The sequence below is a fragment of the Paenibacillus sp. S28 genome (assembly GCF_016624415.1).
Lineage (GTDB): Bacteria > Bacillota > Bacilli > Paenibacillales > Paenibacillaceae > Paenibacillus_AQ > Paenibacillus_AQ favisporus.
Genome location: NZ_JACVTM010000001.1, coordinates 1 through 115,343 on the forward strand (window position 1 = coordinate 1; position 115,343 = coordinate 115,343).

General features: G+C 53.9%; 105 protein-coding genes and 2 riboswitches. Of the genes, 81 read left to right on the top strand and 24 right to left on the bottom strand.

The genetic code is table 11. The features are described 5' to 3' along the window. Positions 1 to 178 precede the first annotated feature (178 nt). Positions 179 to 469, bottom strand: a complete 291-nt coding sequence (locus IAE55_RS00005; RefSeq protein ID WP_234489270.1) for a glycoside hydrolase family 88 protein — start codon at positions 467 to 469, stop codon at positions 179 to 181. Between the two features lie 346 nt (positions 470 to 815). Here IAE55_RS00005 and IAE55_RS00010 point away from each other — a divergent pair, with 346 nt between their 5' ends. Continuing rightward, on the top strand, positions 816 to 1,229 hold the full coding sequence (locus IAE55_RS00010) for a rhodanese-like domain-containing protein (protein ID WP_076167422.1): 414 nt from the start codon (positions 816 to 818) through the stop codon (positions 1,227 to 1,229). A 128-nt stretch (positions 1,230 to 1,357) separates the two neighbouring features. Here the strand turns inward: IAE55_RS00010 and IAE55_RS00015 are convergent, their stop codons facing one another. Next, positions 1,358 to 1,972 carry a flavin reductase family protein gene (locus tag IAE55_RS00015; RefSeq protein WP_200630582.1) on the bottom strand — a complete coding sequence of 205 codons (615 nt, stop codon included), beginning with the start codon at positions 1,970 to 1,972 and terminating at the stop codon, positions 1,358 to 1,360. Between the two features lie 96 nt (positions 1,973 to 2,068). On the opposite strand from IAE55_RS00015, the gene IAE55_RS00020 reads away from it, so the two are divergent. The 8 genes from IAE55_RS00020 to IAE55_RS00055 all read left to right on the top strand — a co-directional run bounded on the left by IAE55_RS00020 (position 2,069) and on the right by IAE55_RS00055 (position 14,692). Further along, the gene (locus tag IAE55_RS00020) at positions 2,069 to 2,764 is read left to right on the top strand and encodes an ArsR/SmtB family transcription factor (RefSeq protein WP_200630583.1); all 696 of its coding nucleotides are present in this window, start codon (positions 2,069 to 2,071) and stop codon (positions 2,762 to 2,764) included. 295 nt (positions 2,765 to 3,059) lie between these two features. Next, a complete protein-coding gene (locus IAE55_RS00025) occupies positions 3,060 to 4,247 on the top strand; it encodes a glycoside hydrolase family 88 protein (RefSeq protein WP_200630584.1) in 1,188 nt (395 codons plus the stop codon). A 15-nt stretch (positions 4,248 to 4,262) separates the two neighbouring features. Beyond that, a complete protein-coding gene (locus IAE55_RS00030) occupies positions 4,263 to 5,996 on the top strand; it encodes an alpha-L-fucosidase (protein WP_200630585.1) in 1,734 nt (577 codons plus the stop codon). Between the two features lie 187 nt (positions 5,997 to 6,183). Continuing rightward, positions 6,184 to 7,809 carry an extracellular solute-binding protein gene (locus IAE55_RS00035; protein WP_145156951.1) on the top strand — a complete coding sequence of 542 codons (1,626 nt, stop codon included), beginning with the start codon at positions 6,184 to 6,186 and terminating at the stop codon, positions 7,807 to 7,809. A 128-nt stretch (positions 7,810 to 7,937) separates the two neighbouring features. Beyond that, the gene (locus IAE55_RS00040; RefSeq protein ID WP_116231734.1) at positions 7,938 to 8,882 is read left to right on the top strand and encodes an ABC transporter permease; all 945 of its coding nucleotides are present in this window, start codon (positions 7,938 to 7,940) and stop codon (positions 8,880 to 8,882) included. A gap of 13 nt (positions 8,883 to 8,895) precedes the next feature. Beyond that, positions 8,896 to 9,774 (top strand): carbohydrate ABC transporter permease, encoded by an 879-nt coding sequence (locus IAE55_RS00045; protein ID WP_145156952.1) that lies wholly within the window; start codon positions 8,896 to 8,898, stop codon positions 9,772 to 9,774. Between the two features lie 99 nt (positions 9,775 to 9,873). Continuing rightward, on the top strand, positions 9,874 to 12,264 hold the full coding sequence (locus IAE55_RS00050) for a helix-turn-helix domain-containing protein (protein WP_325168580.1): 2,391 nt from the start codon (positions 9,874 to 9,876) through the stop codon (positions 12,262 to 12,264). 178 nt (positions 12,265 to 12,442) lie between these two features. Beyond that, on the top strand, positions 12,443 to 14,692 hold the full coding sequence (locus IAE55_RS00055; RefSeq protein WP_145156953.1) for a heavy metal translocating P-type ATPase: 2,250 nt from the start codon (positions 12,443 to 12,445) through the stop codon (positions 14,690 to 14,692). Positions 14,693 to 14,939: 247 nt separating this feature from the next. Here IAE55_RS00055 and IAE55_RS00060 read toward each other — a convergent pair whose 3' ends face one another. After that, on the bottom strand, positions 14,940 to 15,311 hold the full coding sequence (locus IAE55_RS00060) for an ArsR/SmtB family transcription factor (RefSeq protein ID WP_076167400.1): 372 nt from the start codon (positions 15,309 to 15,311) through the stop codon (positions 14,940 to 14,942). Between the two features lie 228 nt (positions 15,312 to 15,539). On the opposite strand from IAE55_RS00060, the gene IAE55_RS00065 reads away from it, so the two are divergent. Then, a complete protein-coding gene (locus IAE55_RS00065; protein WP_234489201.1) occupies positions 15,540 to 16,064 on the top strand; it encodes a PCYCGC domain-containing protein in 525 nt (174 codons plus the stop codon). Positions 16,065 to 16,251: 187 nt separating this feature from the next. Here IAE55_RS00065 and IAE55_RS00070 read toward each other — a convergent pair whose 3' ends face one another. Then, entirely contained in the window at positions 16,252 to 17,241 is a 990-nt protein-coding gene (locus tag IAE55_RS00070) for an aldo/keto reductase (protein ID WP_200630586.1), read from the bottom strand. 161 nt (positions 17,242 to 17,402) lie between these two features. Here IAE55_RS00070 and IAE55_RS00075 point away from each other — a divergent pair, with 161 nt between their 5' ends. Beyond that, positions 17,403 to 18,845: a serine hydrolase domain-containing protein gene (locus IAE55_RS00075; protein ID WP_200630587.1), complete on the top strand. Its 1,443-nt coding sequence runs from the start codon at positions 17,403 to 17,405 to the stop codon at positions 18,843 to 18,845. Positions 18,846 to 18,895: 50 nt separating this feature from the next. On the opposite strand, the gene IAE55_RS00080 is transcribed toward IAE55_RS00075, so the two are convergent. Then, positions 18,896 to 19,795 carry an AraC family transcriptional regulator gene (locus tag IAE55_RS00080; RefSeq protein ID WP_200630588.1) on the bottom strand — a complete coding sequence of 300 codons (900 nt, stop codon included), beginning with the start codon at positions 19,793 to 19,795 and terminating at the stop codon, positions 18,896 to 18,898. Between the two features lie 140 nt (positions 19,796 to 19,935). Here IAE55_RS00080 and IAE55_RS00085 point away from each other — a divergent pair, with 140 nt between their 5' ends. The 24 genes from IAE55_RS00085 to IAE55_RS00200 all read left to right on the top strand — a co-directional run bounded on the left by IAE55_RS00085 (position 19,936) and on the right by IAE55_RS00200 (position 45,062). Next, on the top strand, positions 19,936 to 20,712 hold the full coding sequence (locus tag IAE55_RS00085) for a phytanoyl-CoA dioxygenase family protein (RefSeq protein WP_200630589.1): 777 nt from the start codon (positions 19,936 to 19,938) through the stop codon (positions 20,710 to 20,712). 240 nt (positions 20,713 to 20,952) lie between these two features. Next, positions 20,953 to 22,116: a GntR family transcriptional regulator gene (locus tag IAE55_RS00090; protein WP_397351409.1), complete on the top strand. Its 1,164-nt coding sequence runs from the start codon at positions 20,953 to 20,955 to the stop codon at positions 22,114 to 22,116. A 287-nt stretch (positions 22,117 to 22,403) separates the two neighbouring features. After that, the gene (locus IAE55_RS00095; protein ID WP_089546755.1) at positions 22,404 to 23,315 is read left to right on the top strand and encodes an ABC transporter permease; all 912 of its coding nucleotides are present in this window, start codon (positions 22,404 to 22,406) and stop codon (positions 23,313 to 23,315) included. A gap of 13 nt (positions 23,316 to 23,328) precedes the next feature. After that, on the top strand, positions 23,329 to 24,225 hold the full coding sequence (locus IAE55_RS00100) for a carbohydrate ABC transporter permease (protein WP_145946355.1): 897 nt from the start codon (positions 23,329 to 23,331) through the stop codon (positions 24,223 to 24,225). Between the two features lie 61 nt (positions 24,226 to 24,286). Next, positions 24,287 to 25,945 carry an extracellular solute-binding protein gene (locus IAE55_RS00105; RefSeq protein WP_200630590.1) on the top strand — a complete coding sequence of 553 codons (1,659 nt, stop codon included), beginning with the start codon at positions 24,287 to 24,289 and terminating at the stop codon, positions 25,943 to 25,945. 14 nt (positions 25,946 to 25,959) lie between these two features. Continuing rightward, positions 25,960 to 28,158: a hypothetical protein gene (locus tag IAE55_RS00110; RefSeq protein WP_200630591.1), complete on the top strand. Its 2,199-nt coding sequence runs from the start codon at positions 25,960 to 25,962 to the stop codon at positions 28,156 to 28,158. Positions 28,159 to 28,430: 272 nt separating this feature from the next. Beyond that, the gene (locus IAE55_RS00115) at positions 28,431 to 28,790 is read left to right on the top strand and encodes a hypothetical protein (protein ID WP_076167381.1); all 360 of its coding nucleotides are present in this window, start codon (positions 28,431 to 28,433) and stop codon (positions 28,788 to 28,790) included. Between the two features lie 540 nt (positions 28,791 to 29,330). Then, on the top strand, positions 29,331 to 29,825 hold the full coding sequence (locus IAE55_RS00120) for a cation:proton antiporter regulatory subunit (RefSeq protein ID WP_076167379.1): 495 nt from the start codon (positions 29,331 to 29,333) through the stop codon (positions 29,823 to 29,825). A gap of 4 nt (positions 29,826 to 29,829) precedes the next feature. Continuing rightward, positions 29,830 to 31,056: a cation:proton antiporter gene (locus tag IAE55_RS00125; RefSeq protein WP_076167377.1), complete on the top strand. Its 1,227-nt coding sequence runs from the start codon at positions 29,830 to 29,832 to the stop codon at positions 31,054 to 31,056. Between the two features lie 163 nt (positions 31,057 to 31,219). Continuing rightward, positions 31,220 to 32,119 carry a YitT family protein gene (locus IAE55_RS00130; protein ID WP_200630592.1) on the top strand — a complete coding sequence of 300 codons (900 nt, stop codon included), beginning with the start codon at positions 31,220 to 31,222 and terminating at the stop codon, positions 32,117 to 32,119. 456 nt (positions 32,120 to 32,575) lie between these two features. Continuing rightward, positions 32,576 to 33,556 carry a LacI family DNA-binding transcriptional regulator gene (locus IAE55_RS00135; protein WP_200630593.1) on the top strand — a complete coding sequence of 327 codons (981 nt, stop codon included), beginning with the start codon at positions 32,576 to 32,578 and terminating at the stop codon, positions 33,554 to 33,556. A gap of 1 nt (position 33,557) precedes the next feature. Continuing rightward, positions 33,558 to 34,436 carry a ribokinase gene (gene rbsK / locus IAE55_RS00140; RefSeq protein WP_200630594.1) on the top strand — a complete coding sequence of 293 codons (879 nt, stop codon included), beginning with the start codon at positions 33,558 to 33,560 and terminating at the stop codon, positions 34,434 to 34,436. Continuing rightward, positions 34,436 to 34,834, top strand: a complete 399-nt coding sequence (gene rbsD, locus IAE55_RS00145; protein ID WP_105443418.1) for a D-ribose pyranase — start codon at positions 34,436 to 34,438, stop codon at positions 34,832 to 34,834. Before rbsK ends, rbsD begins: the two co-directional genes overlap by 1 nt. Positions 34,835 to 34,849: 15 nt before the next feature. Further along, a complete protein-coding gene (locus tag IAE55_RS00150) occupies positions 34,850 to 36,331 on the top strand; it encodes a sugar ABC transporter ATP-binding protein (protein WP_145156962.1) in 1,482 nt (493 codons plus the stop codon). 1 nt (position 36,332) lies between these two features. Further along, on the top strand, positions 36,333 to 37,301 hold the full coding sequence (gene rbsC, locus IAE55_RS00155) for a ribose ABC transporter permease RbsC (protein ID WP_076167363.1): 969 nt from the start codon (positions 36,333 to 36,335) through the stop codon (positions 37,299 to 37,301). Positions 37,302 to 37,317: 16 nt separating this feature from the next. Beyond that, the gene (rbsB, locus tag IAE55_RS00160) at positions 37,318 to 38,241 is read left to right on the top strand and encodes a ribose ABC transporter substrate-binding protein RbsB (protein WP_089546759.1); all 924 of its coding nucleotides are present in this window, start codon (positions 37,318 to 37,320) and stop codon (positions 38,239 to 38,241) included. Positions 38,242 to 38,661: 420 nt separating this feature from the next. Next, a complete protein-coding gene (locus tag IAE55_RS00165; protein ID WP_200630595.1) occupies positions 38,662 to 39,930 on the top strand; it encodes a S8 family peptidase in 1,269 nt (422 codons plus the stop codon). Between the two features lie 260 nt (positions 39,931 to 40,190). Further along, complete coding sequence (locus tag IAE55_RS00170; RefSeq protein WP_105443415.1) at positions 40,191 to 40,472, top strand: hypothetical protein; 282 nt, start codon at positions 40,191 to 40,193, stop codon at positions 40,470 to 40,472. Between the two features lie 77 nt (positions 40,473 to 40,549). Next, positions 40,550 to 41,059, top strand: a complete 510-nt coding sequence (locus tag IAE55_RS00175) for a hypothetical protein (RefSeq protein WP_200630596.1) — start codon at positions 40,550 to 40,552, stop codon at positions 41,057 to 41,059. A gap of 181 nt (positions 41,060 to 41,240) precedes the next feature. Continuing rightward, positions 41,241 to 41,723, top strand: a complete 483-nt coding sequence (locus tag IAE55_RS00180; protein WP_200631070.1) for a DinB family protein — start codon at positions 41,241 to 41,243, stop codon at positions 41,721 to 41,723. 83 nt (positions 41,724 to 41,806) lie between these two features. Beyond that, positions 41,807 to 42,109, top strand: a complete 303-nt coding sequence (locus tag IAE55_RS00185) for a YciI family protein (RefSeq protein WP_105443413.1) — start codon at positions 41,807 to 41,809, stop codon at positions 42,107 to 42,109. 252 nt (positions 42,110 to 42,361) lie between these two features. Continuing rightward, the gene (locus IAE55_RS00190) at positions 42,362 to 43,330 is read left to right on the top strand and encodes an acetylxylan esterase (protein ID WP_200630597.1); all 969 of its coding nucleotides are present in this window, start codon (positions 42,362 to 42,364) and stop codon (positions 43,328 to 43,330) included. A 108-nt stretch (positions 43,331 to 43,438) separates the two neighbouring features. Further along, entirely contained in the window at positions 43,439 to 43,963 is a 525-nt protein-coding gene (locus tag IAE55_RS00195; RefSeq protein WP_200630598.1) for a cysteine hydrolase family protein, read from the top strand. A gap of 280 nt (positions 43,964 to 44,243) precedes the next feature. Then, positions 44,244 to 45,062 (top strand): methyltransferase domain-containing protein, encoded by an 819-nt coding sequence (locus tag IAE55_RS00200; protein ID WP_200630599.1) that lies wholly within the window; start codon positions 44,244 to 44,246, stop codon positions 45,060 to 45,062. Here the strand turns inward: IAE55_RS00200 and IAE55_RS00205 are convergent. Further along, positions 45,052 to 45,672 (bottom strand): TetR/AcrR family transcriptional regulator, encoded by a 621-nt coding sequence (locus tag IAE55_RS00205; protein ID WP_076167339.1) that lies wholly within the window; start codon positions 45,670 to 45,672, stop codon positions 45,052 to 45,054. The genes IAE55_RS00200 and IAE55_RS00205 overlap by 11 nt on opposite strands. Positions 45,673 to 45,854: 182 nt before the next feature. Between IAE55_RS00205 and IAE55_RS00210 the strand changes: the two genes are divergently transcribed. From IAE55_RS00210 to IAE55_RS00230, 5 genes are all read left to right on the top strand, one after another. Beyond that, the gene (locus tag IAE55_RS00210; RefSeq protein WP_200631071.1) at positions 45,855 to 47,060 is read left to right on the top strand and encodes a YhgE/Pip domain-containing protein; all 1,206 of its coding nucleotides are present in this window, start codon (positions 45,855 to 45,857) and stop codon (positions 47,058 to 47,060) included. A 138-nt stretch (positions 47,061 to 47,198) separates the two neighbouring features. After that, positions 47,199 to 48,119, top strand: a complete 921-nt coding sequence (locus IAE55_RS00215; protein WP_200630600.1) for a helix-turn-helix transcriptional regulator — start codon at positions 47,199 to 47,201, stop codon at positions 48,117 to 48,119. Between the two features lie 79 nt (positions 48,120 to 48,198). Further along, positions 48,199 to 49,779 (top strand): MDR family MFS transporter, encoded by a 1,581-nt coding sequence (locus IAE55_RS00220; RefSeq protein ID WP_200630601.1) that lies wholly within the window; start codon positions 48,199 to 48,201, stop codon positions 49,777 to 49,779. Positions 49,780 to 49,956: 177 nt separating this feature from the next. After that, positions 49,957 to 50,802, top strand: coding sequence for a MerR family transcriptional regulator (locus IAE55_RS00225; protein ID WP_200630602.1), 846 nt, complete (start codon positions 49,957 to 49,959; stop codon positions 50,800 to 50,802). 101 nt (positions 50,803 to 50,903) lie between these two features. Further along, on the top strand, positions 50,904 to 51,668 hold the full coding sequence (locus IAE55_RS00230; RefSeq protein ID WP_200630603.1) for an SDR family oxidoreductase: 765 nt from the start codon (positions 50,904 to 50,906) through the stop codon (positions 51,666 to 51,668). A gap of 82 nt (positions 51,669 to 51,750) precedes the next feature. Here IAE55_RS00230 and IAE55_RS00235 read toward each other — a convergent pair whose 3' ends face one another. The 3 genes from IAE55_RS00235 to IAE55_RS00245 all read right to left on the bottom strand — a co-directional run bounded on the left by IAE55_RS00235 (position 51,751) and on the right by IAE55_RS00245 (position 54,319). Continuing rightward, the gene (locus tag IAE55_RS00235) at positions 51,751 to 52,101 is read right to left on the bottom strand and encodes a luciferase domain-containing protein (protein ID WP_234489203.1); all 351 of its coding nucleotides are present in this window, start codon (positions 52,099 to 52,101) and stop codon (positions 51,751 to 51,753) included. A gap of 42 nt (positions 52,102 to 52,143) precedes the next feature. After that, positions 52,144 to 53,025 carry a haloalkane dehalogenase gene (locus IAE55_RS00240; protein ID WP_200630604.1) on the bottom strand — a complete coding sequence of 294 codons (882 nt, stop codon included), beginning with the start codon at positions 53,023 to 53,025 and terminating at the stop codon, positions 52,144 to 52,146. Between the two features lie 244 nt (positions 53,026 to 53,269). Continuing rightward, complete coding sequence (locus IAE55_RS00245; protein WP_200630605.1) at positions 53,270 to 54,319, bottom strand: permease; 1,050 nt, start codon at positions 54,317 to 54,319, stop codon at positions 53,270 to 53,272. Between the two features lie 294 nt (positions 54,320 to 54,613). Between IAE55_RS00245 and IAE55_RS00250 the strand changes: the two genes are divergently transcribed. The 11 genes from IAE55_RS00250 to IAE55_RS00295 all read left to right on the top strand — a co-directional run bounded on the left by IAE55_RS00250 (position 54,614) and on the right by IAE55_RS00295 (position 69,682). After that, positions 54,614 to 56,347 carry a histidine kinase gene (locus IAE55_RS00250; protein ID WP_200630606.1) on the top strand — a complete coding sequence of 578 codons (1,734 nt, stop codon included), beginning with the start codon at positions 54,614 to 54,616 and terminating at the stop codon, positions 56,345 to 56,347. A 14-nt stretch (positions 56,348 to 56,361) separates the two neighbouring features. Beyond that, the gene (locus tag IAE55_RS00255; protein ID WP_145156973.1) at positions 56,362 to 57,696 is read left to right on the top strand and encodes a response regulator transcription factor; all 1,335 of its coding nucleotides are present in this window, start codon (positions 56,362 to 56,364) and stop codon (positions 57,694 to 57,696) included. A gap of 119 nt (positions 57,697 to 57,815) precedes the next feature. Then, on the top strand, positions 57,816 to 59,546 hold the full coding sequence (locus IAE55_RS00260) for an extracellular solute-binding protein (RefSeq protein WP_200630607.1): 1,731 nt from the start codon (positions 57,816 to 57,818) through the stop codon (positions 59,544 to 59,546). A 108-nt stretch (positions 59,547 to 59,654) separates the two neighbouring features. Next, positions 59,655 to 60,545 carry an ABC transporter permease gene (locus tag IAE55_RS00265; protein ID WP_105443402.1) on the top strand — a complete coding sequence of 297 codons (891 nt, stop codon included), beginning with the start codon at positions 59,655 to 59,657 and terminating at the stop codon, positions 60,543 to 60,545. A 15-nt stretch (positions 60,546 to 60,560) separates the two neighbouring features. Further along, positions 60,561 to 61,448, top strand: coding sequence for a carbohydrate ABC transporter permease (locus tag IAE55_RS00270; protein ID WP_200630608.1), 888 nt, complete (start codon positions 60,561 to 60,563; stop codon positions 61,446 to 61,448). Between the two features lie 18 nt (positions 61,449 to 61,466). Beyond that, positions 61,467 to 62,744: a Gfo/Idh/MocA family protein gene (locus IAE55_RS00275; RefSeq protein ID WP_200630609.1), complete on the top strand. Its 1,278-nt coding sequence runs from the start codon at positions 61,467 to 61,469 to the stop codon at positions 62,742 to 62,744. A 34-nt stretch (positions 62,745 to 62,778) separates the two neighbouring features. After that, on the top strand, positions 62,779 to 64,527 hold the full coding sequence (locus IAE55_RS00280; protein WP_200630610.1) for a glycoside hydrolase family 35 protein: 1,749 nt from the start codon (positions 62,779 to 62,781) through the stop codon (positions 64,525 to 64,527). 278 nt (positions 64,528 to 64,805) lie between these two features. Then, positions 64,806 to 65,555 carry a hypothetical protein gene (locus IAE55_RS00285; RefSeq protein WP_145156978.1) on the top strand — a complete coding sequence of 250 codons (750 nt, stop codon included), beginning with the start codon at positions 64,806 to 64,808 and terminating at the stop codon, positions 65,553 to 65,555. A gap of 85 nt (positions 65,556 to 65,640) precedes the next feature. Then, a complete protein-coding gene (locus tag IAE55_RS33680) occupies positions 65,641 to 66,669 on the top strand; it encodes a hypothetical protein (protein WP_234489204.1) in 1,029 nt (342 codons plus the stop codon). After that, the gene (locus IAE55_RS34195) at positions 66,591 to 68,828 is read left to right on the top strand and encodes an Ig-like domain-containing protein (protein WP_325168584.1); all 2,238 of its coding nucleotides are present in this window, start codon (positions 66,591 to 66,593) and stop codon (positions 68,826 to 68,828) included. The genes IAE55_RS33680 and IAE55_RS34195 overlap by 79 nt, the downstream gene beginning before the upstream one ends. A gap of 35 nt (positions 68,829 to 68,863) precedes the next feature. Beyond that, on the top strand, positions 68,864 to 69,682 hold the full coding sequence (locus IAE55_RS00295; protein ID WP_145156980.1) for an endonuclease/exonuclease/phosphatase family protein: 819 nt from the start codon (positions 68,864 to 68,866) through the stop codon (positions 69,680 to 69,682). Between the two features lie 155 nt (positions 69,683 to 69,837). Here the strand turns inward: IAE55_RS00295 and IAE55_RS00300 are convergent, their stop codons facing one another. The 3 genes from IAE55_RS00300 to IAE55_RS00310 form a co-directional block, all read right to left on the bottom strand. Further along, positions 69,838 to 70,662, bottom strand: a complete 825-nt coding sequence (locus IAE55_RS00300; RefSeq protein WP_116230973.1) for a carbohydrate ABC transporter permease — start codon at positions 70,660 to 70,662, stop codon at positions 69,838 to 69,840. Between the two features lie 14 nt (positions 70,663 to 70,676). Further along, positions 70,677 to 71,591, bottom strand: coding sequence for a carbohydrate ABC transporter permease (locus tag IAE55_RS00305; RefSeq protein WP_234489277.1), 915 nt, complete (start codon positions 71,589 to 71,591; stop codon positions 70,677 to 70,679). Positions 71,592 to 71,675: 84 nt separating this feature from the next. Next, complete coding sequence (locus tag IAE55_RS00310) at positions 71,676 to 72,797, bottom strand: ABC transporter substrate-binding protein (protein ID WP_234489205.1); 1,122 nt, start codon at positions 72,795 to 72,797, stop codon at positions 71,676 to 71,678. Between the two features lie 397 nt (positions 72,798 to 73,194). Here IAE55_RS00310 and IAE55_RS00315 point away from each other — a divergent pair, with 397 nt between their 5' ends. Continuing rightward, positions 73,195 to 74,037, top strand: coding sequence for a L,D-transpeptidase family protein (locus IAE55_RS00315; RefSeq protein WP_267917884.1), 843 nt, complete (start codon positions 73,195 to 73,197; stop codon positions 74,035 to 74,037). 160 nt (positions 74,038 to 74,197) lie between these two features. Further along, positions 74,198 to 74,737, top strand: a complete 540-nt coding sequence (locus tag IAE55_RS00320) for a GrpB family protein (RefSeq protein WP_234489207.1) — start codon at positions 74,198 to 74,200, stop codon at positions 74,735 to 74,737. A 9-nt stretch (positions 74,738 to 74,746) separates the two neighbouring features. On the opposite strand, the gene IAE55_RS00325 is transcribed toward IAE55_RS00320, so the two are convergent. Both IAE55_RS00325 and IAE55_RS00330 read right to left on the bottom strand, forming a co-directional pair. Beyond that, positions 74,747 to 75,175, bottom strand: a complete 429-nt coding sequence (locus tag IAE55_RS00325) for a TetR/AcrR family transcriptional regulator (protein WP_234489208.1) — start codon at positions 75,173 to 75,175, stop codon at positions 74,747 to 74,749. Positions 75,176 to 75,319: 144 nt separating this feature from the next. Continuing rightward, positions 75,320 to 76,732 (bottom strand): MFS transporter, encoded by a 1,413-nt coding sequence (locus tag IAE55_RS00330; RefSeq protein WP_145156985.1) that lies wholly within the window; start codon positions 76,730 to 76,732, stop codon positions 75,320 to 75,322. 157 nt (positions 76,733 to 76,889) lie between these two features. Between IAE55_RS00330 and IAE55_RS00335 the strand changes: the two genes are divergently transcribed. The 6 genes from IAE55_RS00335 (at position 76,890) to IAE55_RS00360 (ending at position 82,187) form a co-directional block, all read left to right on the top strand. Next, positions 76,890 to 77,720: a helix-turn-helix transcriptional regulator gene (locus IAE55_RS00335; protein WP_076167287.1), complete on the top strand. Its 831-nt coding sequence runs from the start codon at positions 76,890 to 76,892 to the stop codon at positions 77,718 to 77,720. A gap of 269 nt (positions 77,721 to 77,989) precedes the next feature. Beyond that, positions 77,990 to 78,853 carry a glycosyltransferase family 4 protein gene (locus IAE55_RS00340; RefSeq protein WP_234489209.1) on the top strand — a complete coding sequence of 288 codons (864 nt, stop codon included), beginning with the start codon at positions 77,990 to 77,992 and terminating at the stop codon, positions 78,851 to 78,853. A gap of 15 nt (positions 78,854 to 78,868) precedes the next feature. After that, positions 78,869 to 79,441 carry a class I SAM-dependent methyltransferase gene (locus IAE55_RS00345; protein ID WP_145156987.1) on the top strand — a complete coding sequence of 191 codons (573 nt, stop codon included), beginning with the start codon at positions 78,869 to 78,871 and terminating at the stop codon, positions 79,439 to 79,441. A gap of 48 nt (positions 79,442 to 79,489) precedes the next feature. After that, the gene (locus tag IAE55_RS00350) at positions 79,490 to 80,605 is read left to right on the top strand and encodes a class I SAM-dependent methyltransferase (RefSeq protein WP_145156988.1); all 1,116 of its coding nucleotides are present in this window, start codon (positions 79,490 to 79,492) and stop codon (positions 80,603 to 80,605) included. Between the two features lie 44 nt (positions 80,606 to 80,649). After that, positions 80,650 to 81,342 (top strand): galactosyltransferase-related protein, encoded by a 693-nt coding sequence (locus tag IAE55_RS00355; RefSeq protein ID WP_145156989.1) that lies wholly within the window; start codon positions 80,650 to 80,652, stop codon positions 81,340 to 81,342. Positions 81,343 to 81,413: 71 nt separating this feature from the next. Beyond that, positions 81,414 to 82,187, top strand: a complete 774-nt coding sequence (locus IAE55_RS00360) for a glycosyltransferase (RefSeq protein WP_145156990.1) — start codon at positions 81,414 to 81,416, stop codon at positions 82,185 to 82,187. 120 nt (positions 82,188 to 82,307) lie between these two features. Here IAE55_RS00360 and IAE55_RS00365 read toward each other — a convergent pair whose 3' ends face one another. Further along, positions 82,308 to 84,710, bottom strand: a complete 2,403-nt coding sequence (locus IAE55_RS00365; RefSeq protein ID WP_234489210.1) for a glycosyltransferase — start codon at positions 84,708 to 84,710, stop codon at positions 82,308 to 82,310. A 435-nt stretch (positions 84,711 to 85,145) separates the two neighbouring features. Between IAE55_RS00365 and IAE55_RS00370 the strand changes: the two genes are divergently transcribed. Both IAE55_RS00370 and IAE55_RS00375 read left to right on the top strand, forming a co-directional pair. Then, complete coding sequence (locus IAE55_RS00370) at positions 85,146 to 85,634, top strand: hypothetical protein (RefSeq protein ID WP_186325879.1); 489 nt, start codon at positions 85,146 to 85,148, stop codon at positions 85,632 to 85,634. A 27-nt stretch (positions 85,635 to 85,661) separates the two neighbouring features. Further along, complete coding sequence (locus IAE55_RS00375) at positions 85,662 to 85,865, top strand: hypothetical protein (RefSeq protein ID WP_145020978.1); 204 nt, start codon at positions 85,662 to 85,664, stop codon at positions 85,863 to 85,865. Between the two features lie 4 nt (positions 85,866 to 85,869). Here the strand turns inward: IAE55_RS00375 and IAE55_RS00380 are convergent, their stop codons facing one another. Next, positions 85,870 to 87,174, bottom strand: a complete 1,305-nt coding sequence (locus tag IAE55_RS00380; RefSeq protein ID WP_200630612.1) for a glycosyltransferase family 2 protein — start codon at positions 87,172 to 87,174, stop codon at positions 85,870 to 85,872. 134 nt (positions 87,175 to 87,308) lie between these two features. On the opposite strand from IAE55_RS00380, the gene IAE55_RS00385 reads away from it, so the two are divergent. Both IAE55_RS00385 and IAE55_RS00390 read left to right on the top strand, forming a co-directional pair. Beyond that, positions 87,309 to 87,767: a MarR family winged helix-turn-helix transcriptional regulator gene (locus tag IAE55_RS00385; RefSeq protein WP_145156993.1), complete on the top strand. Its 459-nt coding sequence runs from the start codon at positions 87,309 to 87,311 to the stop codon at positions 87,765 to 87,767. 78 nt (positions 87,768 to 87,845) lie between these two features. Further along, positions 87,846 to 88,340 (top strand): VOC family protein, encoded by a 495-nt coding sequence (locus IAE55_RS00390; protein WP_200630613.1) that lies wholly within the window; start codon positions 87,846 to 87,848, stop codon positions 88,338 to 88,340. Positions 88,341 to 88,411: 71 nt separating this feature from the next. On the opposite strand, the gene queF is transcribed toward IAE55_RS00390, so the two are convergent. From queF to IAE55_RS00415, 5 genes are all read right to left on the bottom strand, one after another. Next, positions 88,412 to 88,909: a preQ(1) synthase gene (gene queF, locus IAE55_RS00395; RefSeq protein ID WP_200630614.1), complete on the bottom strand. Its 498-nt coding sequence runs from the start codon at positions 88,907 to 88,909 to the stop codon at positions 88,412 to 88,414. 100 nt (positions 88,910 to 89,009) lie between these two features. Further along, positions 89,010 to 89,735, bottom strand: a complete 726-nt coding sequence (gene queE / locus IAE55_RS00400) for a 7-carboxy-7-deazaguanine synthase QueE (RefSeq protein WP_200630615.1) — start codon at positions 89,733 to 89,735, stop codon at positions 89,010 to 89,012. Then, positions 89,732 to 90,217, bottom strand: a complete 486-nt coding sequence (gene queD, locus IAE55_RS00405) for a 6-carboxytetrahydropterin synthase QueD (protein ID WP_200630616.1) — start codon at positions 90,215 to 90,217, stop codon at positions 89,732 to 89,734. The genes queE and queD overlap by 4 nt, the downstream gene beginning before the upstream one ends. Beyond that, positions 90,214 to 90,882: a 7-cyano-7-deazaguanine synthase QueC gene (gene queC, locus IAE55_RS00410; RefSeq protein ID WP_145156998.1), complete on the bottom strand. Its 669-nt coding sequence runs from the start codon at positions 90,880 to 90,882 to the stop codon at positions 90,214 to 90,216. The genes queD and queC overlap by 4 nt, the downstream gene beginning before the upstream one ends. A 130-nt stretch (positions 90,883 to 91,012) precedes the next feature. After that, positions 91,013 to 91,056: riboswitch (PreQ1 riboswitch) on the bottom strand. A gap of 52 nt (positions 91,057 to 91,108) precedes the next feature. Continuing rightward, positions 91,109 to 92,044, bottom strand: a complete 936-nt coding sequence (locus tag IAE55_RS00415; RefSeq protein WP_076167260.1) for an AraC family transcriptional regulator — start codon at positions 92,042 to 92,044, stop codon at positions 91,109 to 91,111. 117 nt (positions 92,045 to 92,161) lie between these two features. On the opposite strand from IAE55_RS00415, the gene IAE55_RS00420 reads away from it, so the two are divergent. The 10 genes from IAE55_RS00420 (at position 92,162) to IAE55_RS00465 (ending at position 105,565) form a co-directional block, all read left to right on the top strand. After that, positions 92,162 to 92,908, top strand: a complete 747-nt coding sequence (locus IAE55_RS00420; RefSeq protein WP_200630617.1) for a sugar phosphate isomerase/epimerase family protein — start codon at positions 92,162 to 92,164, stop codon at positions 92,906 to 92,908. A gap of 43 nt (positions 92,909 to 92,951) precedes the next feature. After that, the gene (locus IAE55_RS00425) at positions 92,952 to 94,073 is read left to right on the top strand and encodes a Gfo/Idh/MocA family protein (RefSeq protein WP_089546859.1); all 1,122 of its coding nucleotides are present in this window, start codon (positions 92,952 to 92,954) and stop codon (positions 94,071 to 94,073) included. A 473-nt stretch (positions 94,074 to 94,546) separates the two neighbouring features. Next, positions 94,547 to 95,227 carry a 4'-phosphopantetheinyl transferase family protein gene (locus IAE55_RS00430; RefSeq protein WP_186327321.1) on the top strand — a complete coding sequence of 227 codons (681 nt, stop codon included), beginning with the start codon at positions 94,547 to 94,549 and terminating at the stop codon, positions 95,225 to 95,227. Positions 95,228 to 95,335: 108 nt separating this feature from the next. Further along, positions 95,336 to 95,422, top strand: a riboswitch (cyclic di-GMP riboswitch). A 176-nt stretch (positions 95,423 to 95,598) separates the two neighbouring features. Beyond that, positions 95,599 to 97,371, top strand: a complete 1,773-nt coding sequence (locus IAE55_RS00435) for a methyl-accepting chemotaxis protein (RefSeq protein ID WP_145020961.1) — start codon at positions 95,599 to 95,601, stop codon at positions 97,369 to 97,371. A 20-nt stretch (positions 97,372 to 97,391) separates the two neighbouring features. After that, complete coding sequence (locus IAE55_RS00440; protein WP_145157001.1) at positions 97,392 to 101,099, top strand: non-ribosomal peptide synthetase family protein; 3,708 nt, start codon at positions 97,392 to 97,394, stop codon at positions 101,097 to 101,099. A gap of 815 nt (positions 101,100 to 101,914) precedes the next feature. After that, positions 101,915 to 102,427: a MerR family transcriptional regulator gene (locus IAE55_RS00445; protein WP_145157002.1), complete on the top strand. Its 513-nt coding sequence runs from the start codon at positions 101,915 to 101,917 to the stop codon at positions 102,425 to 102,427. A gap of 2 nt (positions 102,428 to 102,429) precedes the next feature. Beyond that, positions 102,430 to 102,870 carry an SRPBCC family protein gene (locus tag IAE55_RS00450; RefSeq protein ID WP_200630618.1) on the top strand — a complete coding sequence of 147 codons (441 nt, stop codon included), beginning with the start codon at positions 102,430 to 102,432 and terminating at the stop codon, positions 102,868 to 102,870. A gap of 211 nt (positions 102,871 to 103,081) precedes the next feature. Next, positions 103,082 to 103,804 carry a 5-oxoprolinase subunit PxpB gene (pxpB, locus tag IAE55_RS00455; protein ID WP_200630619.1) on the top strand — a complete coding sequence of 241 codons (723 nt, stop codon included), beginning with the start codon at positions 103,082 to 103,084 and terminating at the stop codon, positions 103,802 to 103,804. Then, a complete protein-coding gene (locus tag IAE55_RS00460) occupies positions 103,801 to 104,817 on the top strand; it encodes a biotin-dependent carboxyltransferase family protein (protein WP_200630620.1) in 1,017 nt (338 codons plus the stop codon). The genes pxpB and IAE55_RS00460 overlap by 4 nt, the downstream gene beginning before the upstream one ends. A 13-nt stretch (positions 104,818 to 104,830) precedes the next feature. After that, the gene (locus IAE55_RS00465) at positions 104,831 to 105,565 is read left to right on the top strand and encodes a 5-oxoprolinase subunit PxpA (protein ID WP_234489278.1); all 735 of its coding nucleotides are present in this window, start codon (positions 104,831 to 104,833) and stop codon (positions 105,563 to 105,565) included. A gap of 44 nt (positions 105,566 to 105,609) precedes the next feature. Here the strand turns inward: IAE55_RS00465 and IAE55_RS00470 are convergent, their stop codons facing one another. Next, the gene (locus IAE55_RS00470; RefSeq protein WP_200630621.1) at positions 105,610 to 106,533 is read right to left on the bottom strand and encodes a TetR/AcrR family transcriptional regulator; all 924 of its coding nucleotides are present in this window, start codon (positions 106,531 to 106,533) and stop codon (positions 105,610 to 105,612) included. Positions 106,534 to 106,689: 156 nt separating this feature from the next. On the opposite strand from IAE55_RS00470, the gene IAE55_RS00475 reads away from it, so the two are divergent. The 5 genes from IAE55_RS00475 to IAE55_RS00495 all read left to right on the top strand — a co-directional run bounded on the left by IAE55_RS00475 (position 106,690) and on the right by IAE55_RS00495 (position 110,586). Further along, positions 106,690 to 107,418: an MBL fold metallo-hydrolase gene (locus IAE55_RS00475; protein WP_200630622.1), complete on the top strand. Its 729-nt coding sequence runs from the start codon at positions 106,690 to 106,692 to the stop codon at positions 107,416 to 107,418. After that, positions 107,418 to 108,551: an AbrB family transcriptional regulator gene (locus IAE55_RS00480; RefSeq protein WP_200630623.1), complete on the top strand. Its 1,134-nt coding sequence runs from the start codon at positions 107,418 to 107,420 to the stop codon at positions 108,549 to 108,551. The genes IAE55_RS00475 and IAE55_RS00480 overlap by 1 nt, the downstream gene beginning before the upstream one ends. 204 nt (positions 108,552 to 108,755) lie before the next feature. After that, positions 108,756 to 109,460: a Crp/Fnr family transcriptional regulator gene (locus IAE55_RS00485; protein ID WP_200630624.1), complete on the top strand. Its 705-nt coding sequence runs from the start codon at positions 108,756 to 108,758 to the stop codon at positions 109,458 to 109,460. A 49-nt stretch (positions 109,461 to 109,509) separates the two neighbouring features. Then, entirely contained in the window at positions 109,510 to 110,103 is a 594-nt protein-coding gene (locus tag IAE55_RS00490) for a peroxiredoxin family protein (protein ID WP_200630625.1), read from the top strand. 153 nt (positions 110,104 to 110,256) lie between these two features. Further along, positions 110,257 to 110,586 carry an ArsR/SmtB family transcription factor gene (locus IAE55_RS00495; RefSeq protein WP_442793320.1) on the top strand — a complete coding sequence of 110 codons (330 nt, stop codon included), beginning with the start codon at positions 110,257 to 110,259 and terminating at the stop codon, positions 110,584 to 110,586. A gap of 80 nt (positions 110,587 to 110,666) precedes the next feature. On the opposite strand, the gene IAE55_RS00500 is transcribed toward IAE55_RS00495, so the two are convergent. After that, positions 110,667 to 111,587 (bottom strand): LysR family transcriptional regulator, encoded by a 921-nt coding sequence (locus tag IAE55_RS00500; RefSeq protein WP_200630627.1) that lies wholly within the window; start codon positions 111,585 to 111,587, stop codon positions 110,667 to 110,669. A gap of 118 nt (positions 111,588 to 111,705) precedes the next feature. On the opposite strand from IAE55_RS00500, the gene IAE55_RS00505 reads away from it, so the two are divergent. The 3 genes from IAE55_RS00505 (at position 111,706) to IAE55_RS00515 (ending at position 114,414) form a co-directional block, all read left to right on the top strand. After that, on the top strand, positions 111,706 to 112,461 hold the full coding sequence (locus tag IAE55_RS00505) for an SDR family NAD(P)-dependent oxidoreductase (RefSeq protein WP_200631073.1): 756 nt from the start codon (positions 111,706 to 111,708) through the stop codon (positions 112,459 to 112,461). Between the two features lie 42 nt (positions 112,462 to 112,503). After that, positions 112,504 to 113,247: an SDR family NAD(P)-dependent oxidoreductase gene (locus tag IAE55_RS00510; RefSeq protein ID WP_145134386.1), complete on the top strand. Its 744-nt coding sequence runs from the start codon at positions 112,504 to 112,506 to the stop codon at positions 113,245 to 113,247. A 381-nt stretch (positions 113,248 to 113,628) separates the two neighbouring features. Further along, entirely contained in the window at positions 113,629 to 114,414 is a 786-nt protein-coding gene (locus IAE55_RS00515; RefSeq protein ID WP_200630628.1) for an arylamine N-acetyltransferase family protein, read from the top strand. A gap of 110 nt (positions 114,415 to 114,524) precedes the next feature. On the opposite strand, the gene IAE55_RS00520 is transcribed toward IAE55_RS00515, so the two are convergent. Further along, complete coding sequence (locus IAE55_RS00520; protein ID WP_200630629.1) at positions 114,525 to 115,319, bottom strand: SDR family NAD(P)-dependent oxidoreductase; 795 nt, start codon at positions 115,317 to 115,319, stop codon at positions 114,525 to 114,527. Positions 115,320 to 115,343: the final 24 nt, after the last annotated feature.

A 115,343-nucleotide genomic window follows, 5' to 3' on the forward strand; every position in this document is an offset into this window, starting at 1 on the left:
CCACAAGAGGGTCACTTTTTTCAAAGTGTCCTTCTTATGGGTCACAGTTCACATCCGGTGTGGAGGCGGTTTTTTTCTTAAACACGAAGTCCGGAAAATCATGGCTGAGCTGAGGTCCGTACCAAGTAAACGGACTCAAACGATTTGGGCGCGGGATCGGCTTGCTCCGGGTGAGCCCTCAGTCTGCTTGCTTTGCCAAGTTCATTTCCGTGCACATCAGAATAAAAGCGCCGGCGCCGTGGAGGTCGTTCTCGCTCGTAAGGCGGGCAATGTAGTGGGCGTAGTCCCCAATGCCTGTGCCGATGCAGAGTTGGCCGATGATCACGCGGCCGTTCTCGGCAAATTTCAGCGTGTCGATAACGCCCTGGTATCCTTTCCAGGCGTACTGAAGATAACTTTCGTCCAAATAACCGAACCGCACCGCTTTGGCAATGGCGTGTACATACAGGGCGGTACAGGAACTTTCCAGCCAGTTGTCCGGGCGGTCGCCCTTGTCGACAACCTGGTACCATAAGCCTGAGGTTGAAGTTAAATCTTATTGCCAGGAAGGTGGGTTTCGGGAGCGTTACGCATTTTGGCCGGGTGTTCAAATCGGTTACGGGACATGCGCCTTTATATTATAGAAAGGAAAATAGACATGATCCTGCATTGACAATTTCCTCCCCGGGGTTATAATCAAATTTGTTAATGACTTATAGAAAATGTTAATGGATGCTTGTCCGATTATCGCCTTTTTGCTGTATGGCAGCACTATGCTGCTGTGAAGCGGCCAAGGACATGATCCCTCGCTACAATATAACCAGGGAGGAACGCGGATGATTTGGTTGTTGCTGGCAGCCGTTATCGTCATTGGAGTATGGCTGCTCCGGAATATCCTGCCTGTCCATGGTCTTACGCCCATCCATCCCGACGATTTGAAGGTCATCGCCAGGGATCAGGAAGACATCAAAATGCTGGACGTGAGAGATCCGGTGGATTATTTGCGGGAGCATGAGAATGGCACGGTCAATATTTCGCTCGGCCGGCTGCCGTATCTTTGGAAAAAGGAGCTCTCCACCTCCGAACCGGTTGTGATTCTGGGCGGCAGCAGTCGGCAGAGCAAACAGGCGGCCCGATTCTTGAAACGGGTCGGCTTCCGTCAGCTGTATATCATCAAGGATGAGCCGGGACGGAAGAACCGCCAGGGCCAGACGGGGACGGCGGTATGCTGCTCCGATTGCTGCCGATGATAGGAAATAAGCTATAAATGCAGGCATACGTTAGAATTTCAGCCGGAAAGCCCTCAAAGACAGTGCGTCTTTGAGGGTTTTTTTTGTTTAGAGATATCCGGTTGAATAGACATGGTGGCAAAAAGGGCTCACGTTTCCGACCGGAAGGTCGCTCCCAACGGATCTCCCAGACCGAAGTAGTGACGGAAGTTGTAAATGAGCGGATTCCAGCGCCGGGGGTCGATATGATGATCTCCAATAAGGATGTCGTCATGAGCATGGACCCGGACGGCACAGGTTTCCACGATCGCGAAGAACGGATCGTATTCCGGCACCGTCATCCGCTGAACCCGTGCTTCAATGTGTATCGGACATTCGGATATGCGCGATGGCTGCACCACCTCGGAATCGATGGCGGTAAAGCCGCCTGCGGCGAACTTATCCTTTTCGTGCGTGAACCCCATGGCTTCTTTAACCTCAGGGACAATTGTCCTCCCGGTATAGGGGGCGATGCGCTCCACGTTCTCCCACAGCGGGGCGGAAGGAAGATTGATGACGCACTCCGGGTGAAGGGTCAAATTGTCATAAGCTTTGCTGCTCGTTGAAATACCCAGGACGATGTTGTCCCCCAGCGCAAAGGAAGAGGAGATCGGGCTGATATTGGATGTGTGGTCTTCGTTACGCGTGGTAATCAGGATAACAGGCATGCCATAATATAAAATCTTCGGTGTGATAGCACGGGTTTGCGGTTCTGCTGCGGCCATTTGGCATACGCCTCCTTGTTTATAATGTACTTGAACATTGTAACCGGTTCATATTACAATGTTCATCGAAATGTGGAATGCAAAGGAGGGGGCAGGATGAAGGCAGGACCGATTGCGGCTCATCCCGCGGCCATGATCAGCGATCCTTCGCGTGCGGCGATGCTGACCGCCATGATGGACGGTCGGTTCCATCCGGCGAGTGAGCTGGCCTATATGGCGGGGATCACGCCGCAGACGGCGAGTTACCATCTGGCCAAGCTGGAAGAAGCGGGGATGGTCGCCATGCACAAGCAGGGAAGGCACCGGTATTACGGCTTGAAAAGCCATGACGTGGCTACCGTGGTGGAGACGCTGCTATTGCTTGCGCCGCCGGTTGAGATCAAGTCGCTGAGGCAATCCGAGGAAAACCGCCACCTGCGGCGGGCGAGAACCTGTTACGATCATGTCGCCGGAGATCTTGGCATCCGCCTGAGGGACGCGATGATCGAAGCCGGCGTGATCCGTGAGGAAGCGGACGCCTTTGCGATTACCGGGGAAGGGGCCGCCTTCTTCGAACATATGGGCATCGATGTGGAAGCGGTCCGGAAAAGGCGGCGCAGCTTCTGCAGCAAATGCTTGGATTGGAGCGAGCGCACGCCGCATTTGGCCGGCTCGCTGGGCAGCGCTTTGCTTGAGCGGCTGCTCGAGCTGCGATGGCTGCTCCGCATGGAAGGGACCCGGGCGCTGCGCATTACCGACGAGGGGGTCCGCGGACTGCAGGAGACTTTTCATATCGAGATCCCTCGATCCTGAATTTCAAACGATCCGAGTAATGCGGAGCTTTCACGAGCCGCCGCAGCCGGGTCGTTTTTTTCGTGCTCGGCTCGATGCCGCTGCAAGCTTGTAGACCTTGTAGACATCGGTTTCGATCCCGGCTTGAAGACCTTCCTGACGTTTTTTTCGGAGACCGACGAATTTTCAGATCCTGCTGCAACCAGAAAAAACGGCAGTATTACCACGAATAACGGCGATTGTGAAGAGTGCATGGCCTGGTTACAATTCAGTTCATGACGAACGCCAATATCAACAATCATGGAGGGTGGCAGCGATGAAGCAGGTGAAGGACGAGGACATCAAGAATTCAGGGAGGTATAAGGAGGACTCCGGGCTTACGCGGGAAAGGTGCCTGGAGGCTATGGAATTTATTCGGCGCCAGGTGGACCGGAATCTTCAGACATTTCAGGACACGTTTCCGTCGGAGGCCAGCACGAATCTGGTATACCGACAGACCGGAAACACGGAGTGGACGCCGGCATTCTGGACCGGGATGCTGTGGCTCGCTTACGAAACGACCGGCGATGCCAAGTACCGCGCCGCCGCGGAAGGCCAGCTGGACAGCTACCGCAGGAGGGTGGAGGAACGGCGCTATACGGACACGCATGACTTAGGATTCCTCTATACGCTGTCATGCGTGGCATCCTACAAGCTGACCGGCAGCGAGGAAGCCAAGACGCTCGCCGTGCAGGCGGCCGATCTGCTGATGGAGCGTTACTGGGACAAGGCGGGGATCATCCAGGCTTGGGGAAATCTCCAGGATCCCAGGCAGCAGGGGAGGATCATCATTGACTGCCTCATGAATCTGCCGCTGCTGTACTGGGCATCGGACGTCACCGGTAACCCCAAATATAGGGCTGCGGCCGAGTCGCACGCCCGGAAATCGGCGGAGCACCTCATTCGGGAGGATGCGTCCAGTTATCACACCTTTTACATGGATATCGCATCGGGACAGCCGAAGTACGGCTCCACCGCGCAGGGGCATGCGGACGATTCATGCTGGTCGCGCGGACAGGCTTGGGGGATTTACGGCTTCCCGCTCTCCTACCGCTACACCGCCGATGACAGGTACCTGCAGTTGACGTCCAGGCTGGCGAATTACTTCCTGAACCGGCTTCCGCAGGACGAGGTATGCTACTGGGATCTCGTATTTACGGAAGGGGATGAGGAGCGGGACAGCTCCGCTGCGGCGATTGCGGTCTGCGGCCTGATCGAGACCGCGGCGCATCTGCCGCTGACCGATCCGCTGAAACGGCTGTACGAAAATGCCGCGCTGCGGATTTTGAAATCCCTGATCGATCATTATATGACCTGGCACGTGCCGGAGTCGAACGGCATTCTGCTGCATGCGGTATACAGCAAGCCGGGCGGAAACGGTGTCGACGAGTGCTGCATCTGGGGCGACTATTACATGTACGAGGCACTGGTTCGCGTAACCCGGGACTGGAAGCCGTATTGGTAGAAGGGGGTAATACGTATGGGAGAGCAAGAAGTGCACAAGAGAAGCGATCCGGCCACGGCATGGTGGACGGATGCGAGGTTTGGCATGTTCATCCACTGGGGACTGTACGCAGCGCTGGCCAAGGGCGAGTGGGTCATGTACGCCGATAAGATTCCCGTCCGCGAATACGAGAAGCTGGCCGGGGACTTTAATCCGCAGCAATTTGATGCCGCGGCCTGGGTACAGCTCGCCAAAGACGCAGGGATGAAATATATCGTCATTACGGCCAAGCATCATGACGGGTTTGCGATGTTCCATTCCAAGGCCGATCCCTTCAACATCGTGGACGCGACGCCGTTTGGGCGCGATCCATTGAAGGAGCTTGCCGAGGCTTGCCGCGAGGCGGGAATCGTACTCTGCTTTTACTATTCGCATGTGATTGACTGGCACCATCCCCATTCGCTGCACAAAGAGCATAACAACACGTGGGATTACAAGTTGGCGGAGAAGCACTTCCCCGAATACTGGGAAGGCAAGGCGAAGCCGCAGCTGAAGGAGATGCTCACTTCCTACGGGCCGGTCGGCCTGCTCTGGTTTGATACGGCGGGCGGGTTATCGGAAGCGGACAGCCGCGATATCGTAGCCTTTGTGAAAGGCCTGCAGCCGGACTGCCTCATTAATTCCAGGGTGTCACACTTTATCGGCATGGGCGATTATGTCTCCAAGGGTGATAACGAGATCGGGATGAGCGGTGAAGATCAGCGGCCGTGGGAAACGCCGATGACCCTGAACCAGTCATGGGGCTACACGGACCGGGACCAGGTTTGGAAGAGTGCGGAGGCGGTGATCAAGAAGCTGGTAAACGTCATTGGCAAGGGCGGCAACCTGCTTTTGAATGTCGGTCCAACGCCGGAAGGGACGATTCCGGAGCTGTCCGCGGAACGTCTGCGGGAGGTCGGAGAATGGACGCGGCGGAATAGCGACGCCATTTACGGTACCGGAGGCAGCCCGTTTCCGGCCGAGCTGGAATTTGGAGCGGTGACAACCCGCCCGGGACGAGTGTATGTGCACGTTCATAACGACAAATGGCCTGCGGATAGCTTGGTGATGCACGGCATACGCGGCGAGGTATCACGTATATACTGCCTGGCCGATCCGGAGAAAAAAGAACTGGCGTTCAGGCAATCGGTTGACGAGGGGCTCGATCTGCATGTGCTCAAGGTGGAGCTTCCAACCGAACCGGCTGACGAGCATGTGACGGTTATTGCCCTGGAAATGGCCGGAGAGCCGGATTTCGACCGGACGTTAACGCAGCTTGACGGCGGCCGGCTGCAGCTGGATGTCCCCCAAGCGAGCGTAACCCTTGTCAGGGAGGAAGACGAGGCAGTGGGGATTCCGGCGCTGCGGCAGGCGGAATGGACCTTCAAGCTCGTTCAGCCGGGCACCTATGAACTGATGCTGATCAGCTTCAAGCGGCACGACCAGGATTGGCCCGGGCTGTATCCGGAACCGGTCGTCTTGGAGACGGATGGAAGCTGCCTGGTTACCGATCCGGCGGAAGACGGGGAGGATCCGGATTCTCCATCATGCCAGCATCCCTACATCCCGATACGGTCCCGATTGGGACAAGTGACGTGGCTGGAGCCCGGAATCCATAGGCTGACGCTCCGTTCTTCCAAACTGAAGGACCCGTCTCCCAAATTCACGGAAATCTGGCATGCCGACGCGGTAAAGCTGCGTGCCGTAAGGCTTGTGCGGGTCCAGGATTAGCCGCCCGGATGAAGAAAAGTTAAGGCAGCATTAAAAAAATCAGTCCGTCATCTTACGAAAATACTGCGCTCCTTTCAAAGCGGCAGTATCGCGGGAACAGGCAGGTTCCCTATACTTTGGGTACCGGCAGCTTCACATTAAACCAGAGTCCGGTCAACTGGATTTATTTCAAAAAGGAGGCGCTTACATGAGAAAAAAAGCAGCTAAAAAATGGGGTACTGCGGTGCTTGCAGCCGCCCTGGTTCTGTCGCTTGCGGCCTGCGGCGGCACCTCGGGTAACGATCAGGCGAAAGGGGAGGCGTCCACTAGCGGAAAAACAGCCGAACCGGAAAAATTAACCCATCTGACCTATTGGGTCAGCATGCATCCCGCTGCAGCCGCCCAAATGAAAACGTACGCGGAAATGGGCATGTATAAGGAACTGGAACGAATCACTGGCGTTAAAGTGGACTTCCAGCATCCGCCGACCGACTCCACCCAGGCTCAGGAGCAGTTCAACCTCATGATGGTCTCCGAGAAACTGCCGGACGTGATCGAAACGTCATGGATCGGGTATCCGGGGGGACCGGAGAAGGCGATCCAGGACAACAAAATTATTAAGCTGAACGATTTGATCGACCAAAATGCGCCGAATTTGAAAAAACTGCTGGATGAGCATCCCGACTGGAAAAAGCAGGTGACCACCGACGACGGAAGCCTCTATATGTTCCCGTTCTTCCGCGGCGGCGATAAGGTCCGTGTCTTCTACGGCCCGTCGATCCGCAAGGATTGGCTCGATAAGCTCGGCCTTCAGATGCCGACGACGATCGATGAATGGCATGAAGTGCTCAAGGCGTTTAAGGAGAAGGATCCGAACGGCAACGGGAAAGCCGATGAAATTCCGCTGTATTTTACGAAGGACGATATCGGCACGGATGCGCCTTTCCTTGGCGCATGGGGCATCAACTACGGCTTCTACCAGATCGACAACAGCGTCAAATACGGACCGATCCAGCCGGAGTACAAGGAATTTCTGGCCACGATGAACCAATGGTATAAGGAAGGGCTGCTCGACAAGGATTTCGCCGCTCCGAACGACAAGCTGTTCGATGCCAAAATGACCGGCAACCAGCTGGGCGCCGCTCCAACGTATAACGGCGGCGGCATTGGCAAATACGCCAACTTGATGAAGGATAAGGATCCGAAATTCAATCTGGTGGCTGCTCCGTATCCGGTACTGAACAAAGGCGATAAGCCGATTTGGGGACAAAAGGATTTCGCCACGAACGGCATCGGTGCCGCCATCTCGACCAGCAATACGAACCCGACCGAAACAGTCAAGTGGCTGGACTATGCCTACGGAGAACAGGGCAACCTCCTGTTCAACTACGGCAAAGAGGGAGAAGCGTATACGATGAAGGACGGCAAGCCGGTCTTCCTGCCTGAGGTGCTGAACCCGCCGAGCGGCGTCAGCCTGCAGCAGTCCTTTGCGAAGCATAACCGTTCGACGTGGAGCGCGCCGTTCGTGCTCAGCGATGAATTCCAGATGCAGTATTTGGCCCTCCCGAACCAGAAGGATGCCTTGACCGTATGGTCCCAGCCGACCGGGGAACGCAAAATGCCGCTCGTGACGCCGACCAAGGACGAGAGCTCCCAATTCGCTTCGATCATGACGGACATCAACACTTATAAGGACGAGATGTTCCTCAAATTCATCATGGGCGCGGAACCGATCGACAACTTTGATAAGTACGTGAAAAAAATCGAGGCGATGGGCATTAACGACGCGATCAAAATCCAGCAGTCCGCCCTTGACCGGTTCAATAAGCGTTAATCAAAAAACATAAGGCGGCGAAGATGCCGGGCAGGGGATGTCCGCTTCCCGGCACGCCCCTTGTTCCAACACCACATTCCGCAGGAAAGGCAGGGGGTTACATGTGGCAGGTAACCGATAAGAAACTGATGAAGAAGCGCCCGCTGCGCAGCCGGACCGATCTAACCACGGGGCAAACCATCCGTAAGGATCTCCGCCGCAACTGGATCATTTATCTCATGGCGCTCCCCGTCATTGCGTATTATTTGATCTTTCATTACGGACCGATGTACGGTCTCCTGATCGCCTTTAAGGATTACTCGCCGGCACAAGGGATCTGGGGAAGCCCATGGGTCGGCTTCAAGCATTTTGACAGCTTTTTTAACGGCATTTATTTCTGGAGGCTCATCCGCAATACGGTCCTCATCAACTTCTATGATCTGCTGTTTGGTTTTCCGGCGGCGATCCTGCTGGCGCTGCTGCTGAACGAGATCCGCAAAATGGCGTTCAAGCGATTCGTGCAGACGATCTCCTATTTACCGCATTTCATTTCGATTGTCGTGGTCGCAGGAATGATGTTTGACTTCCTAAGCCGTGACGGATTGATCAATCAGCTGCTGGGTTTCATCGGCGTCGATCCGATCGATTTTCTGAAGGAGGCCGGCTGGTTCCGTTTTATTTTCGTATCGTCCGGCATTTGGCAGGGCATCGGCTGGGGCTCCATCATCTATTTGGCGTCGATCGCCAATATCGACCCGACGCTGTATGAGGCAGCCAAAATCGACGGCGCAAGCCGCTGGAGACAAACGTTCCATATCACTATACCGGGCATCATGCCCACGATTGTTATCATGCTCATTCTGAATATGGGGCACATGCTGTCGGTAGGCAGCGAGAAGGTGCTTCTGCTGTACAATCCGCTGACTTACGAAACGGCCGATGTCATTTCCACTTATGTATACCGAAAAGGGATTTTGGAGGCGAGCTACAGCTTTACCGCGGCGGTCGGCCTGTTCAATTCCGTCATCAGCCTGATTCTGATCGTGTCGGCAAATGCCATCAGCAAACGCGTGTCCGAAAACAAACTGTGGTAGGAGGAATCATCCGATGATTGCACAAACGAACGGCGAAAAGGTATTCGGCGTGATCAATACGCTGCTGATGCTGCTGCTCTGCTTCGTTACACTGTACCCGTTCCTGTATGTATTATTCGCTTCCTTGAGCGACGCGGCGAGCTTTATCCAGCACCGGGGCATCCTCCTGCGCCCGCTCGGAATTAACTTCGAGGCTTACAAAGCCGTCTTCAAGAACCCGATGATCACAAGCGGGTACCGGAATACGCTGTTTTACGTAGCCGCAGGAACGGCCATTAACCTGTTTATGACGGCTCTCGGGGCTTATGTGCTGTCGCGCCGGAACCTGTATTTTAAAAACCTGATGATGTTTGCGATCGTCCTGACGATGGTGTTCAGCGGCGGACTGATCCCGACGTACATCCTCGTCGGCAAGCTCGGCATGATGAATACGCCCTGGGCGCTGCTGATCCCGGGTGCGATCTCCACGTTTAACCTGATCATTATGCGGACGGCGTTCCAGGGCGTACCCGTGTCGCTCGAAGAGTCGGCCAAAATCGACGGTGCCGGCGAGATGACCATACTGTTCCGAATCGTCATTCCGCTGTCGATGCCGGTCATCGCGGTCATGATTCTTTGGTATGCGGTTGGGCACTGGAACTCGTATTTTCCGGCACTGGTGTATTTGCGTGACCGGACGATGTACCCGCTGCAGCTCGTTTTGCGCGAAATCCTCATCGCCAATTCCACCGATTCCATGTCCACCGGCGTGGCTGCGGACGACAAGTATGCGATCGGCGAAACGATCAAATACGCGACCATCATCGTGTCGACCCTGCCGATTATCTGCCTGTATCCATTCCTGCAGAAGTATTTCGTCAAAGGGGTGCTGATCGGCGCCATCAAGGAATAAAAAACTGCCCGGAGCCCTGTCCCTTGCATTATAATGAACATACAAGTTTCATTGATGCGCATGTCGGTCGATACATGAACAAGGTAGGGGGAATGCTTGGTGAAACGGCTGCTTCGTCCGCTTGGAATCGGTCATCTGCGAAGCGTGTGGATGACGATGCTGATTTCCAATCTGGTTCTGCTGCTCATCCCGGTCTCGATGGGAGCCTTCTTGTACACCAAAGTCGAAGCAAGTTTGGAAAGCGGTGCCAACCGTTCCAATCAAGCGATGCTGGAGCAGCTCAAGCTGTCCCTGGACAGCAAATTAAGCGAAGTGCAAAAGCTGGCCCAGCAGATCATTTTCGATCCGAAGCTGGAGTATCTGCTCAAACTGGACCAGGATGCAGGCGGTCCCGACCGGTACCAGTTCATCGAATTTATGCGGAACACCATGTCAAGACAGGGGAGCCTGACGAACTTTATCCTGGATTACTATGTCTATTTCCGCAACAGCGATCTGGTGCTGAGGCCCGGGCTTCTCACCGATTCGCACAAATTTTACGATATGTATTACAGCTATCAGGGCATGAGTTACGACCGCTGGCGGGAAAGCATGCTCACAAGCTTCCATACGATGGATTACCTTCCATCGGCCACGCTGCTGCGCACCGCCGAGTATGATCCGATGCAGAGCATCGAGAAAACGCCGCTGAACGTCATCACCTTCGCCCAGTCGCTTCCGGGGCGGGACCGGCGCGATATTACGGGGACCTTCGTCATTCTGATCGACGAGAGTCAGATTAAGGAAATGTTTGCCCAGATTGAATCCGCGAGCGACAGCTCGATCTACATCGTGAATTCGGACGGCCGCACGATCATGGCGACGGACCGCCAGCCGCTGCCGGGCGAATTGTTGTCCCGGATCACGGGAACCGGCGGGTTGTTCAACCAAACGATTAATGGCGATCAGAAAATGGTATCGTATACCTCATCGGAAAAAGAAGGATGGAAATACGTGCTCGTTACGCCCAAAAGCGTCTTTATGCAGCAGATCATTCTGATCAAGCAGTGGGCGCTGATCCTGTTCGCCCTTTGTCTGGCCGTGGGACTGACCGCAGCCTTCATCTTCGCTTACCGAAATTACAGTCCGCTGCGTAAAACGGTCAATGCCATTCTCAGGGGCAATGAATGGAGCGGAAGGCCGCAGGTCAACGAATACGAGCTGATCCTGCAGTCCATTGAAGGCTCCCTGCATACCGAAAAAAATTTACGCAGCCTGCTCGCCCAGCAGACGCCCGTCATCCGCTCCAACTTCCTGCTGCGCCTGCTCCGGGGGCAGATGGATGTCGACGCGTCCCGGGAAGGCGGCCAGTCGCTGCGGTTTATGGATATTACGTTCGTCAGTGACGACTTCTCGGTCATGGTCGTCCAATTGGACAGCATCGCAAGGTTCAACGCGGAGCCGAGCGAGGAGCAGTGGGCGCTTGCCCGTTTTATCGTATCCAATATCGGCACGGATCTGATCGAGTATCCGCACAAGGCGTTTGCCGTTGAGCTGGACCGGGACCGGGTAGCGATTGTGTGCAACTTTGCCGCGGAACAGGCCGAGGGCGGCGAGAGGGTGACCCGTGAGCTGGCCACAGCGCTCAAAGGCATGATCGAGGAACGCTTCAAGATCGATGTGACCGTGGCGGTGGGCCTGCCTCACAGCGGCGCGAAGAGCATCAGCGAGAGCTATGCGGAAGCGGCGTCTGCCTTAGAATTCCGGATTGTTAAGGGCGGCGGGACGATCATTTATTTTCAGGATATTACGGATGTGCACTCCCATTATTACTACCCGGTCGATATTGAGGTACAGCTGATTAATTTCGTAAGGAGTGGTGACGCCGACCATGCCCTGCAGCTGCTGGACACGATTTACGCGATGAATTTCGAGTCGGGCAGCATCACGCCGGAATACGGGAAATGCCTGTTCTTTAACATCACCAGTACATATTTAAAAATTATGAACGCCACGGGCATGGACCAGAATGACATTCTCGGACCTGATATCGATCTGGTGAAGGACATCTTCTCCTATGAAACGGCCGAAGGAATGCACAAACGGATGAAGCGACTGTATGAAATTTTGGCGGAGAGCATGGTTGCGGACAAGAGCGGCCACAGCGCCCAGCTTCTGCAGGACATGGATCAGTTCGTGGATGAGCACTTCACCGATTCGAACATGGGGCTTGGCATGGTGGCGGATCACTTCGACATGACGCCGCAGTACGTCTCGACCTTTTACAAAAAACAGAGCGGGATCAATCTCAGCGACCATATCGCCAAGAAACGGATTGAGCTTGCCAAACGCCATATGGCTGACAAGGAATTCACAAACGCCCAAATCGCGCAATTGGTCGGGTATACGAGCGACGTTGTCTTTATCCGGGCTTTTAAAAAGATCGAGGGCGTCACGCCGGGGAAATACCGGGAGCTGATGATGTCGTGCGTCTCGGATGAGACCGGGTGAGCTGCAGGAAAAGGCAGGGGAACAGCCTCTGCCTTTTTTTCGTTTTTCTCCATCATTGGTGGAAAAGCCCGGAAAAGCTGGTTGACATTCTTCTCCATCCCTGAATATAATGTGCTTAACAGGTTTATATATGAATATATGCTCATATTATATTCGTGATTGGATCGGAGGCATTTTGATGACTGAAGCCGTCTCTAAGGTGAAGCGTGAGCTGCTGCTCGAAGGCTTGGATTGTGCAAACTGTGCCATGAAGATCGAGGATGGAGTCCGGAAGATGGACGGGATTTCTTCCTGCTCAGTAAATTTCGTCAAGCAGACGCTGACTTTTGAATCCTCAGAAGATCAAGGCCAGCTGATATCGGAGATTACGAAGAAAGTCAAAAAATTAGAGCCGCATGTCAGCGTGCGTGAGCTGGTTCCGAAAGCGGCAGGAAATCATCCGCAAAGGTCCCGCGGCCATTATCATGATGGGCACGCGCATGATCACGGTCATTCCCACGAAGGTCATGACCACGGAGCGGGCGGTCATTCGCATGATCATGCCCACGGCCATGATCACGGTCATTCGCATGATCACGGCAGCTCCGGCATCCGGGTCATGTCGATCCGCCTGGCTGCAGGGGCAGTGATCACGGCAGCCGCGATGCTGCTGCCGGTCACGGGGTGGGCCGAGCTCGCCATGTTTCTGGTGGCCTATCTCATTACCGGAGGAGACATCGTTCTGCAGGCGATCCGCAACATCCTTAGGGGCCAGGTGTTTGACGAGTACTTCCTGATGTCGGTTGCGACGATTGGGGCGTTCTGCGTAGGGCAGTATCCCGAAGGGGTTGCCGTCATGCTCTTCTATCAGATCGGCGAAATGTTTCAGGGCATTGCGGTCAACCGTTCGCGCAAATCCATCAGCGCCATGATGGATCTCCGGCCGGATTATGCGAACCTGAAGACAGGGGACGGAACGAAACAGGTGATGCCCGAGGAAGTCCAGGTCGGCGAATTGATCATCGTCAAACCGGGAGAGAAGATCCCGCTCGACGGCAAAGTGACTGAGGGCCGGTCGATGGCGGATACTTCGGCGCTGACCGGCGAGTCCGTGCCGCGTGAGCTGGAAGCAGGCGATGAGGTGCTGAGCGGGTTCATCAACAAAAACGGCGTCCTTACGATTGAGGTGACCAAGATTTATGGGGAGTCCACCGCGGCCAAAATTTTGGACCTCGTCCAAAACGCCAGCAGCAACAAGGCCCCTACCGAGAACTTCATCACGAAGTTCGCCCGCTTGTATACGCCGGTCGTCGTCATCGTCGCCCTGCTCCTTGCGATTGTTCCACCGCTCGTGGTGAGCGGCGCGACGTTCTCCGACTGGATCTACCGGGCGCTGATCTTTCTCGTCATTTCGTGTCCCTGCGCGCTGGTCGTATCGATTCCGCTCGGATTTTTCGGAGGGATCGGCGCCGCTTCCAAAGCGGGCATCCTGGTCAAGGGGAGTAATTACCTGGAAGCCTTGAATGATGTGAAATACGTCGTGTTCGACAAGACCGGCACGCTGACCAAGGGGACGTTCCGGGTAACCGAAACCCGTCCGGCCCACGACGGGATCAGCCCTGAACAGCTGCTGGAATATGCAGCCTTCGCGGAACTTCATTCGAGCCATCCCATTGCCGAATCGATCAGGGAAGCCTACGGGAAAGAAATAGATGCGTCGCGAATACAGGACTACAATGAAGCTGCGGGACACGGCGTTCACGTGAAATTGGACGGCGTGGAAGTATTGGCCGGCAACGCAAAGCTGCTCAAGGAGGAAGGCATTGCGGCTCAGCAGCCGGATGCGCCGGGCACCGTCGTATATGTGGCCGTGAACGGAGAATACGCCGGTTATCTGCTCATCTCGGACGAGGTGAAGGAAGATGCTGCGCAGGCGGTCGGCGCGCTTCAGCAGCGGGGCAAACAGACGGTTATGCTGACAGGCGATGCACGCCCGGTGGCGGAGAAGGTCGGGAAGCTGCTTGGCGTCAACGAGGTGCATGCCGAGCTTCTTCCACAGGATAAGGTAACGCATATGGAACGGCTGAGCCGGCTGAAGCAGCCCAAGGAAAAAATCGCTTTTGTCGGGGACGGCATGAACGATACGCCGGTGCTGGCGAGAGCCGACGTGGGGATTGCGATGGGCGGCCTCGGATCAGACGCTGCCATTGAAGTGGCGGATATCGTCATTATGACCGATGAGCCGTCCAAGATCGTCACCGCGCTTGGCATTGCGGGGCGTACGCGCCAAATCGTATGGCAGAACATCGTTTTTGCGCTGGCGGTCAAAGGGATCTTCCTGCTGCTTGGAGCCTTCGGCATCGCAACGATGTGGGAAGCCGTCTTCTCCGATGTCGGCGTCACCCTGCTGGCCGTCTTAAATGCGATGCGGGTGCTGAAGCTGAAATAATGAAACGATTCCAAAACTGTGTTTAACGGGCGGTCCGCTGCATGCGGTGCCGCCCGCTGCCGTTTGGGGAGCTGATAGTCGCTCGTTTTATTGCTGCCTTTTCATTGTGCAGAAGCGTCCGTACTCGTGCCCGAAGACTGTTCCCAGGGGTTAAGCCCTGAACGGGCCAAGCCTAACCGGTTGGATTATATATGTAAAAAAGAAAAGACCCTTCCGCCAAAGGCAGAGGGTCTTGGGTTAGAAATATTTATCCATGCTGGGTATGCTGCAGCGTCTGCAGGAAAATCTGTTCGATGTGCGTATCGTCAAGCGAGTAATAGGCCGTTTTGCCTTCCTTGCGGCGTTTGACGATCCGCAAATTGCGCAAATACCTCAGCTGGTGGGACACCGCGGATTGGCCCATGCCGAGCAGGGTGGTCAGGTCATGCACGCACAGTTCTCTTTGCAGCAGCGCGTCGATCAGCTTGACCCGCGTGGGATCACTAAAGGCTTTAAACCAATCGGCGACCTGCGAGGCAGCTTGATCATCGATCAGCGCTTCTTTGATTTTGCCCAATTCATTGTCTGAGCCCGTGCAGGTTGCGTCGCATTCCTGGGACGGATGGATGGACTGTTCCATGGCAATCACCTTTCTGTGAAAATCCGGAATAAAGGTTAGATACCTGTATTATATCAAAACGGCACCTTAAACGGAATAATTACTGTTAAGAAAATGTACATGCCCCCGCCGGCACTCGGGTCTGACATGATCAGGCACCGTGACCGGCTGCGAAGCCATCCGAATTTATATATCCGGCAAGCGGCATGGTATACTATGTAAAATGGACAACAATCAAAGGGGAGATACATGATGATGGGCAGTAAGGCGAGGCTGTCTGTGCTGGGAATCGTCCTTGGCGGGCTGCTGGTATCAGGCTGCTCGGATAAGGGCGGCCCGGATTCGGCGGAGCAGACGATGCAGCACGATCACGGCGCACACCAGCAGATGGCCGCCAACGGCGATCTGCAGGAGACGACCGGCGGGAAGGAGCAGCTTCCTACGTTTCTGCAGCCGGCGAATGATACTGTCAGAACGGCCTATATGGCGGCAGCAGGCGTCAAGGAAGTGCTCAGCCAAATTCCATGTTACTGCGGATGCGGGGAAAGTGCAGGCCACAAAAGCAATTTGAACTGCTTTATTAAAGAAGTCAACCCGGACGGAAGCGTGGTTTGGGACGATCACGGCACCCGCTGCGGCGTGTGCGTCGAGACGGCGCTTACGGCAGCTTCGCTGGTCAAAGAGGGCAAAAGCGTGAAAGAGATCCGCGGCATTATCGACCAGACGTATTCCAACGGGAAATATGCGGCGCCGACGCCAACACCGGAAGTATAGCGGGGATAGGGATCTGGATTCCGGCAGCGCCGGATCTGGACCATCATACCGAAATACGGTCAACATATGTGCTGAATGCCGAATGGGAGCCCGAACGTGCCTAGGTATAATCGCCATCCGTTGACAGGCGCGCCAGTGAGCATGACAAAAAAACAGTCCCGGCCAAGATATCGGCCGGGACTGTTTTTTAATGAGACTGCGATGCATCCATAGAACTGCGGACATCACTTGCTTCCCGCAGCATTTCCGGCGTCCAGGACCAGTCGCTGATCTGCGCGGCATCCGTCACGTGATGCACTTTGCTGGCACCGATGATGGCGGCTGTGACCGCGGGCTGATTAAGCACCCACGACAGTGCGTATTGGGAAAGGCTGACTTCGTATTGACCGGCAAGCACCGCGTATTTTTTGACAAGCTCATAATTCCGCTCGGTAAAATACTGCTGCAGCGGCTTCTCCCCGCTGGCGGCACGGCTCTCCGGTGGGGCATCCCCTGGAGCTTTGTACTTGCCGGAGAGCATCCCGCGCGCCATCGGACTGTATACCATTACGCCGACGTCCTCCGAGGCGCAGAACGGCAGAAGCTCCTGTTCGATTTCCCGGGAGAGCAGGTTGTACTGCGGCTGCACGGAAATGAACTTTTCGAGGTTCATCCGCTCGCTGATCGCATGCGCTTTGGCAATCTGCCAGGCGGCATAGTTGGAGCAGCCGATATACCTTACTTTTCCCTGGCGAACGAGGTCGTCCAGAGCCCGCAGCGTTTCTTCCAGCGGCGTGTGCGGATCGAAAATATGTACCTGGTACAGGTCGATATAATCCGTCTGAAGGCGCTGCAGCGACTTATCGACTTCGCGCAAAATATGGGTCCGCGACAGGCCGCTGTCATTTTTCCCGAACCCTGACCGGATGCCCACTTTCGTCGCCAGAACGACCTGATCCCGTCTGCCCTTCAGGGCACGGCTGATAATGTCCTCGCTTTCGCCTGTTCCGTGCGGAACGTCGGCATCCTGCCCCTTGCCGTAATAGTTGGCGGTGTCGATAAAATTGATTCCCTGGTCGATCGCGTGATCCAGGATCCGCACCGACGCTTCCTCGTCGATCCATCTTCCAAAAGCCATCGTGCCCAGGCAAAGATTAGATACTTCCAAGCCTGTGCCGCCCAATCTGCGGTACTTCATGACATGTCAGCCTCCCATCTTGATTTGGTATCAGGGATTATAATAGCACAGCAGGACAGGGTTAACGCAAGGCGATAAAGGAATCCGATTGTAAGCGGAAACAAAATGCTTGAAATTGGTATGCGGCTGCGGTACGTTTGTAACGAAAGGGGTGTGAAACCATGGAAAATACAAGCCTGCAATTACCAAGAAGCAGACCGGAAGCGCTGGGCATTCCCGGGGCGGCCATCCTTCATTTTCTGGACGAGGTACAGGCCAAGGGCATTGAGCTGCACAGCTTTATGCTGCTTCGCCGCGGACAGGTGGCTGCGGAAGGCTGGTGGGGGCCTTATGCCCCGGAGCTGCCGCACATGCTGTTTTCGCTGAGCAAGAGCTTTACTTCCACAGCCATCGGTCTCGCGGTGCATGAGGGTCTTCTGTCTTTGGAAGACAAGGTCGTTACGTTCTTCCCGGACGACCTGCCGGAGGAAGTCAGCCCGAATTTGGCTGCCATGAACATCCGGCATCTGCTGATGATGGGCACGGGGAATGACCAGGATACGATGGGGGCCATTGACCGCTGCACGGACGGGAATTGGGCCAAGGCCTTTCTCGCGGCTCCGGTGGAGCATACGCCCGGCACCCATTTTGTGTACAACACGGGTGCAACCTATATGCTGTCGGCCATTCTGCAATCCGTGACCGGGCAGACGCTGCTTCAATTTTTGCAGAAGCGGCTGTTTGAGCCGCTGGGCATTCACAACCCCACCTGGGAGTCTTGTCCGCGGGGAATCAACACTGGAGGTTTCGGACTGAGCATCACGACGGAAGACATCGCCAAGTTTGGCCAGCTGTTTTTGCAGCGAGGGGCATGGAACGGAAGCCAGCTGATTCCGGAATCGTGGGTAGATGAGGCGACCTCGAAACAGATCTCCAACGGAGACGGCGGGGAAAGCGACTGGGCGCAGGGATACGGCTACCAATTCTGGAGATGCCGGCACGGCGCCTACCGCGGAGACGGAGCCTTCGGCCAGTTCTGCATCGTCATGCCGGAGCAGGAGGCGGTGCTTGCTGTCACGAGCGGAACGAACCAGATGCAGGAAGTGATGAACGCCGTCTGGGAGCGTCTGCTGCCAGCGATGGCCGGAGAGGAGCTCCCGCTGGACGAAGAAACGCAGGACCGATTGCAGGAACGGGTCCGCAGCCTGCAGCTTGCTCCGCTCGCGTACAGCATTCAACCGGAATTAGAATCCGCCGTCAGCGGCAAAAACTATGTGCTGGACGACAACGACATGAACTGGAGCCGGATTTCGGTCCGTTTCGAGGCCGATCAGGCGGTGGTTGACCTGTATGAGACCGGCGGGAAGCATTTTGCATTGCCTTTGGGACGCGGGAAATGGCTGGAAGGCACGTCTGATCTGATCATGCCCCGCGAGACCGCAACGGTGTCAAGCTTTACATGGAAGTCCCCGGATACGCTGGAGCTGAGCATCCGCTTCATTGAGACGCCGTTCCATATTACGACGGGCATCCGGTTTGAAACGGAAGACTCCGTCGTGCTGGATCATCGGATCAATGTATCCTTTGGTCCCAATGAGGCTCCGCCCATTACCGGGAGAGCGTGAAGCCCGCGTAGTAATCGTACAAATGTTACGCCTATGAACACATTTTGAAATCAGGCATGCTCATCTTCGAAGGGCATGCCTTTTTGCTGTGGCGCGATCCGGTAAGCGGCCGGGGGAATGCCGGCGGCAGCCGAGAACATCCTGGTAAAATAGTGGACGGAGCCGAATCCTGTTAGGTCGGCGATTTCCTTGACGGAGCGGTCCGTCTCGCGCAGAAGGTACGCCGCAAGCCGGATCCTTTCCTGGCGGACGTATGCCGTGAAGGTCATTTTGAGCTCTTTCTGGAACAAACGGGCCAGATGTCTTCCCGATATATGAAAATACCGCGCCACATCTTCCAGCTTTAGCGGCGACTCCAGGTTATCACGGATGAATTGGAGCGCCTGCCTCAGAGAAGCGGAGCGGGGCGGAGGCAGCGTCGGCTTGTGCTGCTGGCGGTCCGGTGTAAAGGTTTGCGGCAGCGCAGCCACAAGCGCAAGGACCAGCCGGTCCAGCGGAAATCGGGCGGTATCCAGTTCGGCGGCCGCTTGCATAATCGCTTTCCAGAGCAGGACGGCCGGGCTGTTTTCAGCTCCGTGAAGAATATAGCAGTCCGACTGCGCCAGCCGTGCAAATTGACCGTTCCAGGGCGCTGAGGTGCGCCCGGCATCCACATCGAAGGCGAGCCATATGAGCTGCATCCCTGTGCTTTCAATACGGTGCATGCGGTAGGGATTGGAAATGAACAGCGTTCCTTTTGCTAACGGATGGATCCGGCCTTCATCCACATACGTTCCTTCACCGCCTGCGACATAACACATTTCAAAAAAAGAATGCTTATGCTCTAAGTTGCTCCGGTGCTCCGCAAGGGCTCCCCAATAATGTATGCGGATGCATAAATCCTCTTCGGTCAGCTCTCCGACGGCTGAATGCAGTTTAGACAGGGCGGCTCCCCAGACGAGATGATCCATTTCAAGTCCTCCTCATTCATTCGTGTCCGAATCCGACAAAAACAGGTTCCAATCCGGCAAAGACGTCAGGTGTCAGTTATCCCTATAATGAAGGCGTATTCACGATTTGTCATTCAAATGTTACGGGAGGGAACGGGAAGATGATTAGCAGAGAAGACGTCGAATTTTATAACGAAAACGGTTATTTGCTCGTCCGCGGCGTGTTCAGCGCAGAGGAAGTCAAGGAAATGCAGGATGCGGTGGAGCGTACGATTGCCAAGGCGGCTGCGGCCAAGCAGGACGCCAACCATACTTGGCAGGGCGATTACATTCCCCAGGACGAATTGAAGAAGCTGGTGCTCAAAGGCTTTCACGATCTGCAGTTTCACGACGCAAGCTTCACCCGTGCCGTAGCGCATCCGCGTATGACGGGCGTTCTGACGCAGCTGATCGGTCCCAACGTCCAGCTCCATCATACCAAAATGCTGGTCAAGCCGCCGGAGCAGGGCGCCGCTTTTCCGATGCACCAGGATTATCCGTATTTCCCTCATGATCGCCATACGATGCTTGCCGCCAGTGTTCATCTCGACGATGCGGATATGGAAAACGGCTGCCTGTGCGTCGTGCCCGGATCCCATAAGCAGGGACCGCTTCCCCATGTAGGCAGGTACTACCTCGATCACCGCGATTACCCGGTGAGCATGGGAACACCATGCCCGGCAAGCGCAGGCGATGTGCTGTTCTTCAACTACCTGACGATTCACGGGTCCGACCGTAACAAGAGCAGCCGGCCGCGCAGAAACGTCCTGTTCCAATACCGCGATCCTGCCGATCCGCCTAGCCGGGAGACTCATATCGATTGGGGCATGGGAATGATGGTCGCGGGGGAGGACCCGCAGTACCGTCAATATCATGCCAAGCTGGAGCTGAATGTGTAAGCTCACTCCGATTTCGAAAAGGCATGGATTCAAAAAAAGGCTGCCGCATTGCGGTCGTCTTTTTTTGCGTTATTGCGACATTTTTGCAAAACCCCGCTATACAAAATCCGTTATTCAATATAACATATATAATATATCAAATTAAGGAATCAGACGAATAGACCATTTTTTTAGTCAGGATGAATGTTGCGAACCCATGTTCCAGCCGATAATATATATAACAAAATCTCAAATTAAAGTATGGTGATCCTGTTGAATGTTACCGCACGGACCCCGCTGTATCAAAAAATACAGCAGTACATCCGGGAACTGATCGAATCGGAAGGCCTGAAGTCCGGTGATCGTATCCCGACGGAGAAGGAACTCATGGACCGCTTTGATGTAAGCAAAATTACGGTTGTGAAAGCGCTGACCGGCCTCGCGAACGAAAACGTCATCAGCCGGGTCCCCGGAAAAGGCAGCTTTGTCAGCGAGCCGGCGGCCGCGGAAGAAGCTGAGGTACCGCGTCCGGTCTTTGGCCGGGCTCCGGAAGAGGCGAAGCCGAAAACGGGGCTCATCGGGCTTGTGATGCCTTCGATTTACGATTATTTTGCCGTCCGGCTGATCGACGGTGTCCGCAGAGGGCTCAGCAGCAAGGGATACCGGACCATGATTCTGCTGTCCGAGGGGGATTTGGAGCACGAAAAGGAAGCGATCAAAACCTTGAAACAGATCGGTGCGGAAGGAATTCTGGTGTTCCCGGTGGACGAAGAGCATTACAACGACGAAATTTTGAACCTGAAGTTCTCCGGCTTTCCTTTCGTCTTGATCGACCGGTTTCTGCCGGGTGTCGAAACCAATTACATCGCGGCCGACGGGCGGCTGGGGACGCGGCTTGCCGTAGAGCATTTGTGGGAGCTGGGCCACCGTGAAATCGCCATTTGCTCCGATTCTCCGCTGCAGACCGTCACCGTCCAGGAGCGCATCGAAGGCTACATGGACGCCTTGAAGGACAAGGGCGCGCTGATCAACCCGGCCCATATCATTACGGGCTTTCGGATTCATGCTTCGGATGAGCCGGAGAAGCACCCGCTGTACCGGTATATCCGCAGCGGTCTGGCGACCGCCTACATCACGCTGAACGGCAAGCTTGGCGTGCAGATCCAGCAGATGGCGAAGAGAAACGGGCTGTCCATCCCGGACGACCTCTCGATCGTCAGCTTCGACGACCCGACCTCCGTCGTGGAAGAGCTCAGCGTTTTTACGCATATCAAGCAGTTTGAGTATGAAATGGGCTTACGCGCGGCGGAAACGCTGGTGGACATCATTGGGGAGGGGACGGACCGGAGCGGAGGTTACACGAAGACGCTGCTCGTCCCCGAGCTGGTTGTCGGACAGACAACCGGGCCTGTGAAACCGCGTTAATTTTCCATCGGAAGAAGCGATGCAGTATAGAAAAAAGACCTTTTCACTTCGAAAAGGTCTTTTTTATTTTTATTAACATATTGAATATGTTAAATATTTATATTATATTATGATTAATCCAAGAGCTTCCATGAATCGACATCGTTTCAAGGGAGGTCAAGTAGATAAGAGAACAGCTGAATATGTTGTGTAATCGCTTACAAAGATTTGAGGGGAGGAAGACTGAGTACCAAGCGCTTTGCCGAAACCTGGAACGTCTATACTATCCGAAAACAGAGGTGGAGCTTATGAGTTCGTCAACACTGTGGAAGCGGATCTGGAAGCATAAGTTGTTTTACTTGTTCATGCTTCCGGGGATCATCTGGTTTTTTCTGTTCTCCTACGTTCCGCTTTACGGGATTCAGGTCGCTTTCCGCGATTATACGTTCGTGGGCGGTTTTACCGGCAGCCCATGGGCGGGATTGAAATACTTCAAGCAGTTTTTCGACTACTACCAATCGACAGACATTATCCGCAACACCATCATCATCAGCCTGATGAAACTAATCATCGGATTTCCGATGCCCATCATCCTTGCGATCCTCCTCAATGAAATCCGAAATCTGAAATTCAAGAAAACCGTTCAAACTTTATCCTATTTGCCTTATTTCATTTCCTGGATCGTCGTCGTCACCTTGATGCAGCGCCTCTTCGCTACCTATGGCGGGCCGGTCAACGACCTGCTGTCGTCAATGGGCGTAGAGCCGATCCAATTTCTGTACAACACTTCGTGGTTCTATGAAGTCATCATCGGCTCGGATGTTTGGAAGAACATCGGCTGGAACTCGATCATCTACATGGCGGCCATTGCGGGCATTGACCAGCAGCTGTATGAAGCAGCGAAAATCGACGGCGCCGGCCGTTTCCGCCTGATTTGGCACGTGACCCTGCCGGGCATCCGCAACGTTGCGGTCATTCTGTTTATTCTGGCGACGGGAAGCCTGATGAGCGCGGGCTTCGAACAGCTTCTGCTTCTGAACGGTCCTTCCACCGCAGCCATCGGCAGCGTGCTCGACGTCCATGTCATCACTCAGGGCATCCAGCAGGGCCGGCTAAGCTATGCGGCGGCTGTCGGCTTGTTCCAGAGCCTGATTGCGCTGGTCCTGATCGTCACCGTCAACAGGATTGCACGGAAGGTCAGCGACGTATCACTGTTCTAAGGAGGGAACCTACGTGGAGAAACGATCGTTTTCCTGGTTTACTGCATTGAATTATTTCCTGCTTACGCTGTTCGCCTTTTCCATGATTTATCCGTTCATTTACGTGCTTGTCTACTCGCTTAATGACGGTAAAGATTCCATGATGGGGGCTCTGTATTTCTTTCCGCGGAAATTCACGCTGGACAATTACGCCCAGGTGTTCGATAATCCGCAGATTTGGCAGGCTTATAAAATCACGATTTTACGGACGCTGCTCGGCACGGTGCTTAGCGTGCTGCTCAGTACGCTGATGGCCTATGCCTTGGCCAAAAAAACGCTGCCCGGGCGCACGTTTTTCACCTTTTACATTTTTCTGCCCACGATTTTCAGCGCAGGCTTTATCCCGTATTTCATTACGCTGCAGAAGCTTCACCTGATCAACAACTTCTGGGTGTATGTCATTCCGTTCCTGTTCAATTTTATGCATATCGTCATTATTCGGACTTTTATACAAGGCATTCCTGAAGAGCTGGAGGAAGCCGCCCGGATTGACGGCTTGGGCGATTTCCAAATCTTCATGCGTATCATACTGCCGCTGTCCGGCCCGGTACTGGCGACCATTTCGCTGTTCGTCGGCGTGATGCACTGGAACGACTGGTTCACCGGCACCTATTACGTGTCCAACAAAAGCCTCATCCCGGTGCAGACCCTGCTTCAGCAAATGCTGACCGAAGCGGAGGCGTTGTCGTCCTCGATGCAGCGGGCTGCGCAGCAGGGTGGACAAACCGTCAATGTCAGCGCGGCGGGGGCTACGCCGGAATCGCTCCGGATGGCACTGCTCGTCATTACCGTGTTTCCGATCCTGTGTATCTATCCTTTCCTGCAGCGCTATTTTGTCAAGGGAACGATGATCGGATCCGTCAAAGGGTAAGGGTAGACGTCCTGCATGCGGGACTATATCATATACATTCATTCAAATTGGGAGGGTTCATATGAGAAAAAAGCGGTTTAAATTGGCAGCTTCTCTGATGGCGTTTACCCTGATATCCGGCATGCTGTACGGATGCAGCAGCAGCGGCAGCGGCGACAGTGCGGACGGGGGAGACAAAGGCGCGGACTCCAAAACGGTTACGCTCACGGTGCTGAATAACTGGAACGGTTCCTCAGGCTCCGATTCGGAAACGAACCCTGTACTTAAAGCGATCGAGGAGAAAACCGGCATCAAGGTAAAAATCGACTACACGAAAGGCAGCGAGGCCGAGAAAGTCAACACGATTTTTGCAACGCAGGACCTGCCGGACATTTATACCGGACCTGCCTGGGGCGGCGAGCTGGACGGCATCATCAAGGCAGCTAAAGAAGGCCAGCTTGTGGATTTGACGGATAAAATCGACCAGTATCCGAACCTGGCCAAGGCGATCGCCAAGGAAAACGTGCCGCCGGCGCTGTACGAAAAAGCGATCGGCGGGATTGACGGCAAGAAGTACATGCTGTACCAGAACCAGCCGGCAACCGACAAGGACGTCAACGACTGGCTGTACGGATTTTACGTACGGAAGGACATTGCCGATAAGATCGGAGTCGATCCGCAGTCCGTGAAGACCAAGGACGATTTCTACAATTTCCTGAAAAAGATCAAGGACGCCAATCTGAGCGAAAACGGCGCTCCGGTCATTCCGCTCGGCGGCTTCCATGACGGATGGGCGGTAGGCATCGGGAATACAATGTTCTACGGGGCCGATTACCAAGACAAAGGCGACGGTACGCTGGAGCATGTGTTCTTTACGAAAGCTTACGAGGATTACACGCTGTATTACCGCAAGCTGATTTCCGAAGGACTGCTGGATCCGGATGCTTTTACGCAGACCGACCCGATCGCGAACGAGAAAATCAAGCAGGGGCGCATCGCGGTACTGTCAGCGCATTATCCAGCAATCTTGGACGCTTCCAAGGAATATGTGAAAGCGCATCCGGGCAGCGATTACGTCCCTGTCGGACCTCTTGAGCGGGCAGGGGCAGAACCGAACCGTCCGGTCGACCTGAACATTCAAGGAAATAACGTTACCGTCATCACGAAAAAAGCCAAAAACGTCGACGCCGCGCTGAAGCTGCTCGATTTCCTCGCTTCCGACGAAGGCTTTATGCTTGTGCATTACGGCATTCAGGGAACGCAATGGGATATGGTTGATGGCAAACCGACCGCCAAACAAGAATGGTTCGACAAGTTTACAGCGGACACGACAGGCAAGGCCAAGAAGAACGAAGGCATCAGCATTGGGCTGGAAAATATGACCGGCATGGATCGCATTAATTCGGTCGGCGGCGGTGATATTTGGGCAGATCAGGATCGCCTGAAAGCGATGGACAACGCGCGTAAAATTTTGCGTCCGAACGGCATCAGCGTCATTTCCGCCTTCAATCCGGGGGATGTGATCACCAAATCGCCGCAATGGGAAACGCTGAAGCCGTCCATGGACCAAATCAACGACGTATGGAAGCAGGCGATCTTCGCCAAGTCGGACGATGCGGCCCTGAAGGTGATAAACGACCTTCGCGAGCAAATCAAGAACACCGGTTACGATGACGCCATGAAGTATGTAAACGAAGAGCTGAAAGGGAAAGAAGTCGTCAAATTGTCGATGCCTAACTAAAGGAGGGTTTACCCTTGAGCAGCCGATTGGGAAGCAAGGGGCCGGAGTGGACGGGATTTCAGGAATCCCGTCCTTACGGGCCGAAGTATGATCTCCGCACGGATTTCGTTATGGTCTACGGCATATCGGATGATTTGCCGGAGCGCATTCAAGGCTGGAAGCAGGCAGGATACACGGTTCATCTGATGACCGGCGTATCTTGGGGGGAGTACCAGGATTATTTGTACGGCCGCTTCGACGGGCGCAATCACTGGGATGAAGCCCAGGTCAACCGGGCGGGGGATCAGGTAAGCCACGGCAAGGACGTCCCGTACATGGTGCCGACCGTTTCGTTCGCCGAGTACCTGGCGACCCATATCAAGAAGGCGATCGACAGCGGCGTCGAGGCCATCCATATGGAGGAGCCGGAATTCTGGGCGGCTTCGGGTTACTCCGAAGCCTTCAAGCGGGAGTGGCGGAACTACTACGGTGAGGATTGGATTCCTCCGCACTCGTCGCCTGACGCTCAATATCGCGCTTCCAAGCTGAAAGCGTATGTGTACTACCGGACGCTGGACCGGATCTGCAGCCAGATGAAGGAGTATGCGCTTGTTCACTATGGACGCACAGTCCGCTTCTATGTCCCGACGCACAGCCTGATCAACTACACGCAGTGGCGGATCATCAGCCCGGAAGCGCTGCTCGTGAACATGCCGGCCTGCGACGGCTTCATCGCCCAGATCTGGACAGGAACTGCACGGACCGCAAACGTCTATAAGGGTGTCCGTAAGGAACGTACATTTGAAACAGCATTCCTGGAGTATGGCGTCATGCAGGAGCTGACCCGCGGCACAGGCCGCGAAATGTGGTTCCTCCACGACCCGATCGAGGACAATCCGCGCTATACGTGGAAGGATTACGCGTACAATTACCGCTCGACCGTCGTGGCCTCACTGCTGCATCCGGGCGTTTCCCAATACGAGGTATGTCCTTGGCCTTGGCGGGTGTTCGAACTGGGGTATCCGAAAGAGGGCGGCAGCGGCAAGGAAGTCATCCCGGCCGGCTATAAAACGTCGCTGCTTACCGTCATGAATGTGCTGCGGGACATTCACCGGTATGACGGGGATGTGCAGGAAGGCAAGGCGACGACCGGCGTCGGCGTTCTGCTGGCGAACTCCGCGATGTATCAGCGGGGAGACGTCGATCCGGACGAAGACGGACGCAAACAGGAGTTTAAGTACGACGGCACCTCCGGCACGGAACAGCTGAGCGAAGCGCAGCAGGAGCTGCTGGATTGGTCCGCCTTTTACGGGATGGCGCTGCCGCTCGTCAAAGCAGGCATTCCGCTGCGGCCGGTCCAGCTGGACAATATTCTGACCTTTCCCGGATATTTGGCAGATTACCGCGTGCTCCTGCTGAGCTACGAGCTGATGAAGCCGGAGCATCCCGGCATTCACCAGGTTCTCGGGCAGTGGGTCCGCGAGGGAGGCGTGTTGATCTATTACGGCGACGGGAGCGATCCATTCCACAACGTGCAGGAATGGTGGAACCGCGACGCCGGCCGCGCCTATGACCGGGCGGAAGAGCATCTGTTCGAGTCGATGGGGCTGGGGCGTAACCCGAGCGAAGGAGAGCACCGGGTCGGCGATGGGGCCGTGCTGTACTACCGGCAGCATCCTGCGGAATTGTCCCGCTCGGATGCAGGCGCCGAGCAGGTGCGGAGCAGCGTGCGTCAGGCGCTCCAGTTCCGCGGGGAGCAGGACGCGTACCTTGAGAGCGGCCTGCTTCACATCCGGCGCGGTCCGTATGTGATCGCGCATGCGCTCGACGAGCGCGATGCCGCGGAGCCGGCGGCACAGCTCGAAGGGGCGTTCGTCGATCTCTTTGATCCGGAGCTGCACGTGCTGAGCCGCGTGGAACTTCAGCCCGGTGATGACCGCCTTCTGTATGATCTGGACCATCCGGCAGCACAGTTACAGGATAAGCCGGTCATTCTTGTCAGCGCATCCCGGATTCGCGAGGAGCAGTACCTCGAAGGCAAGCTGACATTCGTCTCCGAGTCCCCTTCCGAAATGACGGTCAGCACGCGTATTCGCGTTCCGGCTGAACCGTCGGCAGTGACGGCAGGGGGACAGCCGGCAGCCTGTGCCTATGATCCCGGTTCAAAAACGGTCTTGATCCGATACCCCGGCGTACCGGAAGGGATTGAGATCGTGGTGAATTGGGCGGAATAAGCTTATCTGCAAGTTTTTCTGGTGAGATTGTGAAGAAAACCGGTGGAACTCCTTGGTTCCGCCGGTTTTTTGGTCCTATTGCTATTGCTGTCTAGGTCATCACCTCTGGAGTTCTGGTATCGAGGCAACCGCTTGCGTCAGCCCTTCAAAATCGATCAAAAATTTTTATCAGGGTGTTCACAGCTTGTCCCGGCTTGTCCTTCGGTTTGAAGACATCCTCTAATTTGTGTTAGAATAATCATATATGAATTTTTCACAAGAGGGGGGATAGGATGGCAGCATGGATGAATAGACTTCGGATGATGTTCATTGTCGTTCTGGGTGTCATTCAGATGGCAACCTTTCCCGTTTCCCTGGAAGAAGAAGTGTTTACCTCCCCTGCAAGTTCGACGGAAACCGAGACGGTGTACAGCCGGATCGATCCTCCAAGCAAACCGCTGGTACGGAAAACGCCAACCCTCATGCAGAGACTGATCATGCTGGCGTCAGCGCTTCCTCTCTGTTTTGTGCTGCCGCTGCTGCTTGTGCTGCGTATTCCGAAACCGCGGCTACCCTTTGTTCCGTGTGTTTTTCTCCGTAAAAAATATTTATTGCTGCTTCCGATAAAATTTACCTCGAGTTATGTGGCTTAATCTCCTTCCTGAATAGACGGTTCCTTATTGGCATGCGCCGGGGCATTCTCGCACCTGGACTGTAAAAAAGCCGATAGCGGGACGGTTCGTTTCGTGTACCCAAAAATGGATGAAAGACCGCAGGATGGCTTGGCTCTGTGATAGCTGCTGTTCACTGCGTGTGGCAATGCCGTTGAGTGTTTGCTGACGTGTGAAGAATTTCGTTATTGGTATTTTGTCACGATTTATCGTTGATCGTTTGTTTTTTCGGCAACGGCTGTATTTAGCATGAAAGTAAATCAGTTAGGCATATTTTGTTGTTATTTATGGTGGATCGGCCAGGCTTTTTGGGCTTTGATGCAGTGCTGGATTTGCTGCGGATTGCAATGGCTTTGATGGCAAGTTGTATACCTTTGTTACGGCAGCATTTAGTCTGAGTGTGTTTTGTTGCGGTTGCCTCGAGCTTTTTTGAAAAAACGTGGCATTCTGCCATTTACATCAACCCAATGATATGTGAAATGTTTCTCAAATATAAACATGTAATTACAGGAGGCTATTCTCATGGATATTCGTGAGTCTGTATTGCCCGGAATCGGGATGAAATATGTAATGGATACCGCCAGCGGCGACCGGATGGTCGTGGTCATTCATGATGACGGCCGGCGTGAGCTGTACCATTTTTCGTACGAGGATTTGGACCAAAGCATCTCGATGGTGACCCTGGAAGATCCGGAGGCGCGGCAGCTGGCCGCTCTTGTCGGCGGTATGACGTACAAACCGAAGCAGCTCGAACGGGTGGAAATGGCGTTTGACGAGCTGACGATCGAGTGGTACCGGATCGAGCCGCATTATGGATGCACGGGAAAGACGATCGGTGAGCTGAACATCCGGCAAAATGCCGGGGTTTCGGTGATCGCGCTGCTGGATAAACGTAACGGCAAACAAGTGAATCCCGGCCCGGAAGCCGTGCTGAACGCGGAGGCGACGGTTGTCGCCATCGGAGAACGGGAGCAGCAAAAGCGGTTCAAACAAATTCTAATGAACGGAAGCGGGTGAAAGGATGGAGCATTTGGTATTTGAAATTGGTTTAGCGCTAGTCCTCATTGCACTGGGGGGACTGATCTCGGCAAAGCTGCGGTTTTCGGTGATCCCGTTCTATATCCTGATCGGCATGGCGGTAGGTCCGCATGCGATGGAGCTCTGGCATTTCGACTTCCGGTTTATCGACAGCGCGCCGTTTATCGATTTTATGGGACGGATCGGCGTTTTGTTCCTGCTGTTCTACCTCGGGCTCGAATTCTCCGTCGGCCGGCTGATCAAGTCGGGACGGTCGATCGCCGTAGGCGGTTCAATATATATCGGTATTAATTTTACGCTTGGGCTGATGCTCGGATTCTTCAGCGGGTTTCCGCTCGCCGAGACGCTGATTATCGCGGGAATTACGACGATTTCGTCCAGCGCGATCGTAGCAAAGGTGCTGGTGGACCTGAAACGGACCGCCAATGCAGAAACCGAAATGATTCTCGGCATCATCATGTTCGAGGACGTCTTCCTCGCTGTGTATATCTCGATTCTGTCCGGGTTTGTGCTCAGCGACTCCAGCTCGATCGGCGGCGTGCTGCTGTCGGCACTTGTGTCGCTCGGGTTTATGCTCGCCGTCATTATTCTCGGACGTAAAGCGGTGCCTTATCTGAACAAATGGCTGCGGATCCGTTCCAACGAGCTGTTTGCCCTGGTTATTTTCGGCGCGTTGTTTCTGGTCGCCGGCTTTTCCGAAACGATCCACGTGGCCGAGGCGATCGGGGCGCTGCTGGTCGGGCTGGTGCTGGCCGAAACGGAACACGCCAAGCGGATCGAGCATTTGATCATGCCGTTCCGGGATTTTTTCGGGGCGATCTTTTTCTTCAGCTTCGGCCTGTCCATTGATCCGATGTCCTTGGGCGGAAGTGCTATATGGCTTGCGCTGGCAGCGGTCATTGTGACGCTGATCGGGAACTTTAGTGCAGGCATGCTGGCCGGGCGAACGGCTTCGCTGTCTCCCAAAGCATCGGCCAACATCGGGCTGACGATCGTTTCGCGGGGCGAATTTTCGATCATTATGGCGAACCTGGGCAAAGACGGCGGCCTGATGGAAATCCTCCAGCCGTTCTCGGCGATCTACGTGCTGATCCTGGCCATCTTGGGTCCGCTGCTGACCAAGCAGTCGAAATCGATTTTTACCTTCTTGAACCGCTGGATCAAATTTAAGGACCGAAAACCGGGAATTCAGAAGGAAGAGGCGCTGTAAAAAGCCGTAAGACTGCTGCATGGCTAGTTCCATTGTTCGCAATGGTGAAGTGGCTGGATAAGACTAACGAATGTTTGGGTAAATGCGATCCCATCCAATGGACTTCCATTTCAGTTTAGGGAGGGAAGGTTATGCATGATCCGATCAAGCAGGCCGTATGGTCATGAGAAAAACATTTGGAGCTTCCGGCAGAAACAGCAAGCATGCCATCTTCAAATCGGTGATCGGCGGCATCGCCGCCTCGGTCGGGGTTGAGCTGTTTCTGCATCCGCACGAGCTGATCGCCGGTGGCGTCACCGGCATTTCCGGCCTGGTGTCGTTTCACACCGATAATCATTTCGGGATGCTGCTGGTGCTGTTCAATTTGCCGCTGCTGTTCTTTTATTCACTTCTGGGCCGAAAAAAAATATTGCTCCAGGTGCTCCCGGGGCTGCTTGCATTTGCCGGGTCGGCGTTCCTGCTGGCGCCGCTGCCAGCCGTCAGCGGCGAGCCGGTCATTGCCGCGCTGGCAGGCGGCCTGTGCCTTGGCTTCGGCGGCGGGCTGGCCGTCAAATCAGGCGGCCTGCTGGACGCGCTCGGCCTTGAAAAAACCGACCGCATCCGATCGGCCGGAATTCAGGCGGGCACCCGCCCGGCCATCTCCGTGGAGCGGCTGCTATTGCTCTGCCACGCCCTGGTGCTGGTCACCGCCGGCGCGGCTTTGGGGTGGGAGCGGACGCTGTACTCCGCGTTCGCCTGCCTGGCGGCGTATGAAACCGCCGGGATCGTCATATTCGGGTTTCGCCGATTGGCCGGCGTGACGACGTCGAATCCCCGGCAGGTGGAAGCCGAAATGAAAAGCCGGCTGCGGCTTGAAGGACTCGCGTGGAATGATGTCGGGATCGGCCATGACCGTGCTCGTGAGATGGATCGTGACAGCGACTACGCGCGGGTTTCCGCTCAGACGCGATTGGTGTACAGCGTGCATCTGCTGGATGTGCCGCGCTTCAAGGCAGCAGTTCGCAAAGCCGATCCGCAGGCGGAGATCGTATGGGTGGAGCGGTCCGGAATGAAGCAGGAATAGGCAGGGGATGAGCAGGAATACAGCAGGAATACAGCAGGGATGAGGCAGGAATGAAGAACGGTTGAGTGGCAAGGGGCAAAGTGCCTCGAAGTACCTGAAATTTACTCTTGTTTGACAAAACAGAGCGTTACAAGTTACTAGTTGCATAAGTGCAGTTCATTTCCGGTGAAACGGCCGCAAGCCAGTGAATCGGAAATGAACTGCACTTTTTCCGTTGTTCGCAGCAATGGATGACTGGGCGGAAGTAATGATCACAAAATAGCTGTTACTTTTACGCCCTATACGGCACTGAGGACACCAAGCACACTGTGCTTATTTTTCCGCACCGCGCCTGCATTTTATGCCATCTGCAAAAATTATCCAATCAAAAACTTTTGAAAGCGCTATTGTCAAACGCAAAGTGATGTGTTACTTTATGTGTGTAACCGGTTCCACATTTCGAGGTGATAATTTCAGATGGTAACGATTAAAGATGTAGCACGCCATGCAGGGGTTTCGGTTGCGACCGTATCCCGGTGCATTAATGAAACAGGATACGTACACGCCGATACCCGCAAGAAAGTGGAAGACGCGGTTCGAGCGTTGAATTATGCGCCAAACGAGGTTGCAAGATCATTATACACACGCAAGTCGAGGCTGATCGGACTTTTGCTGCCTGACATTACGAACCCCTATTTCCCGCAGTTGGCGCGGGGCGTGGAGGACGGCATGCAGGCTAACGAATTCCGCATCATTTTCGGCAATAGTGACGAGAACGAGCAGAAGGAACAGGAGTACATCCAGACCTTCATTCAAAATAACGTGGTCGGCGTCATCTCTTCAACTAACCGCCCGGATTCGGAAATATACGCCAAGCTGAACATCCCGGTCGTGTTTCTGGACCGGACGTCCAGCGACAGCCCGTCAGTGTACTCGGACGGACGCAAGGGCGGACGGCTGGCCGCCCAGGAAATGATCGCCCGCGGCAGCAAGCGGATCACGGTCCTGCGCGGACCTGTACATATCCGTCCCGCCCAGGACCGGTTCCAAGGCGCCGTGGAGGTACTTGAGGAAGCGGGGATCGACTACAACATCATTCAGACTTCGTCCTTTTCCTTTGCGGAAGCGGAAAGCTGGGCCAAAGAGCTGTTCGCCAAGCATCTCGACACCGACGGGGTCATCGCCAGCAACGATATCGTGGCGACCGCCGTTTTGCATGAGGCTCAACGCCTCGGCAAGCGGGTGCCGGAGGATGTGCAGGTGATCGGTTTTGACGATATCCCGCTCAGCAGCCTGCTCTCCCCGTCGCTGTCAACGATCCGGCAGCCGGCCTACGACATGGGCAAGGAAGCGGCGCTGCTGCTGATCCGTCTGATCGAGCAGGGAAAAGTGGACAATCGAAATATACAACTGCCCGTATCTTTTGTAGAGCGGGATACGACCAGAAAGGTGGATTAAGATGGCTAACATTTGCGTAATCGGAAGCAGCTCGATGGACCTGGTAGTGACATCGTCCAAACGTCCGGGAGCGGGGGAGACCGTTCTCGGAGAGAGCTTTAAAACCGTGCCTGGAGGCAAGGGAGCCAACCAGGCGGTGGCAGCCGCCCGGCTTGGAGCGAAAGTCAGCATGATCGGCCGGGTGGGAGATGATCATTTTGGCGAAGCCATTTTGAACAATTTCCGGGCCAATGAAGTTTCTGTAGACAATGTGGAACCGGTTACAGATATGGAAAGCGGAACGGCTCACATTGTGCTCGCCGAAGGGGACAACAGTATCGTTGTTGTCAAAGCAGCCAATGATGAGGTCACACCGGCCTATATCGACAAGGCTGTACAAGCGATCACCGCCGCCGATATGGTGCTGATCCAGCAGGAAATTCCCGATGAAACGGTGGAGCACGCTAGCCGGATCTGTGCCGAGCACGGCGTCCCGCTGCTGCTGAATCCGGCGCCGGCGCGTCCGGTCAAGGACGAAGTGATCGAGAACGCGGCGTACATCACGCCGAATCAGCACGAAGCTGCGATCATGTTCGGCGATGGCCGAGTATCCGAAGCGCTGCGCCGGTATCCGAACAAGCTGTTCATTACCGAAGGCAGCAGCGGCGTGCGATATTTTGACGGACAGGAAGAGGTTGTGATTCCTTCCTATAACGTCGAAGCAGTTGATACGACCGGAGCGGGAGACACCTTTAACGCCGCTTTTGCCGTGGCGCTGGCTGAAGGCAAGCCGATCGCGGACAGCGTCCGGTTCGCCAACCGTGCCGCTTCGCTGTCGGTCATGAAGTTCGGCGCGCAGGGCGGCATGCCAACGCGTCAAGAAGTGGAGGAGAACCTGTAATGAAAAAACATGGGATGCTGAACAGTCACATTGCCAAAGTCCTCGCCGACCTCGGCCATACCGACACGATCGTCGTGGCCGATGTGGGCCTTCCCATCCCCGAAGGGGTCACCAAAATCGACCTCGCCCTGAAGCTTGGGAATCCGAGCTTTGAGGAGGTTGTGAGTTCCATCGCGGAGGACATGGAAATCGAAAAGGTCATCGTCGCCGCGGAAATGAAAACGGATAACCCAGAGGCGCAAGCTTACATTGACCATACATTTGTGGATTGCCCGATTGAGGACGTGCCTCACGAACAGTTTAAAGCTTTGACCCGCACAGCCAAGGCGGTCATCCGGACCGGAGAAGCCAAGCCGTTCGCCAACTGCATTCTGCAATCCGGCGTCCATTTTGGATAAAGAGGAGGAACCCTTATGCACATACAAATGCAAGGCATTTATAAATCCTTTGGCACCAACCACGTGCTGAGCGGAGTGGATTTTGAGCTTCGGGAAGGCGAAGTTCACGCCTTGATGGGGGAGAACGGCGCCGGCAAGTCCACCCTGATGAACATTCTTATCGGTCTGCATCAGCGGGATGAGGGCGTCATCCGGATCGACGGCAAGGAAACGTATTTTCCAAACCCGAAGGAAGCGGAAAAAGCGGGCATAGCTTTTATCCACCAGGAATTGAACATTTGGCCCGACATGACTGTCATTGAAAACCTGTTTATCGGCAAGGAAATGACCACGAAGTGGGGACTGCTGAGCACCAAACAAATGAAAACGCTGGCAAAGGCTCAATTCGACAAGCTGTCGGTAGACATCCCCTTCCAGCGTGAAGCCGGGGAGTGCTCGGTAGGCCAGCAGCAGATGATCGAGATCGCCAAGGCGCTCATGACCGATGCCAAAGTCATCGTCATGGACGAGCCGACGGCTGCGCTGACCGAGCGGGAAATCCGCAAACTGTTCGAAGTCATTGTCGCCTTGAAAAAGGAAGGCGTTTCCATCGTCTATATTTCGCACCGGATGGAAGAAATATTTGAAATCTGCGACCGGATCACCGTCATGCGCGACGGTAAAACGGTGGATACGAAGGACATACCGCATACCAACTTTGACGAAGTCGTGAAAAAAATGGTCGGCCGCGAGCTGACCGAGCGTTACCCGCACCGGAACCCTTCGCCTGGCGATGTGGTGCTCGAAGTGAAGAACGCCACCCGCAAGGGATTGTTCGAGAACGTCAGCTTCCAGGTGCGTTCCGGCGAGATTGTCGGCTTCTCCGGCCTGATGGGTTCGGGGCGGACCGAGATCATGCGCGCCCTGTTCGGGCTCGATCACTTGGACAGCGGGGAAATATGGATTAAGGGCAAAAAAGCCCATATCCGCAAGCCTGACGATGCGGTCAAACGCGGCATCGGCTTTATTACCGAGGACCGGAAGGATGAAGGGCTGCTGCTCGATTTTTCGATCCGGGAAAATATGGTGCTGCCAAGCTTGTCCGGTTTTACGTCCAAAGGCTTTATTAACGGGAAACGGGAAAAAGACTTCGTCGACCTGCTGGTCAAACGGCTGCAGATCAAAACGCAGTCAGCGGAAACCGCGGCAGGCGACCTGTCCGGCGGTAATCAGCAAAAGGTCGTCATCGCCAAATGGGTCGGCATCGGTCCGAAAGTGCTCATCCTGGACGAGCCAACACGCGGGGTCGACGTCGGGGCGAAACGCGAAATATATCAACTGATGAACGAATTAACCGAACGCGGCGTTGCGATTATTATGGTTTCCTCCGAGCTGCCTGAGGTGCTGGGCATGAGCGATCGGATCCTGGTCGTCCATGAAGGCGAAATCAGCGGGGAACTGAGCAGCGAAGAAGCCACGCAGGAAAAAATAATGACGTTAGCAACAGGAGGACAGTAACATGACAACCATTCAAGACGCTAAAAAACCAAAAGGCTTCCAACTATCGCAAGTGACACAAAAGCTGGGCCCGCTGCTGGGGCTGATCATCCTAATCATCATCGTGTCGGTGCTGAATCCGAGCTTTTTGGAACCGCTTAACATTCTGAACCTGCTCCGCCAGGTGTCGATCAACGCGCTTATCGCGTTTGGTATGACCTTCGTCATCCTGACAGGCGGCATCGATTTGTCCGTCGGTTCGATTCTTGCATTGTCCAGTGCGTTTGTCGCCAATATGCTGGTGTCGGGCTTTGATCCGATCCTGGCGATCATCATCGGCTGTCTTCTCGGCGGCGTGATGGGTATGGTGAACGGCCTGCTCATTACAAAAGGTAAAATGGCGCCGTTTATCGCTACACTGGCGACCATGACGGTATTCAGAGGCTTGACGATGGTGTACACGGACGGTAACCCGATTACAGGACTTGGCGACAGCCGGTTGTTCCAGCTGTTCGGGCGCGGATACGAGCTCGGTATCCCGGTACCGGCGATCACCATGATCATTACGTTTGTCATTCTGTGGGTCATTCTTAATAAAACGCCATTTGGCCGTAAAACCTATGCCATCGGCGGTAACGAAAAAGCATCGATCGTATCCGGTATCAAGGTACCGCGCGTAAAAATCATGATCTATTCCCTGGCAGGACTGCTGTCGGCTCTGGCCGGCGCCATCCTGACCTCCCGCCTGAACTCGGCGCAGCCGACGGCAGGCACATCCTACGAGCTTGACGCCATCGCGGCGGTCGTCCTCGGCGGCACGAGCTTGTCCGGCGGACGCGGACGCATCGTCGGCACCCTGATCGGCGCGCTTATTATCGGTACACTGAACAACGGTCTGAATTTGCTCGGCGTTTCTTCCTTTTACCAAATGGTCGTCAAAGGGATCGTCATTCTGATCGCCGTCCTGATCGACCGGAAGAAATCCGCATAAGAAGGAGTAGATCATCATGAAAAAATTAACGCTAATTGCAGCTGCACTCTTGTTGATTCTGACCACAGGCTGTTCGCTGGAACCGCCGGAATGGGCCAAGCCCAAAACGGGCGGCGATATTAAGGAAATGAAAATCGGTTTGTCCGTCTCCACGTTGAACAATCCGTTCTTCGTCTCGCTGAAGGACGGCGTGGTGGCCGAAGCCAAGAAGCAGGGCATGGAAACGATCGTCGTCGACGCCCAGAACGACTCGGCCAAGCAGAGCAATGACGTGGACGACCTGATCCAAAAAGGGGTCAACGTGCTCCTGATCAACCCGACGGATTCCGCCGCAATTTCTACTGTCGTGCAGAACGCCAACGATTTGGGGATTCCGGTTATTACGCTGGACCGTTCTTCAGACAAAGGGGACGTCAAAGCGCTGGTTGCATCGGATAACGTCAAAGGCGGCAAAATGGCGGCCGAATACATCGTGAAGATGCTCGGCAAAGGCGCCAAAGTCATCGAGCTGGAAGGCGTGCCGGGGGCATCGGCAACCCGCGAACGCGGCAAAGGCTTCCACGAAGTGGCCGACACCGAATTGAACGTCATTGCCAAGCAGGCGGCCGATTTTGACCGGACCAAAGGTCTGAACGTCATGGAAAACCTGCTGCAGGGCAACCCGGACGTGCAAGCCGTCTTTGCCCACAACGACGAGATGGCACTCGGCGCGATCGAAGCGATCCAAAGCTCCGGCAAAAATATCCCGGTCATCGGGTTCGACGGCAACGAAGACGCGCTGAACTCGATCAAAGCCGGCAAGCTGACCGCCACTGTGGCGCAGCAGCCTGAGCTGATCGGCCAGATGGCCGTGCAGGCGGCGAAGGACGTGCTGCAGGGCAAAACGGTCGACAAGTCGATCCCGGCGCCGCTGAAGCTGGTGACAAAGGATCAGCAGTAAGATCGCAGCGAAGAGGTAACGAATAAACAGGTCAGCAAAGTGATAGGTTTTGATATTAGAATGATAGAATAAGAAGATTTGAGAACGGTGACGCCCCTCAGTCTGTCTTACGCCAATGCTGCGTAGGAAGGACGGGGGCTTTTTTTATGCTCAACGATTGCTCCAGGCACAGCATGCATGAAATTTGGGAAGACGATAGAAAGGCAGCAACCGAAGCCGACATTATATCAGCATGGCACAGTGTGCGCTTCGCGAACCAGAACGGAGATATCAGCATATCCGCACCATTTGGTTTAATGACTCTTCCGGGCGGTTTAGGTTATTCCTGGGCTAATGCTGAGGCAGCACGGCAAAGGCACACCAATGCGGGCGATGTCACATATTCTATCAGGAATACATCCTCCAAATGAGGTGCATACAGTGAAGCAGCTGGAGAAGTTATTGAAAAAAACGGCCGTAAGTCGTCCGAGTAAAACAACAAGTCGTCAGATCGTCGTGTTCAAAACGCAGCAGGATTACCGGCAGTGCCTTGATATACTCAACGCAAATGGAATCAAACCGGTGAAGGCCGTGGACAGCCACCGGCTGATCTGCTGCCATTTCCATCGCTCCACGGGTATGGAAAAAATTAAACAGCATCCCTGTGTCGCCTATGTCCAGCGGGACGCGAAAGTGAAGGCGCACGCGATCAAGCCTGCGGCTGCCGCCAAACGCGGCGGTGCGAACAAGGCCACCAAGAAAAGCGCATTGGTGGACACGGCCAAAATTCCCTGGAATGTCAGCAGGGTGAAGTCGCCCGAGCTGTGGAACCGGACGATGGGCCGAGGAGTAAAGGTGGCCATCATCGACACGGGCATCGCCAAACATCCGGATCTGTGTATCGCGGGCGGTGTAAATACGATTACCGGCGGATCGTTTCAGGATGACAACGGCCACGGCACGCATGTGGCCGGAATCGCGGCCGCCACCGGACGGCAAAAAATTTTCGGCAATGCGCCCAAAGTCAAGCTGTTCGCCGTGAAGGTGCTGGACCAAAACGGAAACGGCTTTGTTTCCGACATTGTGGAAGGGATCGACTGGTGCCTCAAACGTGGAATCAAAGTGATGAACATGAGCTTCGGGCTGACCGGATCAGGCAATAACAAGGCGCTGCGGGACGCCATTAAACGGGCAGCCAAGCGGGGGGCCGTCATTTCGGCGTCCGCGGGAAACGAGGGGACGATGTTCAGCCCGCTGATCGACGCCCCGGCCCGCTATCCCGAGACCATCGCCGTTGCGGCGACGGATCGAGCGAACCGGGTCGCCGATTTTTCGAGCCGGGGGAACGGCATTTCCGTCGCGGCGCCGGGCGTCGATATTTTGTCGACCCTGCCCGGAGGAACGTACGGCAAGATGTCGGGAACTTCGATGGCAGCTCCTCATGTGACGGGGGGAGCCGCGTTGTTAAGGGCGCTGTTCCCAAGGATGAGGCCGGCCGAAATTAAGCGCCGTTTCGAAGCCAGTGCGCTTCAGATTCCGGGAGGCAGGCAGGCGGTAGGCGCCGGACTGCTGCAGGTCGCACCCGCGGCGGTCATACCCGCGGCGATTGCTTCAGGGAGCCGGTTCCCAAGCAAGGCGCAGCGCTTGAAGAAGGCAAAGTCTGCGTCCCGGCCGGTGCTGTTTACCCCTTCCGGACGGAGCAAACGGTAAGAAGGAGCAGGCGGGATGCCTGCTCCTTTTTTCATGGATAGCCGGGGTGGTGGATGAATGGTTCATCCACCATTGGATTACCGCAGCGGCACGGTGGACAGCAGGGGAGTCCAGAATGGATAAGCTTTTGGGTTTTATTTAAGGTCATGCCTATAGATGGTTGGGGCGGACAATGTGCTTTTTGGATCATGGGTAAAGGCAGACTTTGTTTGAAAAATATGGTATATAGTAAGGGATGGAGCTGTGAAAGGAGCAGTGGAATGGAAACTAGTAAATACCGGATCCTCTATGTCTGTTCCATGATCGCGGGGTTGATGCTCCTTCTCTGGGGACTGGCACTCTGGATACCCAGAACGACGAGATCGGATACGCCAGATGTGTATTATATTGTATGGGACTGCCTGAAACTCCTCCTTCCCACCGCAGGCTTACTGCTGATGGTGATCGGATCCTTCGTTTATTCCGCTTACAAGGACTTATACCGGGAGATTCGGGAACTGAAAGACCAGGTCCGATCGCTGGAGAAAAAAATATCCGGTTAATAATGGAACGGCGGGCAGAAGGTTTACGAGAAAATCCCTTTATCCAGCCCCTGACTCAAAATAAGGAGGAGTGTATTTTGCGATTGATATGGGCAACGTTCCTGGTTGTCTTCCTGCTGTCCGGCTGCAGCGAAGTTAAGAAAGAAACAGCAGGGGGATCGGAAGATTGGCAGCAGAGCCCCTCGTTTACGATTTCCAAATCCGGACCTGATGGGAATCCGGTGCCGTACGGGCTCAAGGGAATCAAAGACAGATTTGCCATCGTAGACGGCTTAGTACAGGCGAATTCGAGCAACAAGCAGCTCCTCCACTTTTGGGGTGACTCGCCGGAAGAAACCGGGCGGCTGCTGGATAAAGAAGTGAAAGTCATCGGAACAAGCCGGGAGACGGGAGAGCAGGTGACGGCTTTTGAAGGGAAGACGCAAATCCAGAATGACGATCCTGTGGAGGAGCCACGGGAGTACGTCGAATCTGTTGGCTATCTGAATCTGCCGGCCAAAGGACTATGGAAGCTGGACGCCTACATCGACGGGAAAGCAAGTGGAAGCATCGTCATCGAGGTACATGACAAGCCCGGGCAGCAGTGACCCGTGGTTCCACACCTCTTCAAAACCAAGATATAATCTTTCATTCTACTTGAAAGGCATCGGTATAAAACGGGTATATTTTTATTTTCCATTGTTCTCCGGCGCGCTTTATGAGTAAATGAAATAGCCGTTTAGGCATGAATGACAAAGACAGATTCCGATACGAAAGAGGAGATTGCTCATTAAAACGTTATTCCAATATAATTGGCAGATTCGTGAAGATTGGTTCCGCTGGTGTGAGAGCGTGCCGGAGGAGGAGCTGCTTCGCACGCGTACAGGCGGAGTGGGCGGTATTCTGCACACCCTGTTTCATATCGTCGATGTGGAATGGAGCTGGGTCCGCTGCCTGCAGGGGAAGCCTGATTTTCAGGAGAGCTTTGATGGGTACCGCGGTCTGGACAAGGTGCTGAAACTGCAGGAATCGTTCAAGCCGGAAGTAGAGGAGTTTGTTTACTCCTGGAATGATGCTTGGGAATACAACGTATTCCGCGATGTCCATCCAGACGGTCACCCTGTTGAGGACCGATGGGGCGAAGTGGTCCGGCATATGATCGCTCACGAGATTCACCATGTAGGGCAGCTGTCCGTCTGGTCCAGGGAACTCGGGATCAAGCCCGTCTCCGCCAATTTGATCGGCCGGGGCTTGATGAATCGTCAAGCATAACTGCCGCTTTCTACAAACTATGAATCCCTCGTAACCATCCGTTATAATAGAATGGGAACGTACATTCGGATGGAGGGGACTTAATGAAAAGCTTTTTGGTGTTATTAGGAGATAAACAAACCGGGAGTCTCTGCACTGATTTACTAGAGCAGCATGTTCAGCACCTTGAGGCGATGAGCCGGTTAGGCTGTCTGCGGTTATGCGGACCTTTTACAGACGGGGACGGTGCGGTAATGGTCTTCAGCGGACGCAGCGCCGAAGAGGTTGAGGACTGGGTCATGCAGGATCCTTTTATTAAGGAGCGTTACTATGGCTCCTACGACATTAAGGAGTTTACGGAAGCGAACGAGTCTAACCGCTGGCTGATGGGCGAGCCAGAGGCGTGACACGCAAGTTTGAGAGCGTGCGGGCAAACCGTGTTTCTATCCGCGTATGACGGTAGAATTCACGGTTTTTTCGTGTTGCGGGGAATTTGACGTGTCTAAACAATGTCTCTCAGGGTGTGCGATGCCGAAGCTGATTCTGTCCTATGGGATAGCCCGGAGCTGCCAATATTCTTATCGGACGACCGAGGCAAATACCTGTGCAAATACGGGGCATATCCGGTATACTGCTTGGTATGAAGGAGGATGAAACCGATGGGCTACACGGACGAGGTGTCGAAGGAACTGTACAGTTACCTTCCCCCTCTCACCAAGAGAGACGATTTCGACGAGTTTTGGGAGACGACCATCAGGCAGGCCAAGGAGGTTCCGTTGGAACCGGAGCGTATGCTGATCGAATATCCGGCGCGGCACGTGAAGGTATACGACGTTTCGTATTGCGGAATGGATGAGACGAGAATTTACGGCTGGCTGATCGTTCCCGCTTTTGACAACAAAGAGAAATATCCCTGCCTGATCCATTACCATGGCTTTACCGGAAGCAGGGGCAAGCCTTCCGAGCTGATGCACTGGGTGATGATGGGGATGGCCGTATTGTCGGTGGACTGCCGTGACCAAGGCGGACGGACCGGCAACAGCGCTTCATACTCGCACGGGTATGTGGCGAACGTGGCCAGCAAAGGCGTACATAACAAATGGGAGTATTATTACCGTTATGCATACATGGATGCGCTGAAGGCGATCGATTTTGCCTGCGCACAAGCGGATATCGACGCTTCAAAAATCGTGATCGAGGGCGGCAGCCAAGGCGGTGCGCTCGGGACGGCGGTATCCGCCCTGGACGACCGTCCTGTGCTGGCGATGGTTGACGTGCCGAGCAACAGCAATCTCGTCTGCCGAATCGAAGGCAACCACGGGGCTTTCGCAGCGGTAGCCGAGTACTTAAACCGCCACCCTGAGCAGACGGATCTTGTGATGGACAACCTGAGCTATTTTGACACGATGAATATGGCCGATCGTATCGCGTGCCGGGTATTAGCCAGCGTTGGACTCAAGGACGAAACCTGTCCGCCACAGATGTATTTCGCGACCTATAACCGGATCCAAACCGACAAGGACATCGTCATCTATCCGTTCAACGGACATGAGGGCGGAGGGGCAGGCCAGACCGAGGTTAAGCTGCAGTATTTGCGGAAGCATTTCCCGGAGTGGTTCACGGCATAGCATAATTTCGCATTGACCAGGAACATATGTTCCGGTATGATAATTTCAAGACAGCATGCGGATATGAACAGAGAGCCAATGAAAACCATCCTGGAAGGGGAAAGCAAAATGAGCAGCGGTACCGCATTATTGGTTATTGACGTGCAGGAAGGCATGTTTGTACCGGAGTATCCCGTTTTTGACGGCGAAGCTTTGTTGGACAAGATCCAAGGTCTTATCACGGAGGCGCGCTCAAGCGGTGTACCTGTCGTTTACATTCAGCATAACGAAGAACCGGGCGAGCAGCTGGAGCCGAACAGCTTTGCATGGCAGATTCAGTCCCGAATCGCTCCTGCCGAAGGGGAGATCGTCGTGCAGAAATTTACGCCCGACGGGTTTCACGAGACGGACCTGCAGGAGAAACTGAATTCGCTTGGCGTGCAGAGGCTGATCGTGTCCGGTATTCAAACCGACATGTGCGTTGAAGCTACCAGCAAGCGCGCTGGACAGCTGGGCTACGAGGTGGTGGTCGTTGAAGACGCGCACACGACGTATGACCAAGGCGGCAGGACCGCCCGGGAGATTATCGAGGAATACAACGGGATGTTCCGCGATTTTGCGAAGGTTCAGCCAGCAGCAGCCATTGCGTTCTAAGGAAGTCCGGATCCCGGCTGGAATGAAACAGTCATCACTTATAAAGTTTATGGTATGGTTGGGAGCCCACGTTGATGGTAATGGGGCTCTTTTTTTCTGTTGCGGCGCATGAATAGTGGGGAGGGAAACCTCCAGCTTTCCTGATCGGATGCCGTGGATCACAGTTTTTATAGTTAAAAGCTATTATATCTATACGATTTATATATTAGAACTATAACAATCCTTTGTGTAAGCTTAATCTGAAAATAATTATCCGGAAATGAACAGGAGGCGGCAGCAAATGAATAATGAGCCGATGACCCGGCGTACCGAATTATCCGGCAAACTGACGAATGTTCTTCAGGCCAGAACGCTGGGATTATCGCATCCCATCCTGCAAGGAATGTTAACGAAGGGCATGTCGGTACTGGATGTTGGATGCGGCACGGGAGCCATTACCCGCGGCATCGCGGAAGCCGTAGGTCCGGAAGGCAGCGTAGTCGGGGTGGATCAAAACCCCCGTTTGATTACGCAGGCGCAGCAAACGCATGGAAAGGTTGCCGGATTGTCGTTTATGGAAGGGGATATCTATTCGCTTGAGGAAGCTATGGAGGGTTGTCCTAGGTTTGATATCGTCACCTGCTCAAGGCTCATGGTATGGCTCCCCGATCCATTGACGGCGCTCAAGGCTATGGTAAAGGCTATAAAGCCTGGCGGGAGGATCGTCATTGCCGACTATAACCACGAAAAAATCGCCTGGTCGCCGCAGCCGCCTGCCAGCATGCTCGTGTTCTATTCCGCATATCTAGCCTGGCGGGAGGATGCCGGCCTAAACAACCGGATTGCGGACGATCTCCCGGACTTATTGCAGCAGGCAGGACTTGCACAGATCAAGGCCACACCCTGCCATGAAGAGGTGCGGCGGGATGATCCCGATTATGCGCAGCGGTCTGGCCTGTGGGCGGATACCGCTTCCAGCCGGGGCCCGCAAATGGAGCGGGATGGATTCATAACACGCGGGGAATACGAACACGCGGAGCGGGAGTACCGCCAATGGGTTCAGTCTGAGGCTGAATCCATAACGATGTACATGCTTACCGTCGTTGGCGTCAAGCCTTAGGATCCGATACGGCTATGCCTGCGGCAAAGAAAGGACCCCGGAACGTGAGCAGCGAAAGAATGCGTGCCATCTCTGCCGGCGTTTCCTGTCTTCCGCTCATCAGCCACTGCTGGATAATGCCGAGATGTGCAGAAGACACATAGGACAGGAAGTATTCGGCAGGGACCTGCAGGTTCTCTTTGCGGATCAGCGGCGATAAATTTTTTTCCAGCAGATTTTTCCGGAACATCGCTTTCAGCTGCGATTGGAAAGACACGTCTCCCTTTGGCCCCAATATGGCTTTGAGAAAAGCCGCATGCTCCTCGATATATTCGAACACGGTAACGATCAGGGAGACCGAAATGCCGGTTTCCCGGTACGTTTCCAGATCCTCTGACGTCGCCTTCGTAATGATCGCGATGATCCCCTCAATCACTTCGGCTTCGCTCTGCTCGAGCAGGTCGAATTTGTCACGATAATGCAAATAAAACGTTCCCCGGTTAATATTCGCCCGAGTCGTAATATCCTTTACAGATACGGCTTCAAAGCCCTTCTCCTCAATCAGCTCCGTCAGCGCATCGCGGATGACCAGCCGCGTCCGCACGATCCGCCGGTCTGTGTTCCCGTCCATGTGATCACTCCTTGAAAGGTAGACACTTTAAAAGAATGTGTCGAGTAATGCGCACATTCCGGATTATTGTTTATTGAACCGTCTATGCGCTCTTATTATAATGAGTTTGCCCAAGATAATCAACGCGATGTTCATTATCTTGAACAAACTATAAAGGCATAGGAGTGATGCGTGAAATGACTTTGATGAAGCAAAAGCTGGTGTGGGTGCTGCCGCTTATCGTAGGCGCCGTTATATTTGTGTTTAGTTTGGCGATGATTCCGACCATTAATCCGACCCCGGTTCGGCTGCCGATCGCATTGGTCAGCGAGGATCAAGGCGCAACGCTGCCGAACGGAACAGCGACGAATATGGGAGAAACGCTGACCGGTATGATCAAACAGCAGACTTCATCCACGGCTTCAGCAGATGGACCGGCGATTGAATGGGTTCATGTAAACACGGAAAAGGAAGCGATGTCCGGTTTGGATGAACAGAAATATTATGCCGCGCTGGTGGTTCCGGCCGATTTCAGCCAGAATCAAGCGACGCTGCTCACGGAAAAACCGGTGCAGCCTCAGCTGCGCATTTACGTGAACCAAGGCATGAGCGCTTCGGCTTCCACCATGGCCGGTCAGGTGCTGAACCAAATCGTCGACACGATGAATGTGAAGATCCGCGCTGACCTGCTGGCTGCAGCCGGTAAGCAGAGCGGCAAGGTTACGGTGCAGCAGGCATCCGTGCTGGCGGCGCCTATTGCGAAGGACGTAAAAAATGTCCATGAGACAGGCACCCATACGGCGAACGGCAACGCACCGGTGTCGTTATTCCAGCCGATCTGGATGGGCAGCATCTTGGGCGGGGTTATGTTCTATCTCGTCATCAGCAAGCTGAACTTTGCCTACCGCCGATCTCTGCTCGCTGCCCGAGTAGTCCAGACCGTTGCGGGAGCTGTTCTGGCACTCATTGCCGGGTTCGGCCTGACCTGGTTTGCTGGGAGCTGGGGACTCCATATTCCGGACGGAACGGCTACAGCGATATTTTTGTCACTATGCTACTTTGCTTTTTTCCTGATGATCTCCGCCGTACTGTCCTGGGCAGGGCTCAAGTCGATGGTGCTGTTTATCCTGCTGCTCTTCTTCGGGGCTCCCCTGCTGAGCCTTCCTGCCGAGATGATGGGATCGATCTACCGCGACTACGTGTTCCCTTGGCTGCCGATGCGGTTTATGGTGGAAGGGCTTCGTGAAATGTTCTTCTTCGGCCGGGGCCTGGATTGGAATCATTCGACAGCCGTGTTAACCGGTATTGCCGCGGTTAGTCTGGTTGTTCTGCTTGGCTCGGCTCTGAAGGTTCGGCAAAACCGGCAAACGGCAAGAGGTACCGTCGAGACGCAGACCGTGGAGGCGTAAAGAAGGCGGCCCATGCCGAATTCGCGCTCATCCTGCTAAATAGTTTTGCGCTGAAGAAGTACCGTAAATTATAATGAAGCGTAGAGAACCGCTAACCGTTTGAAGAACGGCGGCGAACAGGTGCAGGAGGATAATGCATTGAAGCTCGAACGCATCATATCGATGATTTACATGCTGCTGAATCACGAAATTATTACCGCGTCGGCGCTGGCCGAGAAGTACAACGTTTCGCAGCGGACCATATACCGGGATATCGATGTCATCTGCGCGGCTGGCATTCCTGTGGTGTCCTACCAAGGGGTCAAAGGCGGTTTCGGCATTATCAAGGATTATAAAATGGAAAAAAGCCTGCTCGGTTCGTATGACGTCGGGTCGCTCGTGACGCTGCTTTCCAGCATGTCGACCGTGTTTGAGGACGAAAAGGCGGCCGAAACGATTCAAAAGCTGAAGACCATCCAGCACGAAAAGGATTCGCCGGTGTTGTCGATGAATCTAGCGAGCCGGCAGCTGTATAATGACTCTCTGCGGCTGCTGCGGGCGGCGATCACGGAATGCTGTGTCGTGCGCTTCAAATATATCAACGCCAGGAACGAGAAGACCGAGCGCGTCGTGGAGCCGGTGCGGCTGATTTACGAGTACGACGTCTGGTACCTGTTCGCCTACTGCCGGGACCGCCAGGATTACCGAAAATTCCGGCTGTCCCGGATGGCCGACCTGCAGGCGATGGGCGAGCATTTTACGAAGCATAAGCATGCGGCTCCCGAAGAAGTGACGTTTAAGCAGCTGCATAACCAAGGAAACCCGGTGCATGCGGTAATTCATTTTTCCGCCGACTGCCTGGCGAGAGCGATGGATTATTTCTATGGAGCGGAGAAAACGTATCTCGACGACGGTTCGTTCCTGCTTAGCATTACCCTGGAGCATATGGAGCGAACGCAGTGGCTTATCCCGATGCTGCTCAGCTTCGGCGACGGTGCCGAGGTGAAGGAGCCCCCGGAGCTTCGCGAAGCCGTTCACGCCAAACTAAAAAAAATGATTCGGAAATACTCAGAAGTATGACATACAGTTGTCATACTTTTTTGTTTACACTTAGAACCGGTTACAGAGAAATCAGAAATTTAAAGGAGTGTTTGAGAACGTGAAACCTGCACAAAAAAGCAGTCTTCCGGTCGTCATCGCCGGCCTGCTGCTGGGCATCCTGATGGCCTCGATGGATAACACCATCGTCGCCACGGCCATGGGAAATATCGTGGGCGAGCTCGGCGGCATGGATAAGTTTGTATGGGTCACCTCGGCCTACATGGTGGCGGAAATGGCCGGGATGCCGATCTTCGGAAAGCTGTCGGATATGTACGGCCGCAAAAAGTTTTTTGTCTTCGGGATTATTCTGTTCATGCTGGGGTCTGCGCTGTGCGGCACGGCGACCACGATCACGGAACTGGCCTTGTACCGGGCGGTTCAGGGTATTGGCGGCGGAGCGCTGGTCCCGATCGCGTTTACGATCATGTTCGATGCCGTCCCGCTGGAGAAGCGCGGCAGCCTCGGCGGTTTGTTCGGCGCCGTGTTCGGCATGTCCAGCATTTTCGGACCGCTTCTCGGGGCGTACATAACGGATCATATCGCCTGGGAGTGGATTTTCTACATCAACCTGCCGCTGGGCGTCATCGCCTTCATCATGGTGGCGTTTTTCTACAAGGAGTCGCATGAGCATTCCAAGCAGCCGATCGACTGGTTCGGCGCCTTTACGCTGCTGGGAGCGGTGATCTGCCTCATGTTCGCCCTGGAGCTGGGCGGCAAGGAAATCGCCTGGGATTCCTGGGAGATTCTCTCCTTGTTCGGAGGATTTGCGGTGCTGCTGATCGCCTTCCTGTATGCCGAGACTAAAGCGAAAGAGCCGGTCATTTCGTTCGGATTGTTTAAAAACCGGCTGTACGCCACCAGCGTCCTGGTCGGCCTGTTCAGCGGCGCGGCGTTTATCGCGGCTTCGGTGTACATTCCGATTTTTATCCAGGGCGTGCTGGGCGGTTCGGCCACCAATTCAGGGCTGGTGTTGCTGCCGATGATGGTCGGCTCGGTCGTCACGGCGACGCTGGGCGGCAGTTTGATGAACAAAATGCCGTACCGGAACATTTTGATTCCGACGCTGCTGTTATTCCTGGTCGGCACGGCCTTGGTCGCCACCTTATCGGTGAACTCGACCCGGCTGATCGTGACGATCTATATGATTCTGATCGGGCTTGGAATCGGCGCGTCGTTTTCGGTGCTCGGAAACGCCGCCATTCATGGCCTGGACTACCGGCAAAGGGGAACGGCCAGCTCGACGCTGAACTTTCTGCGCTCGCTCGGCATGACGATCGGGATCACGACCTTCGGATTGATTCAGAGCCATTCGTTTACACGTGAAATGACGAAAGGGTTCGGCTCTGCGGGGGCTGGCGCAGCAAACGCGGGAGGAGCAGCGGCAATGCCGGCGGGGCTCGATATCAAGGATCCGCATGCGCTGCTGGCTCCGGAGACACGCTCGCTCATTCCGCCTGAAGTGCTGCATAACATTTCCGAGATGCTCGCTTCTTCAATCGTCCAGACGTTCGCATGGGCCTGCGTACCAGCGATTCTGGCCCTGCTTGCGGCACTGTTTATGGGCAGCAAAAAGCTGGATCATACGGCGGAGGTTGCTCCCGCAAGCGGCGAAGGGAAGGAATATTCTCCGGTTCACTAAGTAAAAAATTGAGCAAAGATCACCGCGGCTGCAATCTGGAGGCATCATGGATGCCCTGGACTGCAGCCTTTTTTGGCAGTGCAGAATGGTTAGGTGTTTACCAATCCCTAATTGACGCAGCTGCTGTACCTCCATACAATGAAGCTGAGATCTTACCTCGGAAGGGAAACGAAGAGCATGTTTAAAATCAGCGCTTTTGCCAAAATGAGCGGGATATCGATCAAAACGCTGCGTTACTACGATGAGCTGGGGATTCTGAAACCGTCTGCTGTGGATGAGAGTTCCGGCTATCGATATTATTCCGCCGATCATCTGCTGACGGTGGAACGCATCCGCGCTTTTAAAGAGCTTGGGCTGACACTGGAGCAGATCGCTCCACTGCTTCAGGAGGAGGGAACGCCCGGTACGGCTGCGGATACGCTCGCTATGAAGCGGGCTGATCTGGAGACCGCCATCCAGGAAGCACAGCGTCAGCTAAAAGAAATCGACCGGAGAATGCAGCGGCTGGAACAAGTCGGGGCGGCTGCGGTGGATGGACCCGAAGCCGTAACGCTCCGTGAGCTGCAGCCGCAATGGGCCGCCTCGGTCAGGGATACGATCCCGCGGCAGGATCTCTGCCTGCTGGTCAATGAGGTCAGGGACTACGTCATGACTGGCGGCTGTGGAACACCGGACGGGCCGCTGATTCTTCTCTGGCATGACGCGAGCGGGGAAGGCGAAAGGGAAGTCATTGACATCGAGGTGGCATTTCCGCTGGAGGAACCAACTCCGGAGCGCGGGCGCGTCCGCATCGTAGAACTGCCCGGCTATGAAACCGCCGCATCCCTGATTCATGACTGCAACCCCTATGCCGCCCACTGTCCTGCAGCAGCGCACGTCATGGCATGGGCCGCATCGCAGGGATATGAACCGTTACCCGGTGAGCCGGTCCGTGAAGTCTATATTGCCGCCGAACAAGACATGTACGGAAAATTCCGCAGGTCGGAAGTAATCCTCCTGCTGCGCGGTACTCTGAGCCCTTGATTTTGGTGTTGTTGAACGAAGGCTCACTCCAGGTGTTGACTCTCCCCTCAGGGGAGGGTGTACAGTGGGTTTACAAACCACAGAAGAAGGAGTGAGCAGGTATGAAAAGATTGGAAGGAAAAACAGCTCTTGTGACTGGAGGAAGCCGGGGGATAGGAAGGGGCATCGCACTGCGTCTTGCCTCTGAGGGCGCGCTTGTCGCGGTTCACTACGGCAGCCGCAGGGATGCAGCGGACGAGGTCGTACGGATGATTGAGGAACAGGGAGGCCGGGCGTTTGCCATCGGTGCCGATCTTCACGACATCCAAGGTGTCCATCGTCTGCTTGAATCACTCGATGCAGAACTGACCCGGCGGACAGGCAGCCGCCAGTATGACATTCTGGTGAACAATGCCGGCATCGGAACATCGAAAACGATGGAAGAAACAACGGAGGCAGACTTCGACGAGGTGTTTGCCGTGAATGTGAAAGCGCCGTTCTTTCTCGTGCAGCAGTCGATGGATCGGCTGCGGGACGGAGGGCGGATTATCAATATTTCTTCAGGCGTGACCCGAATCGCATTTCCGCATATCATGTCCTACAACATGACCAAGGGGGCGGTGAACACCTTTACGCTGCACCTTGCGAAGCTGCTGGGTCCGCGCAGCATTACCGTAAACGCCGTGCTTCCCGGCATTATCGACACCGATGTGAACGCCTCTTGGCTGAACACGCCGGAAGCCCGTCAGGGAGCGGCGGAAATGTCCGCTCTTGGACGAATCGGAGAGGCCGCGGACGTCGCGGATGCCGTCGCTTTCCTGGCTTCGCCGGACGGCCGCTGGGTGACGGGGCAAATGCTCGATGCGACCGGAGGTTCGCATTTATAAGTGACCCGCGGTCATCGTTTTCCGTTCGGCACCATGGTTGCCACAAACAACCCAGAACCTCAAAGAAACAAGCGGCTGGATTTTAGCCGCTTGTTTCTTTTTCAAAGCTGGAACCATCTATCTTTTTCACCAGATATTCATACTTGAAGCGCAAAAGTTCAACTGCGTTGGTCATGTCCCTTTCAGACTTCAAATGAATGGATACCCAACCCGAATGAGGGAACATATGATGCGGGTTGGCAAGACCGGTGGCTACCACGTCATCCCGTTTCGATTTGGGCAAGAGCAGATCAACCAGATGGTCCCCATGTAAATGACCTATTTCTTTTCCCCCATAAAGAAACTCAATTCCGCCGAATCGGTGGGGGTTAACCGTTACACCTGTCCATGACAGCAATTCATCGGATAGGACTTCCCTTCGCGAAATGGTCATCTGATCATGTTCTCCTCTCCACAAGCAGATTTGGTCCAAGTTCTATTTCAGCCTTTTCAACCAAGAGGCAAGGGCTTCCCCAACCTTATCGGGGGCATCTTCCATCGGGTAATGAAGCCCTGGCACCGTCACTTCGGTCTGCTCGGGCCAACTACGGCAAAAATCCAGTTGGGACTGCGAAGTTCTTCCTGGTTCTGCATGGATGAATAATTTGGGGACGGGGCTGTGTGCCAACCAGTGGCCATAAGCCGCGACAATTTCATTCACCTCCGCCGTTGACTCGTCGTCAAAAGGAAGCTGCCTTGCCCAGGATAGCATCGGACGACGGCCTTCACCTGGTTCGGCAAAGGGCCGTTGATACTGCTCCAGCTCTTCCTTTGTTAACTGACGAATGACATTGACGGGAAGATTGACATTCAGGAACGAGTTTTGTTCCAGTATCATCTGTTCACCTTCTTCAGACCGCAGCGCTTGAAAAATGTTACGGCCTTGTTCCGGCATCTCGCTCCAGCTGCTGGATTTGATGATCGCTTCCATATACACGATACCGTCCACAGCGCCAGAATGCCGCCGCGCCCAATCAAATCCCAAAGCGGAGCCCCAGTCGTGTACGACGAAGGTGATCTTCTCATGAATCCCAAGTTTGTTAAGAAGCTCGTCGAGGTATTCCCGGTGCTGAACGAAGGTGTAGGCGTCCGGACCGCTAACCGGCAGTTTATCGGAATCTCCCATCCCGACTAAATCGGGGGCAATGCAGCGCCCGGCGTTTTGTGCGTAAGGAATAATGTTGCGCCATAGATAAGAGGAGGAAGGATTACCATGCAGGAAAACGATCGGATCACCACTGCCGACCTCTACATAAGCCATCTCTAAATCATATACCCGTTGACGCTTTTTTTCGTAAGAAAATGCTCCGCTAACCATACGTATCTCACCCTTCTGCTCACACCGCTGCTGTTGGGCACCGAGTGTGCATTTAGTTTTCATTTAGTTGACTTGTAAACTTAGTCTACGAAAATGATAACGCAATTAAGTTGAGTAGTCAACTAAAAAAACGTCTTAATTTTTCTTTGCCTCCCATTCATTTATCCAGCCCAAAGAAAAAAGCAATCCACCCACAAAATTCCTGTGGATGGATTGCTTTGATTTTATATGCGTTTCACCGCAATTACAGCAGCCAAGCGCCCAGCAGGCCGCTGATTAGTCCGGTCACGATGACCGCGCCGAACACGAACAGCAGCACTTTCCGCGGGAAGGACTTGGCCACGATCAGCATGGACGGCAGGCTGACTGCCGGGAGCGTCACGAGGAGCGCAGCGGCTGGGCCCGAACCGACGCCCAGGGACAGAAAGGACTGGATGATCGGAATTTCGGCAGCCGTCGGAATGACGAACAGCGTTCCGACGACGGCGAACAGGATAATAGCAGCGATCCCGCCACCTACCCATACCGGGAACAGGGTGGACTGGAAAGCACCCAGCAGCAGGACGGCAATCAGGTATGCCGGAACGACGCTGAGAAACATCAAGCCGAGGCTCTTGGCCCAGCGGACCAGAAAAGGTCCGCGGTCCGTTTCCTTGACAGCCGCTGCTTCTTCCAGCGGTTCTGGCACTTCGGAGGAACCGGCAAAGCGGTTCGCGAAGTAGCTCACGCCGAACGTCAGGGCCAGTCCCAGAACAATGCGCAGCAGTGTGAATTTCCAGGACAGCACGAAAGCCATGAAGATAAGCGTTGCCGGATTCAGCAGCGGGTTGCCGAGCCAGAAAGCGAGCGCCGCCCCGACGGACACGTTGCGCTTGCGCAGGCCGCTCGCAATCGGAGCGGCACAGCAGGTGCACATCATGCCGGGCAGGGAGGCGACCCCGCCGATCAGGGTACTCTTAAACGTCGTTTTGCCAAGCAGTTTATACAGCCACTGGACGGGCAGCAGCACCTGGACCAGCGAACCAAGCAGAATGCCGAGAACGGCCGCTTTCCACACCGACTTGAAGTACGTCTCCGCATAGGAAACCGCCGAGTTCCAGGAAGGCGCCGATCCGCCCGCTCCTAGAATGGACGATCCGATGCTGTGCTCAGCTGCGGCTTTAAATGCTTTTTGATAGTACGGCCACCATTTGACATATGACAAGCCGATGGCGGCGATGAGAATAAACAGAACCACAAGCCAAATCGTTTTTCTGTGATTCTGACGATGAATATTTGGACTAGCGGGTGACATGGTGATCTATCCTCCAAGCGTATTTAAAATGTGAGATGAAGCAATTCCTGCATATCAACCTAAGTTGCAAGCAATCCATTATATCATAAAACAGGACAAAACGGGGTAAAGGTCTGTGGGTTAGGCAGGACAGAGGACATTTATCATTCAAAAATGGAACAAGAGAAGGATGTGGACTGTTTTTGCTGAATTATTGTTCCAGGAGAAAAAAGAAGAATTTTATCGAAAAAAGAAAGTTTTATGAGTATGCTGAGGGCATGCTTATCGGCGACATTGGACTAACGGGGGTAGAGCATGAAGCTGCAATCTGCGGGAAAAGCATCGCGATGGTACGTGTATCAGAAAATCGTCATCGTTTTTATTTTATTTTTGCTTCCGCTCATTTCGATGAATATCTGGCTTAACTATAAGGGGATGTCCATCACCAAGGATGCGATTTTGAACTCATCTTTGGCAGGTGCGTCCTTCTACAGCAAGCAGCTCGATAAAGAAATGTACTTTATCCGAAACCTGCAGCTCCAGCTGTTAAATGACAAGGATCTGCAGAAGCTCAGCTTCCGCGGCAGCATGCTGGAAAATTATGAAGAGGTGGAGCTGATCGATCAGGTCCGGGACCGGCTTGCGACACTGACCGTTTCCAGCGAATATGTAGTGAATGCGGGCGTGTACGTCGAAGCCATCGGCAAAACGATTTCCACGGACTCAGGTGTGACCAATACGCCCAATGAGGAACTGAAGCTGATCTCGTCGCTCATGGCCGTTACGCCCAAACCATCGTTCTATAGGAGCGGAAGCCGGATTTTTTTCATCGAAACGGAAAATAACGGCGCGGTCTGGTCTTATATCGAGATTTCCAGACCCAAGCTGCTGGAGGCTTTAAAGGAAATCGCCAATTTGTATCCGCAATCCGAAGTGCTGCTCGGGGATAAAGAGGCGGGAACCGTTCTGACGACAGCGCAGGAGCAGGGGGAGTCCGCTGCGGTTTTGGGGCTTTTTGATGATGAAAGCCTGCATAATTCGAGTATGCCTGAGATGCGGAAGATGCACGGCGTGAACTATTTTATTACACCCAATGACGTCAGTTCGCTGCATTTATCGCTCATCATGTATGTGAATCAAAATGAGATCACGCGCCCGTTGAGCCAATTTATTACATGGTTCTACACCCTGTTTATCATCGCGATCATCGTGATGATTCTGTACTCTTTTTCCGTCAATCTAATGATCCACAGGCCCTTATCCAAACTGGTCAAGGCGTTTCATATGATCGAGACCGACAATTTGAACATTATGATCGAATCCAAAACGAAGGATGAGTTCCATTACGTGTTCAACAGCTTTAACAATATGGCACGCAAGCTCAAAAATTCGATCGAGGATAACTATGAGCAAAAAATAGCGCTGCAGCGCTCCCAGCTGAAGCAGCTTCAATCCCAGATCAATCCGCATTTTCTGTACAACAGCTTTTTTAATATTTACATGATGTGCAAGGTAGGCGATTCGGACAGCGCTGCTGAGCTCTCCCAGCGTCTCGGCAGCTATTACCAGTACATTACGAGAAGCGGTGCGGACGAGGTGCCTTTCGATAAAGAGTACCGACATGCGCTCGATTATTGCGATATTCAATGCATCCGTTTTTCCAATCGGGTGCATTTCGAATACGAGGAGCAGACGGATGTCCCCGCTACAATCACAGTGCCGCGGCTGATCATTCAGCCGATTGTGGAAAATGTGTTTGAGCACGCCTTTGAAGACGGCATGATGGAGGGGAAGGTCTACATCCGGACGGAATACCGGGAAGGGAAACTGTGCGTGACGGTCGAAGATAACGGGAATTTGGCTACCGATGCCATGATCGAACAGTTGAACACCAAGCTCGCCAGGGATTCAAAATCGATCGAGAACACGGGTTTGATCAACGTCAATAATCGCCTCAAGCTCAAGTACGGGCCGGAGAGCGGCTTAACGGCGTCAAGAAGCATGCATGGCGGCTTAAAAATCAACCTGACCATTATACCAGAGACATAAAAGGAGGCAGCATCATGTACCGATTGTTGATCGTGGATGACGAGCCGGTTATCGTAAACGGGCTGATTCAGCTTTTTCAGGAAAATACGGAATTCGAACTCGATGTATGTAAAGCCTATTCAGCCGCGCAGGCGCTGAGCATCGCCAAGAAGATGAAGCTCGACATATTGGTCAGCGATATCCGGATGCCCCAAAAAACCGGACTGCAGCTGGTCGACGAAATTGCTTATTATTGGCCGCACTGCAGAATCATTTTTCTGACCGGTTACAGCGAATTCGATTACGTACAGGCTGCACTGCGGAAGAGTGCGGACAATTACATATTAAAAACCGAGGGTATCGACCCGATTTTTCGGGCCGTTGGGGAAGCCTGCCATAAGCTTGACGAGGAGAACAGCCGCAGAATCCGGGAAGAAAAGGCCAGCATGCATTTTCAAATCGCCGCACCTGTCTTGAAAAATGAACGCATCAGAAGAATGCTGAAGGGGGAACCTGCAGCTTCGCTTCTGGCCGATCCCCGGTACGAGGAGCTGGATTTCCGGCTGAACGCAGAAGAACCGGCATTTTTAGTCATCGGCAGGATCGACAACCCGGAGGATTTGAAACCGCAGGAAGCGCTGGAATCCGTGCAAAGGGCGTTTCATAATAACCTGCCTGACTCGATCACCTGTGAGTCCTCCATATCGGATGAACATATCGTTGTGTGGCTGCTTCAGCCGCAGGCGGAACTGCTCGGCCGTTTCCTTCACCCTGATCCGGAGGCACAGGCTTGGAAAGGATTCATGGCGTATATGAAGGGGATCCTGGAACTGGTGCAAAATGAATGCGAAGGCCTGCTTGGCGCATCCGTGTCATTCGGCGTTTCCGGCGATTTAAGCAAGGGCTGGGAGACGATCCGCGACCAATACAGCGCGCTGCTCGGTGCACTGGAGTCCCGAGTCTCGTTCGGCCACAAGATGATCGTGATTGATATTGAGCAGGCCCATCAAGAATTTTCGCCGGACTCCGGGCAAATGAAGCAGGAAGACATGAAATCCTGGGTGATCAACCAGATTCAGAGCTTCATCCAGCACCATCTGTCCGGTGATGTGTCCCTGACCGCGATCGCGGAGCATGTCCATTTCAATCCATCTTACTTGTCGCGCTACTACAAACAGATGACCGGTCAAAATTTGCAGGATTACATCCAGTCGAAAAAGCTGGAATGCGCGCTTCACCTGATGCAGCACACCAATCTGAAGTTAATCGAAATCGCCGCCCGGGTCGGCTTCGATTCGCATTCCTATTTTACGACCTTTTTCAAGAAAAAGATGGGGGTTTCTCCCCAGGAATACCGAAACTCCAAATAGGTAAAAAAAGTGAAAGCAAAGTAAAAAACTCAAAATTGATAGCGCTTTCCTTCGGAATCTATAATGATGACGTGAAGCGATAACAAGATGACAGCATACAAAGGGGGAAGGCCATCAATATGAAATTACACAAGCCATGGAAATTGCTTTTGCTCGCCACGATTTCTCTTTCGTTATTCACGGCATGCTCGAGCCAGGGGAACGATTCGTCGGCAACCTCAGCCGCAGACCCGGCAGCCAAGGAAGAAACCAAGAGCACAGACGCACCGCCCGAACCGCTTGGCAAATACCCTGAAACGGTAACCGTAACGGAGGTGCTGGGTTATAACCCGCCAGAGGACCCGCGGACACCGAAAGGTATTACGCCTGACCAAAATGCTTACCTCAAAGATTTGAAAGACATGTTAAACATCGAGGTCAAGTACAAATGGACCGTTCCATCCAGCCAATTCGAGCAAAAATTCTCGCTCGCGATGGCTTCGGCCGACCTGCCGGACATTATGGAGCTGGACCAGAAAAACTTCGAAAAGCTGAAGAAGCAGGGCATGCTTGCTGATTTGACCGCAGCTTACAACGATTACGCTTCACCGGAATTGAAGAAATACATGGAGTCCGACGGCGGCTTTGCGATGAAGACGTTCTCCGAAGACGGTAAACTGCTCGGTATCCCTGCATTTGAAGACCCTTTCCTGTCGACGCAGCTGCTATGGCTTCGTAAAGACTGGCTCGACAACCTGAAACTGCAGCCGCCTGCGACGATGGATGACCTGGATAAGGTCGCGAAGGCATTTGTTGAGAACGACCCGGACCAAAACGGACAAAACGATACGTACGGCGTATCGCTGCAAAAAAATCTGTTCTTCTGGGCTTATGATCTGCGTGGTTTCTTTAACGGCTTCGGGGCGTATCCTTCGATTGGCGACAATCAATCCGCATGGATCAAGGACAGCAGCGGCAAGCTGATTCCCGGCTTGATTCAACCGGAAGTGAAGAACGCGCTTGGCAAGCTGCAATCCTGGTATAAAGATGGCATTTTGGACAAAGAGTTCGCTTTGAAGGACGAAAACAAGGCTGTCGAAGACATTACAGCAGGCAAAGTCGGCATCGTCTACGGGGAATGGTGGTATCCGAACTATCCGCTGAACCTAAACGTGGACAAGGATCCGAAGGCAGAGTGGATCGCCATTCAAATTCCGGGTCTGGACGGTCCGGGCAAATCGCTGGTGCCTAAGATCCGGAGCGGAAAAGTGTATGCTGTCAACAAGAAAATGAAAAATCCGGAAGCTGCCATCAAAATGATCAACTTCTACATCGAAAAAGGCAAAAAGAAATACATGGAACAAAACAAAGCGGAAAACGGATACGTCTATAACTGGTTTAATCCGCGGATCTATAACCCGGCCCAGATCGATACGATCTACACGGAAGTCAACAAGGCACTCGATGCGAAGCAGACCGAAATTACGCTGGATGACGAGAACTACAAAAATGTGGCCGATGTGTTCAAAGCAGCCCAGGATTACCTTGCAGGCAACACGGCCAACGCTTCCAAAGGCGTAAACTGGGGCCAATACTTCAGCCGCGCGGCGAAAGACGGCGGTTGGGGGATGACACGGAAGATCAAGGAAAGCGGAGCTTTCGTGAACAACGAGTTCTTCGGATTGCCGACGGAAACGCAGGTCGAAAAGGGCGCCCAGCTCGATAAGCTGATGCAGGAAGCGTTTACGAAGATCATCTTGGGCGGATCCCTGGACGATTTCGACAAGTTCGTTCAGAGCTGGAAATCCCTTGGCGGCGATCAAATTACCAAAGAGGTTAACGACTGGTACAGTCAGCAGGCTGCGAAATAATTCGATTCGCGATTGCCGCTAGCAATCCTGAAATGAAGTGAAACGGGAGGGAGCCTGCTTTAGTCCTGGCGATTCCTCCTGTTTACGATTGAACGGGGAGGTCCATCTGTGAGAACGCTGAAAAAGGAATATATCCTTCATCTCATGCTGCTGCCCGGCGTTATCGTGACGCTAATTTATGCCTACGGCCCAATGGCCGGTCTCGTCATGGCTTTCCAGCAGTTTGAGCCGCTGTCCGGCTTTTTTCATTCGAAGTTTGTTGGTTTTGACAATTTCAAATATGTATTTGCCATGCCTGATTTCAAGCAGGTGCTGTGGAATACGATCGTGATCGCGGTTATTAAAATGGTGCTGTTCCTGTTAGTTCCGTTAATCCTGGCATTGCTGCTGAATGAAGTCACCAAGCGGTGGTTTTCCCGCTTTATCCAATCGGCCGTATTTCTGCCTTTTTTTCTGTCCTGGACCGTTCTAGGCGGTGTCATTATCGAGCTGTTTTCCTTGAGTGGACCCGTTAACGGACTGATGACAGCCATGGGACTGAAGCCGATCATGTTCATGCTGGATAATGAGTGGTTCCGTGGAATTGTAATCGGCTCGGATGTCTGGAAAGGGATGGGCTATAACATGATCGTCATGCTCGCCGCCATTACCGGAATCAATGCCACGCTGTACGAAGCGGCCGAGGTTGACGGTGCGGGAAGATGGAAGCAGATGATTCACATAACGCTGCCGGGCATGGCACCGATATTGATATTACTCGGAGTCCTCAGCCTTGGCGGGATTTTGAACGCCGGATTTGAGCAGATCCTGATCATGTATAACCCGACCGTGTATGAGGGAGCGGATATCATCGATACGTTCGTATACCGGCTTGGTATGTTCAGTCAGCAATTCGGACCTGCCGCCGCCGTCGGACTGTTTAAATCCGCGATATCTTTGGTTTTGGTGTCGCTAACTTATTACGCGGCTTACAAATACAACAATTATCGCATTTTTTAAGCTGGAGGCAGAGAGATGCACAAACCCACTTTGAGCAGAAAAATGTTCGTCATTTTCAATTCGGCGCTGCTGACGGCGATTACGCTTCTTGGCATTATTCCGTTTATCCACCTTCTGTCCGTGTCCCTCAGTTCGAATACGGCGGCGATGGCCGGCGAAGTCAAACTGTGGCCGGTCGGCTTCAACTTTGACGCATACCGGTACCTGGGGCAAAAGGTAGAGTTTTTCCGTTCGCTTGGGGTTTCGATCGAGCGGGTAGCGCTCGGCACGGCGGTCAACATGTTCCTGTGCTTTATTTCGGCTTATCCGCTATCCAAGTCGGTCGACCAGTTTAAGTATCGGACGGTCTATGTCTGGTTCTTTGCGATTACGATGTTTTTCGGCGGAGGTCTCATTCCCACGTATATTATCGTGAAAAATACAGGTTTGATCGATTCCATCTGGGCGCTGATTTTGCCGGGCGCACTGAACGTATGGAACATGGTGCTGATGCTGAATTTCTTCCGCACCATTCCGCGGGAGCTGGACGAGGCGGCCACGATCGACGGCGCGGGACACTGGAGAATTTTATGGCGGATCTATTTGCCGGTCTCTTTACCTTCGATCGCGACCATCGGCCTGTTTACGATTGTCGGCCACTGGAACTCCTGGTTCGACGGCATCTTATATTTGAATTCGCCGGAGAAATACCCGCTGCAGACCTATTTGTCCACGCTCATTATGTCGATCAATTCCCAAATGACGTCCATTTCCATTGAACAAATCAAAGCGATGGAAAATTTGAGCGAGAAAACGCTGCAGACGGCGCAGATTTTTATGGGGGCGCTGCCGATCATGGTCGTATATCCGTTCCTGCAAAAATACTTCGTCAAAGGGATGACGGTCGGAAGCGTCAAGGAATAACGAAAGGGGAAAGAAGACGTGAAAAAAGTGAAAGTTGCCTTGATCGGAGCGGGCCTGCGCGGCATCAATTACTTGGAATACGCGCTGTCGCATCCGCATGAGCTTGAGGTAGTTGCCGTGGCGGAGCCGGTCAAGGAACGGAGGGAAAGCTTTCAGGCGAGGCACGGGCTGGAGGATTCGATGTGCTTTGAGCATTGGGACGATCTGTTCCAAGCTCCGAAGATGGCCGACGCCGTGCTGATCTGTACACAGGATCAACAGCATTTCGAGCCGACCATGCAGGCGCTGCAGGCAGGCTATCACGTGCTGCTGGAAAAACCGATGTCACCAGATCCCGGGGAATGCATCCGGATGGGGGAGATGGCTTCACAAGCCGGACTTGTGTTTTCCATCTGTCATGTCCTCCGGTATACGCCGTTTTTCCAGACGCTGAAAAGCTTGCTGGAAGATGGTGCGATCGGGCGGCTGATGTCGATCCAGCATAATGAGAATGTGGGGTACTGGCATCAAGCGCACAGCTTTGTCAGAGGGAATTGGCGCCGTAAGGAGGACTCCAGTCCGATGATTCTGGCCAAGTCCTGTCATGACCTGGATATTCTGCTGTGGCTTGCCGGTGCGGACTGCGTCAAAGTATCTTCCTTCGGCACGCTCAGCCATTTTACGGCATCCGAAGCGCCTGAAGGAGCTCCGCTCCGCTGTCTGGACGGCTGTCCGGTCGCGGATGAATGCCTCTATTATGCGCCCGATCAATATTTAACCGAGGATACGAACTGGCCGACGTCGGCCATCAGTGACGACATGAGCTACGAAGCCCGTTACAAAGCGCTGCAGGAAGGGCCGTACGGCAGATGCGTATATCACTGCGATAACGACGTCGTCGACCATCAGGTCGTGAATCTCGAGTTTGAGGGCGGCATCACGGCTGCGTTTACGATGAGCGCATTTACAAGAGACGTCAGCCGCACGATCAAGCTGATGGGCACGACCGGGGAAATCCGCGGAGCGATGGAGAAAAACGAAATCGAAATCATTCACTTCGGCAGTGGCAAAGTCGAACGGATTACGTTCGGGGACATGGGCGGCCATGTGGGCCATGGCGGCGGCGATATGAAGCTGATGAGCGATTTCCTCAAGCTGGTACGGGCGGACGCCAAGGCTCAAGGCCTTACATCTGCAGACCATTCCGTCCAGAGTCATCTGATGGCTTTTGCTGCTGAAGAGTCCAGAATTGCAGGCGAGATCATCCGTTTGAAGGAGTTTGAACAGCGTTACGCCGTCCGCGAGCCATCAGTTTAATACAATACCTTCAACCTAACCACAGGAGGAACTTATGTCTACGTTTCGATATTCGGGATCTGCTTTTTATATGAATGATGAGCCGGTTCAAATTTTGTCGGGAGCGATCCACTACTTCCGTGTCGTACCGGAGTATTGGGAGGACCGGCTCATCAAACTGAAAGCCTGCGGTTTGAACACCGTGGAAACGTATGTGCCGTGGAATTTGCATGAACCGCAGAAAGGGGAGTTCCAGTTTGAAGGCATCGCGGATCTGGTGAAGTTTATCGAACTGGCTGGCAGCCTCGGACTTTATGTTATCGTTCGGCCATCACCGTACATTTGCGCGGAATGGGAATTCGGGGGACTGCCTTCCTGGCTGCTGGCGGATTCGGATATGCGCCTGCGCTGTTACCATCAGCCGTTCCTCGACCATGTTGATGATTATTATGATGTGCTCCTTCCTAAGCTGAAGCCTCTGCTCTGTATCCAGGGAGGCCCGGTGATCGCGCTGCAAATCGAAAACGAATACGGGAGTTACGGCAACGACAAACCGTACTTGAACTATTTGAAAAACGCGATGATCAGCCGGGGGATGGACGTGCTTCTGTTTACTTCGGATGGCCCGGAAGACGCCATGCTCCAGGGCGGGATGGTGGAAGACGTACTTGCAACGGTCAATTTCGGCTCCCGCGCCCGGGAATCCTTCGAGAAGCTGCGGGAGTATCAGCCGGATGCGCCGGTCATGTGCATGGAATTCTGGGACGGCTGGTTTGACCACTGGCGTGAAGAGCATCATACCCGTCCGGCGGAAGACGCCGCTTTTGTTCTGGATGAAATGCTGAGCCTGGGAGCCTCCGTTAACTTTTATATGTTCCATGGGGGCACAAACTTCGGCTTCTGGAGCGGAGCCAACGGCCATACGGAAGACAGCTACGAGCCAACGGTCACCAGCTACGATTATGATGCGCTGTTAAACGAAAACGGTGAGCCGACGGACAAATATTTTGCCGTTCGTGACATCATCGCAAAGTATAAGCCGCTTGCAGCGGACGGGCTGCCGGACCCCATCGCCAAGCAAGCGTACGGTAAAGTGGCAATGACGGAGCTTGCTCCCTTGGCGGGCAATCTGGACCGGATTTCGGCGGCGGTGCGCTCTCCCTATCCCGAACCGATGGAGAAGCTCGGCCAGAACTACGGTTTTATTCAGTACAGTACGTTGATCCCCGGCCCGCGGCCTAAGGAGGAGCTGTACGTTCAGGACCTGCGTGACCGCGCTCTGGTCTATCTGAACGGGGAACTTGCCGGGACATTGGACCGCAGCGAGCCGGGTACGAAAATCGAGTTCGCGGTTCCGCCGGGCGGCGTCCAGCTTACGCTGCTCGTGGAGAATATGGGCCGGATCAATTATGGCCCGTATATGAAAGACAGAAAGGGGATCACCGAGGGCGTGCGGCACGGAAGGCAGTTTTTATCGGACTGGACGACGTACCCGCTGCCGTTAACCGACTTGTCCGGTCTCGATTTTCACGCACTGCAGCCGCAGCAAGGCCCTGCCTTTTACCGTGGGGAGCTGCAGGTTTACGAACGGGCAGACACCTTTCTGAGCTTGAACGGCTGGACCAAAGGCGTCGTATTTATCAACGGCTTCAACCTGGGCCGGTATTGGAGCATCGGGCCGCAAAAAACGCTGTATGTGCCGGGGCCGCTGCTGCGGGAGGGTGCCAATGAAATTGTCATTTTCGAATTATACGGCACGGAACTGCCGGAAATTGATTTTGTTGAGCAGCCGGATTTAGGATAGTCGTTTTATGGGTCTGGAACCAGCTCTTTGCAACTCTAAGTTTGATCATTGATCAGGCTTAGAGTTTTTTCGTTGAGCCGGCCTTGTGTTTTGAATCCAAAGCTTAAGAGATCCCGATATATCCACCCATCAGATCCATGAGGTAAAGAAAGTGAAAGGTTTGTAAAGATCGCGAAATGGATGCGCTTTCTTTCGGGCTTTATAATGATATAACACGTCAAAGATTAAAGGCGATGTTGATTACAGCATGATAAAAAATAGGCTGGCGAGGGATGTATATGGTTAAAATCATTCATCATTTTGGCAGTCCCAAATGGCTGTTTACGGCCGGATTGTTGGTCTTAGGTTCTGTGATCGTTATATTCACCGCGGGGTCCGGGTTTTCCAAGACGAAGCATCACGCTGAGGTGATCGCGACGGTAAACGGTGTACCCGTTCATGTCAACGAATTCCGCAGAGCCATCACTGCAAATAAAGCTGGAGTCATCAGCTACTTTTATGAAAAATATGGCGCTGAGCCGTCGCCGGCGTTTTGGACCACGTCTTACGGAGGAGAATTTCCGCTGGAGATGATCAAAAAAAGAGCGCTGGAAACAAGTGTGAACATCAAAATTCAGCAAATCATTGCGCAGGAGCAGGGAGTGCTGCGGGATATCGATGAGGACAGTTTTGTACAATCCCTCGAGCGTGAAAACAAGAGAAGGCAAAAGGCGATCCGCGATCATCAGGTTGTTTTCGGACCCGCCTCCTACAGTGAGGATGCTTATTTTGAATACGTCATGACAAACGCAATCGTATCCGTCAAAAACCATCTGATGGAGCAGGATTGGAAGCCCGATGAACAGCAGCTGAAGCGGTTTTACGAGTCTCGAAAAAGCGCGGAAACGAAGGATCAGGCATTTGACGCTGTGAAAGACCAAGTAGTCAAAGACTACATCGACTATAAATACGAGCGCTATGTCCGCGAACGCATCTCCGAAGCAAAGGTCGTCGTGAATCAGGGACCATACGATTCGTTTCAAATGTAACGATGTAACGCCTAATCGGCTTTACATACATGATAAAACGAAAGGATGATGCTTTTTGAGGAAATGGGGAGGTAAAGTGTTCTGCATGACTTTGATTTTGATTGTCTCCATGGTATGTTCTTTCTTCACCGCTTTGCCGCAGGCCGCGATGGCATCCGGCACGACTTACTACGTAGACCGTACGGGAGGAGATGACCGGAACAACGGAACAAGCCAAGATTCCGCCTGGAAGACATTGGACAAAGTCAATGCGACCACCTTTTCACCGGGGGACAAGATTCTGTTTAAAGCCGGGGAAAGCTGGAATGGCAGGCTGTGGCCTAAAGGCTCGGGCGAACAGGGGAGTCCCATCATCATTGATAGGTATGGGGAAGGCAGCAAGCCGTTAATCGCCGGCGTATCGTCAGAGCTGGAAGCTGTCTTTTTGAAAAATCAGCAGTACTGGGAGATCAACAATTTGGAAGTGACGAACAGCTCCCCACTGCCATTTGACAGGGACTGGGAAAACCCGCGCGGACAACGGCGAGGCGTCTACATCTTAAACGAAGAAGCGGGACTGCTGCACCATATTCATATCAAAAATTTAAACATTCATGATGTAGACGGTTCTTATACGACTCGATCCGGCGGAATTATTGTCGACTCGGTCGGGTCAACGACGCCCAGCGCTTTTGACGACGTCCTGATTGACGGTAATATGCTGACGGACGTGGATGCCTATGGCATTTACATCGGCTCCAACTGCATCCTGCGTAACGGAATGGGCGATTTATGGCCGTGGGTGCCGAAGCCTTACGGGCCTTGGACGCCTTCGACTCGTGTGAAAATATCCAACAACACCGTCCTCAGAGCCGCAACGGGAGGAATTGCCTGGAACGTAACCGATGGAGCGGTTGTCGAGCGCAATACGGTAGGGCAGGCTACATACCTGGCAACCAATGCTTCCATTTGGTGGGCCTATTCGGACAACAATTTGGTCCAATTCAACGAATCATTTGCCAGCGTCAACTCGCTGAAGACGGTCACGGCTTCGACGTGGACGCAGGAAACATCGGTTCGCTCGTACAGTATAACTACAGCCATGATAACGCAGGCGGATTTATGCTGTTTGTAAACGATACGTATGACACGATCAATACGGTCGTAAGGTATAACATCAGCCAGAATGACCGAAAAAGCATTTTCCGGTACAGCGGATCGATCGATAACGTGTATAACTACAATAATACGGTTTACGTCGGAAAAGCATCCGGCAACCCAGTCATGAGCGATTATTTCACCAAGGCTTCCGGCGCTCCGCGCAACATCAAAAATTATAACAATGTCTATTACAGCTTAGGGGATAAAGGCTGGGATTTGAGGGGGCAAACTTTCGACTATAACGCGTATTACGGGGGGAACACGCTCGTTCAGGCCGATGCCCATGGGGTAACCGGCGATCCGAAATTTGCGAATCCCGGCAGCGGAGCGGATGGGATGAATACCGTCGACGGTTATAAGCTGCTGACCGATTCTCCTTTGATCGGTGCAGGCATTCGCATCAATGAAAACGGAGGCAGGGACTACTTCGGCAATCCGTTATACAATGAGGCTCCGGATATCGGCGCACACGAATACGAAGGCAGCGTGCCTCCAGCCGGTTCTATACCAGATCCCATCGACGTCGTTCAGATCCGGCCGGTCAGCACGCCTGTCGATGACTTGGCTCCGCAGGCTGCCGCAAGCACGACATTTCGTTCTTCGTCTTCACAGCCGATTGAAAATATCAATGATAAATTTTATGATACCGCTTGGTCTACCGAGGCTTCGCCTTCTTTTCCGGGATATATCACGCTTGACTTTGGCGGTCAAACCATTTCTGCCAATCAATTGAAGATCAATACGAGATTCGGTCAGGAATCGGGGATGACGGACTTCGATCTGGAATACGACAACGGTTCAGGATGGGTGCCTATTCGAAGGGATATTCATCTGTCCTGGGATTTGAATAACGGCTCGAATGAGATCAAATCTGTAGAGTTTCCGCTTACCCGTTTTTCCAAAATCCGATTGAAGGTGCATGGAGGAAATGCGCAGTCCGGCAGGATCACGCTGAACGAACTAGAACTATATAACAATCCGGATTTATCCAAAGACATGGTCACCACGTCCTTCCCTACTGGAGCGGGCACGATCACAAACATTATCGACAACAATTTGAACTCGGCATGGGGAAGCGACGTCAACATAACCTTCCCGGGATATATTACGCTCGATTACGGGCATGATCCGGTACCTGTCAACAAGGTCACGTTGGTTACCTTTTTCGGCATAGGTCAAGGGATTACCAAGTTTGATGTGGAGTATTACGACGGCAGCGGCTGGCTAACCGCATTTCCTGGTGCATCGGTCGAATGGAAACTTAACGACAGCACCAAAGAAAGCCAAGCCGTCACGTTTCCGACCGTTCATGCTTATAAACTGCGGCTGAAAGTGAATGATGCGAACCGGGTATGGGGCAATATCGCGCTAAATGAGCTTATCGTTGAGCATACCCCTGAACACGTACCCGTCACCGGTATTTCGATCGACCGACCGGAGATCGTTTTTAATGCGTCTTCCGATCGCAGTGCGGCACTGCAGGCTGCCGTTAGTCCAAGCAACGCGACCAATAAAAAAGTCAAATGGATTACCGATGATGATCAGGTGGTTGAGGTAGACGCTGAAGGACGGGTGAAGGCAGTAGGGGAGGGGAAAGCTGTTATTACGGCAACGACGGAAGATGGGGGGTTTCAGGCTGCGAGCCAAATAACCGTCGATTGGACAGCCCCCGAGATCAGGCTGGGCCCTGTGACTACATCTGAATTCACGTCTGGTACGTTCCAACCGCGATTTGAAATATCGGATGCCTTGACAGGTGTCGATAACGCGAAAACGGAAGTCCTGCTGGATGGAAAAGTTCTGACGGATGTAAAAGACACGCCAATGTACGAGCTGGCTCTGGGAGCGCATACGTTCACTGTTAAAGCCAGCGATTTGGCGGGGAATACGAGCGCAAAGTCCGTTGATTTTGAAGTGAAAACAAGCAACGCGGCTCTCGAGGAATTGGTTCAGCGTTTCGCAGAAGCCGGCTGGATTGACAACAAAGGAATTGCGAATAGCTTGCTGAAAAAGCTGCAGAATCAAAATGTAAGCAGCTTTATCCATGAAGTCAACGCTCAAAAGGGAAAACATGTATCCACCGACGCTGCGGAGTACCTGCTTCGCGATGCGGAGTCGCTTCTTCATGAATAGAAGTCGTTATCTAACCTTTGAAGGGAGAGTTAATCATGAAAAAACACTTCATCACATCGATCGTCAGCCTGCTGATCGTATCTTTGTTCTCAACGAGCGCCATGGCGGCTGGTCACGGGAATGGCAAGGAAATTCGCACAACCGTGATGTCGTACAACATACATCATGGTGTCGGTTTGGATGAACAGCTTAGCCTGAAACGAATTGCGGATGTGATCCGGGATTCCGGCGCGGAGATCGTTGGCCTTCAGGAAGTGGACCGGTTTTTCGGGGAGCGGAGCGACTTTCAGGACCAAGCCAAGGAATTAGCAGGCTTGCTCGGCTATCACTACGCATATGGTGCCAATCTGGATTGGGAACCGGCGGAAGGCCAGATGAACAACCGTCAATATGGAACTGCTATTCTGAGCAAGTATCCGATCCTCCGCTCTGACAATGTGCTGCTCAGCAGCTTCGGCGATGAGCAGCGGGGCGTTCTGCATGCGGTGGTCAATTTACGGGGAGTTCATGTGGATGTGTATAATACGCATCTGGGACTCGATGCCGCAAGCCGGAAGGCGCAGGTGCAGGAAATCGTTAACCTGGCTTCCACGGCTAAGGGACCAAAGCTTCTCACGGGCGATTTTAATGCGGAACCTGGCAGTTCGGAGGTTCAAGCTCTGTTAGACAGCGGTTTATTCGTCAACAGCTTTCAAGGCGTTGAGGATGCCTATACGTTTCCGGCCGACCAGCCGTCCGAAACGATCGATTACATCGTAACCTCGCCTCAAGTTCAGCATTCGAATCCACGAGTGATCGCTACGGAAGCTTCAGATCACCGGCCGATCGCTGTCGACGTTGCGTTCAAGCGATAATGGCCCCATGATAGGACTGCTTATAAACAGCGTGAAAACCCGCCCGGATGGGCGGGTTTTCCTTTTTCCATTTGCCAAGGGTTCTTTTGACAGAAGCCCACAGTTTATAGGGACTGGCATAAGACTTCCCTTTTCAATAAGTACTGGCAAGCCCGTCAGCTTTTGATCGCCCCGGCTGCGATGTCGGAAATAAACTGCTTGCTGACAAACAGGAACAAAATGATGAGCGGAATGACGGCGAGCAGCGTGCCCGCGATGACCATCGCATAATCGGTCACATAAATTCCGTTCAGGGAGGAGAGCGCCACCTGCAGCGTAAATTTACGCTCGTCGTTTAGAATGATCAGCGGCCAGAGATAATCGTTCCAGGAACCGATGAAGGTGAACGCTCCCAGGAAGGACAACGCCGGGCGAAGGATCGGGATCGCGACGTTCCAATAGAGCCGGAAGAAGCCGCAGCCGTCGATGCGGCCGGCATCCAGCAGTTCGGAAGGAACGGATTCTTCCGCGTACTGGCGGATCCAGAAAATGCCGAAGGCGTTGGCCATGCCGGGAATGATCAGCGCCTTGAAGGAGCCTACCCACCCGAACTTCGCCATGATGACGAAAGAAGGAACGAGCGAGAGCTGCGACGGCGCCATCATCGTGGCGAGCAGCAGGACAAACAGCCACTTTTTGCCGGGAAACTTGAATTTCGCAAACGTAAAGCCTGCAAGGGAATCAAAGAACAGGACCAGCAAAGTACTGCAGCAGGCCACAAACAGCGTGTTGAGAAACGCGCCGAAGAAATCGATGTTCTGAAACACTCGCGTCACATTGCTGATGAACTGCGTCCCGAACCAGAACTTGGGCGGGAAGCTGTAGATTTCCGCAGTGGTACGTGTAGCCATGACGGCCAGCCAGTAAAAAGGAAAAATGGAAACGATGAGTCCGACGATCAATCCGAAATACAGCAGGATAGAAGACTTCCTTTTAACCATGCTTATCACCCCGTTTATTCATCTTTGGCACCGCCGCCCTGAACTACCCGCCAGTTGAAGATCGAGATGAGGGCAATCAATATGAACATGCCCCAGCCGACGGCCGAGCCGTAACCGAAGTAATTGTTCACGAATGCCTCGCGGTACAGGTAGAGAACGATCGTCAGACCTCCGCCGCTGACGCCGCCGTCGTTGCCGACGAGCACTTGCGATTCGGTGAAAATCTGCATGCCTCCGATGGTTGAAGTAATGACGGTAAAAAGAATGATAGGCCGTAAATTCGGGATTGTGATGCGGAAAAAGGACTGGATGCCGGTGGCTCCGTCAATTTTGGCGGCCTCATAGAGGACCGTAGGTATGCTCTGGAGTCCCGCCAAATAAATGATGGCATTGTAACCGACCCAGCGCCAAATGACCATGATAGATACGGCCAGCTGGATGCCCCAGGTTTTGTTCAGCCATTCCACAGGGGAAATCCCGAACAGGGACAGGAAATAATTCAAAAGTCCGTAGTTGTTGGAGAATACGGTACTGAACACAATCGCCACCGCAACGAGTGAAGTGACGTTCGGCAGAAAGTAACCGATCCGGAAGAAGGTACGGAACCGCACGAACGACGCATTCAGCAAAAACGCAATGATGAGCGCGAAGAACAGCATCGGAATGGTCGAATAAATCCAGATCAAAAGTGTGTTGCCGACCGCCTTCCAAAATTCCGGATCGGTGACCATGAACTGATAATTGTTCAGACCGTTAAAGGTCATGACGCCGATGCCGTCCCATTTTTGGAAAGAAAGATACATCGAGAACAGGATCGGGAACAAGCCGAAGACGGCAAACAAAATATAGAATGGGGAGATGGCCAGGTATTCTTTCCGGTGCTTCCATATTTCAGACCCCAATCTCCGCTTCCGCTCCGGCGACTGCATGGAGCTGCCGGGATCGAATTGAGTTCGCTTCTGTAATGGTTGACCCATAAGACTCTACCTCCATTGTCGGGATGGTATGACCGTTTAACGCAGCAGCTCCTTTTTCACTCTGGATAGTGCATCGTTCCATGCCTTATCCGGGTTTTTGCCCTGAAGGGCGACCGATGACAGCTCGCGGCTCACGATGCCGTTCAGGTTGGCGTATTTCGTGCCGAAATAGGAGGGCTTCACGTTGCGCGCGGACTCCGTAAAAATCTCACCGGTAGCCTGCCCGCCGAAAAAGTCCTCTTTCTGCTTCATGACGTCCGAATCGAGCGCCTTGGAGGCGGATGGGAACAAGTTAAGTTCCTTGAAGCTGGTTACCTGGTTTTCGGGATTCAGGAGCCAGCTCATCACCTCAAAGGATTCTTTCGGGTATTTACTCGTTTTCATAATAGCGAGGAACGAGCCGCCGTTGTTGCCGTCTCCGCCCGGAGCTCTCGCGACGCGCCATTTACCCGCCGTATCCGGGGCCGCGTCCATCAGGATTTGCTTCGCCCATACGGCGCTCACGAAGGAAGCGATTTTGCCGTTGTTCATCGCGGCGTTCCACTCGGAGGAGAACGTGCTGGCATTGGCGAGCAGCCCCATTTGAGAGGCTTTGACCGCCAGGTCCCATGCCTTCTTCATGGAGGAGGAAGGATCCTCACCGATGAAATTTTCATTTCTATCAAAATAAATTTTATCCGACTGTGCATTGACCTGGCTGTAGACTTGGCCGATGTTGTCCAGCAGCTTCACCTTGCCGCCGAGCGCCTTCTGCAGCTTCTCGCCTGCGGCGAAATAGTCCTCCCAAGTGCCCATCATCTGATGAACCTCTTCCGGATCGGTCGGGAGCCCCGCTTGCTCGAACAGGTCCGCACGGTAAAACAATGCGGTCGGGCCCGTGTCGATCGGCATGGCGATCATTTCGCCCTTCGGCGTGACCCCAAGCTGCCATTTCCAGTCCAGGTAGTCCCCTTCGATGTCCTTCGCTCCGAGATCATACAGGTTGTAGAAGCGGTCGGCGCTTGGGAACAGCTCGGTGACCCAGTCGTTAAAGGCGACGATATCCGGACCGCCACTGCCGGCAGCGAGCGTCGTTTTCAGCTTGGATTTGAAGTCGCCCCCGATTTTTTGGGCGTTGATGCGAATTCCCGGAAACTGCTTCTGGACCGCGTTGATCAAATTATCGTCCAGACTCCGGTTCCAGTACCAAAGAGTAAGCGTTTTCACTTTGCTATTAGATGAAGACCCGCTAGAACATCCGCTAACCATGAAAGCAACAAGCAATAAACACGTTAATAAGATTCGGTATTTTGCCATCGTTTTCGGCCTCCCATCGCGGCTATATGGTACTGCAGCAGCATCATCACTCCTTTAAATCCCTAAAATGTGTCCGTTCTAGGAACATTATAAACGCTTACAAAACATTTTGGAACCGCTTGCTTGAAATTAGACGGTCGTAGGACATCGCCCCCGCGCCATATATTGAATATGGGTTTACCATCTGAAGGGAGGGAGTTCGCCACTGTCAGTCCGCAGCCTTTATCGCCGTTATGCCGCGGCAGCACTCGTTCTAGTTCTGTCCTTTTGCTGGATGTTTCCGGCCGGGGCCGAGGCAAAAATTGCCTCGCAAGACCTCATTATCGTCAATAAAAAGACGAATAAATTGGCATATTTTAGCAGTGGGGAGTTGGTCAAGGAGTTCAGGGTAGCGACGGGAAAGTCGCCTGAACTGACGCCTGAAGGAACGTTCGAAATCGTCAACAAGATCAAAAACCGTCCGTATTACAAAGAAAAAATTCCCGGGGGGGATCCCCGCAATCCGCTCGGCGACCGTTGGATCGGCCTCAATGTCAACGGGACGATGGGGACGACGTACGCCATCCACGGCAACAGCAACAAAAACTCGATCGGAAAGTACGTCAGCGCGGGATGCATCCGCATGTACAATGACGAGATCCACTGGCTGTTCGAGCAGGTGCCCCTGCATACGATGGCTATTATAACAACCTCCAGCCAAAGTTTTGAAACGATCGCCCAAAATCACGGCTATGCAGTGGGTGTGCAGTCGTTTGACGGTAAGCTGGTAGTGAATGGAAGGGAAGCTCAGCTGAAGCAGGATTTGATCATGGTCGATTCCCGCATCTACATTCCGCTCCGCGCCTGCTTCGAACTGCTGGGCGGGACGGTTGAATGGAACGCCAGCACCCAAACGGTGACGGTCCACACGGGAAATCGCAAGATTACCCATAAGGCGCTCTCCGGCAAGGCTGTCGTGAACGGCAAAACGGTAAACATCACCGCCTCCCGGTTCCAGGGGAATTCGCTGATGCTTCCGCTTCGCAACATGTCGGAAATATCCGGTTACTCGGTCGTGTGGGACGGAGCCTCCAATACGGTGAACCTAACAACGGGCAAATAAGCCCGAGCCGCGCGCATGCGCGGTTTTTTTTTGCGCTGTTAGCCTGGGAAAAACAGGGTTGGAACTGCCGGCCGGGGTGTGTATGATGGAAAGGCACGGAAGCGGCCGCAGCTTAGGGTCCGGCCGTCGAAGGGCAAAATATACGAAAGAGGTGTTCGTGATGGATAGCGGGATCGAAATTGTGGATTATTCGCCGGAATGGGCAGATGTGTTCGCCCTGGAGAGAGAACGGCTGTCCGGATTAGCGGTCTTGGATGCAGTGGTGATCGAGCATGTCGGCAGCACGGCCATTCCCGGGCAGCAGGCCAAACCAGTGGTCGATATGTTCGTGGGCGTGAAGCCGTTCCGTCCGGCTGCTTATTACAAAGACCTGCTGGATCCGGCCAGCTATTCTTACGTGGAGACCGGGATGCGCGGAAGGCATTTATTTGCCAAATCGACAGAGGGAATCTGGACGCACAATGTTCATCTGATGCCTTATGACGAACAGTTCCATATCCGCAATGAAATTCTGCTCCGCGATTATTTGCGCCGGCATCCGGAGCTCGTAGAGGAATACGGAGCCATTAAAATGGAGGCGGCCCGAAGCGCTGAATCGATGAATGCTTACACGCGGGCCAAAACGGCATTTATTCAATCGGTCGTCGATGCGGCCAGAGAGGAGAAAGGGCTTCCCCTGGAAGACGTATGGGAGGAATAAGCTACCTGCTTACGCCCGGACGGCCCGATGAATGATACGGACAAGTTCGCTGCTGTAGGTCTCCAGGTCGACCCTGCCGATGACCGCCGGGTTCAGCATGTATTCCCCGATCGCGCCTTGAATCATGTTGGACATGACGGAAAGGTGAAAGTCCCCGAAAACGCCCTGCTCCTGACCCTCACGCAGGATAGTCCCCAGTGTCTGCAACAGAGGATCTTCCTCCTCCTCATCAAGCTTGTAATACGGGACGTTATCAGGCGTCCTTGCATTAAATACGATTTCGACCAAAGCCGTATTGTGGGCAGGATGTGTTCCCTGATACGCCAAACTGGCAGTGATGAACGCGCTGAGCTTCTCCTGCGGGGTGCCTGCCTGCTCGACCCGTTCCAAAATATAAGACGTTGACTGCTCCACCAGCTTTATTAGCAGATGATTCATCAAATCCTGTTTGTCGGAAAAATGATACGAGATCAAGGCCGTGCTGATGCCCTATCATATCAAAATGGAGGAAGTCAATCCGCGCCGGCCCGCAAGCAAAAAAACGTGCCAACGGAATAAAATTCCTGGCACGCTTTTTGACGATTAGCGGTTTCGAGACGAACTGGTTGATGTGCCCCCGATATAGCGGAAAACGAGCACGCTTCCAGCCAGGCACAAAATGCCTGTCAGCAGCAAGGAACTCATGACGCCTTGGGACAAATCGGGGGCTGCGGCCATGAGGACGCCGGGCAGCGCCACTCCTAGCGTAGCGCCGAGCTGACGGAAGGCATTCAGCGCGCCGGAAGCCGTTCCCGTCTTGCCCTGCGGCGCTGCACTCATCACCACGGAGACGAGCGGCGGCAGGATGAATGAGATGCCGCAGCCGATCAGCAGCAACGAGATCCCGGTGGGAATATACCCTGTATCTGCAGGAAGGAGAGCCTGGATCAGCATTCCGGTGCATGCCAGGAGAAATCCTGTACCGATGGTGCGTGCTGCTCCATACCGGCTGATCAACCTGCTCATCAGCATGGGATTCACCGCCATGGGGAGCGTCAGCGCAAGAAATGCAAGGCCTGTCCCCATAGCTGAATAACGATGGAGCTGCTGGAAATACAGCGTCATGACAAACAGCACGCCGGAAAGGCCGAAATTAATAAGCAATCCGGCCGTTAATCCGGTCACGAGCACACGGCTTTTGAACAAGGACAGGGGCAGCATCGGCGAATGGCTTCGCTTTTCGATCCAGACGAACAGGCCGATCAGCAGGGCGGCGGCGGCAAACAGAACAAGAATGACGGGTGATCCCCACCCGAGATCTTCGCTTTCCATAAAAGCGCTCGTCAGTGCCGCCACGCCCAGCAGGCCGGTGAGCTGACCGGCGGGATCCATGCCGGACGGCGCGGGTTTCCGGGCTGAAAAGTCCACGTTCGCCCGCGTCCACAGCCAGCTGAGGATGCCCACGGGGATATTCAGCAGAAAAATGCTCTGCCACCCCAGGGTGTCGACCAGAATGCCACCGATGATCGGACCGGCGGCAAGCGCCAAGCCCGACACGGCCGCCCAGATGCCGAGCGCCTTGGTCCGGCGGGCGGGGTCCGTAAAGGTTTCCGCAATGATCGTCAGGGAAGACGGCAGCAGTGCCGCTCCGCCGACGCCGAGCAGCGCCCGGAAGCCGATCAGCCAGCCGATGGCAGGCGAAACGGCGCAGAGGACCGAAGCCAGCATAAACAAGACAATCCCGCCCAAGAAAACACGGGCTGCCCCCCATCGATCGGCCATCACACCCATGCCCAGCAGCATGCTGGCAAATACCATCGTATACGCGCCCGTTACCCAGCTCATTCCGCTGAGTCCGCCGCCCAGCGTATCCCGGATGGCAGGGAGCGCGACCGTGACGACCGTCGTGTCCAGCAGCACGATGAAGTAGCCTAGGGACAGCCCTGCAAGCAGCCAAGAAGACCGGTTTTTTTGGTTGGCCGGCTTGGTCCCGGCCGTGATGGATGTTCCATTCATTCCATAAACCCTCCCTTGATCTTTTTCAAACCCATCGATGTGTTGTATAGTGTATATTCAGAAGAAACGGGGATGAAGAGAGCGGTTTATCCTAGGAGTGGTACTCCTAGGTATCGGTCATCTTGCCCACTTCGGATAGAAAATGGAGGGTCTTTACATGGAGACAACGCATCAGCGTACGAGCCAGCTTGCCGAATTTTTGCAGACCCGGCGGGCCCGTCTGACTCCGGAACAGGCTGGTCTCCCCGGCGGAGGGAGACGAAGAACGCCCGGCCTTCGGCGGGCGGAAGTGGCGCTGCTTGCTGGCGTGAGTGTCGATTGGTACACGTGGCTTGAACAGGGAAGGGACATCTCTGTGTCCACTCAGGTGCTCGAGAGCATCGCCAGGGCGCTGCAGCTGGATGAGAATGAAACGAAGCATCTGTTCCTGCTGGCTTCGAGACTTCTGCCGTTTCATTATCAGCAGCCGGAAATGGCGATCAGTCCGCTCCTGCAGACATTCCTGGACGAACAGGGGGAACACCCGGCGTTTGTAGCCAATTCCCGCTGGGATATCGTCGGCTGGAACAGGGCGGCACGGCTCGTGTTCGGCGATTATGAGCAGATGACGGTCAGGGAGCGGAACTCGGTTTGGAGAATGTTCGTTTCTCCCTATACGAAGGAGCTTCTGGGCGAGGGCTGGGAGAAAAACGCCCGGCTTCGGCTCGCCCAGTTTCGTGCGGGATACGGACTCAATGTTGAGGATCCATGGTGGAGCGGGATGATTGAAGATTTGAACAAGGAAAGCGAGGAATTCAGGGCATGGTGGCCCCAGCATGATGTGCTGAACGTCAAGGAAGGCCGGAAAAAAATCTACCATCCGCGCGTGGGGCTGCTTGAATTCAGCCATATTACGTTCCAGGTGGAGGATTCTTATGATCTTCGTGCCACGGTGAACCTGCCATACAATGACGAGACCATACAGAGAATGAAACAGCTGCTTCAATAATGAGCAAAAGGCAGAAACCCATGCGGTTTCTGCCTTTTTTTGCTGAGTCGGTCCCATATTTTGCCCCCTCCCGTAACTCGCGGCTCTGCGCTGGAATATGATCGTATAGGACGTAATTAAGTTGCGGCGGCTGGCGGGCTGTATTCCAGCCAGAAGCCTGACAGGAGGCGAGGACGGTCGAAAAGCATCTGCTCATTTACGATGTCGACTGGTGGATCCTGGGCAAGACGGCCAAGATCATTCAACAGCATCATCCCTGCCTGGATATCATGTCCGCCAAACAATTGGAGGAGAGCATCGGGAGCAGGGGCAGCGAGGCGCTGAACCGGGAATATTCCCGCATCTCCGCCATGTGCCTGGGCCTGGCGGCATTTGCCATCTTTAAGCATATCCGGATCGATTCATCCGCTGCGGTCTCCTATTATTATTTCAGCAAAAATTACGACACGTTCCGTGAATGGGCTGACAAGCCGGTACCCGATCACGATTTTTTACGCCTGGTGATTCCCCGTATCGGCTCGATCGGGGCGATGAATCTGAAGCTGACCGAGTGCCTCGCAGCGATGGCACCGGCTGCTTCCGTCCGCCATATCGGACACTTTGTCGACCATTCGCTGTTTCATCCCGTTCCTGCGGACTGGGAGCCCTTGGAGCAGGAAGGCCGGCCGCTCGTCATTGGGTGGGCAGGAGATCCGGGAAAGGCATCCAAACGTTATGCGGCTCTGTACGAGCCGATCAAAAGTCATTTTGCCGGCCGGCAGGAAGTGCGCTTCGTTGAAACGGCAGGAGCATATGCGCACGAAGAGATGCCGCGCTTCTATCGGGATATTGACCTGCTTCTGATCACGTCGGCGAATGAAGGGGGCGGAGCGACGGCGCTTGAGGCTTTTGCCAGCGGCAAACCGGTGCTGTCCACCAACGTCGGTTACGTAAAGGAAGCAGCCCATCCCAGCGGGCATCATTTAATTTTGGACCGTGACGATCCCGGGGCATTTATCCAGGCCATTGACGGCTGCCTGCAGGAAAGATCGCGTTTAAGGGAAATCGGGCGTCTGTGCAGAACGGAAATCGAAGCGCACTGGACCATCGAAGCGGGCGTGAAACGCTGGCTCGCCGTCTTGTTTGGAATTTAGGAGGTGACGACTCACATGGGCACATCAAACTGGCAGAACCTGTCTTATTGTGTGGAACTCATCCGGCAGGCAGCTCCGTCCAGCGTTCTTGACATCGGGGTCGGGTTCGGCCGGTGGGGCATGCTCTGCAGGGAATTTCTCGATGTCTGGCAGGGACGCGTCTTTCGAGAACAGTGGCAAACGAGGATCGAGGGGGTCGAAGTTTTTCCGAAAAATGTGGACGACTATCATGCATACTTTTACAACCATATATATATTGGGGATGCCTACGAACTGATGATGAAACGGCAGCTCGGATCCTATGACTTGATTATTATGGGCGATGTCCTTGAGCATTTCGAGAAGGAGCGCGGGACCGAGCTGCTTGAAGCGTGTCTGAAGCAATGCCGCAGACTGCTCTTGAACGTTCCAATTGGCCCCGATTGGCCGCAGGGCGCCGAATACGGCAATGCATTCGAAACCCATCGCAGCGTTTGGAGGGAAGAGGAGCTGGACCATTATCCAACCGCCTCCAAGCATATGTTCAAGGATTATATTCAGCGTGAATTTGCCACCTATTTGTTCCAGGGCGCACAGCAGCACGGATAAAAGTCAGGGGCTTTGGTCAATATCAACACCGAATGGGGGAAGTGCCATATGACGGGGCATGGTGCCAGCAGAGATTACGTAGTTACTGAAATCCCTGTTGAGCTGCTGTTCACCGAATTGGATGTCCGGTCGGCCCGTACCGACCATCTGATCGAATCGTATACTGACCGTTGGTACGAACACCATCTTCAGTATGCCGACATTTCCATCATGCGGCTCGTTCCACACCGGGAGCTGTACCGCTACTTTGCCGGGGTGCCGGGCGCTGCACCGGATGCTTACCAAAATTGGTATGAACAGATTCACGCGACACGGGGAATAACGCCGTTGATGTCCGGAATAGAGCTGCTGAACCAAAGACGGCTGGAATACGACAATATGCGGTCCGAGCTCCTCGACGGACCGGACTTTTTTTTCGATCATCCGGTCAAAGCGAAATGGAATCCGGCCGGATATTTCAACGTATTGGACGGACATCACAGGGCTTGTTTTTTGTACTGCCTCGGCTTTCGGAGGATTCCGGTCCGAATCCCGCTGCAGGATTATACGGTCTGGCTTCACTCCGCGGCAGCGGCTGACCTCGAGCAAACGATGAAGGACCAGCATCGAACGCTGATTTACACGCCGATCTTACACCCGCAGTTTTATGATATGCGCAGCGAGCGGGACGAGACATATCCAACGAGGCTGGACCACATTGTACGGTTTTTGGGGCCAGGGAAGCTGAAAGGGCGGAGCGTCCTGGACATCGGCTGCAACATTGGTTACTATTCCAGGCATTTCGTCAGGGAAGGGGCGGACGTCACCGGGGTGGAACCGGATCCGGTCCACTATGCCCTCCTTCACAAGCTGAACGCGATGGAACGGACGGCATTTTCCGTCATGACGGAGCGTTTTGAAGAATCCGAAGCCGTAGAGCAATATGATATCGGACTGCTGCTGACCGTTTTTTATCATGTCATGAAAGATCCGGAAGCTTGCAGGCGGTTTCTCGCCCAGCTGGACCGAAGCGTCTGCGGTCTGCTCTTCTGGGAATCCGGGGATGCCATTGAAGCGGAGAAGAAGATGCTGATGGATAATACCGGTTTTAAGCATTATGAAAAGCTGGCGGATACGTTCGGAACGGGGAAATACCGGGAACTCGGTGTTTTTCGAAAAGCATAGACCGGCAAGCCAGTTAATCTATCGGAAGCGGAGGTGAGATGTGGATGCATGACGAATTGTCCGTTCTGATCCCATACCAGCCGGACGGCGGGCCGAGGGATGAGGCGCTGTCCTTTGTCCTTCGGTTTTACAAGCATATTCTGCCCTCGGCGGACATTTGCATCGGGGAGATCGGCGCGAACGAACCTTTCAGCAGATCCAGGGCGATTAACCGGGCGGCGTCCCGGGCAAGCGGCAGCATCTTCATTATTGCCGACGGTGATATCGTCTACGACCCGCAGCTGGTGGCCGATTCGGTCCGCTGGATCGAGCAGGGGCGGTGGGTCATTCCGTTCAGCCGGATCAACCGGCTGACGCAGCGCATCTCCAGGTTGGTCATAGAGGGTGAGGCAATCTGGCCCCTGGAAACCGAACCGGATACTAGGGAGGAACATGCCGCCTTTTTCGTCGGGGGCTTAAATATTGTCGGCCGGGGCGCATTTGAGCGGATTGGCGGTTACGATGAGCGTTTCATCGGCTGGGGGGGCGAGGACGAGGCTTTTGCTTATACGATGGATACACTGGTGGGCGAGCATATCCGTCTTGACGGACTGATGTACCATTTCTGGCATCCTTTCGTAGGTCCGCAGGGCAACCCCCATTATGAGCATAATTACAGTCTTTTTCAACGATACAGAGCTGCTCGCGGAGACAGGGAGTCGATGAACGAGCTGATTCGGGAAAAAGCAGGCGGGTAAGCCATGACTGTGAGGCGTTCTGTCGTAACAAGGGCAGCATGGGATGAACAGGAAAGGAAGGAGCAGAATCTATGACATTATCGGTCATTGTCCCGATCCTGAACGAAGAGACCTTTGTTCCTTTGTATCTGGAGAGCGTGGCAGCCTTTGCCGATGAAATCATTATCGTGGATGGGGGAAGCACGGACGGAAGCATGGAGCATATTGCCCGGCTGGAGACAAAGTATCCGATCAAGCTGTTTACGATGCCGCAGACAGGTCTTCCCTATACCGAGGACTGGAACGAATCGGAAGTGCGGAACTTTTTGATCGGTCAGGCCACCGGAGACTGGATTATGAACCTCGATATCGATGAAATGATGGACGACAGGTTCCGGGATTTGCTGCCTGAGCTGATGGCAAACACCGCCGTTGATGTCTATCAATTTCCGTTTGTGAACTTTTGGAGGGATCCGAACACGATTCGGGTCAACAGTCCAGGGGATGAGCGCTGGTCCAATGACATCACCCGGATGTGGCGGGCCGGCAAAGGAATCCGTTACCGGGACGAGAAGCATCACTGCACTTTGGAAGCGGCCGGCGGAGCCAGCATTTGGAGCCTTCCGCGCGTACGGGCTGATGTCAACGTATACCATTACCACTATGCGATTGGCAAGCGGATCAAATATAACGACAACCGCAGAGGAGATGTCAATCTGCTGAACAATGTAGGGGAACCGGATTGGAATTACAGCCATAAAGAGTACCAAATTGCCACGGTCCCTTTTCAAGGAGAGCACCCGGCCGTCATTCAGCGCTATTTGGAACAGCTGAATGGCAATGGTAAGAGCACTCCAAACCTTTGAAGCATGAAAAGAACTAAAGCCCTCACTGCCGAACCGGGAATAAACCGGGATCCGGGTGAGGGCTTTATTTGTGACATCCCTTTGCCTCAAATCGAATGATTCAGCCATCGTAAAGGCCTATCATGCAAGTGACTGCTGAACGATCCGGGACGCTTCAGGCTCATCGTACAGCTGAACTTCCGGTAATTTGGCGGCCAGCGGCTCGAATTGACTAGCCTGGTAGCATTTTCTATCCACCGCATAATGATTGGCATGAATCTCTTCGAACAACTGCTGCGACCCGCAATAAACGGCTAAATCGAAGCTGACCTGGCTGAACAAATCGATCCGGTTGGTCAAATACAGCCGGGGGCCGGCCTTGCGGATACCCACGACGGGATGCTGAAGATATGTCAGCGTGTAGACAATCACGTTGCAGTCGTCCCTTTGTGCGAACTGCTTCACCAGCTGCTGCCATCTTGCAGGTTCGTCACTCCAGGACAATTCACCAAGCAGCAGCACCCGCTTTTCTCCAGGGTGGAGAGCATCGGCCTGTTCCCGGACTTCTTCCGGGGTTGCGGACAGGTTAAAAGGGTTCAACGGACCCTTGGGCAGCTGCCACGACTTGGTCCACTTTGCTTCATAATAATGCTTGTTTCGTTCCCACAGCGCTTGATATTCCTGGCTTTTCAACTTCTTGATCGTTGCGCTGCCGTGATGGTACACAAAGGCGTCTTCAACGATCACCATCCGGTAACCCGCTTGCTTGACCCGTTCACAGTAATCGTCGTCTTCAAACATACCGATGCCGTAATGGCGGTCCAGCGGCCCGATCTCTTCAAATGCGCTGCGCCGGATGGCCACACAGAAAAATCCGAGCAGTCCGGTTTCGCGGGTGCGTCCGCGGTAATTTTCATAAAACTCCTGCAGCCAGCCGGGATCCGCTCCCTGTACGGGGTCACCGATAAAAAAGTCCAGCGCCTGATCATTCCCTACGTGGTTGGACATCGGTCCGGTCATGGCGATATCGCTGTGTTCCTGCATCGGCCGGATCAGCTTGGGAACCCAGGTCGAGTCGGGGACGATCGTATCATTATTAAGGAGAATCAGATATTCGCCGGTCGCACAGCTTGCTCCCAATGAGTTCGCCTCGGCAAACCCCAGATTGATGGGTGAAAAGACGGTCTGCACCGGTTTCTGCGCCAACGCCGCAAGCTGAACACGGGTCTGATCGGTGGAGCCGTTATCGACTACAATGATCTCCATGTTCGGATAGGCGTCTTTCCGAAGCAGGCTGTTCATACACTGCCGGGTGAACGACCAGTTGTTATGGGTCACGATGACGATGCTGACCTTCGGAAAAATAAACCGCTCAATGGCACGATGCAGCATTTCGTATCGATGCCCCCACGTATTGCACATGGCAAATTTACGCCGGATTCTCGCGGCTTCCGGCTGCGCCGCCTCGATGCTGAGCGTCCGCTCCACCGCCGCCTCGAACGCTGCAGGGGAATCCGCGATTTCCACCATGTCCGAGGCGATTTCGGTCAGCTCGGGCAAAGGGGTGGAAACGACCGGCTTGCCCGCAGCCAAATATTCATAGAGCTTGACGGGGTTTGTCGCCTGGGTCAAGTTGTTCTGGACGAACGGAATGATCGCGCAGTCAAAACGGTGAAGATAGCCGGGTAGCTCCTCATAGGGCTTCTCCCCGAGCAGCAGGACGTTCGGCAGCTGTTCCACCCCGGAGGTGTCGCAGCCGAACGTATGGCCGATTAAGGCAAAGGTCCATTCCGGCCTGTTCCGGGCCATCGTTTCAATCAAACCGATATCAAACCAATCCGAGATCGCGCCGTAATAACCGATCACCGGGCCGGAAATGCTGCTGAGTTCTGCGGGGGCGCTGCCCGCCCAGCCGGCGAAATGGCTGACATCGGCAGCGTTGCGCACCAGAATCGATGCGGGATTCAGCTCACGGACGCGCTGATGAAGCACTTGCGAGGAAGTGATCACCACATTTGCTTTTTGGATCAGCAGGTCTTCCTGATGAATAACGTCGGCATGATTGGTCGAAAAGCCGGCATGATCATCCATGCAGTCATACATGATGTTGTGCCGGTTCATCGCCGTGACAAGCGGAGTCCAAAACGGAAGGTCGACGATGGATACATACGAGGTGACCGCAAATTTGGCAAGGACATGCTCCAGTGACCATTTCAAATATTGGATATCCAAATCGTCCATTTGGTCCTGATACAAGTTTAGACGTCTATGGGCACAGAGGGTCACCAACCATACGTTCCGGTCTACCTTTTTGAATTTGACATATAAGCAGACTTCATCCCTGGCGGCATGCTCCTTTGAGTTGCAGACGACGTCCGTCGTTATATAAAAAACGCGGTGACCTCGTGCGGCGAACTGCCGGGACAACTGCTGCGGACGCTGCCAGCGGAAGTCCCAGTCAATAACGGGAAACCGGATGATATCATAGGGTACCGCCGAATCCGGACCGGGTTTTGCTGTTTGAAGATCCTGTATGGGCTTCATTGTAGGAGGAGCCGAGTTTGGGAAGCGAGGGGTCGAATACGCCCCATGGCGCTGCCCTGGAAAAGGCTCCATCGGCAGAGAATTGCGCGGTGAAGCAAGTGCGGTTATACGCGGGTCTAGGGTGTGTTTTGGCTTGGCAGAATGATTGCTTTTTGATTTATGGGCCGCGGAGGCAGACAATGGACGGGATCCCTTCCTGGATCGGTTCCTCGGTTTGTTCAAGCGTTATTCTCCTCCCTAAACGATTGTCTATGTACAAAATATGTACCGGGTCAGATTTACGTTTGGGTATAACACCATACGAGAGGATCATTTTTAGGAGAAATGCCCGGGTAAAAGCTTACCGCTGGGCATTTTGATCAACTTCCACTTGGCCTGGTCCCTATCGTAATCTACTCACATATTGTACCAATGACTATAAAGGAGGTAGGTCAAGTGAAATTGGTATTCATGAAAAAACACGTGAAGGATTACGGAATACCCGCACATCACAAAAAGAAGCGGCATCACCATAGGAAAAGAACGTGGCCGCTTCTGAAAGTGATCCATGATATCAAGCACCGGCTGTTGAAACTGAAACAGCAGTTCGAGAGCGTGGCGGGTACCGTGGCGGAGCTTTCGGCTCGAGTGAGCAAGCTAGAGCAGCAGGTTGCCAACCTGAACAGCCGCTCGGGCATCGGTCCAGGACCGGCACCAGGACCGGCGCCAAGTCCAGCCCCAGGACCAGGACCAGCGCCGGGTACTGGACCTACAGGCATCGTGGCCCTGCTCACACCGCGGATCAATACACGCGTCACGCTGGAAACGCCAGTGGGGACCATATTCGGCACTTTGATTCTGATTGGCGAAGATTATGTGCAGGTTCTTGAACAGGATGGAAGCAACGTGTTGATTCCGTTCCGCAGCTTGCTGGCCGTTTCATAACCTTAGTGAATTCAGGAGGGAAAGCATATGAACTTTGAGGAAGCACTTGCCGTTTTTGTTGGCAGACACGTGGAGGTGCTGCAGCCCAATCAGTTTATACAGGGCACCCTGGTTTCTTCTTCAGGCGGTATACTTGCCGTGGATACGGTGAGTACTAATTATATCCCAACAACGCAGCGCGTAAATATTTCCACGGGCAGCGTAGCGCTGGTCCGCATCCTTCCTCAGTAAACGATCATTGTTTCGGTGCAGTCCCATTGTCCCCGGCGTTCATCCAGCTCAGCCATTCCGGGTAATGATCTGCATGGCGGTGCGTAATGCTGTGCAGGCGGATTCGCCGATGGTACAGTGCCCTATTGACACGCAACAATTCGGCGGACCCCGACATTCTGGCGAGGATTTCGATATCTTCGTACAGACGGCCGCCGAACGGGGAATCCGTGCTCCAGCCGGACAACGATCTAAGTCTGGCTGTATTGAACATCCGCGGGGCGATGGGAATGCCGGCTTCGATTACACTGGCAGTGGAGAAAGGATGAATGGCGGTACGTACGCCCTGATAGATCAGCTGCTTATTTTTCCGTTCCTCCCACTGGATGTGATCGGCATATATAACGCCTGCCTGCCTGTGCAGGCTAGCATTGCTGTATAACTGTTCCAGGCAGTCGGGGGACAGCCAGTCGTCGGCATCGAGCTCGAGCAGCCAGCTTCCTTTCGCCATGGACAATCCCGAATTCAGAGCATGGGCCTTTCCCGAATTGCGTTCCAGCCGGCAGGTGCGGATGCGGTGGTCCGGATACAGCGAGTCCAAGATATGTGCCGTATGATCGGTCGACCCGTCATCGATGATTAAGAGTTCCCAATCGGGCAGCGTTTGCGCCATGACCGATCGGACGGCCCAGGGAACATACTCGGCATCATTATAAGTACATAGCAGGACGGTTACCAGCGGCACTTTATGTGACGCGTCCGTCCTCGGCTCAACCTGGATCGGTGCAGCGAGCAGCGGACACAGCAGCTCCCACTCCTCACTCTTTTTTTGCCAGGGTAACGGGGAGGAGACAGCTGGAACCACCGGAGAATTGCGGGTAGAAGTCCAGGTGAAAGCGGCGCTCAGCTGGTATTGTTTGTCTAACAGGATGTAGGATTCGAAAGGCAGCAGCGCTGTTTCCGTGAAACCTGGTGAAGGCGGCGCCATGACAGCGTCCGTTCGCCAGATCAGCGGGCCTCTGGGCGGCTGGAACCGTTCGCGTCCGCCCTCATCTGGGATTGTGGGGCTGAAGAGGCAGCCGGCCGACGTTTCGGGAAGATTGCAAAGCTCTGTGCGCAGGAAGGCACCCATGCCCGGAAGCAGCCGCTCCCCCGCGTGCAGCGTCAGAAAGTAGGACTCCTGGTACGAGGCAAGCTCTTGGTTCATCCGGGAACCGAGACTGCCATGTTCCAGCACGACGACATTCGAATCAGGGAGCTCCTGCTGTACGGAACTGGCGGTTGATTGTGCGTGGCGCAGGTGGAGGGAAGGCAGAATGAAGACGAGCATGGCGGGCTCCTTTCCCAAATCCGTCGTTAACATAGCGTATGTCACAATGGCCCAAGTGACACTGCGAAATTGACAAATCCATGCGCGTGATTTAGAGTTGTAGTTAGAATTCTAACTAAATGGAGGATTTGGTCATGGTTAGTGGCGAGCAAGGAAATGGGAACGTTTGGGAATGGGACGCAGGCCCGCTGGGACGCCTGGTCAAGACGGCTTATATCGCGATGAGAAGGGAGCTCGAAGGGCTGTTGAAGCCATACGGCATCACACACACGCAGTGGAGTGCCCTCGGAATTATCGACCATTATCCCGGTATTACACCGTCCGAAATGGAGCCGATCCTGATGATCGAGCGTCCCAGCGTAACGAGTCTGATCAACGGGCTGGTAAAGCGGGGGCTGGTCTACCGCCGCGACCATCCGGAAGACGCGCGCTCCAAGCAAATTTACCTGACGGAGCCTGGCAAGGAGCTTGCCGCCCGGACCCGGCATTTGACGCAGCGGATCGATCATGCGGTCAGACAGGAATTCACCACGGAGGAGTATGAATCCCTTAGGAGTCTGCTGATCAGAGTGGTACAGCGCATGGACCGCTAATAGAAGAGAGGAAGCGAGTCCTCTTTTTTTGTTCATATAGTTAGAATTCTAATTAAAGTGCAAAAGGAGATGGATCAGATGGGTAACATTCAAACTCAATCGTCGGCGCCTGATGTCCGCTGGCAAGGATTTCACCATACGGCATTGGTGACACCCGATCTTGACGCAACGATCGCATTTTACGTCCACACGCTTGGCATGGAGGCTGGTCCTGTTTTCTCTGCTGCCGGGAAAAGAGGACGTCACTGCTTCATTAAACCGGGGGATACCCGGTCTTGGGGAATTCATTTCTTTGAATACGAGGAGGCTGTCATCAGCCAGAGCTCCGAAGAGATCAAGCAGCTCGCGGCCGACCGAAATTCGTCCAGCTTGAGCCGGTTTCTTCCAGGAGCGCTGCAGCATGTAGCCTTTAGCCTGCATTCGGAGACCGACGGGGTGAAGCTGCGGAAAAGGCTGCAAGAGCTTGGGGTTGTCATGACGGACATTTATGATCAGGGCCTCATTCGCAATTTCATCTTTCTTGATAACAACGGGATCCAGCTGGAGGCTGCCTGGCCGATGGAGAAGGCGTAAAGAAGACGCCCAGGTGTACGCAAAGCAGCCGCGGGGGATCCCGCGGCTGCTGCGTGTATCGGCTTATCGCCTTAACGGTTGTCGATTTTCTCCGGATACAGGTCGTGGTTGATCATGCGCTGCTCCGCCCACTGCTCATACTTGGTTCCCGGGCGTCCGTAATTGCAATACGGATCGATGGAAATGCCGCCCCGCGGCGTGAATTTCCCCCATACCTCAATATAGCGCGGCTCCATCAGCTTGATCAGATCGTTCATAATAATATTCATGCAGTCTTCATGGAAGTCTCCATGATTCCGGAAGCTGAACAGGTACAGCTTCAGCGATTTGCTCTCGACCATTTTCTGGTCGGGAATGTAGCTGATATGAAGCGTGGCGAAATCGGGTTGTCCCGTGATCGGGCACAGGCTGGTAAACTCGGGAAAATTAAATTTAACGAAATAATCGCGGTAGGCATGCTTGTTATCAAAGCTCTCGAGCAGCTCAGGATCATATTGGAACACATACTTGGTCCCCTGGTTGCCGAGAAGCGTCAAATCCTTCATTTCGTGCGGCTGTCTTCTAGACATATCGTAATTCCTCCTGGATCGTTTCTAATTTGTTCAATAGGAAAATGTTTTCAGCTGGCATCCGTCCGAATCTGCGAGCTTAAGGCTGCTGCAGATTTGGTCAAACGCCGCGCTTATTTCCCCACACCAGCGCGTGAAGCTGGGGCAGCACGCGGACCGCGTTCAGCTCGGGGGAAGCGACCACCGCGTCGATGAGCCGCTCATAGCGGGCGAGCAGGTCGGCGGCATGGCCCGCGATATCCATCCGCTTCAGGTCGGGATTGCCGACCTGAAGATACATCGGCGCCTGCGGGTACCGGGCATGGACTTTGGCGGCATAGGCTAAATCGGCATCGTCAAAGACGACGACTTTCAAGCTGTACGCGTAAGCGGCCGGTCTGGCCGCAAGCCGGGTCACGATGCTGTCCAGCATCTCCCAGTCGGTCTCCATTCCGGAGCTCGGCGGCTTTGGTGACAGCGTGACTTCGTGAATGTCGTCGAGCCAATCCTGCCAGCGGGAGCCCTGGGTTTCGACGGCTATCCGGATCCCGTGGCTTTCCAGCAGGCTCACAAGCGAGCCGAGCTGGGGCAGCAGAGCCGGATTGCCGCCGGACAGGGTGACGTGGCAGAAGCGCTCGCCACCGATCCGCTGAAGCTCCTCCCAGATGTCGCCAGCGCTCATTTGGCGGATGTCCGCCTTGGCACTGCCGTCCCATGTAAATGCGGAGTCGCACCAGGAGCAGCGGTAATCGCAGCCCGCCGTGCGCACGAACATCGTCTTCTGACCGATGACCATGCCTTCGCCCTGAACCGTCGGGCCGAAAATTTCAAGCACGGGAATGTTCATTCGTACATCCACTCCCGTCTCGCCTCGGCATAACTCGTCGGCGTTTCGTACAGACGGACGAATTCGGTCCGGCTGCCTTCGATTCGGTAATTCCCGCAGTTAAGCGCCTCTTCCATCCGCTCAAACAGCCAAACGACTATATTCTCAGCGGTCGTATTCATCGGGGGCAGCGTTTCGTTCAAATAGCGGTGGTCCAAGGAAGGTTCGATCCGCTCCTTCCAGATTTGCTTGATCAGGCCGAAATCGGCGGTAATGCCGACCTCGTCCGGAAAGGCGCTGATCCCAAAAACGGCTTTATACGTATGGCCATGCAAGTTTTTGCATTTGCCCTCATAGGCATGCAGGTGATGCGCGGCGTCGAAGGTAAACTCTTTGCTGACAAGCACCCTCTTATGATGATAGCGCAGGTCGGATGGCTGGATGTCTTCCCCCAGCTTTTGCAGCCGGTCCACGATGCGGAATTCGCCGGGAGTCTTGGTCATGGCTGCAGCGCCTCCGCCTTGGATTGAAGGTATTTATCAAGACCAGCCTTGCGCAGCCTGCAGGCAGGGCATTCGCCGCACCCGTCGCCGATGATGCCGTTATAGCAGGTCAGCGTGCGTTCGCGTACAAACGGGAAGGCGCCCAGATCGTCGGCAAGCTTCCAGGTTTCCGCTTTGTCGAGCCACATCAGCGGCGTATGGATGACAAAGTCGTAGTCCATGGCGAGGTTCAGCGTCACGTTCAGGGACTTGACGAAAGCATCCCGGCAGTCGGGGTAACCGCTGAAGTCCGTTTCGCATACGCCGGTGACCAGATGTCTGGCGCCGGATTGCTTGCCCAGCACGGCGGCGAAGCTCAGGAACAGATGGTTCCGGCCATCCACGAACGTGCTGGGAAGTTCGCCTTCCTCCTGTGTGATTTCAATGTCGCTTCGCGTCAGCGCGTTCGGTGCGAGCTGATTGAGCAGGCTCATGTCCAGCACGGTGTTCTTCACGCCGAGCTCCGCGGCGATCGACTGCGCGCATTCGATTTCAAACCGGTGGCGCTGACCGTAGTCAAACGTAACCGTTTCGACTTCCTTGAACTGCTGGAGCGCCCAGAACAGGCAGGTCGTACTGTCCTGGCCGCCGCTGAACACGACGACCGCTTTTTCGTTTTTGAGCATAAAAAAACCTCTCCTTCATGAATTGGTCCGGAAGGGCAGGGCTGGAAAGCACCTGATCTCCGGCAGAAGAGAGAGGATTCTTGAACTGGCATCCGTAAAAAAACAAGCCCGGTCTTTATGGCCAAAGAGGGCAGTCTTAGTTTTTTATAGAGGGAGTTCGCGAACCTCTCCCGCGCGGGAACGCGCGGATTTTCTTCAGTTAAGCGCAGGGTGCTGCGCCGGACTATTATATCATATCTTTGCGGATGAGGGAGTTTTGGATTTCAACATTCTCGCTGCTGACCTTTTTACGGAACTGGCTCGGCGAAATGTTCTTGTACTGCTTGAACTGCTGGATAAAGTAGCTTGAGCTCGAGAATCCCGTCTCCTGGGCAATTTCCGTCATGGTCATCTCGGTGGTCAGGAGCAGCTTCTCCGCCTCGGTAATCCGAATATAATTCAAATAATTGGTAAACGTTTTGCCCATGATCGCTTTGAAGCGGCGCGAAAAATAGCTGTAGCTCAGGTTGCAAATCCGCGCGGCGGCCTGGGCGTTGATGTCAAAGCGGTAGTTGTCGTCGATGTACTCGAACACTTTCTGCAGCATCTGGATGTCCATCTCCTTTAGAGAGTGGGCAACATCCCAATGGAGGCCGAGGTTTTTCGATTCGCGCAAAAACCACAGGAAGAGCCTGCAGATCAGCGTCCGGACCGCGAGCTCGAAGCCGTAAGACCGGGTCGTGAATTCGTCATAAATTTCGCGAACCAGGCCAGGGACGACCGTATCCTTGATTTCGGACTCGGCGAACATCCGCTGATTGTTCGATTCCGCCATCGTAAACGGCAGCACGTACTTCGATTCGAATACGGTTCTGGATGTCGAGTACAAAATTTCAGGATCGAATTTAATGACGATATAAGAGACCGGCTCCCCATCCAGCGCATAGATGGAGTGGGTTTCATGCGAGTGGATCACGATCAGATCGCCCTTGCTCAGGGTATGGGACTCTCCTCCCAGGAACACCTTGGCTTTTCCCGTGAGAAAATAAAGAATCTCGATATACATGTGCCAGTGGGCGTGAACGATCCAGCGGCTGCCGGCGCTTTGATGGATCATGCATTCGTACGGATAGTGGATCGTCCCGATGGATGGGCGGTTCGACTCAAAATAAGGCTCGGTCATTTTCGCACGCTCCCGTTATACAATGACAAATATTTAATATATTAGAATAGGTTCATTGTATAACTTATCGAGGGATTTTGGTATCGTTACTTTGTATCAACGGAAGGGGTGCAAAGGATGGAAAAGGTGGCATTGCAGTTATATTCAATCAAGGAACTGACAGGAACTGATTTTCTCGGGACGCTCCGGAAGGTTGCGGAGATCGGCTACGATGGCGTCGAATTCGCCGGTTATTTCAATACTTCCGCCTCGGATCTGAAGAAAGCGCTGGACGAGTATGGCCTGCAGGCGGCCGGCAGCCATATCGGCGTATCCGAGCTGACGGATCACCTGGATCGGACGATCGAGTATTCGCAGGAAATTAATAGCGCTTACATCATCTGTCCCGGTCTTCCGGAGGAAATGAGAAACAGCGCTGACAGCTACAAGCGTACTGCGGAGCTGTTCAACCGATTCGGCGAACGCTGCAAGCAGAGCGGTATCCGCTTCGGTTACCACAATCACGGCATTGAATTTGAGAAATTCGATGGCGAATACGGGCTGGACCTGCTGGTGAACAATACGGACCCTGATCATCTGTTCATCGAGCTGGATACATATTGGGCGGAGCACGCCGGACTGCGCTCGGTGGACTTTATCAACAAATACAAAGAGCGCTGCGCCATTCTGCACATTAAGGATATGAAGAGCCCAGAGGACAAGCGGAATACGGAGATCGGTTCCGGCATCATGGATTTCCGTGCCATTACGGCGGCAGGCAAGCAGTACGGCGTCAACTGGTTTACGGTCGAGCAGGAGGAATATGAAATTCCGCAGCTGGACAGCATCGGCCAGAGCCTGAAGTATTTACGGGAAATTTTGTAATTCTGGTACAATCCCATTTTATATATGAAAAGGAGAATGAGTCATGGCGCAAAATACCGATAGAGTATTGAAGGTAGCAATCGTTGGTTGTGGAGGCATCGCCAACGGCAAGCACATCCCGAACCTGGTTAACCAGAAAAACGTAGAACTGGTGGCGTTTTGTGACATCATCGAAGAGCGTGCCATCGAGTCCGCCCGCAAAATCGGCAAAGAGGATACGATTAAAATTTACACCGACTACAAAGAACTGCTGAAGGATGAGAGCATTGACGTCGTGCATGTGTGCACACCGAACAAATCGCACTCCTTTATTACGATCGACGCCCTCGAAGCAGGCAAACACGTGATGTGTGAGAAGCCGATGGCCAAGACAGCCAAAGAGGCAAGAGCGATGGTCGAGACTGCCAAGCGGACCGGCAAGAAGCTCACCATCGGCTATGACAACCGCTATCGTCCGGATTCCCTGACCCTCAAGCAAATTTGCGAAAGAGGCGACCTCGGCGACATTTATTTTGCGAAAGCGCATGCGATCCGCAGACGCGCCGTGCCGACATGGGGCGTGTTCCTGAACGAGGAAGAGCAAGGAGGCGGTCCGTTGATCGATATCGGTACGCATGCGCTGGACCTGACGCTCTGGCTTCTGGACAACTACAAGGTAAAGAGCGTCAAAGGCAACGTGTACTACAAACTCGGCGACAAGGAAAGCCCTGCCAACGCTTTTGGCCCATGGAAGGCGGAAGAATTTAAGGTGGAAGACTCTGCGTTCGGCTTTATTACGATGGAGAACGGCGCAACCGTCATTCTGGAAGCGAGCTGGGCGCTCAACACGCTCGACGTGGGTGAAGCTCAGGCATCCCTGTCCGGTACGGAAGGCGGCGCGGACATGAAGGACGGCCTGCGCATCAACGGTGAGGACCTTGGTGTGCTATATACGAAGAAGCCGGAGCTGAAGACAGGTGGAGTCGCCTACTTCGCAGGCAATTCCGAGAGCCAAGCCGGCAGAGAATGCCGTCTTTGGATCGAGAGCATTCTGAACGATACCGAGCCGATGGTCAAACCGGAACAGGCGCTGGTCGTAACGGAAGTTTTGGAGGCCATTTACGAGTCTGCCCGTACCGGCAAAACGGTATATTTCGACGACCAGCTTGTCACGGCCGAAGGATAAGTTCAGCCCTGTCAATCAATACGCTACAATCAAGTACAACCGTCCGGCTGCTGCCGGACGGTTTTTTTTCGTTGAAAGGCTCGTTCGCTGGAGAGCTATTCCCACGCAGCTGCCCCGGATCAGCGGTGATGTACGGGTAAAGGCTGGATTCTTGGTTTCCGAGGATCCGGCTTTTTTTGCCTGAAGGGAATGCGAGGCTTGTCCCCAGAGGCGTCGCGTGTAGACGTTTGTACCTAATTTGTTGATCAATTTGTGTACAAATGCTAGAAGCTATTAAAAAATAGGAAAAATTGGCCGAATAGTAATAATGAACGTTAGTTTTTCGTAGGAGGTTCATCCTAAACAAATCGATGAATTGGGGAAAATGTACTAGATTTCGCGCCTTTCATTTTAGTAGCAAAAGCTGCTGTAAGCGGACCTGGTGATTACGAATGGAGCTGCGTGCTCAGGAGGGCTTGATGATCAGACTGTATATGCTTGGGATCAAGAACGTTTCTGCGGCGCATTTCGATCATTTTATGAAACGGGTCTCTCCCGAACGAACCAAACAAGTACGACGAATCAGAAACAGGAGGGATGCTGTAAGAAGCCTGTTCGGCGAGGTCATGGTGCGCTGGGCGGTGAACCAAGTAAAGCCTGCTGCAGCCTTTTCCAAGCCATGGACACGCAGCGAATTTGGCAAACCGGCCTTTGCAGACGAACCGGATATTCATTTTAATCTTTCCCATTCCGGAGATTGGGTGGTAGCCGCCCTCGGCCCATCTGAACTCGGAGTGGATGTTGAGCATGTGCTCCCTGTGAACCCGGGAATTGCTGAATCATGTTTTTCACCCGCTGAACTCGGAATGCTTCAACACTTGACCGAAGAAGAGCGGCTGAACCGGTTTTATGACATCTGGACGCTCAAAGAAAGTTATATCAAGTGCATCGGCAGAGGATTAAGTCAGCCGCTGGGCTCATTTACGATCACGGTTCGTCCGGACGGAAAAATAGAGTACAGCGGTCCCGACATTGAAGCACGCAACTATCAGTTTATGCTGATCCCTATGGATGGACCATATAAGCTCGCGGTCTGTACGAAAGCAAAGGGGCTGATCGAAATTTACACGCCGGAAATAGAGCAATTGTTGGATATGGAAATGTTTGCGGGTTAATTTCTGAAATGAATGGAAATATCCATGGAAATTATGGTAGACTAGGTTTGCGAAATGAACAATTTATAGTTACTAATTATTTATTAGTTTCTATAAAAATGTACACGTGAAATCCATAGGCAAAACTGTTGAAAAGCAGTGACGCAAAGCTATAGGGACTACTTCCGAAACGGGATATGTCAGCCAGTTGCAGATGAATTGGTGAGCTGTGGTTTGCATTCCCATAGGTTGCTATTTTTTTGCCCTGAACATGCTGTTTTCTGCCACAGGGAGGTGTTGATCGGAAATCCAAGATCGTTTCTGGGATAGCCGGGTGGATAGGTGCCTGGAGATTACATAATAGAGAGACAGACTAAAGGAGAGAAACGAAAATGAGCAAGCTTAAGCAATTTTCTAAGAAATGGCGGTTTAGAAATTTAAGTATTGTAAGCAGAAGTATGCTGCTGACCAGTCTTTATATTTTCATCACCGGGGCAGTCGTCATTGGCGCAAGCTTTTATATCCAGGGAACCGTTCTGACCGAGCAGCTGCAGTCGGATTCCGGTAAAACGATGGATGCCTTGGTGAAGAGCGTATCGGTACAAGATGTCGAGCAGGCCAAGGATGTTAAGGATCCCAACGCCGCTGTCCAGCAAAAGCTAACGGGTATCTTTGACGAGCTGTCCCGTACACATCCGAATATTGCCCAAGGGTATATTTTCGGGCCAGAGCTCGAAGGAGGCAATCAAACCTCGATAATTTCGATGCCGTCGGCTGTGCTGGAAATGTTCGCCAAAGATAATTTGCATCTGGGCGACCTGTACGAGCAGCCCAAAATACATGCCGATGCTGTCCGCGAAATGCTGAAAACGAAAAAACTGGTGTTTACCAAAGCATACACAGATAACTATGGTACATGGATCACGGTCCTGTATCCGTTCCAGGATGCAGGAGGCAACATCTTTGCCTATATGGGCATCGACGTGGATGCCAGCCTGGTCGCTTCCGGGCAGAATGATCTGCTTCGCAACACGCTGCTCGCCCTGCTGATTACGCTGGTTATCGTATTGGCGCTGCAGTATTACACGAACAGACGGACGTTTGCACCGATCAAATCGCTTATGACGGCGCTGGACAAGCTCAGCAAAGGCGATTTTACCGTACAGCTGAAGGCCGGCGACGATGAGCTTGGACAGGTTAACGCCAAATTCAACACGATGGTGAACCAAATCAACGAGCTGGTAGGGACGATTAAAAAAGTATCGGAGCAGTCGGCGGAGCAATCGAAGTTCCTGTTCTCTGCTGTGGAGAACAATAACAAAAACTCGTCGGCCATTACGAAAAATATTGAACAAATGTCCGAGCGGGTTGCACTGCAGAGCACGTCCATCACGGAGAGCGTCGTTTCGCTGGAGGAAATTTCGTCAGGCGTCAACACGATTGCCGGCAATACGTCCGAGCTGTCGGACATTTCGATGCAGATGAAGGATCAGTCGGAAAAAGGGAACGAGAACGTTGAGCAGGTTATCGAGCAGATGAATTCGATCAACCACTCGGTTAAAAATTCCGTGGACATTATTGAGAAGCTGCAGGTCCGTTCCCAGGAAATTGGCCAAATTGTTCAGGTCATTACGGAGATTGCTTCTCAGACCAATCTGCTGTCCCTGAACGCAAGCATCGAAGCGGCGCGGGCCGGCGAGGAAGGCCGGGGATTTGCCGTGGTAGCCGATGAGGTCAAAAAATTGTCCGAAGAGTCCAGAAGATCCGCCACACAAATTATCGAGCTGATCCGCTTCATTCAGGATGAGACCGCACTGGCCGTCGAGGCCATCAGCGAAGGCGAGCAGAACGTCGCCAAAGGGATTGAGGTCGTCAAGGAAACCGGTTCCCTGTTTAAAGGCATGATGATCGCGACCGATTCGGTGACGAGCCAAATTCAGGAGGTTTCTGCAGCAACGCAGCAGATGGTTGCCGAAACCGAGCAAATAACGGCTTCCATCAAACAGCTTGCGGAGCTGGCGGAGAAAAACTCGGCCGTATCCAGCGAGATCAAGACGAGCGCCCAGGAGCAGCAGGCTTCTTTTGACAGAATTTATGATTCCGCCAATCAGATGAACCAGGTCGCTGACCAATTGGAAACCTTAGTCGATAAATTGCGGGTGTAATCATGAAGGAGCTGAACATTTTGAACACAACATCGATAAGCGAGCGCAGCAAGGCATACTGGTCCCAGGAACTCGAGCTTCCTCTGCCCGGACTCAATCTCTATACGGATGAGCCGGTGCGGGAAATTCAGCCCGATTTGCTGCGGATCACGGAAACACTGGACTTGGGACCGGAAGAGGCTGCTGAACTGAGCCGGCTGGGCAACCCTCGTGCCTGGTGGCTGGCTGGTTACGCGGTGTTCCTGTACAGGATGAGCGCCGATCAGGATTTGCTGCTTGGCGTGGTGAGCCGGCAAGGAGAACTGCTGCCGCTTCGCGCAGCGATCAGCGGACAGGATACGTTCCGGCAGGTCTATGCGCGGATCGAAGCCAAGCTGGGAGAGCTGGACGCTGCGGATTTGAGTCTGCAGGAGCTTGAAGAAATGATAGGGCAGCCCCTCGGCTATCAAGCGGTGTACGGCGAGGTTCATGGAAGCCGTTCGGCTTGGCTGGGCTGGAATGTTCAGGCGAAATCCGGTCGTTGGACGCTGAGCATCGCCTTTGCGCGCCAGCTGTTCCGGGAACAGACCGTGCGCAAGTTCAGCAGGCATTACGCTCAAATCGTTCGCGGTGCGCTGCGCAACGCGGATCTGGAAATCAGCCGCCTGCCTTTTCTGCTGGAGGAGGATCGGGCCGCTTATACTGCTTTGAATGATACGCAGATGGACCTTCCGGAACAGCCGACGATCGTCCGGATGATGGCTTCCACCGTAGCGAAGTATCCGGACCGGATCGCCGTCACTCAAGATGGGCAGCAGTTAACCTACAAGCAGCTTGACCGGCAGTCTAACCGGATCGCGAACATGCTTCTGTCCAAAGGGCTGCAAAAAGGGCAGTTCGTGCCTATTTTCATGAAGCGGAGCCTCGAAACGATTGTTTGCATGCTCGGTGTTATTAAGGCAGGGGGGGCTTACATTCCGCTGGATCCTTCCCATCCGGATGAAAGAAACGCCTATATTATTGCTGACACGCAAACCGGGATGATCCTGACACATGCTGAATATGTGGACCGTCTGGAAACGCTGCTTGCCGGTTTTGACAGGAAGCCGGAGATTCTCCCATTGGGAGAACAGGCGGACTCCTATCCGGAAGAAGCATCCCCGGTTGCCATTGAGCCGGATGATCTGGCCTATATCATTTATACGTCCGGTTCCACAGGCAAGCCGAAAGGAGCCCTGATCGCTCATCAAGGCGTCGTCAACTTGGCGGAGTCCACGCGGAGGGAGATGGATCTGACCGAGGAGGACGTGATTCTTCAGTACTCCACGTTCAGCTTTGACGCGTCGGTCTATGACATTTTCGGATCGCTGGCCTGCGGCAGCCGGCTGCACCTGCTCACCGATGAGGAGCGTTTCTCCATCGACGCCTTCACCGCGGCGGTGGTGGAGCAGCAGGCGACGCGCGTCGCCATTCTGCCGACCGTTTTCTTCAACCAGCTTGCCGCCCATTTGCCTGAAGAGGATGCGCCCAAATACGGGAACATCAAGAGCATCATCGTCGGTGGCGAGGCGTTGTCGGGAGAGGCCGTACGCATGCTGCAGAAAAAGCTGCAGGTTCCGATCGTCAATCTTTACGGTCCTACCGAGATAACGGCGGTGGCAACCTCCCATATCGTCGATTATCCGGTTCCGGACGATCTGACGACAGTATGTATCGGAACGCCGCTGAGCAATTATGAATTGTACATTGTCAGCGAGCACGACGAGCTGTGCCCGATCGGAGTTACCGGCGAGCTCCTGATCAGCTCCGTCGGCGTGGGCAAGGGGTATTTGAACCAGCCCGAAAAAACGAAGGAAGCCTTCATCACCGATCCGATTACGCCGGAGTCGGGCAAGAAATTTTACCGTTCGGGCGATATGGTCCGCCTTCTTCCGAGCGGACTGGTGGAGTATCGGGGGAGAAAGGATGCCCAGGTAAAAATCCGGGGCTTCCGGATCGAGATCGGAGAGATCGAGGACAATCTGGCAAAGCATGAGTCCGTCAAGGATATCGCTGTCATTCCAAGAACCGAAGAGGACGGAACCAAAGTGCTCGCTGCCTTTTATACGTCAAATGACGGGCAGCCGGTTGCTTCCAAGGACCTCGCCCAATTTTTAGGCCAAAAGGTGCCCGGCTATATGGTTCCCAAATATATGTGCTTCGTAAATCAAATGCCGCTGTCACCGACAGGGAAAATCGACCGCAAAAAGCTGGCGGCCTTCGAGATCGTGCCGGAAGATGACGATTCGCCCTATGAAGCCCCGGTCACGGCCATTCAAAAGGAAGTGGCCGCTGCCTGGGAGAAAGCGCTTGGCCAGACGAGAATCGGCATCCATGACGATTTCTTTGAAATCGGCGGCTACTCTTTGAAAATATTGGAGATCCTGGTGCTGCTCAAGCCGAATTATCCGCAGCTGAAGATCAACGATTTCTTCGTCTACCCGACGATTGCCGCATTGGCCGGCCGGATCGAAGTGCTGGCCCATGAAGCGTCCACAGCCGAGGAGGCATTCGGTGAGGACGTTCCGCTGCAGGATTTGGCGGAGTTTCCGCTCAGCTTTTACCCTCAGGATCCTGCCGAAGGGCGGGTATACACGCAGGAGAACATTTTGCTGACCGGCGCGACCGGCTACCTTGGCTCTCACCTGCTGTACGAGCTGCTTCGCCAATCGAAAGCTTCGATTTATTGTCTCGTTCGGCCATCCAGCGTGCAGGAGCCATACGCCCGTCTGGAACAGACGATGGTCGGATACTTCGGGAATGAAGTCAAACGTCTGATGGACAATCGGGTCATCGCCGTGCAGGGCGATCTGGAACAGGAGCATTTAGGATTGAGCGAAGAAGTTCGGGACATGCTGGCAGATCGCCTGGACTCTATCCTCCATTGCGGTGCGGAAGTCAAGCATTTTGGGGAAGCGGACTATTTTGCCAGGGTCAACGTGGACAGCACGAACCGTCTGCTGGCATTGGCCAAATCCAAGCCGGGCGTTCGGTTCCATTTTATTTCGACGCTCGGCATTCCGGAAGATTTGGCGCTGAATGGCCAATGGGCTTCGATCACGGCCGGCTCCGGTTATGACGAAGCTTACGTCGAGAACGTCTATACCAACAGCAAGCTGGCTGCCGAGAAGCTCGTCGTGCAAGCCGGCCGGGAGGGCCTTGCTGCTTCCGTGTATCGGGTAGGCAATTTGTCCTGCCGGTCGGATAACGGCTTATTCCAGAATAACATCGACAACAATGCGTTTTACCGCATGCTTAAGGCAATGCTGCTGCTTAAAAAGGCGCCGGATGTGCGCTGGGAAGTCGATATGACGCCGATCAATTACGCAGGAGAAGCCATTACCGCCTTGGCGCTTCAGGACGCGACCGTGGGACGGATGTTTCATATCTGCAACCCGGTCACGGTATCTTATCGAGACATGGTGCGGTTCTTCCAGGCATACGGTTATACGATCGACTTGACCGATTGGAAGGAATACGAGCAGTGGCTTCTCGATCCGAAGCAGGCCAAGGACCAGGCGGGCCTGGAGCTGGCCATGGCGCAGCTGGAGGGAGACGGCGCGAAAAACTCCAATTACCGCTACGCATGCCCGCAGACACTCGAGTACCTCGAGGGGACCGGGGTCCAGTGTGCTCAGCCGGATGAGGCTTATTTCCGCAAGCTGATCGCTCATGCCGTCAAGGTGGAGTATTTTGAGCAGCCCGAATAGTCGGGAGATTGTTATCACTCGGACAAACCCTTGGGCCGCACTGCGGCAAGCGGATGGTCATGAACTGGCAAGGAAAGAAAAAGGTTAGAACGTGTTAGAAATAAAGACAGAAACGGACGATAGCGAATAATATAGCCGGAGCCGTATGAGGAGCTCGAGTTTTGCAAGGCAGGGTGGGCATGGTATTGTGCAATCTGCGACCGCAGGACATAGCAGACAAAAGCGAGATCTCGTATCATATAGCGCGACAATCAATACACCATCAATGTTAACAGCAATACACCAGCAATTCACCGAGCAATTCACCGAGCGATTCACCAAGCAATACACGAGTAATTCATCAGTAAGATCCAGCTTTAGAAATGAGCAAAAGGGTAGAGGAAGAACCGGACCAACCATCGAATCGATAAAAGCAAAAGCATGACCAGGAGCAAGACCAAAAGTACGACCCAGGTCCGCGGAATAATAATAAGTAACAATAATAGAAAGACAATAGCTATACGACTGTGAAATTGAAATGAATGAATGGTAAAGAACAATACAGAAAGACAGATAAGGAACAACAATCTGCGGGACCTAAGCAATACTAAGGGGATTTGCGGAACTTTGCGGGCTCTTTCGGCAAATGATATTTCCAGCCATATTAGCATTCCCAGTCATACCACTCATCCTTTTCCGTGTTTGCTGAATATTGAAATCGAACGACATGATGCCGTTCGGTTTTTTTTTTTTTTTGTAATCCCTTGAACCTTACGCTGCGTAATGTTTTATATTAGAGCTACCGGTACAAGTCTTCGCGAAGCAAGGGGATGATTATGAACACGCAGTGGAAGGTCGGGGAGCTGGCGGCCATGACGGGACTGACGATCCGGACGTTAAGGTACTACGATCAAATCGGTTTGTTTTCTCCGTCCGGGCATACCGAATCCGGTCACCGGATCTATAACGGGCATGATTTGGCCAAATTGCAGCAAATATTGTCTCTGAAAGAGCTGGGATTGTCGCTGGATGAGGTCAAGGAAATCGTGGATGGGAACGAATTCAGCCCGCTCGACATTGTCCGGATCCAGATGGACCGCCTGAGAAGTACCATCCGGTTGCAGCAGCGGCTCCTGCAGGAGCTGGAAAACGTATCGGCTCTTCTGCAGCATGACCAAACGTTGACGGTCAACGAGTTTACCGCACTGCTTGAAGTGATGAAGAAGAGCAAGGAAAAGTTCTTTTTGGAAAAACGGACAAGCATGGAGCGCAGCCTCGACCGGCTCGGGGAGGCGCTCGGGGAAAACCAGCCGGATCCAATAAATAGGAACAATCCAGGGAGGCCATGACCATGAGTAACGAACGATCTGTCATTCACGAAACATTTGTTATTGAACGCAAGTATCAAGCAGCACCCGCGAAGGTATTTTCGGCCTGGTCCGATCCCGAACTGAAGTCAGCCTGGTTTCCGAAAGCCGACAGCTTCGAGTTTAAGGTAGGGGGGCGCGAAGTCAATGCCGGCGGGCCTTCGGATGGGCCGGTGTTTACCTTTGATGCCGTCTACCAGGAGATCGCAGAGAACGAGCGGATCGTCTATACGTATACGTTGGATCAAGGCGACAGCCGCATGTCCATCTCGGTCGTGTCGGTGCAGTTCCAGGCGTCGGGGCAGGGAACAAGATTGATTTATACCGAACACGGTGCGTTTCTCGACGGACTGGATACAGCCTCGATGCGCGAGCACGGGACCAAGATTATGCTGGATAAGCTGGGGGAAGTCGTAGCTGAGTAGCCCGGTCAAGGTGGTCATTGCAAGATGCAGTACTGCATTCAGATACAACAAGGTCGCCTCAGGGATCCTGAGGCGCCTTTTTTGCATTGAAGGGTCGGTCTTCAGTCTTCAGTTAGAAGTGCCACCGTGTAGAAAAAATCGAATGCATACCGCATGGACTCTGCTATCATATAGATGATGAGGCTTTATACATACAAAAGGAGGGGATTCCATGAACCGAAACGAAGCGCGCAGGGTCGTACCCTTAGGGGAATCGGCGGTTGTGGTGCATCTTGGCGGCACGGTCAGCGAAGATTTGCACCGTGAGGTTCAGGCGCTGACCTGCCGCATTGAGGCAAATCCCTTTCCAGGGTTTGTCGAATGTGTTCCGGCGTTTACGAGCGTGACCGTATTTTATGATCCGTTCGAGCTTGATTTACCGCTGCACGAGACAGGCCGGATGGATTATGTGCAGTCCCTTCTGGAAACTTATATGGCGGACATCCAGGGAACGCCCGAAGCGGAGCCGGTGGTAATCGACATCCCGGTATGCTATGGAGGCGGGTTTGGCCCGGACATAGAAGAAGTCGCCTCCATCAACAACCTGACCACTCAGGATGTGGTCCGCTTCCATACAGCTCAGACCTATCTGGTCTATGCGGTGGGGTTTGCTCCCGGTTTCCCTTATTTGGGCGGGCTCGACAAACGGATCGCCGCGCCGCGTAAACCGTCGCCGCGGCTTGCCATTCCGGCCGGGTCGGTCGGAATCGCGGGGACGCAGACGGGAATCTACCCGGTGGAAACACCGGGCGGCTGGCAGATCATCGGCCGGACACCGCTTCCCCTGTTCAGGCCGGATCAGGATCCGCCCGCGCTACTGCGGGGAGGGGAATATATACGGTTCCGTCAGATTGACGCGGCGGAATACGAGCGGATCAAGGGGGCGCAGTCATGAGCATAACGGTCATAAAACCCGGTCTGATGGCGACGATCCAGGACTTGGGAAGATCCGGCTACGGCAAGTACGGGATCATCGTCTCCGGTCCCATGGACCGCTTCGCGCACCGGACGGCCAATTGGCTGGTGGGCAACGATGAGGGCGACGCCCTCATCGAGGTGACCTGGTCGGGGATGTCCGTCCGTATGGAACGGGAGATGTGGGTAGCCCTGACCGGAGGGGATTTTTCGCCGCAGATGGACGGTGTACCGGTTCCGATGTGGAGGCCCGTTTTTGTCCGAAAGGGCAGTACACTCACATTCACCGGACCGAAGTCAGGCTGCCGGACGTATTTGGCTGTTGCAGGAGGCATTGATGTGCCCGAGGTTCTTGGCAGCCGCAGCACGTATATCCGTGCCGGGATCGGCGGCATGAAGGGAAGGGCGCTGAAGGCAGGGGACATCATTCCAATAGGGACCGGCAATGGCCGGTTGCGGCATCCATCCACAAAGGGAACGCAACCTTTTGATGCGGTGAGGTGGGCGGTTCCGGCCTCGGAAAGGCCCGCTTACAGCGAGCACCCTTACGTGCGGATCGTACGCGGACCGCAATTCGGCGATTTCGACGATGTGAGTCGGCGCGCGCTGCTTGATCATGATTTCCGGGTTACGCCCCAATCGGACCGGATGGGGTACCGGCTGGAAGGTCCGCGGCTGCAGCTTCACCGCCCGCAGGAATACACATCGGAAGGTGTGACGATGGGGACCGTGCAGGTACCGTCCGATGGGCACCCGATCATTCTGATGGCCGACCGCCAGACGCTCGGCGGCTATCCGAAGATCGCCCAGGTTGCCGGTGCGGACCTGCCGGTGGTTGCACAGACACCGCCCGGTTCAACCCTCCGTTTTAGGGAGATCAGTCAGACGGAAGCGGAACAATTATGGATGGATCAGGGCATACGGTTAAGGCGGCTTGCACGGATGATTGCCCTTAAATTAAAGGAGGACGGATGGCTTGGTGGGTTGGATTGACTTGAACTGCGATATGGGGGAAGGATTCGGCGTATACCGGATCGGGGCCGACGAAGAGCTGATGGGGGAAATTACGTCCGTCAACATCGCCTGCGGATACCACGCCGGCGATCCCTCCGTCATGCGGAAGACGGTGAAGCTGGCTTTAAGCCGCGGGGTCGCCATCGGCGCGCATCCCGGTTTGCCGGATCTTGCCGGCTTCGGGAGAAGAAACATGGATATTTCGCCGGAGGAGGCCATGGATTTGGTGACGTACCAAATCGGCGCGCTGCAGGCGATTGCCAAACAGGAAGGCGGGCGTCTTCATCATGTCAAACCGCACGGCGCCCTGTACAACATGGCTGCGGTCTCCGCTCCCCTGGCGGATGCAATCGCCGAAGCTGTCTGCCGTACGGACGAGTCCCTGATTCTCTACGGCCTGGCAGGCAGCGAGCTGCTGGCTGCGGGGACAAGGTACGGGCTCACAACGGCCAGCGAAGTATTCGCCGACCGGACGTATCAGCCCGACGGCACGCTGACACCTCGCAGGCTGCCCCACGCGCTCATCACGGACACCGATCAGGCGGTTCGGCAGGTGATCCGCATGGTGAAGGAAGGCAGGGTAACTTCCGCGGACGGAGCGGAGGTGACTATTCAGGCCGATACGGTCTGCCTTCATGGCGACGGCGAGCATGCCACAGCTTTTGCCAGGGAGCTTCGGGCGCGCCTGAAAGCGGTAGGCATTGGAGTCAGGCCTGCAGGAGTATGACTCTGTCATCAATAAAACCGCAAAAAGACAGTCCGTCAGGCCCTTTATGCCTGATCCTGACTGTCTTTTTGCAGTTCCGCCGCATGATTCAGCATGAGGCCCAGCTGCCTCACGTAAGGTCTCAGCTCGTCGACGGAATCCAGAAAGTTCGTATACACCCGGACCAAAGTCGCGTTCGGTTTATCCTGTTCCAGCTCCCACCGAAGCAGGTCGATCACTTCCAGCAGCTCTTTCTGAATCCGCTCCGGCTGGGGCAGCTCTTTGACCTTTTGGGCAAAATGCTGCAGAAACTCACCCAGGTTCGCCCGCCGGGTCGCAAGGTCCACCGGATTGATGTCGTTAAAATAGGCGCTCGACACCTTGAGAATCGGGACCGGCTCTTTATCGATCATGTCGCGGATGACCGTGTCCATCCGATCTACGCAAAACCGGGCCAGTTCCCCCATCGGGCAGGCGATGGCCGTTTGGACGGCATGGGACAAATATTCCCGCGACATGCCGCGGTAGATCGCCACGATATCCCCAAGATAAGGGGAGATGGAATCGCCGTATGCTTCGTAGAAGCAGTCGCGGTGCCACGTTAGAAACGCGGCGCGCTTTTTTTTCCATTCCACCTGGAAGTTTTCGTTAGCGGTGATCGGCAGCTCTTTGAACTCGCTCGTAAAAAAGTGGTTTTCCAGCATGTATTGAAGCTGAAACTCGATCTTGCGCCGCAAAATTTCCTTCGGCGGGTCCCCCGCCAGCCGCAGCGAGCGATCCAGCTCCCGGGCTTGCTCGAACATCGTCCGGTGCACGAAGGTGAAAACGCCGGTAAACAGGTCCTCTTTCGAAGGAAACACTTTATAAATGCTGCCCTTGGCCATGCCGCATGCTTCCGCAATGTCCTGCATGGAGGCGGCGAAATATCCTTTTTCCTTAAAAATACGCATTGCCGTATTGATAATCTGCTGCTTTTTGATTTGCTCCATCCTTACCACCCCTACACATTTTGACATGATGTCCGCTAAGGGTCAACAAAGGAATTGACACAAAAAACTCAAGAGTCATATAATGAACTAGCGAGTTTTATGCGGATATTTAAGTTGACAGGAGGTGAGCCAAAGCGAGATGCTTTGGCGTGAAGTATGAAAATTTCGGATCAGATCGAAATGCTGGAACTGTCCCTTTCCATGGGCGATCGGGAGATGGTGATTCATCCTGTAGTCATCCGGGATAAGGATTCCTATGTATTGGTAGACACAGGGATGCCGGGCTGCTACGAAAAAATCGTGGAGCTCATGTCTCAGGCTGGGATCGACCCTGCCGCCCCTCATTCCATTATTGTTACCCACCAGGATATCGACCATGTGGGCAGCCTGCCTCAATTTAAGGGCGAGGGCGTTGAGGTATATGCACATGCGGAAGACCAGCCTTACATCGACGGACTCAAACCAATGATCAAATTTAGCGGGGACCGTAAAAAAGGACTGCTGGAGTCGATGCCGGCCCAACTGGCTGAAGCCTTTGAGGCGACCTTTTCCGGAAAGGTGACCAATGTGACCCGCCTTCTTGCCGATGGCGAGAAGCTGCCTTTTGGCGGGGGACTGACCGTCATTTATACACCGGGCCATACTCCAGGGCATATCAGCTTGTATCACGAGCCGAGCAAAACATTGATTACCGGTGACGCCATGGTCGTTAACAACGGCGAGCTGCAGGGACCGAATCCGCCGGTGACGCCGAATATGGACGAAGCGATGCAGTCGATCACCAAATTCAAAGCCTATCCGATCGAAAATGTCATCTGCTATCATGGCGGTCTGTACCAAGGGGATGCCGGGGCGCGAATCGCTGAACTGACTGAGAGCCTGTAATGACAGACACCGCAAGCTTGAACAACAGCCGTTGGAGGAACAACAAATGGCTGCGGTTTTTGGTGACCTGCGTGTTTGCCGTCATCGGCGGATTTATCTTCCAATGGATCCATATGCCGATACCATGGCTGCTGGGCTCCATGGTTTTTGTCATGATCGGCTCCAAGCTGTTTAAAGGCGTTTCTTTCTTTTGGCCGGGGCAGGTGCGGAATACGGGGATGATCATCATCGGTTATACGATGGGATTGTCCTTCACCCTGTCCACACTGAAGCAGATCGGGCATCAGCTGCCGACGATGGTTCTGTTTACGGCGCTGCTGCTGGTCGTTGCTGCGGCGATCGCCTTTATGATCGCTTTTCTGTCGGGAATCCCGTTTCCTACGGTGCTGATGGGCAGCATTCCCGGGGGGCTGAGCCAAATGATCACGCTGGCGGAGGAAGTGAAGGGAATCGATTTGACGGTCGTGACCTTCCTTCAGGTGTCGCGGCTGATCATGATTATTTTCTGTGTGCCTCTTTTGATCTTCAGCCCGCTGTTCCATCCCTCGGGATCGCATGCATCAGGAGCCGCATCTGCGGCGGCATCGGCCGATTGGTCCGCCTTGTTTCCGCATATCTGGCTTTTCGCGGTGGTATGCGTCGTGTTTGCCTTGGTGGGCAAATGGATCAAATTTCCGACAGCCTTTCTGCTGGGGCCGATGATTGGCACCATCCTGCTCAATTTATCGGGATATGAGGGACATTCGCTTCCGCCGGTGGTCCTGAGCCTGTCGCAGCTGATGATGGGTGGGTATATCGGATTGCTGCTCAAACCGGAAAATTTGAAGCACAAAGTGAAAATCATATTGCTCGCCATATTGAGCGGTGTCGTGCTGATTGCATGTTCCCTCGGGCTCAGCGTGCTGCTGACCAAGTTTCACGCGATAACGGAAGTCACGTCATTTCTCAGCCTTTCGCCAGGCGGCATGGATCAGATGGCGCTGATCGCCAAGGAAGTGAACGGGGACCTGTCGGTCGTCACCTGCTATCAGTTGTTCCGGACCCTGTTTATCTTTTTCGCCGTACCGCCGCTGCTCAGGCTGATCTTCAGATCGATGCTTAAAGGAAAAAAATTGGCCAACAGGCCGATGTGATCTATCAACAGCGCAACCTACATGTTTTATCTATTCAACCAGCCATCGCATTTCAGCCTTGGCTGTTTTTTGTATCTTTATGCCGCCAGCCGACGCTGCGCCAGCTAACCCTGCGAATGCTGCAGTGTTATACTTTTGCTGCTGCCGAATATCTTCTATACTATAGTCATTATCGGGCTGACCTATTTGGGAGGAACAAAGCGCATGAGCATATCACATGAATCAAGTGACAAGCCCCTCCAGGTATTTCCGTGCCTGACGGCGGTTTCGCCTGAAGAGTGGCGGGAGTCCGGGCCGTTTATCCGTCGATTTAGCGCCAAATCGCGAATATTCCACCGGGATGATGCGGCGGCATATGGTATGTTCCTTCTCAGTGGAACCGCGAGGATCACGGTGATCGGCGAAAATGGCTCCGAATCTGTCATCAACCTGCTGACGGCGGGAGAAATTTGCTCACTGTTGGTGCTGAGCGGTCTAAGCGGGCGCGAGTATCCCGGTGAGCTGACTGCCGAGACCGAAGTGGAAGTGCTGTTTGTGCGGAAAAGCAGCTTTATGCGTTGGGTACAGGAGTACGAGTCTATTCGCGCCACGGTGTTCGGCGGACTGCTTGACGGCATGCTCCGCATGGTGGAACGGACGCAGCAGCGCCAGACCCTCCCGCTTGACAACCGCCTTGCCGGAGCGCTGCTGCGAATGACGGCCGGGGAAGCGCCGACGGTTCGGATCACCCATCAGGAGCTGGCCGAAGAGGTCGGGTCGGTTCGCGAAGTCGTGACACGGGCACTTGCCCGGTTTCAGCGGAAAGGGTTGATCGAGACCAGCCGGGGAACGGTCCGTATTTTGCAGCGTAAGCTGCTGGAAGAGGAGTTTGGTGACCTGGTCACAGAGGAATCCGGAGCTTCCTGCTAAAGTGGGTTCATGCATCTCATGCATAGAAGATCCATGAGGAGGAATATTCATGACCAACCTGCTGATGACCGGGGACAAAGCCCCGCTCTTCCAATCGATCAACCAGCACGGCGATCCGGTTTCGCTGGACCAATTCCGCGGCCGCAAGGTGCTGCTGTCGTTCTTCCGTAATGCGGCATGCGCTATGTGCAATTTACGCGTTCATCAAATGATCCAGAGGTACCCCGACTGGCGTAGCCAGGGGCTTCAAGTCATCGCGTTGTTTGAATCGCCGGAAGCGAACCTGCACAAGTATGTAGGCGCGCAGCAGGCGCCTTTTTCGCTCATTGCCGATCCGAATGCCGACATCTACAGCCTGTACGGAGTCGAATCGTCGGAATCCAAGACGGAAGCTACATTAGCGCTGCCGAATGTTCATGAACTGACAGATGAAGCGGCGGCTGCCGGTTTTCCGCTTACGCCTGAAGAGGGGGCCAATTTCCACCGCATTCCGGCCGAGTTTCTGATCGATGAAGAGGGGATCGTAAGGACCGCATATTACGGAAAGCTGATTACCGATCACCTTCCTTTCGAATGGGTGGACCGGTTCGCAGCATCCTCCGCGGAGGAGGCACTTATGAAACCGGAGAATCGGTCACGCTAAAAGCCGCTGAAATGAGGCGAGACAATCCCTTACCATTGTATAGATTGCTTGGGACCCAAACAGTCATAGTAGGAATTTCCTTGCTTTGGCTGTTTTTATTTTCGTTTTCTCTAAATATTCCTTTGTGGTAGTATTTGGTCAGGAGGCATGAAGATGAACACGACAACTTTGACTGCGCTTGCCGAGCCTAACCGGCTGCATATTATCGAGCTCATTCGCGACCGTGGCCCCCTGACCATTGGAGATATCGCGAATCGGCTTGAACTCAACCAGCCCCAGACATCCAAGCACGTCCGGGTTCTTCACGAGGCCGGCCTCGTTGAAGTGAAGCCTGCCGCCAACCGGCGAATCATTAAGCTGCGTACCGAACCATTTCAAGAGCTGGACCACTGGCTTGAGTCTTTCCGATCGATGTGGGATGACCGTTTGGATCGCCTGGATGAATACCTGCGGGATATCCAGGGGCGAGATTCATCGGAATGAGCGATATGAATCCCTCATATGAACCGCAAAAAAACATCGCGATGTCGTGATGTTTTTTTTTCCTTAAAGTTGAACCCCTTTTAAGACTGCATGGATGCCCCTAATTCTTCTAAGTCATGTTTTAACCACTCCATAAAACGGCGGGAGACCCGCGAATGGGTCTTTTCCTTGCGCTGGATGACGCCGAGGTAGACAGGGCCGTGATCCGGCAGATCGAAGTCAAGAATCGCGATATTGTCCTTGCGGAAGGCCGGCTCGTTCATGAACGAAAAGTTGAGCCCGATGGTCACGGCGCCATGATTCATGCACGCCCTGAAGATCAGATCCCGGTTATTGGTGGTGAAGAGCACGTCTACCGGGCCATAAAGTGACTGAAAGTCGTCCATATACCACTTCACATAATCGTCGTTATAGAGGACGACGGTCTGCTGCCTTAATTCTTCAGGACCGACCGCGGGCTTCAGGGCGAGCGGCGACGCGCTGCTGATGCCGGCGACCATGTGGACAGGGAGCAGCCGTTCGAAGGCTAGGCCGGTGCGTTCGATCAACCGGTTTTTGAACAAAATGATGAGTCCGAGATCGCTTTTGTCCTGGTTCACATCGTCAATGATGTCCTGCGAGCCTTTTTCCACGATCTCCAGCTTCACGTCCGGAAACTTCTTTTTAAATTCGATCACGACACGCTCAAGAAGAGACATAGGGCTTGGTATGGTCGCCACCCGCAGCCGGCCCTTGACCGTACCCGAAAATCCGCGGGCGGCCTCCAGCAGATCTTCATATTTCTCCAGCGTTTCATACGCTTTTTTGATAATGATTTTGCCTTCGGGAGTCAGGGTGACTCCGGATTTGGATCTGGTAAAAATGCTGATCCCCCACTCCGATTCCAGACTGGTGATGGCTTGGCTGACCGCTGAAATTGTCACATGAAGCTGCTCGGCCGCTTTGGAAATCGAACCGGCCCGCGCCACCTCCACCAAGTACTCCAGCTTTTCCGTATTCATGAAGCATCGTCCTTTGATCTTTAAGTTTTTCTTAAACAAAATTCAATAGGTTTAAATTTTGCTGAATCTCAAGACATGTTAACATAATGATGTGAGATATGAAAGGAAGGGATTCATGATGAGACTCGAAGGAAAAGTTGCACTGATTACAGGCGCAGGCGCCGGGATCGGCAAGACGACGGCTCTCCGCTTTGCGGAAGAAGGCGCCAAAGTCGTCGTTACCGATATTGATCTCGACAGCGCCAAGCAGACGGCTGCGGAAATCACGCAGACCGGCGGCGAAGCTGCAGCATTCCGTCATGATGTCAGTAATGAGGACGAATGGAAAGAAATTGCGAATGCCGCGGTTCAGCAGTTTGGCCGCATCGATATTTTGTTCAACAATGCCGGCATTTATTTCATCAAGCCGCTGGCCGACATCGAACTGGCGGAATGGAACCGGATGATGGCGATCAACGTGACCGGCGTTTTCCTTGGAATGAAGCACGTGATGCCGCTCATGGCCAAACAAAAGGGTGGCTCCGTCATTAACGCATCCTCCATTGCGGGGCTGACGGGCGCATCCGGCCATATCGCTTACGGAGCTTCTAAAGGTGCGGTCCGGACAATGACCAAGGACGCCGCGATCGAATACGCAGCCGCAGGCGTTCGGGTGAATTCAATCCATCCGGCCTACATCAACACCGCCATGGGCGCTTATGCGTCCGAGGTGAGCCAAATGTCCGAAGCCGAACTTGGTAAAAAGGTAGCGCCGATGGGCCGTTTCGGTACGGTGGAGGAAGTAGCGAATCTGGTGGTATTCCTGGCATCGGACGAGTCGTCGTATTCCACGGGATCCGAATTTGTCATCGACGGCGGGGCAACGGCTATCTAAGAGTCTGTACATTAAAGTGAATTCATAGGAGCGTGTTCAATCATGAAATTTGATTCCAAAGTAGCGATTGTTACCGGCGGCGCCAGCGGCATCGGGGAAGCGACGGTACGGATGTTTGCCTCCGAAGGGGCGAAAGTCGTTATCGCCGATTTTTCGGACAGGGGTCAGACCCTCTCAGAGGAGCTGAACGCTCAGGGTTACGATACGCTGTTTGTCAAAACAGACGTGACGCAAGAAGCCGAGGTGCAGCGAATGGTCGAGCAGACGGTCGCCAAGTTCGGCAAGCTGGACATCCTGTTCGCCAACGCGGGTATCGCCAAGGACGGACCGGCGGACCGGTTATCGTCGGACAGCTGGCAGCGGACGATTGACATTAACCTCACGGGTGTATTTTTGAGTGACAAATATGCGATCCAGCAGATGCTCGCCCAAGGAACGGGCGGGGCGATCGTGAACTGCGGATCCATTCACAGCCATGTAGGCAAGGCGGGTGTCACGGCCTATGCGTCCGCCAAGGGCGGGGTGAAGCTGTTGACCCAGTCAATGGCAGCCGATTATGCCGCCAAGGGCATCCGGATCAATGCGGTGTGCCCGGGATATATCGACACGCCGCTCATTCAGGGCAGGGACGAAGCCATTACCGCACATCTGACAGCCCTTCATCCGATGGGACGGCTCGGCAAGCCGGAGGAAGTCGCCAAAGCCGTGCTGTTCCTGGCGAGTGAGGATGCTTCCTTCATCACTGGCGCCAGCTTGCTGGTCGACGGGGGATACACGGCGGTATAAGAGGAGTACCTGCTGGGCATGATAGAGTACTAAACCGATACAGCGCAGAATATGGAGTGGGGGCAACCCCGTAATGCTCCTGTTCTGCGCTTTTTTGTATTAAATGATGCCTGGATACTCTTAGGATATGTAAAAAGAAATTCGCTTATCAACTTGATCACAACGGGTAAGACAGGGTGGGAGTTCTCGATTTTGCTGATCGGAAATGCCGTATTTTGGTGGACCCGGTTATTTTTTAAGCGGAAAACAGAGTAAATATCGTAAGCAGCAGAAGGTGAACGAAGCTCTGCTATAGAAATTAGCTGTATGGCTGATATTCCGATGCTTGCACGCAGCGGCATGGATATGCGCAGCACTATAACAGCAGGGAGGTAGCTCGTTGTGACTAACCATCCATCGCAGACGCCGGAAATTCAGGCTTATCTGGACCGGATCGGATTCCAAGGCAAGCTGGACAATGGGGCGGACACGCTGGCGGAACTGCAGCACTGCCACATTTACAGCGTACCCTATGAAAATTTGGATATTTTAAACGGTGTGCCCCTATCGCTAGACATCCCGGACCTATATGACAAAATCGTCGTGCGCCGGCGCGGCGGATACTGCTTTGAGCTCAATGCGCTGTTTGGCTGGCTGCTGGGCGAACTGGGATTTCCCGTGACCCACTATTTCGCCAGATTTTGGCGCGATGAGGATAACCTGCCCCCGAAGCGCAGGCATCATGTGCTTCAGGTTGAAGCAGAAGGAGCACGCTATTTATGCGATGTCGGGGTAGGCGGAAATGTTCCCGGCAGGCCGGTGCTGATCAAGGAGCATCTGGAACAGCCGCAGGGAACCGAATGCTATCGCCTGGACCGGGATCCGTTTTTCGGCTGGCAGCTGATGGAGCGGAAAGGGGAGGATTGGCGGCTCATTTATTCTTTTGCCGAAGAGCCCCAGCTGCCGCGGGATTATGTGATGGCCTCATTCTGGTGCGAGCATGCTCCGGAATCGATTTTCAGACAAGGTCCGATGGTGTTTATCCGCACGCCGGAAGGGCGAAACACGGTCGCTGGCGACGAATTCCGAATCTTTGCCGGCAAGGAGGTGCGCATTCTCACTCCCCGGACACCGGAAGAGAAGCGGGATGCGTTCAGGCAGTATTTTGGCATTGTCCTCCCTGAATAAAATGACTGCTGCTCCCATTAAGATTGGGCGTGGGCAGCAGTATCATAATGAAAAGTGCCGTCTCCCTTTGAAAGGGATAACGGCACTTTTTTTGCGGTTGACGGTACACACTAAAATACGCTCCGAACTAACCCGCCGTCGATCCGCAGCGCGGCCCCGTTGATCGCAGAGGAGAGAGGACTGCTGATAAACGTAACGAGGTGAGCAATTTCCTCCGGCCGGATCAACCGCTGAATGATCGAGGTCGGCCGGTTTTCCCGCATGAAGCGCTGCTCAGCCTCCCCGATCGTTAACGATTCCCCCGGATACAGGGTATCGAGCATTGTCTCAACCCCCTGTGTCAGGGTGGAGCCGGGCATCACGGTATTAACCGTCACGTTCGTGCCCTTGGTCAGCTCGGCCAGGCTGCGGGAGATCGACAGCTGCATCGTCTTGGTGGCGCTGTAATGCGCCATCTCCTGCGACGGCATAACGGCGGCTTCGCTGGCAATGAAAATAATTCTTCCGCGGTCCTGCTGCATCATGCGTTTCAGATAATGCCGGCTCAAGCGGACACCGCTCATAATGTTGACCTCAAAGAAGCGGAACCATTCCTCATCCGGGATATCGAAAAATTCGGCAGGTTCAAAAATGCCCAGATTGTTCACCACGATATTGACATCCGGATGCTGTTCCATCATGGTGAGGCAGCCTTGTTCCGTTCCCAGATCGGCGACTGCGGGAACGAGTTCGGCTCCGGTATGCCGCCCCCGGATTTCTTCGATCGTTTCGTGGACCTTGTCTTCACGGCGGCCGTTAATCAGAACCTTGGCCCCTTCTGCAGCCAGGGAAGACGCGATAGCCTTGCCGATGCCGGAAGTGGAACCGGTGACTAGCGCGGTTTGTCCAGATAGCTGAAGCTCCATAATGATACCCTCCTCCATAAGAAT

Bases quoted from the DNA above. Each gene is read 5' to 3' on its own strand.
- IAE55_RS00010 (WP_076167422.1), top strand. From the start codon at position 816: ATGATTTGGTTGTTGCTGGCAGCCGTTATCGTCATTGGAGTATGGCTG.
- IAE55_RS00015 (WP_200630582.1), bottom strand. From the start codon at position 1,972: ATGGCCGCAGCAGAACCGCAAACCCGTGCTATCACACCGAAGATTTTA.
- IAE55_RS00020 (WP_200630583.1), top strand. From the start codon at position 2,069: ATGAAGGCAGGACCGATTGCGGCTCATCCCGCGGCCATGATCAGCGAT.
- IAE55_RS00025 (WP_200630584.1), top strand. From the start codon at position 3,060: ATGAAGCAGGTGAAGGACGAGGACATCAAGAATTCAGGGAGGTATAAG.
- IAE55_RS00030 (WP_200630585.1), top strand. From the start codon at position 4,263: ATGGGAGAGCAAGAAGTGCACAAGAGAAGCGATCCGGCCACGGCATGG.
- IAE55_RS00035 (WP_145156951.1), top strand. From the start codon at position 6,184: ATGAGAAAAAAAGCAGCTAAAAAATGGGGTACTGCGGTGCTTGCAGCC.
- IAE55_RS00040 (WP_116231734.1), top strand. From the start codon at position 7,938: ATGAAGAAGCGCCCGCTGCGCAGCCGGACCGATCTAACCACGGGGCAA.
- IAE55_RS00045 (WP_145156952.1), top strand. From the start codon at position 8,896: ATGATTGCACAAACGAACGGCGAAAAGGTATTCGGCGTGATCAATACG.
- IAE55_RS00055 (WP_145156953.1), top strand. From the start codon at position 12,443: ATGACTGAAGCCGTCTCTAAGGTGAAGCGTGAGCTGCTGCTCGAAGGC.
- IAE55_RS00060 (WP_076167400.1), bottom strand. From the start codon at position 15,311: ATGGAACAGTCCATCCATCCGTCCCAGGAATGCGACGCAACCTGCACG.
- IAE55_RS00065 (WP_234489201.1), top strand. From the start codon at position 15,540: ATGATGATGGGCAGTAAGGCGAGGCTGTCTGTGCTGGGAATCGTCCTT.
- IAE55_RS00070 (WP_200630586.1), bottom strand. From the start codon at position 17,241: ATGAAGTACCGCAGATTGGGCGGCACAGGCTTGGAAGTATCTAATCTT.
- IAE55_RS00075 (WP_200630587.1), top strand. From the start codon at position 17,403: ATGGAAAATACAAGCCTGCAATTACCAAGAAGCAGACCGGAAGCGCTG.
- IAE55_RS00080 (WP_200630588.1), bottom strand. From the start codon at position 19,795: ATGGATCATCTCGTCTGGGGAGCCGCCCTGTCTAAACTGCATTCAGCC.
- IAE55_RS00085 (WP_200630589.1), top strand. From the start codon at position 19,936: ATGATTAGCAGAGAAGACGTCGAATTTTATAACGAAAACGGTTATTTG.
- IAE55_RS00090 (WP_397351409.1), top strand. From the start codon at position 20,953: ATGGTGATCCTGTTGAATGTTACCGCACGGACCCCGCTGTATCAAAAA.
- IAE55_RS00095 (WP_089546755.1), top strand. From the start codon at position 22,404: ATGAGTTCGTCAACACTGTGGAAGCGGATCTGGAAGCATAAGTTGTTT.
- IAE55_RS00105 (WP_200630590.1), top strand. From the start codon at position 24,287: ATGAGAAAAAAGCGGTTTAAATTGGCAGCTTCTCTGATGGCGTTTACC.
- IAE55_RS00115 (WP_076167381.1), top strand. From the start codon at position 28,431: ATGGCAGCATGGATGAATAGACTTCGGATGATGTTCATTGTCGTTCTG.
- IAE55_RS00120 (WP_076167379.1), top strand. From the start codon at position 29,331: ATGGATATTCGTGAGTCTGTATTGCCCGGAATCGGGATGAAATATGTA.
- IAE55_RS00125 (WP_076167377.1), top strand. From the start codon at position 29,830: ATGGAGCATTTGGTATTTGAAATTGGTTTAGCGCTAGTCCTCATTGCA.
- IAE55_RS00130 (WP_200630592.1), top strand. From the start codon at position 31,220: ATGAGAAAAACATTTGGAGCTTCCGGCAGAAACAGCAAGCATGCCATC.
- IAE55_RS00135 (WP_200630593.1), top strand. From the start codon at position 32,576: ATGGTAACGATTAAAGATGTAGCACGCCATGCAGGGGTTTCGGTTGCG.
- rbsK (WP_200630594.1), top strand. From the start codon at position 33,558: ATGGCTAACATTTGCGTAATCGGAAGCAGCTCGATGGACCTGGTAGTG.
- rbsD (WP_105443418.1), top strand. From the start codon at position 34,436: ATGAAAAAACATGGGATGCTGAACAGTCACATTGCCAAAGTCCTCGCC.
- IAE55_RS00150 (WP_145156962.1), top strand. From the start codon at position 34,850: ATGCACATACAAATGCAAGGCATTTATAAATCCTTTGGCACCAACCAC.
- rbsC (WP_076167363.1), top strand. From the start codon at position 36,333: ATGACAACCATTCAAGACGCTAAAAAACCAAAAGGCTTCCAACTATCG.
- rbsB (WP_089546759.1), top strand. From the start codon at position 37,318: ATGAAAAAATTAACGCTAATTGCAGCTGCACTCTTGTTGATTCTGACC.
- IAE55_RS00170 (WP_105443415.1), top strand. From the start codon at position 40,191: ATGGAAACTAGTAAATACCGGATCCTCTATGTCTGTTCCATGATCGCG.
- IAE55_RS00185 (WP_105443413.1), top strand. From the start codon at position 41,807: ATGAAAAGCTTTTTGGTGTTATTAGGAGATAAACAAACCGGGAGTCTC.
- IAE55_RS00190 (WP_200630597.1), top strand. From the start codon at position 42,362: ATGGGCTACACGGACGAGGTGTCGAAGGAACTGTACAGTTACCTTCCC.
- IAE55_RS00195 (WP_200630598.1), top strand. From the start codon at position 43,439: ATGAGCAGCGGTACCGCATTATTGGTTATTGACGTGCAGGAAGGCATG.
- IAE55_RS00200 (WP_200630599.1), top strand. From the start codon at position 44,244: ATGAATAATGAGCCGATGACCCGGCGTACCGAATTATCCGGCAAACTG.
- IAE55_RS00205 (WP_076167339.1), bottom strand. From the start codon at position 45,672: ATGGACGGGAACACAGACCGGCGGATCGTGCGGACGCGGCTGGTCATC.
- IAE55_RS00225 (WP_200630602.1), top strand. From the start codon at position 49,957: ATGTTTAAAATCAGCGCTTTTGCCAAAATGAGCGGGATATCGATCAAA.
- IAE55_RS00230 (WP_200630603.1), top strand. From the start codon at position 50,904: ATGAAAAGATTGGAAGGAAAAACAGCTCTTGTGACTGGAGGAAGCCGG.
- IAE55_RS00235 (WP_234489203.1), bottom strand. From the start codon at position 52,101: ATGACCATTTCGCGAAGGGAAGTCCTATCCGATGAATTGCTGTCATGG.
- IAE55_RS00240 (WP_200630604.1), bottom strand. From the start codon at position 53,025: ATGGTTAGCGGAGCATTTTCTTACGAAAAAAAGCGTCAACGGGTATAT.
- IAE55_RS00245 (WP_200630605.1), bottom strand. From the start codon at position 54,319: ATGTCACCCGCTAGTCCAAATATTCATCGTCAGAATCACAGAAAAACG.
- IAE55_RS00250 (WP_200630606.1), top strand. From the start codon at position 54,614: ATGAAGCTGCAATCTGCGGGAAAAGCATCGCGATGGTACGTGTATCAG.
- IAE55_RS00255 (WP_145156973.1), top strand. From the start codon at position 56,362: ATGTACCGATTGTTGATCGTGGATGACGAGCCGGTTATCGTAAACGGG.
- IAE55_RS00260 (WP_200630607.1), top strand. From the start codon at position 57,816: ATGAAATTACACAAGCCATGGAAATTGCTTTTGCTCGCCACGATTTCT.
- IAE55_RS00270 (WP_200630608.1), top strand. From the start codon at position 60,561: ATGCACAAACCCACTTTGAGCAGAAAAATGTTCGTCATTTTCAATTCG.
- IAE55_RS00280 (WP_200630610.1), top strand. From the start codon at position 62,779: ATGTCTACGTTTCGATATTCGGGATCTGCTTTTTATATGAATGATGAG.
- IAE55_RS00285 (WP_145156978.1), top strand. From the start codon at position 64,806: ATGGTTAAAATCATTCATCATTTTGGCAGTCCCAAATGGCTGTTTACG.
- IAE55_RS33680 (WP_234489204.1), top strand. From the start codon at position 65,641: ATGACTTTGATTTTGATTGTCTCCATGGTATGTTCTTTCTTCACCGCT.
- IAE55_RS00295 (WP_145156980.1), top strand. From the start codon at position 68,864: ATGAAAAAACACTTCATCACATCGATCGTCAGCCTGCTGATCGTATCT.
- IAE55_RS00300 (WP_116230973.1), bottom strand. From the start codon at position 70,662: ATGGTTAAAAGGAAGTCTTCTATCCTGCTGTATTTCGGATTGATCGTC.
- IAE55_RS00305 (WP_234489277.1), bottom strand. From the start codon at position 71,591: ATGCAGTCGCCGGAGCGGAAGCGGAGATTGGGGTCTGAAATATGGAAG.
- IAE55_RS00320 (WP_234489207.1), top strand. From the start codon at position 74,198: ATGGATAGCGGGATCGAAATTGTGGATTATTCGCCGGAATGGGCAGAT.
- IAE55_RS00325 (WP_234489208.1), bottom strand. From the start codon at position 75,175: ATGAATCATCTGCTAATAAAGCTGGTGGAGCAGTCAACGTCTTATATT.
- IAE55_RS00330 (WP_145156985.1), bottom strand. From the start codon at position 76,732: ATGAATGGAACATCCATCACGGCCGGGACCAAGCCGGCCAACCAAAAA.
- IAE55_RS00335 (WP_076167287.1), top strand. From the start codon at position 76,890: ATGGAGACAACGCATCAGCGTACGAGCCAGCTTGCCGAATTTTTGCAG.
- IAE55_RS00340 (WP_234489209.1), top strand. From the start codon at position 77,990: ATGTCCGCCAAACAATTGGAGGAGAGCATCGGGAGCAGGGGCAGCGAG.
- IAE55_RS00345 (WP_145156987.1), top strand. From the start codon at position 78,869: ATGGGCACATCAAACTGGCAGAACCTGTCTTATTGTGTGGAACTCATC.
- IAE55_RS00350 (WP_145156988.1), top strand. From the start codon at position 79,490: ATGACGGGGCATGGTGCCAGCAGAGATTACGTAGTTACTGAAATCCCT.
- IAE55_RS00355 (WP_145156989.1), top strand. From the start codon at position 80,650: ATGCATGACGAATTGTCCGTTCTGATCCCATACCAGCCGGACGGCGGG.
- IAE55_RS00360 (WP_145156990.1), top strand. From the start codon at position 81,414: ATGACATTATCGGTCATTGTCCCGATCCTGAACGAAGAGACCTTTGTT.
- IAE55_RS00365 (WP_234489210.1), bottom strand. From the start codon at position 84,710: ATGAAGCCCATACAGGATCTTCAAACAGCAAAACCCGGTCCGGATTCG.
- IAE55_RS00375 (WP_145020978.1), top strand. From the start codon at position 85,662: ATGAACTTTGAGGAAGCACTTGCCGTTTTTGTTGGCAGACACGTGGAG.
- IAE55_RS00380 (WP_200630612.1), bottom strand. From the start codon at position 87,174: ATGCTCGTCTTCATTCTGCCTTCCCTCCACCTGCGCCACGCACAATCA.
- IAE55_RS00385 (WP_145156993.1), top strand. From the start codon at position 87,309: ATGGTTAGTGGCGAGCAAGGAAATGGGAACGTTTGGGAATGGGACGCA.
- IAE55_RS00390 (WP_200630613.1), top strand. From the start codon at position 87,846: ATGGGTAACATTCAAACTCAATCGTCGGCGCCTGATGTCCGCTGGCAA.
- queF (WP_200630614.1), bottom strand. From the start codon at position 88,909: ATGTCTAGAAGACAGCCGCACGAAATGAAGGATTTGACGCTTCTCGGC.
- queE (WP_200630615.1), bottom strand. From the start codon at position 89,735: ATGAACATTCCCGTGCTTGAAATTTTCGGCCCGACGGTTCAGGGCGAA.
- queD (WP_200630616.1), bottom strand. From the start codon at position 90,217: ATGACCAAGACTCCCGGCGAATTCCGCATCGTGGACCGGCTGCAAAAG.
- queC (WP_145156998.1), bottom strand. From the start codon at position 90,882: ATGCTCAAAAACGAAAAAGCGGTCGTCGTGTTCAGCGGCGGCCAGGAC.
- IAE55_RS00415 (WP_076167260.1), bottom strand. From the start codon at position 92,044: ATGACCGAGCCTTATTTTGAGTCGAACCGCCCATCCATCGGGACGATC.
- IAE55_RS00420 (WP_200630617.1), top strand. From the start codon at position 92,162: ATGGAAAAGGTGGCATTGCAGTTATATTCAATCAAGGAACTGACAGGA.
- IAE55_RS00425 (WP_089546859.1), top strand. From the start codon at position 92,952: ATGGCGCAAAATACCGATAGAGTATTGAAGGTAGCAATCGTTGGTTGT.
- IAE55_RS00430 (WP_186327321.1), top strand. From the start codon at position 94,547: ATGCTTGGGATCAAGAACGTTTCTGCGGCGCATTTCGATCATTTTATG.
- IAE55_RS00435 (WP_145020961.1), top strand. From the start codon at position 95,599: ATGAGCAAGCTTAAGCAATTTTCTAAGAAATGGCGGTTTAGAAATTTA.
- IAE55_RS00445 (WP_145157002.1), top strand. From the start codon at position 101,915: ATGAACACGCAGTGGAAGGTCGGGGAGCTGGCGGCCATGACGGGACTG.
- IAE55_RS00450 (WP_200630618.1), top strand. From the start codon at position 102,430: ATGAGTAACGAACGATCTGTCATTCACGAAACATTTGTTATTGAACGC.
- pxpB (WP_200630619.1), top strand. From the start codon at position 103,082: ATGAACCGAAACGAAGCGCGCAGGGTCGTACCCTTAGGGGAATCGGCG.
- IAE55_RS00460 (WP_200630620.1), top strand. From the start codon at position 103,801: ATGAGCATAACGGTCATAAAACCCGGTCTGATGGCGACGATCCAGGAC.
- IAE55_RS00465 (WP_234489278.1), top strand. From the start codon at position 104,831: ATGGGGGAAGGATTCGGCGTATACCGGATCGGGGCCGACGAAGAGCTG.
- IAE55_RS00470 (WP_200630621.1), bottom strand. From the start codon at position 106,533: ATGGAGCAAATCAAAAAGCAGCAGATTATCAATACGGCAATGCGTATT.
- IAE55_RS00475 (WP_200630622.1), top strand. From the start codon at position 106,690: ATGAAAATTTCGGATCAGATCGAAATGCTGGAACTGTCCCTTTCCATG.
- IAE55_RS00480 (WP_200630623.1), top strand. From the start codon at position 107,418: ATGACAGACACCGCAAGCTTGAACAACAGCCGTTGGAGGAACAACAAA.
- IAE55_RS00485 (WP_200630624.1), top strand. From the start codon at position 108,756: ATGAGCATATCACATGAATCAAGTGACAAGCCCCTCCAGGTATTTCCG.
- IAE55_RS00490 (WP_200630625.1), top strand. From the start codon at position 109,510: ATGACCAACCTGCTGATGACCGGGGACAAAGCCCCGCTCTTCCAATCG.
- IAE55_RS00495 (WP_442793320.1), top strand. From the start codon at position 110,257: ATGAACACGACAACTTTGACTGCGCTTGCCGAGCCTAACCGGCTGCAT.
- IAE55_RS00500 (WP_200630627.1), bottom strand. From the start codon at position 111,587: ATGAATACGGAAAAGCTGGAGTACTTGGTGGAGGTGGCGCGGGCCGGT.
- IAE55_RS00505 (WP_200631073.1), top strand. From the start codon at position 111,706: ATGAGACTCGAAGGAAAAGTTGCACTGATTACAGGCGCAGGCGCCGGG.
- IAE55_RS00510 (WP_145134386.1), top strand. From the start codon at position 112,504: ATGAAATTTGATTCCAAAGTAGCGATTGTTACCGGCGGCGCCAGCGGC.
- IAE55_RS00520 (WP_200630629.1), bottom strand. From the start codon at position 115,319: ATGGAGCTTCAGCTATCTGGACAAACCGCGCTAGTCACCGGTTCCACT.